The organism is Microbacterium sp. UBA1612 (assembly GCF_002321605.1).
Taxonomy (GTDB): domain Bacteria; phylum Actinomycetota; class Actinomycetes; order Actinomycetales; family Microbacteriaceae; genus Microbacterium; species Microbacterium luteum.
On the sequence record NZ_DCMW01000018.1, the window covers coordinates 10,958 to 126,300 of the forward strand.

Sequence of the window (115,343 nt, forward strand, 5' to 3'; positions counted from 1 at the left end):
GGGCCGCACCCGCCCGCGGCAGCGCGGCCGCGGCAGAGCGGGCCGCACCCGCCCGCGGCAGCGCGGCGGCGGCCGCGGGCCCGCGGTGGCGCTCGTGGCGGCGCTCCTGCGTGGCGCGCCCTTGCTCGGCCGTTCACAACTCCTCATATCCGAAGCGCCACGCGCGTGTGCGGCGTCCTCGCGTTGCCGGATGCCTCGTCCTTGCGGAGTTGTGAACGGCGCTGCCGCGGCAGCATCCGACCTCGGACGCGCCGTCCGGACGCCACTCGCCCTCCCCAACCGGGCCGGCGACGCCGCCATCCCCGGATCGAGGGCGAGCGCCGGGCGTGACGCGCCGAAGCGAGTTGAGTTCGGGCATGCCGACACCTCGCGAGCGCGCCGCCGAGCTCCTCAGTGCGACCTTCATGTCACGGGCGAGCCTGCGCCGCGAAGGGATGACCGGGCGCGCGATCACCGAGGCCGTGCGCCGCGGGTGGATTCTGCGGCCCCGCCGCGGACGCTACCTGCCGACCACGACCGACGCGGCGCTCGTCGACGCGGCGACGCTCGGCGCCCGGCTCGACTGCGTGTCGCTGCTGACCGCTCTCGGTGTCTTCGTCCTGGACGATACTCGGCTCCACGTGCAATTGGATCACGGCGCGAGTCGGCTCCCCGTCCGCCCCTCGCTCGTCGTGGCGCACTGGCGACCCCGCTGCGGCGCGCGGGACGCGGTCGCAGCCGACCTCATCGAGGCCCTGGCGCAGTCCTGCCGCTGCCAATCGCCGCGCGCGGCGGTGGCGACGCTCGACAGCGCCTGGCACCATCGGCTCATCGGCGGCGATGACCTCGCCCAGATCTTCGCCCGCCTGCCGCGCCGGTTCCGGCGCCTGGGCGGGCTGCTCGACCGGCGGTGCGAATCGGGGCCCGAGTCGCTCATGCGCCTTCTGCTGCGCACGCTCGGATGCCGGTTCGACGTGCAGGTGCCGATCGAGGGTGTGGGCCGCGTGGACTTCGTGGTCGACGGCTGGCTGATCATCGAGTGCGACAGCAAGGAGCACCACGAGGACTGGGCGGCGCAGAAGCGGGACCGGCGACGCGACCTCGCCGCAGCGGCCCTCGGCTATACGACGGTCCGGCCGCTCGCCGAAGACATCATGTACCGGCGGGACACGGTGCGGCGCCAGGTCGCCGCCGTCCTCGCACATCCGCCTCGCCGCTGATCACCCTCACGGACGCGTCACACCCGCGCGTCGACGCCCCGTGCTGTCCGACGGCCGCTCCGCACTGTTCACAACTCCTCAAGAATCCGCGTCCGAAGACACAAGTGTGGCGCGATCGGCGCTGGCGCACACGCCGTTGAGGAGTTGTGAACGGTCGGGTCGCGTGACGCGGCGAGCTTCGCTCATCGGCCGGATGCGTTCACAACTCCGCAACCGCGCGACTGGCGCACCCCGCAGCGCCCGGGATCAGGCTGTGGGGCCGCGTTCTTGAGGAGTTGTGAACGGCGTCGGCCGCGGGGTTGACGGAGCGGAGCACCGCGGCACGGCGGCGCGGGGAACGGCCGTGGCACCGCGGCACGGCGGGGCGGAGCGGCGCGGCGGGGCGGAGCGGAGGGACGGCCGCGGCGCGGCAGCGCGCTCGAAGCTACACCGCGCGCGGGTGGCGGGTCAGCGCTCGAAGCCCTCGGCGATCAGCTCGATGAGCTCCTCGCGCTCCTCCACGGTCAAGAAGGCGCCCGCGGCGGCGTTCAGCTGGAACGCCTCGAGGTCGGCGAGGTCGTAGTCGAAGGTCTCCGCGAGCACCTGCAGCTCCCGCGTGAGCGAAGTGCGGCTCATCAGGCGGTTGTCGACGTTGACGGTCACCGCGAACCCGAGCTGGTACAGCAGGTCGAAGGGGTGGTCCTCGATCTCCTCGCCCCACTGCGCGATCGCGCCGGTCTGCAGGTTCGACGACGGCGACAGCTCGAGCGGGATCTCCCGGTCGCGCACCCAGCGCGCCAGCTCGCCGAACTGCACCTGCACCTCGTCGCCCTCGCGCGAGACGACCCGCAGGTCCTCGGCCAGCCGCACGCCGTGCCCGAGCCGCAGCGCGCGCCCGTCGATGAGGGCCGAGCGGATGGAATCGAGCCCGGCCGCCTCGCCCGCGTGCACCGTCGTGGGGAAGAATCGCGACGCGAGGAAGTCGAACGCCTCGCGATGCTTCGACGGCGGGAAGCCGTCTTCGGCACCGGCGATGTCGAAGCCGACGACCCCGCGCCCGCGCCACTGAACGGCGAGCTCGGCGATCTCCAGCGAGCGATCGGCGTGGCGCATCGCCGTGACCAGCTGCCCGACACGGATGTCGCGGCCGGCGCTCTCGGCGGCATCTTCGCCCTCTTCGATGCCCTCCTGCACGGCCTCCACGACCTCGTCGAGCGAGAGACCGCGGGCCAGGTGCTGCTCGGGCGCCCAGCGCACCTCGCCGTAGATGACGCCGTCGGCGGCGAGATCCTCGACGAACTCGCGCGCCACCCGCGTGAGCCCCTCGCGGGTCTGCATCACCGCCGTGGTCACGTCGAACGTCTTCAGGTACTCGACGAGCGAGCCCGAATCGCTCTTGTCGGCGAACCAGTCCGCGAGCTCGTCGGCGTCATCGGCGGGCAGGTCGAGGTCGATGTCGTCGGCGAGCTCGACGATCGTCGCCGGGCGCAGCGCGCCGTCGAGGTGGTCGTGCAGCGAGACCTTGGGGAGTCCGCGCAGAGAGACGCCCTGCAGGCGCGCGTCGCCGTCGGGTTCGATGGGCATGGACGTTCTCCTCGACTGGGGGTGGGCGGTATCGACAGTAGCGCCTGCGCAGGCGCGGTGGGAGGGCGGATCAGGCCGTGATGCGCTCACGCACGATCGGCGAGGCCACGGTGGCCTCCGCGGCGATGTCCCACGCGCCGTCCAGGGCCGCGAGAGCGCGGTCGAAGCGAGCGGCATCGTCGGCGAGCAGCGTGAACAGCGGCTGACCTCGACGCACCCGATCGCCCGGTTTGGCATGCAAGTCGATGCCGGCCGCGTGCACGACCGGGTCCTCGGCCCGAGCGCGCCCGGCGCCCAGCCGCCACGCGGCGACACCGAACGACAGCGCGTCGAGCCTCGCGACGTATCCGTCCTCGGGCGCGGTGACGACGTGCGTCTCCTTCGGAGCAGGCAGCGCCGCGTCGGGATCGCCGTCCTGCGCGCAGATCATGTCGCGCCAGGCATCCATCGCCCGGCCGTCCGCGAGCGCCTTCTCGACGTCGGCGTCCGGCTGACCGGCCAGGGCCAGCATCTCGCGCGCCAGCGCGACGGTCAGGTCCACGACGTCGGCGGGTCCGCCCCCGGCGAGCACCTCGACGGATTCGCGCACCTCGTTCGCGTTGCCGATCGCGAGGCCCAGCGGGGTGTTCATGTCGGTCAGCAGCGCGGTGGTCGACACGCCCGAGTCGGTGCCGAGGGCGACCATCGTGCGGGCGAGCTCGCGTGCGCGGTCGATGTCGCGCATGAACGCCCCGGAGCCGAACTTCACATCGAGCACGAGGGAGTCGGTACCCTCGGCGATCTTCTTCGACATGATGCTCGACGCGATGAGCGGGATCGCCTCGACGGTGCCGGTGACATCGCGCAGGGCGTAGAGCTTCTTGTCGGCCGGCGCGAGCCCCGAGCCCGCGGCGCAGATGACCGCGCCGACACCGGCCAGCTGGGCGAACAGCTCATCGTTCGACAGCGCCGCACGCCAACCGGGGATCGACTCGAGCTTGTCGAGGGTCCCTCCGGTGTGACCGAGACCGCGGCCCGACAGCTGCGGCACGGCGACGCCGAACGAGGCGACCAGCGGCGCCAGCGGCAGGGTGATCTTGTCGCCGACTCCCCCGGTCGAGTGCTTGTCCACAGTGAGCTTGCCGAGGCCGGAGAAGCTCATCCGCTCGCCGGATGCGATCATCGCGTCGGTCATGACGCGGATCTCATCGCGCTCCATGCCGTTCAGAAGGATCGCCATCGTGAACGCCGACATCTGCGCGTCGGAGACGTAGCCGCGCGTGTACGCGTCGATCATCCACCGCAGGGCATCCTCGTCGACCGCGCCCCCGTCGCGCTTGGCGCGGATGACGTCCACGGCGTCATGGGGCTCGACGGCGGCATGGGAGGTGTGGTCGCTCAAGGCATCTCCGTGGTGCGCTCGGGGGCGAGGTCGCGCGGCCCGAACGCGTCGGGCAGGACGTCGTCGATGGTGCGGATGCCGGAGACGGTCTCGAGCAGCATGCCGGGGATGGCATGTTCGTAGAGCAGCTGGCGGCAACGACCGCACGGCATGAGGGTCTGGCCCTCGCCGTCGACGCACACGAACGCCACCAACTGACCGCCGCCGGACATGTGGAGCTCGGACACGAGCCCGCACTCCGCGCACAGGGTGACCCCGTACGACGCGTTCTCGACGTTGCAGCCCGCGACGATGCGGCCGTCGGTGACGAGGGCCGCCGCCCCCACTTTGAAGCGCGAATACGGCGCATAGGCGCGCTGCATCGCCTCGGTCGCGGCCGCGCGCAGCACGTCCCAATCGATGTCGGTCATGTCCTCATCCCTTGATGTACGGCTTGCCCGCGGCGGCGGGTGCCCGCACCTGCCCGGCGAAGCCGACCACGGCCAGCACGGTCACGATGTACGGCAGCATCGCCATGAACTCCGACGGGATGGGCGAGCCCAGGTTCGTCAGGAGCGTCTCGAGGTTCGTGGTGAACCCGAACAGCAGGGCGGCGAGGGTCGCCCGCACCGGGTCCCAGCCGCCGAAGATGACCGCCGCGAGCGCGATGAATCCGAGGCCGCCGGTCATCTCCTTGTCGAAGGAGCCGACCGAGCCGAGCGTGAAGTACGCCCCGCCGATCCCGGCGATGGCACCGGCGAGCAGCACGTTCCAGAAGCGGGTCGGGTTCACCTTGATCCCGACGGTGTCCGCCGCCTGAGGATGCTCGCCGACCGCCCGCAGCCGCAGTCCCCATCGGGTCTTGTACAGCCCCCACGCGACCAGCGGCACGGCGAGGTACATGATGTAGACGATCAGGGTCTGGTTGAAGACGACCGGACCGAGGATGGGGATCTCCGACAGGAACGGGATCGGCACCCGCGGGAACCGCGGCGGCGAGTTGAGCGCCTCGGAGTTCGGGTTCAGCAGCGCGCCGTGCAGGAAGCTCGTGAGGCCGGTGATGAGCACGTTCAGCACGACACCGACGATCACCTGCTCGACGAGGTACTTGATGGAGAACACGGCGAGCACGGCGCCGACGAGGGCGCCCGCGACGAGGGCGCCCACGAGTCCCAGGAGCACCGATCCGGTGATCGAGGCGATGACCGCCGAGCTGAAGGCCGCGAAGAGGAACTGCGCCTCGATCGCGACGTTGACCACGCCGACCCGCTCGCCGATGACACCGCCCAGTGCGCCGAACACGAGCGGAACCGACAGCGACACGGCCCCGAACAGGAGCCCGGTGACCGGTACCAGCCCGCCCGCGGCAGACCACGTGAGGAATGCGAAGACGGCCAGCAGCGCGAAGACGATCGGCACCCACAGCCCGACCTTGCGGAAGGTCGCCACCGCCCAGAAGGCGTACGCGGTGAGCAGCGCGAGGACGATCGCGCAGATGGTGACCGCCGGCGCGGTCGGGACGCCGATGTCGCCCAGGTCGATGGATGCGGTGCGGTCGCCGAGGCGATAGGTGCTGACGCCGTCGCGACCGAAGACGAACGCCATGAGCCAGATCAGGGCGGTCGCCACGGCGAGGGTGATCGGCAGCTTGAAGTGACGCTTCCTCACGCGTTCGCGCACGATCGCGCCACCGGAGGCGGAGGTCGGAAGGCTCGTGTCGATGCTCATGCCGCACCCGCCTTCGCCGCGCGACGGGCTCGTCGCTTCGCGGAGAGCTCGCTGTCGTCCTTGGGCAGGAAGAAGATGGTGCGGATCAGCGGCGGCGCCGCGATGAAAAGCACGATGAGCGCCTGCACGACCACCACGATGTCGACGGGGATGTCCTGCGCCACCTGCATCGTGAAGCTGCCGGCCTTCAGCGCACCGAACAGGATGCCCGCGGCGAAGACGCCCCAGGCCTTGCTGCGGCCGAGGAGCGCGACCGTGATGGCGTCGAAGCCGATGCCCGCGTCGATGCCGCTGCCGAAGCCACTCGTGATCGTTCCGGAGATCTGGTTGACGCCCGCGAGGCCGGCGAGGGCACCGGCGAAGGCCATGGCGTAGAAGATGATCCGCTCGACGTTCACGCCGGCGGCACGCGCGGCGAACGGGTTCTCGCCGACCGCGCGCATCCGGAACCCGAGACTGGACCGTTCGACCAGCCACCACACGAAGGCCGTTGCGGCGATGGCGACGATGAAGCCCCAGTTGACCGACAGCGGCGCCGGGAACAGCGACGGGAACTGCGCGGTCACCGGGGTCGGCGACGAGATCGGCTGCGTGCCGCCGGGCCGCTGGAGCAGCCCGGGGGTGGCCAGCAGCCACGCGACGAAGTAGAAGGCCACGAAGTTCAGCATGATCGTCAGGATCACCTCGTGCGCGCCGGTGCGGGCCTTGAGGAATCCGACGAGACCGCCCCACAGCGCACCGCCGAGCAGCCCCGCCGCGATGGTCAGCGGCAGGTGGATCAGCAGCGGCGCCTGCACCGTGGTCGCCACCGTCGCGGCGGCGGCGATGCCGATGAGCATCTGACCGCGCGCACCGATGTTGAACAGGCCGACCCGGAACGCCAGGCCCACGCCGAGACCAGCCGCGATGAGCGGTGTGGCGAAGTTCAGGGTGTCGGTGATCGGCTTGACCGCACGCACGAACGTGTCGGCCTCGTAGTTCCAGATCGCACCGCGGAAGAGCGACGAGTACGCGCCCGCGAACGACTGCCACACGGCGATGACGGTGTCCTGCGGCCGCGCGAAGAAGTAGCCGGCCGCGGACTGCACCTCGGGGTCGGTGAGGGCGACGAGGATGCCGCCGATCAGCATCGCCAGCACGATCGCGAGGATCGTGGTGACGATGTTGCCGCGCAGGATCTCCCGGATCACCTGGTTCTGGCGCGGCGGCGGTGGCGTGTCGCCGGCGGGTGTCTGGCTGGCGGATTCACCCGCGGCGGTGCGGGTGAGGACGGGGTCGCTCCCGCCGGGGCCGAGGCTGCTGCTCTCGGGGCTCTGGCCGCTCACGCGGTGACCTCCTCATCGGCCGCCGCGACGGGCGGCTTCTCTCCGGCCATCATGAGGCCGAGGACTTCGCGCGGCGCGTCGCCGGGCACGATGCCCACGATGCGTCCGCGGTACATGACCGCGATGCGGTCGGCGAGCGCGGAGACCTCATCCAGCTCGGTGGAGACGACGATCACCGGAACGCCGGCGTCGCGGGTGGCGACGATGCGCTTGTGGACGAACTCGATCGACCCGACGTCGATGCCGCGCGTCGGCTGCGAGGCGACGAACAGCTTCAGGTCGCGGCTGAGCTCGCGTGCGAGCACGACCTTCTGCTGGTTTCCGCCGGACAGCCGGCCGGCGGCGAGGTCCGGGCCCTGGGTGCGGATGTCGAACTCGGCGATCTTCTCCTCCGCGAACTCCCGCAGCACCCCGCGCTTGAGCGTCGCGGCGGCGAAGAACGGCGCTCCGCTGGAGCGGTTGAGGATGAGGTTGTCGGCGACGCTGAACTCGCCGACGAGCCCTTCGACCTTGCGATCCTCCGGCACGAACCCGACGCCCTCGTCGATGATCTGCTTGACGGTCTTGCCGACCAGCTCCTCGCCGTCGAGGGAGATCGAGCCGGTGAGCTTGCGCTGCAGACCGATGATGGCCTCGGTGAGCTCGGTCTGACCGTTGCCCTGCACCCCCGCGATCGCGAGCACCTCGCCCGGTCGCACGGTGAAGGTGATGTCGTCGACGACGATCTGGTCGGTGTCGTCGACCACGCGGAGGTTCTCGACGACGAGTCCTCCCTCGCGCAGCTGCGGCGCATCCTTCTGCACCGTCAGCTCGACGGCCCGGCCGACCATGAGCGAGGCGAGCTCGGCGTTGGAGGCGGTCGGCGCGGCCTCGCCGACGACCGAGCCGAGGCGGATGACGGTGATGCGATCCGCCACTTCGCGGACCTCCCGCAGCTTGTGGGTGATGAAGACGATGGATGTGCCCTCGTCGCGCAGCTGACGCATGATGCCCATCAGCTCGTCGGTCTCCTGGGGCGTGAGGACGGCGGTGGGCTCGTCGAACACGAGCACCTTCGCGTCGCGCGAGAGCGCCTTGATGATCTCGACGCGCTGCTGCGCCCCGACCGGCAGGTCGCCGACGAGCGCGTCGGGGTCGATCTGGAAGCCGAAGCGGGCGGCGACCTCGTTCACGTGGGAACGGGCCTTGTCGAGGTCCAGAGCACCGATGCCCGTGGTGTCCTCGTGTCCGAGCATGACGTTCTCGGCGACGGTGAAGACCGGGATGAGCATGAAGTGCTGGTGCACCATGCCGATGCCCGCGGCCATCGCGTCGCCCGGTCCGGAGAAGTGCTGCACCTCGCCGTCGATGACGATGTCGCCCTCCTCCGCGGTGTAGAGGCCGTACAGCACGTTCATCAGCGTGCTCTTGCCGGCGCCGTTCTCGCCCAGGAGGCAGTGGATCTCTCCCGGCTCGACCACCAGGTCGATGTGGTCGTTTGCCACCAGTGAGCCGAAGCGTTTGGTGATCCCTCGAAGCTCGAGCGTCATATCCGCCAATCTATCGATTCGACAGGCGGCCGGACAGATGCACGCATCTGCCCGGCCGCCGGGGGTGTTTCCGCGCCGCTTACGGGGAAGCGGGCGACGTGGCGTCGATCGAACCGTCGATGATGCCCGCGCGGATCTCCTCGAGCTCCGCAGCCAGGTCGGGGTCGACCATGTCCTCGAAGTCGTGGAACGACGAGATGCCGACACCGTCGTTCTCGAGGGTTCCGACGAACGGGGTGACGTCGAACTCGTCGTTGGCCGCCTGCACGGCGGCCTCGTACACGGCGACGTCCATCCCCTTGAGGATCGACAGCAGCAGCAGGTCGGCGACCGACGGGTCGGTCTCGTAGACGTCGGCGTCGACACCCATCAGGGCGATGTCGCCGCCGGAGTCGCGGATCGCCTCAGCGGCCGACTGGTAGATCGGGCCGCCGACGGGCAGGAGCACGTCGACGTCCTGGTCGATGATGCCCTGGGCGACCTGCTTGGCGCGGTCGTTCGCGGCGAACTCCTCCGTGAACTGGCCCTCCTGGGACTCGATGTCCCAGCCGACGACCTCGACCTCGGTGCCGTTCTGCTCGTTGTAGTACTCCACGCCGAGCTGGAAGCCGTCCATGAAGATCGTCACCGGCGGGATCTTGGCCCCACCGAAGGTGCCGACCTTGCCCGACTCGGTGTACGAGGCGGCGGCGTATCCGCCCAGGAAGGCGGCCTGCGCGGTGTCGAAGACCAGCGGCTTGATGTTCGGGGCGTCGGTCTCGCCGTCGAAGTCGTTGTCGGCCCAGTCGTCGATGATGGCGAACTCGACGTCGGGGTTGGCCTGGGCCGCGGTGACCGTCGGCGCGCTCAGCAGGAAGCCGACCGAGACGATGAATTCGCAGCCCTCGGCAACGAGGTTGTCGAGGTTCGCCTCGTAGTCGCTCGCCGAAGCGGACTCGGTCGTGGCGATCTCGAAGTCGAGTTCGTCGCTCGCCTGCTCGAGGCCGGCCAGGCCCAGCTGGTTGAAGGACTTGTCGTTGAAGCCGCCCTCGTCAGAGACCATGCAGGCCTTGAAGTCGGACATGCCCTCGGCGGCGGTGTCGGTGGTGTCGTCCTCGGGGGCCGAGCCGCAGCCGGCGAGGGCGACGAGCAGGCCCGCGGCGGCTGTGGCGCCGACGAGCTTCTTGGTGCGTGAGATGGTCAACTCAGCCTCCACATACAGGTCCCGTGACTCTCACGGGGACTGCATCAAGTTACACAGTGCGAAGGCGAATCGACAGAGAGCGGGCACAGTCACCGACGAATGGTTACAAACCCGCAATAAGCGCTGAAGCGCCGGTCACAGCACGTCGCCCCGACCGGAGAGTTTGAGCGCGTCGACGACGCCCTTCACCCGCTGCGCATTCTCGCTCGTGGTGACCAGCAGCGCATCCTCGGTGTCGACGACCACGATGTCGCGCACGCCGATGAGGCTGATCACGCGAGACGTCTGGCTCACCACGATGCCGCTGGCGGCATCGGACAGGATGCGCGCGTTCTCCCCGAGGATCGCGAGGTCGTTGTGGCGGCCGTGGGAGTTGAGCTTGGCGAGGCTGGCGAAATCGCCCACGTCGTCCCAGTCGAAGTGCCCCGGGATGACCGCGAGGGCGCCCTTGGCGGCGGCCGGCTCGGCCACGGCGTAGTCGATCGCGATCTTCGTCAGCGACGGCCACACGCGGTCGACGACGGGCCCCCGGCGCTCGCGGTCGTCCCACGCCTCGGCGAGTTCCATGAGCCCGGCGTGCAGCTCCGACTGGTTGGCCTCGATCTCGGCGAGCAGCACGTCCGCGCGCGAGATGAACATGCCGGCGTTCCACAGGTAGGAGCGGTCGTCGAAGTAGGCCCGGGCGGTGTCGAGGTCGGGCTTCTCCACGAAGCTCTGCACGAGGGCCGCCTCGGGCGCTCCGTCGATGACGATGCCGTCGCCCTTCTTGATGTAGCCGAAGCCGATCGACGCCTCCGAGGGCTGGATGCCGATCGTGCAGACGTATCCCTTGCGAGCCGTCTCCACGGCCTGCCGCACCGCCCAGTCGAACAGGTGCGGCACGCGGATGACGTGGTCCGCCGCGAACGATCCGATGATCACGTCGGGCTCTCGACGGTGCAGGATGGCGGCGGCCAGTCCGATCGCGGCGGCCGAGTCACGGGGCTCGGACTCGAGGAAGACGTTCTTGTCCGGGATCCCCGGCAATTGCTGCTCGACCGCGGCGCGATGCGCGCGACCGGTCACCACCGAGATGCGCTCGGCGCCGGCGAGCGGTTCCAGGCGGTCCCACGTGTCGCGCAGCAGCGTCTGCCCCGAGCCGCTCAAGTCGTGCAGGAACTTCGGTGCGTCGGCGCGCGAGAGCGGCCACAGGCGGCTGCCGATCCCTCCGGCGGGGATGACGGCGTAGAAGTCGGCGATCGGCTCAGGCATGCGGCAAGGGTAGCGGTCGTGAGTGTCGGGGATGTGTCGTTCCACCCGGCCGGACAGATCTCTCGACGTCGAGAGAGTTAGGTCGCCCTAATCGCCGGAATCCCGCGGCGCCGAATAAGCTGGGACAGCGCCCGCGTGACGCAGGGGACCGTGGTCCCCGAAGGGGCATACCGCCCTCACCGTGTACGAGTCCAGGGAGGACGACCGTGTCTGCTCCAGCACGCGAGGTACCGACGGTGTCGCAGACGACATCGCGAGTGCCCCGAGGAACCCTCTATCGCGGCAACGAGGGGATGTGGTCCTGGGTCCTGCACCGCATCACCGGTGTCGCGATCTTCTTCTTCCTGCTCGTGCACGTGCTCGACACGTCGCTGATCCGCGTGTCGCCCGAGGCCTATGACATCGTCATCGGCGCCTACAAGAACCCGCTGATGGGCATCGGCGAGGTCGCCCTGGTCGGCGCCATCGCCTATCACGCCTACAACGGGCTGCGCATCATCCTCGTGGACTTCTGGTCCAAGGGCGCGCGCTACCAGCGGCAACTGTGGTGGGGAGTCCTCGGGCTCTGGGCGGTGACGATGGCCGGGTTCGTTCCGCGTCACCTCATCAACGTCTTCTCCGACCTGGGAGGGGGCCACTGATGTCCGCGACCATCGCCGACCCGCGCTCGGCCCGCCCGGTCAGCCGCCGTCGCGGCAACCTCGAGAAGTGGGGCTGGATGTACATGCGCGCCTCGGGCGTGCTGCTGGTTGTGCTCATCTTCGGCCACCTGTTCGTCAACCTCATGACCGGCACCGGCATCCGCCAGATCGACTTCGCGTTCGTCGCCGGAAAGCTCGCCAGCCCGTTCTGGCAGTGGTGGGACGTGCTCATGCTGTGGCTCGCACTCATCCACGGCGCGAACGGCATGCGCACCATCGTGAACGACTACGTGACCCACAAGACCACGCGCAGCGTGCTGGTGTGGGCGGTGTGGCTCGCCGCGGGCTTCCTCATCGTCCTCGGCACCCTGGTGGTCTTCACCTTCGACCCGTGCCTCGGCGTCACGCCCGAGAGCCTCCTCTGGGCCGACTGCCAGGCCGCGTGAGCGACGAGAACCCTTCAGAGACGGAACAACAAGCCTGTGACCACTGAGACAGCGGACAGCTACGTCAAGGACGGCGTCCACTACCACCAGTTCGACATCGTGATCGTCGGCGCCGGCGGCGCCGGCATGCGGGCGGCGATCGAGGCCGGCCCGGGCGCGAAGACCGCGGTCATCTCCAAGCTCTACCCCACGCGATCCCACACCGGCGCGGCGCAGGGCGGCATGGCCGCGGCCCTCGCCAACGTCGAAGAGGACTCGTGGGAGTGGCACACCTTCGACACCGTCAAGGGCGGCGACTACCTCGTCGACCAGGACGCGGCCGAGATCCTCGCGAAGGAGGCCATCGACGCGGTCATCGACCTCGAGAACATGGGGCTTCCGTTCAACCGCACCCCCGAGGGCAAGATCGACCAGCGCCGTTTCGGCGGGCACACCGCCGAGCACGGCAAGAACCCCGTGCGCCGCGCGTGCTACGCGGCCGACCGCACCGGTCACATGATCCTGCAGACGCTGTTCCAGAACTGCGTCAAGCTCGGCATCAACTTCTTCAACGAGTTCTACGTGCTCGACCTGCTGACGGTGAAGGATGCCGACGGCTCGACCAAGGTCTCCGGCGTCGTCGCGTACGAGCTCGCCACCGGCGACCTGCACGTGTTCCAGTCGAAGGCGGTCGTCTTCGCCACCGGCGGGTTCGGCAAGATCTTCAAGACGACCTCCAACGCCCACACGCTCACCGGCGACGGCGTCGGCATCGTGTGGCGCAAGGGCCTGCCGCTGGAGGACATGGAGTTCTTCCAGTTCCACCCGACGGGCCTCGCCGGCCTCGGCATCCTGCTCACCGAGGGCGCCCGCGGCGAGGGCGCGATCCTCCGCAACGCGTCGGGCGAGCGCTTCATGGAGCGTTACGCCCCGACGATCAAGGACCTCGCCCCGCGCGACATCGTCGCCCGCTGCATGGTGCAGGAGGTCGCGGAGGGCCGCGGCGCCGGGCCCCACAAGGACTACGTGCTCCTGGACTGCACGCACCTGGGCGCCGAGGTGCTCGAGACCAAACTCCCCGACATCACCGAGTTCGCCCGCACGTACCTCGGCGTCGACCCGGTCGTCGAGCCGGTGCCGGTGATGCCGACCGCGCACTACGCGATGGGCGGCATCCCGACCAATGTCGCGGCCGAAGTGCTCAGCGACAACGACACCGTCGTGCCGGGCCTCTACGCCGCCGGCGAGTGCGCTTGCGTGTCGGTGCACGGCTCGAACCGCCTGGGCACCAACTCGCTGCTCGACATCAACGTCTTCGGCAAGCGCGCCGGGCGCAACGCCGTCGCCTACGTGCAGGACGCGGATTTCGTGCCGCTCCCCGAGGATCCCGCCGGCGCCGTGCGCGACCTGATCGAGGGCCTGCGCGCGGGCACCGGCACGGAGCGCATCGCGGTGCTGCGCAAGACGCTGCAGGACGAGATGGACAAGAAGGCCCAGGTCTTCCGCACCGACGAGTCGCTCGGCGAGATGCTCGAGACGATCGAGGAGCTCCGCGAGCGGTTCAAGAACATCCACGTCGACGACAAGGGCAAGCGGTTCAACACCGACCTTCTCGAGGCCGTCGAGCTCGGGTTCCTCCTCGACATCGCCGAGGTCGTCGTGGTCGCGGCCCGCAACCGCAAGGAGAGCCGCGGCGGGCACATGCGCGACGACTTCCCCAAGCGCGACGACGAGAACTACATGCAGCACACCATGTCGTACCTCACCGGCGACCCCCACTCGTCGCACGCCGACGATCACATCTCGCTGGGCTGGAAGCCCGTCGTGATCACCCGCTACCAGCCGATGGAGAGGAAGTACTGATGTCAACCGCACTGGTCGACCCCGACGCCATCGCCGACATCGAGGCGGACGACGACACCGGGGTGCAGGCGTTCCTCGTCACCTTCATCATCCGCCGGTTCGACCCCGAGGTCGACGCCGAGCCGCGCTGGGTCGACTACGACGTCGAGCTGTTCTCGACCGACCGTGTTCTGGATGCGCTGCACAAGATCAAGTGGGAGGTCGACGGTTCGCTGACCTTCCGCCGCTCGTGCGCCCACGGCATCTGCGGCTCCGACGCGATGCGCATCAACGGTCGCAACCGCCTGGCGTGCAAGACGCTCATCAAGGACCTCGACATCTCGCAGCCGATCTACGTCGAGGCGATCAAGGGCCTGCCGCTGGAGAAGGACCTCGTGGTCGACATGGAGCCCTTCTTCGCCTCGTACCGCGAGGTGCAGCCCTTCCTCATCTCGAACTCGGCCCCGGAGCCCGGCAAGGAGCGCGTGCAGTCCATCAAGGACCGCGCGATCTTCGACGACACCACCAAGTGCATCCTCTGCGCGGCGTGCACGTCGTCGTGCCCGGTGTTCTGGACCGACGGCCAGTACTTCGGGCCGGCCGCGATCGTCAACGCCCACCGGTTCATCTTCGATTCGCGCGACGACGCGGGCGACGTGAGGCTGGACATCCTCAACGACAAGGAAGGCGTGTGGCGGTGCCGCACGACCTTCAACTGCACCGAGGCGTGCCCGCGCGGCATCGAGGTGACCAAGGCGATCGCCGAGGTCAAGCAGGCGGTCCTGCGCGGCGGCGCGTGAGGGGCGCCCTCGTCGCGTCATAGTCTGAGGGTGTGAGACGCTCGCGGCACGGTCATCCGGAGAGCCCCGGCACCGGGGATCCGCGTGAGATGACCGTCGCCGAGGCGACCCACGAGGAGCAGACGCTCCGGGCGCGGTGGGAATCCACGCAGGAGGTGCTGCGCGAGAGGTTCGAAGAGCCGATCGGGCGCGCGACCACCCTCACGCGCAAGACGCTCGCGTGGTTCCCCGTTCGGGTGTGGCGGCACTTCCTGCAGCACAACGGATTCCTCCTCGCCGCGGGCGTGAGCTACCAGGCGCTGTTCGCGATCTTCGCCACCATCTACGTCGCCTTCGCGGTCGCGGGCCTGTGGCTCGGCGGAAGTCCCGAGGCGATCGACGCGATGATCCGCGCGATCAACAGCTACATCCCCGACCTCATCAGCGACGACGGCGAGGGCCTGTTCACCACGGCGCAGGTGACCGAGATCGCCACCAGCAGCGCGGGCGTGCTCGGCATCACCGGCATCGTCGCGCTGGTCACCCTGATCTGGACGGCGATCGGGTTCATCACGTTCGCCCGCCGCGCCGTGCGCGACATCTTCGGCATCCCCCCGGACCGCCGCAGCTATTTCCTGCTCAAGGCGAGGGATCTGCTGGCCTCGGCGATCTTCGGGGCCGCACTCCTGGTGGGATCGGGCCTCGGCTTCGTGGGCACGTGGGCGCTCGGACTGCTGTTCGACCTGCTCGGATGGCCGACGACGTCGACGATCTACAACGTGCTCGGTCAGGCTGCGGCGCTGCTGGTGTCGTTCCTGCTGTTCTCGGCGGCGCTCGCGTCGCTGGTGAAGTTCCTCACCGGCACCTCGCTGCGGTGGCGGCAGATCATCCCCGGCGCGGTGCTCGGGGGCGCCGCGATCACGGTGCTGCAGATCGGAGCCGGCTGGCTGCTGATCTACACGCCTTCCAACCCGCTGCTGGCGACGTTCGCGATCTTCGTCGGGCTGCTGCTGTGGTTCCGCATCATCGGGGTCATCATCCTGGTGGCGTCCTCGTGGATGGCGGTGGCCGCCACCGACGAGGACCTGCCGATTCTGCAGCGCACCGAGGAAGAGAGACTCGCAGCGGAGCACGCGGCGCTCCTCACCGCGGCGCGCGTGCGCCTGCGCAGCGCGCGTGCGGGTGCCGCCTCGGCGCCCTGGTACCGGCGCATCGCCGCGCGCCGGGCGGTGGCCGATGCCGAGAAGGAGCTGGCCGAGGTCGAGCGCTCCGCTCCCCCACCGCCGAAGCGCGGCTCCCTCTTCGAGTAGCGCCGTCGCGGCGGGCATGTCGGATGTCGCCGTTAGGCTGGCGGGCGTGTCTGAGCTCCTCCGCATCGCCTCCGTCAACGTCAACGGCATCCGGGCCGCCGTCCGCAAGGGGATGATCGAATGGCTCGACGCCACCGAAGTCGACGTGCTCGCGCTGCAGGAGGTGCGCGCCGACGCCGACCAGCTCGCCAACGCGCTGCCCGGGTGGGAGATCGTCGCCGACGAGGCGACGGCGAAGGGACGCGCCGGCGTCGCGATCCTCACCCGCACCCCCGTGGCCGCCGTGCGCACCGAGCTGGGCGCGCCCGCCTTCGATTCCGCCGGCCGCTGGATCGAGGCGGACCTCGTCGTCGCCGGGGAGAGTCTCACGGTCGTCAGCGCCTACGTGCACACCGGCGAGGCCGACACTCCCCGCCAGGACGAGAAGTGGGCCTTCCTCGACGCGATGGACGAGCGTCTCCCGGCGCTTCGCGCCGCATCCCCGCTCTCCCTCGTCATGGGCGACCTCAACGTCGGGCATCGGGAACTCGACATCAAGAACTGGCGCGGCAATCGCAAGAAGAGCGGATTCCTCCCCCGCGAGCGCGCCTACTTCGACCGGTGGCTCGCCGCTGAAGGCGCCGAGGTCGAGGCCGTCGACGGCACACGCGGCACCGGCCTCGGCTGGGTCGACGTCGGCCGCCGTCACCACGGCGACGTGGAGGGGCCATACACGTGGTGGTCCATGCGCGGTCGCGCGTTCGACAACGACACCGGATGGCGCATCGACTACCACCTCGCCACCCCGGAGCTCGCCGACCGGGTCGAGGGCTATCGCATCGATCGCGCATCCACGTGGGACACCCGCTGGAGCGACCACGCGCCGGTGATCGCGGACTATCGGGTCGGATCCGTCTGACCGTGCTCTGACGGAGGGCGGTTGGGGCGGCGGACGCGATCGATAACTATGGCGTCACGGCTCGCTATGTTTCCTCGTCTCCGAGGTGGTCGACGCCGATAGGGTGGGCCCGGACCATGACGACCACTGGGAGGTACGGATGGGTTATCGGAGTGCGCACGCGCGTGTCGCCATCGCATTGCTGGCTGCGACAGCCGTCGCACTGACCGCGTGCACCGCGGCCGAATCCGACGAATCGTCCGACGACGGTCTTCACGGGCACGTCGCGCCCGTCGTCGAGGGCGCCGACACGGGCGACTGGGCGCTGACGGCATGGGCCGTCGGCTCCGGTGAGCCGATCGAGCTCGGGCGAACCACCACCGACGACGACGGCGCCTTCCACCTCGATCCGGTCACGCTCCCCGAGGACCGCATCCTGCTCGTCGAAGCCGCGCACGGCGGGGCCGAGCGGGCCGACCTGGTCGCGGTGAGCGCATCCGATGACCTCACCGAGATGACCCTCAACGAACGCACCACCGTGGCGGCCGCGTACGGTCTCGCCCAGTTCTTCGGACGCGAGCTCCCCTCGGGCGAGAACCCGGGCCTCGCCAACGCGACCGCAATGGCCGGCAACCTCGCCGATCCGGTGACCGGCGCCTACGGTGAGGTGCTGATGACCTCGCCGAACGCGTACGAGACGCAGACGCTGCCGGCCTTCACGTCGCTGTCGAACATCGTCGGCGCCTGCCTCGTCGATCGCGAGGTGTGCCACGACGTGTACGCGGCTGCGGGCGTCGACGACACCGCGTCGATGGCGTCGGCGATCGCCACCATCGCCCGCGATCCGTCTGCCGCGGCCGAGGAGCTCTTCGAGCTTTCGCAGCTCGAGCAGGGAGACCGCCCCGGGCTGAATGCGGCCCCCGCGGCGTGGACGCTCGCGCTGCGCTTCGACGGCGACGGCACCGACCTCGCCGGACCGGGGAACTTCGCCATCGATCCCGACGGCAACATCTGGATCAACAACAACTACGAGTACAACGCCGACCCGCAGACCCCGGTGTGCGGCAGCGACCAGATGTTCAAATTCTCGCCGACCGGTGCTCTCCTGGAGACATACGAGGGCGGCGGCCTGTCGGGCTCGGGATACGGCATCGAGTTCACCGCGGACGGTCTGCTCTGGTTCAGCAACTTCGGGTTCGCCGCCGCCGCACCCGGGTGCCCCGAAGACGAACAGCCGCCGCACAACAGCATGTCGCTGTTCACGTACGACGGTGAGGCACTCTCCCCCGATACGGGATTCACGGCGGGCGACCTCAGCTGGCCGCAGGGCATCGAGGTGTCCGACAACGGCGACGTGTGGATCGCCAGCTGCGGGAACGACTCCGTCTCGGTGTATCCGGGCGGTGATCCGGAGGCAGCCGAGAACTTCGCCGATCTCGGACTCGAGCAGCCGTTCGACGTCGTCGACAACGGCGAGCACATCTTCGTCAGCGGGATCGCGAACAACACCGTCGCCGTGCTCGACCGCGACGGCACTCCGGTCGACGGCTCGCCGCTGACCGACCCCGGCTTCCAGAACCCGATGGGGCTGGCCACCGATGCCGACGGCAACGTCTGGGTGGCCAACTCCGGCACGACGACCCTGCCGTGCCCGGAGCGTCCGGCCGACGCCGAAGGCACTCCCTCGGTGTCGATGATCAGTGCCGACGGGTCGACCGTCTCATCCGCGTTCACAGGCGGCGGTGTGACCCGCCCGTGGGGGGTCACGACCGACGGCGACGGAAACGTGTGGGTCGCGAACTTCGCCGACCAGCGGCTGTCGGCGTTCTGCGGCGCGCAGGCCGAGACCTGCCCGCGCGGTTTGGAGACCGGCGAGGCGATCTCGCCCGATGACACCGGCTACGCCTTCGACGGATTCACCCGCAACACCGGCCTCGCCGTCGATCCATCCGGAAACGTGTGGGTCGCCAACAACTGGGAGAACGTCCCGGTGCAGACCAACCCCGGCGCGCACCAGATCGTCGCGTTCGTCGGCGCTGCCGCGCCGCTCCCGGTGGCGCCGTTCACCGGGTCCGGCGAATGAGCCGGCGAGCGCGCCCATAGGATTGTCGGGTGAACAAACCGCGCCTCTACTCCGGAATGCAGCCCTCGGCCGACTCCCTCCAGATCGGCAACTACATCGGGGCTCTCATGCAGTGGCGCGACCTGCAGGAGTCGTATCAGGCGTTCTTCTCCGTCGTCGACCTGCACGCGCTCACCCAGCCGAACGACCCGGCCGAACTGCGCGCGAAGACCCGTCGCACGGCGGCGCAGTACATCGCCGCCGGCATCGAGCCCGCCAAGTCGACCCTGTACGTGCAGTCGCACGTGCCCGCCCACGCTGAACTCGCCTGGGTGCTCTCCACCGTCACCGGTTTCGGCGAGGCGGGCCGCATGACGCAGTTCAAGGACAAGTCCTCCCGCTACGGCAGCGACGCGACGTCGGTCGGGCTGTTCACCTACCCGGTGCTGATGGCCGCCGACATCCTGCTCTACCAGACCGACATCGTGCCGGTCGGTGACGACCAGAAGCAGCACGTCGAGCTCACCCGCGATCTCGCGGAGCGTTTCAACTCGCGCTTCGGCAAGACCTTCCAGGTGCCGATGCCGGTCATCCAGCAGGACACCGCGCGCATCTACGATCTGCAGAGCCCGACCGCCAAGATGTCGAAGTCCGCCGAGTCCGACGCCGGGGTTCTGTGGCTGCTCGACGACCCGGCGGCATCGGCGAAGAAGATCATGCGCGCCGTCACCGACTCCGAGGGTGCTGTGCGGTACGACCGCGAGAACAAGCCCGGCGTCTCCAACCTGCTGGTGATCTTCGCGGCGCTCACGGGGCGACAGATTCCGGCGATCGAAGACGAATTCTCCGGCCGCGGTTACGGCGACTTCAAGAAGGCCCTCGCCGAAGTCGTCGTGACGGAGTTCGGACCGGTCCGCGAGCGCGCGCTGGCCCTGCTCGATGACCCGGCCGAGCTCGATCGGGTCCTGGCGGCCAACGCCGCGAAGGCCGAAGAGGTCGCCGACCGCACGCTGGCCGCGGTCTACGACAAGATCGGCCTCCTCCGCCGCGTCTGAGCCGCGGGTAGCGGCGTGGTGCGGTGCGGCCCGCCGTGGGCGGCGGCGCCGGTGCGATGCGGCTCGGTTCGATCCCACCCCGCCTCGTGCCACCTCGCCACGTGCCGCCCCGCCTCGTGCAACCTCGCCTCGTGCCACCTCGCCTCGTGCTCGGGCCGCCAGGGTGGTGGATCGCGCCGCCTCGCCTCGCCACGTGCCACCTCGCCACGTGCCGCCCCGCCTCGTGCACGAACTCAGGCTGAGCGAGCGCCAGCTTCCGGCGTCACCGCGTCGTGACGCGGCTGTGCCCCGCGCCCGCGTCGCACAGCCTGAGTACGTGCCTCGCGGCCGGCATCTCCACCGGACTACCCGCCGAGCGACCCCGCCGCCCGGCCGTCGCTCCCTGATGGGAACCGCCCGCCTCGACCCACCCGCCACGTGCCCGGACTCAGGCTGAACACATCGCCGCCCGAGGTTTCCTGCGTCATGACGCGGCGGCCGATCAGCGGCGCGCGGCACAGCCTGAGTACGTGCCATGCAGGCACCGCCACCGCAGCTGGCGCCGCAACCGGGACGATGGGACCTCACGCCCCGGTGCTGATACGACCGTCGCGGCGGGAAGCGAGCAGCCCACGCAGCCCTGCGGCGACTTCGTCGGGCTGGTACATGATCTGGGCGGCGGTGACGCGCCAGGTCACGTATCCACGTTGCGCGAGCGCGAGATCGCGGCGCCGATCCTTCAGCTGCTGACGCCACGACGAGTGGAACTCCTCGCTGTCGCACTCGATCACGAGCCAGCCGTCGACGACGAGGTCGACCCGCCCGATCCCGCGCATCACCACCTGCAGCTCATAGGTCGCTCCTGTCGCCCGCACCATCAACCGCATGAGTGTCTCGCTGCCGGACTCGGCCCGCCCGTCGAGGAGATCGCGGACGATGCCGTATTTCGCCGGAAGCGCGGCGAAGATCTCAGCGATCTCAGACGCTCCGACAAGGCCACGATGAAGCGCACTGTCGAGCGTCGCGACAGCGTGACGGGCGGGTTGGCAGAGCACGGCGTGGACGAGCGCATCCACCACATCCACACAAACATCACCCGTGCCGAGTGGACGAAGGAGCGGCAGCCAATGGAGCACGACACCCGCCGAGACTCGGCCCCTGAGCGGAGTGAATCGGTCGTGGGGCGAGCGCATGCGACTCGCGTTCCCCGGAAGGTGCACGTGCAGCCCCTCGCCGGTGACCACGAAGACCTCGAGGAGCCGCAAGAGAGCGAGGCAGGTCAGTCGCCCACCGACCCGCACGGCTCGGATGAGGTCGGCTGGAGCGGACGACGGGAGGTAACGGTCTCGACGGGCGCGGACGAGCACACCATCATCGACTGCGGCGCGGATAGCGCGGCGCGACATCCCTTCCGTCGTGAGCTCTGCGCGTGTCCATGTCCGCCAGTCCGTGTGCATGACCAGCATCGTCGCGGCCCCTCGCGCCCGCTCACGCCATGCCGCCTTCGCCTGGGGATGACCTGCATCACGACGGCGCCTGTGCAGGGGAACACGTGCCCGAACGCAGGCTGCGCGCCACGGCCGTCGGCGTGTCACCCCGTCCCCGTCCGTCTCAGCCTGAGTTGGGACACCGGATCGGGTGCGGGGGCGCATGGAGCCCGGACGGGGGAACGGGCGGTGCGGCGTGCACGAATTCAGGTCCAGGGCCACCGCCAGCGGCGTGTCGGCGCCGTCCCGCACCTCCCAACCTGAGTTGGGTCACGAACAAGAGGGCTGACGGTCGGGGAGCCGCACGGAGAGACGTGCCGGGTGGGTGATTGAACCGGGCGGGAGACACGAGGCGGGAACCGGGCAGCGGGACGGCAGGGCAGCGCCGCAGCGTGCCGCCCTGGCATCACCTTCCCCGCACTCCTGAGCACCAACTCAGGCTGAGAATCACCGCTAGCGGCGTGTTGGCACCGTCTGGCGCCTCACAGCCTGAGTTGGGGCACCAACGTAGCGAGAGACAGACGGGACAGCCAGGCAGGAGACGGACGGGGTTCCGGGCAGGAGACGGACGGGGCAACTGGGCAGGAGACGGACGGGGCAACTGGGCAGGCAGGCGGGCGGAGGAATGGGAGGGCGACGCAGGGCGGAGGAATGGGAGGGCGACGCAGGGCGGAGGAATGGGAGAGCGACGCAGGGCGGAGGAATGGGAGGGCGACGTAGGGTGGGGAGATGCGCGCCGTCGACCTGGCCACCGAACGCTTCGTGCTGACGGCGCCGGAGGCGGCCGACGTCGACGCCGTGTTCGCCGCATGCCAGGATCCGGAGATCCAACGGTGGACGACGGTGCCCGCGCCGTACGAGCGACACCACGCCGAGGAGTTCTGCACCGGAGCCGAAGATCGCTGGCGCACCGGCGTCGAGCAGACGTGGGCGATCCGCGAGGGCACGGCACTGCTCGGCGTCGTGGGGCTGAACCGCACGTCCGCGGACTCCGCCGAACTCGGATACTGGATCGCGCCCGCCGCGCGCGGCCGCGGCGTGCTCGTCGAAGCCGCCCGGGCCGCGCTCGACTGGGGGCTGGACCCGGCAGGTGGCGCCTACGCACGGATCGGATGGCGCGCCGCGGTCGGCAACCTCGCCTCGGCACGTGCCGCTCGCGCACTCGGATTCCACTTCGAAGGCATGTCGCGGATGGCGCTCCCCAGCCACCGCGGCCGGGAAGATGCGTGGCTCGCCGGCCTGCTGCCGGGCGATGACCGCTCCCCGCAGCCGTGGCCGATCCTGGAGCCGTCGGCGACCGCGTCCTGACCTCGTCGCGCCACGCGCCAACCCGCCGACGCCCGCCTGACGGATCCCTCCCGCGATCCGGCGGCCGGCACCAGCCCGCGCCCCGCCGCCGACCCCTGTCCGCCCAGCGGCCGCCCCGCCGTGCCAGGATGAGGGCATGCCCGAGATGCCGGAGGTGCAGGGACTCGTCGACTACCTCGACGGGCGGATCACCGGACTGACCGTCACCAAAGTCACCGTCACGAACATCGCGGCCCTGAAGACCTACGACCCGCCGGTGCAGTCGCTGCACGGCGCGGAGATCACGGGCGTGAGTCGACACGGCAAGTTCCTCGACGTCGCCGCAACCACCGCAACCGCCCCAACCGCCCCAGCCACAACCGACGTTGCCACAGCCACCCCCACCGCAACGACGGATGACGCCGTCCTGCACCTGGTGTTCCACCTCGCCAAGGCCGGATGGCTCCGCTGGTACGACGCCCTGCCGGCGACGGCTCTCCGCCCGGGCAAGTCCCCCATCGCCGCGCGCGTCGCCCTGTCGGACGGGTCCGGCTTCGACCTCACCGAGGCGGGCACCAAGAAGTCGCTGTCGGTGTCGGTCGTGCGGAACCCGGCGGATGTGCCCGGCGTCGCCCGTCTCGGGCCCGACCCGCTCGATCCGGCCTTCACCGTCGACACCCTCGCGGGCGTGCTCGCCGGTCGTCGCACGCAGATCAAGGGCGTGCTGCGCGACCAGAGCCTCATCGCCGGGATCGGCAACGCCTACTCGGATGAGATCCTGCACGCCGCGCGGATGTCGCCCTACGCGCTGGCGTCGTCGCTCGACGCCGACACCGTCTCGCACCTGTACGAGGCGATGCAGGCGACGATCGCGGAGGCCCTCGCCGCCGCGTCGGGGAAGCCACCGGCCGACCTCAAGGACGCCAAGCGCCGCGGCATGAAGGTGCACGCCCGGCGCGGCGAGGCGTGTCCGGTCTGCGGCGACGAGGTGCGCAGCGTCTTCTTCGCCGACAACTCCCTCGAGTACTGCCCGACGTGCCAGACCGGCGGCAAGATCCTCGCCGATCGCCGCCTGTCACGACTGCTGAAGTGACCCGCCGTCGTCGGTCGTGCCCATGAGCACGCGCGCGTCGTCGTCGACCCAGTCCAGGGACTTCGACACGGCCTTGCGCCACAGCCGACGTCGCCGGTCGCGCTCGTCGGTGCTCATGCGCGGCTCGAACCGGCGGTCCTCGCGCCAATGCGCCCGCAGCTCGTCGTGGTCGGCCCACACTCCGGTGGCAAGGCCGGCCGCGTAGGCCGCGCCGAGCGCCGTGGTCTCGACCACCTGCGGGCGCACGACCGGGATGCCGAGGATGTCGGCCTGGAACTGCATGAGGAGGTCGTTCTTCGTCATGCCGCCGTCCACCCGCAGCTCCTCGAGCGGGTGGCCGGTGTCGGCCTCGACGGCCTCGATGACATCCCACGACTGGAAGGCGGTCGACTCGAGGGCCGCGCGAGCGATGTGATGCCGGTTGACGTAGCGGGTGAGCCCGACGATGGCCCCGCGCGCATCCGGACGCCAGTGCGGGGCGAACAACCCGCTGAAGGCCGGCACGAAGTATGCGCCGCCGGCGTCGTCGACGCCTCCGGCGAGCTCCTCGACCTCGTCGGAGGAGCGGATGAGGCCGAGGTTGTCCCGCAGCCACTGCACGAGCGATCCCGTCACCGCGATCGACCCCTCGAGGGCGTAGCGCGCCGGCTCCTCACCGATCCGGTAGGCGACGGTGGTGATGAGACCGTTGCCCGAACGGACGATGTCGGTGCCGGTGCCCACGAGCAGGAAGTTCCCGGTGCCGTACGTGTTCTTCGACTCCCCCGGTTCGAAGGCGGCCTGGCCGAACGTCGCCGCCTGCTGATCGCCGAGGATCCCCGCGATCGGGATCCCGGCGGCCGGGGCGGGCTCGACCACCTCGCCCACGACGGCGGAAGACGGGCGGATGCCGGGCAGCATCGAACGGGGGATGTCCCACATCCGCAGCATCTCGTCCGACCAATCGAGGGTCTCGAGATCCATCAACAGCGTGCGGCTGGCGTTGGTGACATCGGTGATGTGCTCGCGCCCGTCGGTGAGCTTCCAGATCACCCACGAGTCAGGCGTTCCGAACAGCAGGTCACCGCCCTCGGCGGCCCCGCGGGCGCCCTCGACGTTGTCGAGGATCCAAGCGATCTTCGAGGCGGAGAAGTAGGTGGCCAGCGGAAGCCCGGTCGTCCCGGCGAAGCGGTCCACGCCGCCGTCGGCGGCGAGACGGTCGACGCGCGGCTGGGTTCGGGTGTCCTGCCACACGATCGCGTTGGCGATCGGGCGTCCGGTGCGACGGTCCCACACCACAGCGGTCTCGCGTTGGTTGGTCACGCCGATGCCGGCGATGTCGCCCGCGGAGAGGCCGGACTGCTCCAGCACCGCTTCGAGGACCCACGACGTGTTGGTCCAGATCTCCTCGGGGTCGTGCTCGACCCAACCCGCTTTGGGGAAGATCTGCTCGTGCTCGCGCTGTGCGCTCGTGACGACGGATCCTCGGGCGTCGAACACGATCGCCCGGGTCGAGGTGGTCCCCTGATCGATCGCGATCACGTGTTCGGCCACGTCGCCTCTTTCTTCTCGGATGGGATGCGGGGCACCCGTGGACCGGGTGCCCCGCATCGGGTCATACGACGTACGTCAGCGTATTCGACGCGGAGACCATGGCGACGGCGGCCGCCATGATCAGCCCGCCGATGTACGGGTTGGACGTCTCTCGGTAGATCTTCCGCGACACGATCGCCGCGACGGGGAGGATCACCAGGACCGGGAACAGCCAGATGCTGAAGATGCCTCCGAAGCCCGGGATGAGGTGACCGCTTGCCGCGAAGGTCACGTACTGCGCGATGACCAGGACGAGCGGACCCAGCGCGTTGAAGAACGCCAACAGGGCGGTGTTGATCCACTCGCGACCACCGATGGTCACACGGTTGAAGACGTTCACGGCGACGGAGTTCGCGACGAAGTAGATCACGAATAGCGGCAGAACGATCAGCGCGAGGCCGATCTTGTCGGGAGTGAACGCCCGCACCGCGAGGACCCACAGGCGGAAGTCGGTCTGGAAGAAGTAATCCACGACGAACACGAGTCCGAACGCCGCGACGACGGTCAGCAGCGCGACGGCGACACCGGCGCCGAACGGCCGCCATCCCTGCCAGAGACCGCGGGCGGCGAGGCCGGAGTTCGAGCCACGCATCGTGAACCACCACGCGGCCAACAGCACCAGGAGGGTGAAGACGCCGTTGACGGCGGCCCAGAACCCGATGAAGTACGGCGGGGTCTGCGGGATGAACGCCGGCACGAGACCGGTGAAGGCCTGCTGGCTCAGCCACACGTACGTGACGGCGCTGACGACGGCGGACACCGCCAGGCCACCCCAGAACCACAGCTTCGCAGCGCGTCCGGCCAGTGGTTGCGCGTCAGGGGCGGGGAGGCGAGCTGCTGCGAACATCTTCGTCGTCACCAGAGCACGGGCGAACGCCACGAGGAAGATTCCGAATCCGATGAGTCCGAGGGTGTTGAAGAAGACCTTCCACTGCCACACCTGATTGGCGGCGTCGATCGGATTCGGCGACTCGAACACGGTGTCGAAGAATTCCACCAGGTCGCCTGCCGCCGTCGCGGACGTGTGGGACCACGGGTGAGTCTGGTCGAGGCTGTAGATCACGCGGGAGCTGTCGGTGCCGTCGATCGCCTCGTCGTAGTAGACCCCGGCCTCGCGCTCGTCGGTGAACGACGACGGATCGGCCCCGAAGTGCAGGAAGGACTGCGCGTTGTCGGTCGAGACGTAGTCCCGAGGGGCGGTGAGCACGACGCCGTTCTCGTCATAGGTGCGGAAGAAGAACTCGTCGTACTTCGCTTGGATGAGACCGGTGTCGCGGGCCCCGTAGACGTTGACCCACTCCCCCGTCTCGGGGTTCTTGTAGATCGGGTCGTTGTCGACCAGCAGCACGGCGGCGATGAGCGGCTCGGCGGCTTCGTTGTCCTCGAGCACGGAGAAATTCGCGGCACGGGCGCCGTTCGAGTGGCCGGTCACGCCGATCTCCTGCGGGTCGACGTATGGCAGGTCGTGCATGAGCTTGACGGCGTCGTACATGCCGGTCCCGGCCACGGCCTCCTCGCCGGGGACGAGCCAATCGCTGTCGCCGTGGCCGTACATGTCGATCGACATGACCACGAACCCGCGCCGCGCAAGCTCGACGTAGTTCAGGTCCTGCATCTCCCGGTTGTTGAACCATCCATGGCTGGCGACGACACCCGGGGCGGGGTTGTCGGGGGTGGCGCTCTCGGGGACATAGAGCAAGGCGCTCATCGTCTTTCCGGTGGGCGTCTCCCAGCGCAGATCCTCGATCTCGACGCTTCCGGCGTCGGACTGGACAAGCGAGGCCCCGACGCCGGACACGGCGACGAGGATCAGGGAGAGCACCAGCCAGAAGGCATTCCGGCGGTACAGCTGCGGTTTCACGTGGACACTCCTTCGTGAGTCGGGTGGAGCCGCGTGATCGATCACGTCACCGTGAGATCCTGCGACTCCGGAACCCTAACCAGCGGGTGAACACCGTCGCAACCGCCGTGCACATATGTGCATTCTCATGCCGGAGTGTCCGCGTCGGCCGTCGCCTGCCACCCGTGGAGGGCGGCCAACTGATCCATCGTGCGCGCGATCTCGGAACCGACGCGGGCCTCATCCCACTCCAGGACCGAGGCGACGGCCTCCGCGACCTCGGTGAAGATCTCACGAGACAGCCGCCCGGTGAAGGCAAGGTCGGAGCGCCGCTGGAGGAGGTCGGCGAGGCGCTCGACATCCTCGTTGACCGCAAGGAATCGCAGTTCCCCCGTCGAGAAGTCCGGGAGGGTCTCGAGCGCGCGATCGTCGTCGTCCTCGACGATCGCGTCGATCACCTCGCGCGCGATCGTGCCGTAGCGCGCAAGCAGGACGGCCGCGCGCTCGCGCCCGACACCGTCGGCGTGGCGTTCCACCCACGCCTGGCGCGAGCGCTCGTCGACCGGGTATCCCTTGCCGCCACCGATCGCGAGGCCTCGCGTGGTCACCGAGCGCTCGCGGCCGAGCTCTTTCAGCGCGTCATCGGCGAGGTGCTCCGCCGACGCGCGGAAGGTCGTCCACTTGCCGCCCACGAGCGTGATCAGGCGCGGCCCACCCGTCACGAGCACGCCGTGCTCGACGCGGTAGTCGCGCGAGACGAACCCGGGCGGCAGGTCCTCGTGGCTGGGCAGCGGCCGCACACCGCTGAAGCGGTAGACGATCTGAGATCGGTCGACGGCGATGTCGGGCAGCACCTGCGCGATGAGGTCGATGAAGTAGTCGACCTCATCCTCCGTGCACACCGCCGGCTCCGTGATGTCGTGCTCGAGGTCGCTCGTGCCCACCAGTACGCGGCCCTTGAGGGGGTGGATGAGCACGATGCGTCCGTCGCTGTTCTCGAAGAACAGCTCGCGTCCGCCGGTCGCATCCAGCAGCTCGGGGTGGTCGAGGACGATGTGCGAGCCCTTCGTCCCGGCCATGTAGCGAGTCTCTCGACCGAGTGCGTCGTTGACGAGGTCGGCCCACGGTCCCGCGGCGTTGATGACGATCTGGGCGGAGAAGGGGATCCGCCGCCCGGTCGGCCCGTCTTCGAGCACGACCTGGTCGCCGTCGATGGCAACGGCGGCCGTGTAATTGACCGCACGGGCGCGGTCGCCTCCGGCGGCGCGCGCGTCGCGGACGAGGTCCTGCCCGAGTCGCTCCGGGTCGCGGATCGCGGCGTCCCAGTACGTCGCGGTGTACTTCACGTCGGGACCGAGATCCGGCAGCGCGCGAAGCGAACGCTTGCGCCCGTGGAACTCGTGCCGGGGCACACGGCCACCGTTGCGCGAGAAGGAGTCGTAGATCGTCAACCCGACCTTGATCAGCAGCGCCCCGCGTTCCTTCGGCTTCCCCGACCGGTGCGTGAGCATGCGCAGCGGGGCATTGAACAGCCCCGAGAAGGCCGAGTGAATCGGGATGGTCGTCTGCAGCGGCTTGACGTAGTGCGGCGCCGTGCCGATGAGGTCGTTGCGCTCGCGGACGGCTTCGTGGACGAGACGGAACTCGCCGTTCTCGAGGTAGCGCACCCCGCCGTGGATCATGTGGGACGACCCGGCGGAGGCGCCACTGATGAAGTCGTTCTTCTCCACCAGCGCGACATCCACCCCCTGCAGCGCGAGGTCGCGGAAGGTGGCGAGACCGTTGATGCCGCCGCCGATGATCAGAACCTCGGCGTGGGGCCGGGCGGCGAGGTCGGTGCGGAGGGAGGGCGCGTTTCGATCCGTCATGGTCGTCCTTTCGATCCGGTATCCATCATCACACCGCTGCGCGATATTTCAGCGGCTCTGCACACATGTGCAACCATGTCGTCATGGACGATATCGACGACGGGCGCGACGGTGCGTTCCGTGTAGACCGAGCGCACACCGCGGCGCACCTCTACTACGTGCAGAACCGAACCATGGATGCGATCGCCGGGGAACTGCGCACATCGCGCTCGACGGTCTCCCGGCTGCTCTCCTACGCGCGCGCCCAGGGCATCGTCGACATCCGGATCCGCTCGCCGCACGAGGCGCCTCATACGCTGGAGTCGCGCATCGCGACGCGCTTCGGCGTCACCGCGCACGTGGTGCCGATGCCCGGCGACCTGCCCGAAGCGGAACGTCTGGCGCGCGTCGCCCTCGGCGCCGCCCACGTGATCCACGACTTCGTGCACTCGGAGCTCACCGTCGGCGTCGCATGGGGGTCGACGCTGGCCGCGGTCAGCACGCACCTCATTCCGAAACCCGTGCACGACACCACCTTCGTGCAGCTGAACGGCTCGGGGAACACGCATACGACCGGTCTGCTCTACGCCAGCGAGATCCTCAGCCGCTTCGGCGAGGCGTACCGCGGAAGCGTGCAGCAGTTCCCGGTCCCGGCGTTCTTCGACGACCCGGAGACCAAGCGCCTGCTGTGGCGCGAGCGCAGCACTCGGCGCATCCTCGAGACGCAGGACAAGATGGGCCTCGTGCTCTTCAGCGTGGGGTCCGCGTCGGCGCGGGTACGCAGCCACGTATACTCCGGCGGATTCCTCGACCCGTCCGATCTCGGCGCCCTCGCCCGGGACGGGGTGGTCGGCGACGTCGCCACGGTCTTCTTCCGGGCCGACGGGTCCAGCGACGGCATCGCGCTGAACGAACGTGCGACGGGCCCCGACTTCGCGGCGCTGCGGCAGGTTCCGCGGCGCTGCTGCATTGTGGCGGGCGAGTCCAAGCTCGCGAGCCTGCGCGGCGCGATCGCGGCGGGCCTGGTGACCGACCTCGTGATCGACGAGGGAACGGCCCGCGCCCTGGTGGAGAACGACTGACGCCTCCGTGACGCGGTGCGCATCGGGAATGGATGCGCACGCGTGCGGTTGACCTAGAATGAGTGTCGACGTGCTCCGGGGTCGGTGAGAATCCGAACCGGCGGTGAAAGTCCGCGACCCCGCATCGAGATCCGAACGGATGACGATGCGGGTTGATCCGGTGGAATTCCGGAACCGACGGTGATGCGACGGGGAAACCCGACGCGAGTCCGGATGGGAGGTGGCACGAGCGACGCTGACGCGTCGCCGCTTCCCGTCTTCCGTGTGCGCGATGATCTGCAGCAGCGCGATGATCTGCGGCAGTAGAGATCAGACGGACGAGGAGATGACGGATGCCGGCCACCGCGGCGGAGCAGGGCGCGATGCGTCGCGCCCTCGACCTCGCCCTGCGCGGCCCGCGAGGCGCGAACCCCCAGGTCGGCGCGGTCATCCTCTCCCCCGACGGCGAGGTCCTCGCGGAGGGGTGGCATCGAGGCGCCGGAACCGCGCACGCCGAGGTCGACGCCCTGTCGCACCTGTCCGACGGTGCCGCGCGCGGCGCCACGGCCGTGGTCACCCTCGAGCCCTGCAATCACACCGGGCGCACCGGACCGTGCAGCGAAGCGCTCATCGCGGCGGGCATCGCCCGCGTCGTGTTCGCCGTCGACGACCCGGGAGAGGCGTCCTCCGGCGGGGCCGATCGACTTCGCGCCGCCGGCATCGATGTGGAGCCGGCCGTTTTCGCCGCCGACGGCACCGACCTGCTCGGGTCATGGCTCGCGGTGCAGCGCCTCGGGCGTCCGCACGTGACGGTGAAGTGGGCGCAGTCACTCGACGGACGAGCCGCCGCCGCCGACGGCACGAGCCAGTGGATCACGGGCTCCGCGGCACGCGAAGACGTGCATCGCCGCCGCGCGGCGGCCGACGTCATCGTCGCCGGCATCGGCACGGTGCTCGCCGACGACCCCGCCCTCACCGCCCGCACCCCCTCCGGCGCACTGCACGACTCCCAGCCGGTGCCGCTCGTGCTCGGGCGCCGCGACATCCCGCACGATGCGGCCGTGCGCCGGCATCCCCGCCCGTTCCTCCAGCGCGCGGGCGACGACCTGCCCGCGGTGCTGGCGGAGCTGCGCGGCCTCGGCTTCCATCGGGTGTTCGTCGAGGGCGGGCCCGCCCTCGCCTCGGCGTTCCTGCGCGCCGGCCTCGTCGACGACGTGATCGTCTACGTCGCCCCGGTGCTGCTCGGCGGTGCACGGCTCGCCCTGGGCGAGATCGGCGTGCCGACCATCGGGTCGGCCCTGCGGCTCGACACCGTCTCGATCGACCCACTCGGCGACGACGTGCGGATCATCGCCCACCCCTCCTCCGCCGCGGCGGACCCGACGAAAGGCGCGTGAATGTTCACCGGAATCATCGAGGAACTCGGCGAGATCACCGACGTGGCGCTTTCCGGCGACGGCGTCCGGCTGACGGTGCGCGCGCCGATCGCGGTCTCCGACGCCTCCCACGGCGACTCCATCGCCGTCTCCGGCGTCTGCCTCACCGTCGTCGAGCAGGCCGCCGACGGGTTCACCGCCGACGTCATGAAGCAGACGCTCGACATGTCGACCCTCGCCGGGGCGGCGCCGGGTCGCCGAGTGAACATCGAGCGGGCCACCGCGACCGGCGGGCGCCTCGGCGGCCACATCGTGCAGGGACACATCGACGGCACCGGCGAGGTGCTCGAGGTGCGGCCCGGTGCGCAGTGGCTCGTGCTGCGGATCGGTCTGCCCGCTCAACTCGCGCCCCTCGTCGTCGACAAGGGCTCCATCGCCGTCGACGGGGTCTCCCTCACCGTCAGCTCCGCGAGCGCCGCCGACGCCGACGCACCGTGGTTCGAGGTCTCCCTCATCCCCGAGACCCTCACGGCCACCACCCTCGGCGAGCGCGCGGCCGGTGACCGCGTGAACCTCGAGACCGACATCCTCGCGCGCCACGTGCAGCGACTCCTCGCCTTCGCGCCGACCGCCGGCGCAGATCCGGAAGGAGGCTCCCGATGAGCCTTTCCCCCATCTCCGACGCCCTCGACGCCCTGCGCGCGGGACGCCCCGTCATCGTCGCCGACGACGAGAACCGCGAGAACGAAGGCGACGTCATCCTGTCCGCGCAGCTGGCGACGCCGGAATGGATCGCGTGGACCGTCCGATGGTCCAGCGGCTTCATCTGCGCGCCGATGCCCGCCGATCGCGCCGACGCCCTCGACCTGCCGCCGATGGTGGAGACCAACCAGGACGCCCGCGGCACCGCGTACACCGTGAGCGTCGACGCGGCCGACGGCATCACCACGGGCATCAGCGCCGCCGACCGCGCGCACACCCTCAACGTGCTGGCGAACCCCGCGTCGACGCCGTCGAGCGTGATCCGCCCCGGACACATCCTGCCGCTGCGCGCCGTCGACGGCGGCGTGCGGGAGCGCGGCGGACATACCGAGGCCGCCGTCGAGCTCATGCGGCTCGCGGGGCTGGAACCGGTGGGAGCGATCGCCGAGATCGTCGCGGAGGACGGGTCGATGATGCGCCTTCCCGGTCTGATCGAGCTCGGTCGACGCGACGGCGTGCCGGTGATCACGATCGAGCAGCTCATCGCGCACCTCGGGGAGGTCGACCCCGACGGCACCCGGTCCGGCCACGCGCATCGCCGCCGCGTGAGCCTGCGCGCAGAGTCGCGCGTTCCCACCTCCCACGGCGAGTTCCGCTTCCTCGCCTACAAGGACCGCGTGACCGGCACCGACCACATCGCCGTCGTCTCCGGCGACCTCTCCTCCGACGCCCCGCTCGTGCGGGTGCACTCGGAGTGCCTCACCGGTGAGGCGTTCGGATCGCTGAAGTGCGAGTGCGGATCGCAGCTGGATGCCGCCCTCGACGCGATCGAGCAGGACGGCGGCGTCGTGGTCTACATGCGCGGTCACGAAGGACGCGGCATCGGCCTCATCAACAAGCTCCGCGCCTACGGGCTGCAGGAGCGCGGCTACGACACCGTCGACGCCAACCTCGAGCTCGGGCTGCCGGCCGATGCGCGCGACTACGCCGCGGCCGCGGGCATCCTCGCCGACCTCGGCGTCGAGCGCGTGCGCCTGCTCACCAACAACACCGACAAGGTCAGCCAGCTGCGCGAACTCGGACTCGACATCGTCGAGCAGGTGCCGCTGCTGGTCGGCGTCGGACCCAACAACCACCAGTACCTCGCCACCAAGCGCGACCGCATGGGACACATCATCGCCGAGGAGGACCTCGCCGACGCGGTCGCGCAGATGAAGGAAGGAGCCGGCGCATGAGCGGCACCGGAGCACCCCAGACCCCCGCCCCCGTCGACGCGACGGGGCTCTCCGTCGTCGTGATCGCCGGCACGTGGCACGACACCATCACCGACGGGCTCGTCGCCGGCGCTCAACGCGTGCTGGATGCCAGCGGCGCCGACCACCGCCTCGTGCGCGTGCCCGGCTCGTTCGAGCTCGCCCTGGCGGCGCAGGCCGCCTTCGCGGGCGGGGCCGACGCGGTCGTGGCACTGGGCGTGATCATCCGCGGCGGCACGCCGCACTTCGACTTCGTCGCCGCCGCCGCCACCGACGGACTCACCCGCGTGTCGCTCGACGCCGGCAGACCCGTCGGGTTCGGCGTGCTCACCCTCGACGACGAACAGCAGGGACTCGACCGGGCGGGCCTGGAGGGCTCGAAAGAGGACAAGGGTGCGGAAGCGGCGGACGCCGCGGTGCGCACCGCTCTGGTCACCCGCGCGCTGCGCGGCTGACGGGGCGACGGTTAGGTCGTCCTTGCTGGCGGCCTCGCATCCGGCGCCGTAGGTTGTGTCGCATGGAGTTCCTTCGCCACCTCGTCGTGCTCGTCCATCTCGTCGGGTTCGCCCTGCTCTTCGGCACATGGGCGGTCGAGGCCATCGGTGGCCGTCGGAACGTGACACGGCTGATGAACTGGGGCCTCGCCGTCGCCGCCGTCGCGGGCCTCGCCCTCGCCGCTCCGTGGGGAGTGTCGTACGAGCTGAACTACATCAAGATCGGCGTCAAGCTCGTCATCCTCCTCGTCATCGGAGCGCTGCTCGGGATCGGCTCCGCACGGCAGCGCAAGCGCGGCTCGGTGCCGACCGGCGTCTTCTGGTCGATCGGCGCGCTGACGCTCGCGAACGCGGCCATCGCGGTGCTCTGGACGTGATCCGGATCGGCGGGCGCCGAGAGTAAGCTTGTCGCTCGCCATGACTTCCCCCCGAACCGCTCCGGCGAATCCCCGCTCTCGCGTCATCACCGCGAGCCTCGTCGGCACGACGATCGAGTTCTACGACTTCTACGTCTACGCCACCGCTGCCGTGCTGGTCTTCCCGGCGCTCTTCTTCCCTACCGGGAACGACACGACCGCTCTGCTGCTGTCGTTCAGCGTCTTCGGCGCGGCGATGATCGCCCGCCCGCTGGGGGCCATCGTCTTCGGCCATTTCGGCGACCGGTTCGGCCGCAAGATCACGCTGGTGTGGTCCCTGCTCACCATGGGCGTCGCCACGATCCTCATCGGGTGCCTCCCCACCTTCCAGGACATCGGCGCCGCTGCCGCGGTGCTCCTGCTCGTCCTGCGCCTCGCCCAGGGCTTCGCGCTGGGCGGCGAGTGGTCCGGCGCGGCGCTCGTGGCGACGGAGAACGCGCCGAAGGGCAAGCGCGCCTGGTACGGCACCTTCCCGCAGCTCGGCGCTCCGCTCGGGTTCATCATCGCCAACAGCGTTTTCCTCGCGATCAGCTGGGCCCTCCCGCACCCCGACGGCCCCACGCAGCAGTCCGAGGCGTTCCTCGCGTGGGGATGGCGCGTGCCGTTCCTGTTCTCGGCCGTCATGGTGATCATCGGACTGTGGGTGCGCCTGCGCCTGGTGGAGTCGGAGACGTTCGTGAAGGCCGGAGCGCACGGCGCGCTGCGCAAGTTCCCCCTGGTCACGGTGGTCCGCCGCAACGGCTGGCAGATCGTGCTCGGCACGTTCATCATGCTGGCCACCTACGTGCTGTTCTACCTGATGACGAACTTCACGCTCTCCTACGGCACCAAGGCGGCCGACCTCGATACCGCCACGGCGGCGGCCCGCACGGCCGCGGAGGCATCCGGCCAGAGCTTCGACGCGGCCGCGTTCGCCGACCAGTTCTACCCCGGGCTCGGCTTCGGCTACACCGACTTCGTGCTGATGCAGATCATCGGCGTGGTCTTCTTCGGCATCTTCACCCTGCTGGCCGGTCCCGTCGCCGACGCGATCGGCCGACGGCGCCTGCTGCTGTGGATCACGGGGCTGATCATCGTGTTCGGACTGACCTTCAACGTGTTCCTGCTGCCGCAGGCCGACCCGAAGTTCACCGGGGCGATGGTGCAGGCGTTCCTCGTGTTCGGGTTCATGCTCATGGGTGCCACGTTCGGACCGATGGGCGCCGTCCTCCCCGAGCTGTTCCCGACGAACGTGCGCTACTCGGGATCGGCGATCGCCTACAACCTCTCCTCGATCCTCGGCGCCGCTCTCGCCCCGATCGTGGCGGTGGCCCTGTGGGCCGCGACCGGCGGCGCCCCGTGGCTGGTGGGCGTCTACCTGTCCGCGATGGCGGTGCTCACCTTCGTCGCCCTCATCCTCGCCCCGGAGACCAAAGACGTCGACTACGACGACAACATCGGCGTGGCCGCCAGCGGCTCGCTCTGACCGTCTGCGGGCGGCGGTTCGTTCAGTCCAGGAACAGGGCGCGCAGCCGCCGCGTGGTGAACACCAGCCCGAGGGCGATCATGACCACGAAGTAGAGCACGTGCCACAGCATCCCCGCGGAGAGGATGCCGGTCGTGAGGCCGCGGATGAGGTCGACGGCGTGCCACAGCGGGAACGCCATGATGATCTGCTGCACCCACTCCGGGTAGACCGAGATCGGGTAGAGGGTCGCCGAGAACAGGAACATCGGCAGCAGCACGAAGTTGATCCAGTCCATGTGCTGGAAGGTCTTCATGAAGCTCGTCACCGCCATCCCCACCGCCGCGAAGCCGAACGCGATCAGGAGCACCGCCGGAAGCGCCAGGATCGCGGTCCACGCGAGGTTGAGGCCGGCGATCTGCATGACGATCATGAACCCCGACGCATAGACGAGGCCGCGCAGCAGTGCGTACAGGATCTCGCCGAGCGCGACATCGAGCGGACCGAGCGAGGTCGCCAGCATGCCCTCGTAGAGCTTGCCGTAGTTGAGCTTGAAGAAGACGTTCCACGTCGAGTCGTAGATCGCGCCGTTCATCGCCGAGACCGCCAGCAGCGCCGGGGCGATGAACGCGGCGTAGCTCACCTCGACGCCCGGCGCCGCCTCGACCTCGCCGATGATGACGCCGAGTCCGATCCCCATCGACAGCAGGTAGAACACCGGCTCGAAGAAGCCCGAGACGACCACGACCCAGCTGGAGGATCGCGCCGCGATCAGGCCGCGCTGCACCACGGCCTGCGGATTGCCGGACCAGAGGGCCCGCACCCCGCCGGCGCGGGCTCGGCCGACCGGGTGCTGCGTCGTGCCGGCGCTCATGCCGCGAGCCTCCTGGCGAACAGGCGCCGCGCGACGACGAGTCCGCCGGCGGTGAGCGCGAGGAGATAGATCAGGTGCACCGCGATCATCCCGGGCGCCACCTCGGCTCCGTACGTGACGACTCGGCCGAGCTCGGTGGCGTGCCACAGCGGCGAGATCCATCCGATCCACTGCAGGCCGATCGGGAGGTTCGTCAGAGGGTAGAACGTTCCCGAGAAGAGGAACATGGGCATGAACACGAAGCGCTGCACCAGCGCGAACTGACCCTTGTCGTCCACGATCGACGCCGCATACGCCATCAGCGGCACGCCGAAGGAGAGCCCCGCGAGGATGCCGATGGGCATCGACAGCCACGCCGTGGCCGGCACCAGGGCGCCAGGCTGGAGAACGGCGAAGAACAGGGCGATGAAGGCGAAGTAGAGCACGACGGTCATCGTCATGCGCGCGGCGGCACCGGCCACCACGCCGCCGGCGATCTGCCCCGGCGACAGCGGCGAGGCCGAGAATCCGAAGAAGTACCGCCGCCACTTGAAGCCCGCCATCACGGGGTAGGTGAACTCCTCGCTGGCGACGGCGATCGCCGAGGTCATCAGCAGCGCCGGGGCCACGAAGACGAGGTACGGCACCTGCTGAGAGCCGTCGTCGATGGGCGCCTGGATGAGCGCGGCCAGCCCGACGGCGAGGCCGAGCAGGTAGAGCATCGGCTGCCCCAGGGCCCCGACCACGATCGTCCATCCGTAGGCGCGCATGGCGCGCACCATGTGCTCGGTGACGTACAGCGCGCCGCGGGCGCGCGGTCGGCGCCCCCACGCGAGGGCCTCCTCGCGGAGCTCGTCGAGCGTGGGCGCGTGCGTCTGCTCGGTCGTCATTCGATCAGCGACCGTCCGGTCAGTCGCAGGAAGACGTCTTCGAGGCTGGAGCGCCGCACGAGCGACGTGCGCGGGTGCAGATCGCGCGCGGTGACCTCCTCCAGCGCCCGCTCGCCGTCGTGCGCGTACACGAGGACCCGGTCCGGCAGCACCTCGATGCGGTCGCCGACGCCCGTCAGCTGCGCCGCGACCTGCTCGTTGCGATCCGACCCGAAGCGCACCTCGAGCACCTCGCGGCTGGAGTGTTCGCGGATGAGCGACGCGGGCGACCCCTCGGCCATGATGCGGCCCTTGTCGACGACGATCAGTCGATCGCAGAGCTGTTCGGCCTCATCCATGTAGTGCGTGGTGAGCACCAGGGTCGTCCCCCGCTCCTTCAACCGGAACAGCCGGTCCCACAGCACGTGGCGCGCCTGCGGATCCAGCCCCGTTGTCGGCTCGTCGAGCAGCAGGATGCGCGGGTCGTTGATCAGGCCACGGGCGATCGTGAGACGCCGCTTCATGCCGCCGGAGAGCTGATCGACCTTGTTCCTGGCCTTCTCCTCCAGCTGCGCGAACGCGAGGAGCTCGTCGGCGCGGCGATGGCACTCGCGGCCCGGCAGCCCGAAGTACCGGCCGTAGATGTACAGGTTCTCGCGCGCGTTCAACTCCCCGTCGAGGTTGTCCTGCTGCGGGACCACGCCCAGTCGCGACCGGATCTCGGGGCCGTTGCGGTCGGGATCGAGTCCGAGGATCGACAGGTCGCCGCCGGAGCGGGCGGAGACCGCGCCGATCATCTTCATGGTCGTCGACTTGCCCGCCCCGTTCGGACCCAGCAGCCCGAACGACTCCCCGGCTGCCACCTCGAACGAGAGGTCGTCGACGGCGACGAACGCGGGTTTGCCCGCCACCCGGTAGGTCTTCCGGAGGTTCTTCGCGGAGATCACGGGTTCGGGCACCGTCTGAGAGTAGTCCCCGGCGGCGACATCCGTTCCCCTATCCTGGCAGCGCGCCCAGATCGGCTCGGCGCGGCACGAAGATCTCGGGGGATCCCATGGCAGAGCAACCCGCCCGCCCGGTTCCGGAGTTCGGGCGCGAGCACGATCACGCCGTGGCCGCACGGGCCTCCCCGACCAAGCGCCTTCTCGCGCTGTCACTGCCGGCGCTTCTCATCGGGGTCGGCAGCGCTCTCGGCCTGATCGTCCTCGACCTCGCCGCACTGGCGCTGGAGGACCTGCTGTGGGAGGTGCTCCCTGCCACGACCGGCATCGACCCCGACGGGGCGGGCTGGATCATCGGCATCCTCACCGGCGCCGGGCTCGCCACCGGCCTCATTGTGCGCTTCGCGCCCGGACACGCCGGGCCCGACCCCGCGACGGAGTCGTTCTTCCCGCCGCCCATGCCGCTGTCGACCCTCCCCGGCCTCGCCGCAGCCGCGATCCTCACCCTCGCCACGGGCGTGAGCCTCGGACCGGAGGCGCCGATCATCACGATCAACGTCGCCCTCGCGGTATGGATCTGCCGCCGCCTGGTGCCGAAGATCCCCACGCGGCTCGTCGTGCTGATGGTCGTCACCGGCACCTTCGGCGCCCTGTTCGGCTCGCCGGTCGGGGCCGCGCTGCTGGTCACGTCGGTCGCCGCGACGATCGCGTCGAAGGAACTGCTGTGGGATCGGCTGTTCGCGCCGCTCGTCTCGGCCGCCGCCGGGTCGATCGTGATGCTGCTGTCCCACCACGGCAGCCTCGCCCTCCCGCTGCCGGCGGTCGAGCTGGACATCCTCCCCGATCTCGGCATCGCGATCGTCGTCGCCGCCGTCGCGATCGTCGTCGGCCTCGGGCTGCTCTACGCCTTCCCGCTCGCGCACCGTCTCTTCCACCGGTGGCGCGACCCGATCCTGCCGCTCACCGTCGCGGGGCTGCTGCTGGGCATCCTCGGTGCGATCGGCGGTCCCATCACGCTCTTCAAGGGCCTCGACCAGATGGCCCAGCTGGCCGAGCAGGCCGACGACTTCACGCCGGGGCAGCTCGCGCTCATCGTGCTCGTGAAGCTCGCCGCTCTCCTCATCGCCGGCGCCGCCGGCTTCCGCGGCGGCCGCGTGTTCCCGGCCGTCTTCATCGGCGCGGCCGTCGGCGTGCTCGCCTATGCCCTCTTCCCCGGCATCCCGCTCACCCTGGCGATCTCGGCCGGTGTGCTGGGCATCTGCCTCGTCGTCATCCGCGACGGCTGGCTCTCGCTGTTCATCGCCGCCGTCGTCTCCGGCGACGCCGCGATGGTGCCCATCCTGTGCATGGTGGTGCTTCCCGGATGGCTCGCCGTCGCCCGTCTTCCCGAGATGCGGATCACACCCCCCGAGGGCCACCGCGAAAACGACGCCGCGACCCCCGCCAGACCGGCCTGAGACCGGCGGCGCCGCGCGCTCGTTCGCCCACGGCGTCACCGGGGCGTCACCGTCGCGGTGCGAAGCGAAGTACGGTCGAAGACAACCGTCATCCCCTGTTCCGAGGTACCCGCATGTCCACTGACACCCGCCCCTCCCGCGCCCGATTCGGCCGGGGTGCCCCGGACGACGGGCCGCGCGCGAGCATGCGGCAGCTGCTGCCCTTCCTCCTGGAGCACCGCACCGTGCTCGTCGTCGTCGCGATCCTCAGCGTCTTCGGCGCCGTCACCACGCTCGCGCAGCCGGTGCTGGTCGGGCAGGTCATCGAGGCGGTGCAGGCCGAGCAGGCGCTCGGGATGCTCGTGTGGGCGATCGTCGCGCTCGTGATCGTGTCGTCGGTCATCTCCGGCTATCAGCACTACCTCCTGCAGCGCACCGGCACCGCGGTGGTCTACTCGAGCCGGCGGCGGCTCATCGCGCGCATCCTCCACCTGCCGATCAGCGAGTTCGACGCGCGCCGCACCGGCGACCTCGTCTCGCGCGTGGGCACCGACACCACCCTCCTGTACGCCGTGCTCACGCAGGGACTCGCGGATGCCGTCGGCAACGCCCTGATCTTCGTCGGCGCCATCATCGCCATGGCGCTCATCGACCCGCTGCTGCTCGGCGCCATCGTGATCGTTCTCGGCGTGTCGATCCTGGGGGTCGTGACCCTCAGCGGTCGCATCCGCAAGGCGACGGCGGAGCAGCAGGTGAAGGTGGGCGAACTCGCCTCCGGCGTCGAGCGCGCCATCGGCTCCATCCGCACGGTGCGGGCATCGGGCGCCGGCGAGCGCGAGCAGTCGGCCCTCACCGCCACGGCCGGCGAGGCCTACGGCGTGGGGGTGCGGATCGCGAAGGTGTCGGCCCTCGTGGTGCCCATCGCCGGCATCGCCCTGCAGGTGTCGCTGCTGGCCGTGCTCGGACTCGGCGGATACCGCGTCGCGGACGGTGCCATCGGGGTGGCCGACCTCGTCACCTTCGTGATGTTCCTCTTCCTTCTCGTCGGGCCGCTCGGGTCGTTCTTCGGCGCCATCACCTCCGTCAACCAGGCGCTCGGCGCCCTGGGCCGCATCCAGGAGGTGCTCGATCTCCCCACGGAGACCCAGGATGACGCGCGGATCGCCGCGACCGTCGCTCCCGAGCCCGACGGCACGGCCGGAGACGCCGCGGCCGTGGAGTTCCGGAACGTGCGGTTCGGGTATCCCGAGCACGTCGTCGCCGCTCGCCGTCGGGCGGAGACCGAGGCACGCGCGGTGCTCGAGAGCGCCCACGTCGACACGTCGGCCGTCACCCTGCCCGACGAGGCGGACGACGCGGAGCCCGCCGAGACCGTGGACGAGGCGAAGGATGTGCTCCGCGGCGTCTCGTTCCGCGTCCCGCGCGGCGCCCGCGTGGCCCTGGTGGGCCCGTCGGGTGCGGGAAAGAGCACGACCCTGTCGCTCATCGAGCGGTTCTACGACCCGACCGGCGGCGCCATCCTGCTCGACGGACAGGACGTGCGCACCCTCGACCGCGACGACCTGCGCAGCCGCCTCGGCTACGTCGAACAGGACGCGCCGACCCTCGCCGGCACGATCGCCGAGAACCTGCGCCTGGCCTCCCCCGACGCCACCGACGCCGAGTGCGAGAGTGTGCTGCGCGCGGTGAACCTCGGCGACGTGCTCGACCGGAGCCCCGACGGGCTCGACGCCGCCGTGGGCGAGAGCGGGGTCATGCTCTCCGGCGGCGAGCGCCAGCGCCTCGCGATCGCCCGCGCCCTGCTGGCCGCACCCCCCATCCTGCTCCTGGACGAGTCGACCTCGTCGTTGGACGGCCTGAACGAGCAGCGCATGCGCGAGGCGATCGACGCCGTCGCCGCGGGGCGCACGCTCATCGTCATCGCCCACCGCCTGTCGACCGTGGTCGACAGCGATCTCATCGTCGTGATGGAGAACGGCCGCGTCGTCGGATCGGGCACCCACTCCGAGCTCGTGCAGTCCACGCCGCTCTACCGCGACCTCGCCAAGCATCAGCTGCTGGTGTGACCCCGCAGCCGCGCTGCCCGCACATCCCGCAGCCGCCGCGCGCGCACATCCCTTCCCACTCCGCAGTCACCTTCTGCGCATCCTTCCCGCTCCGCAGTCACCTTCCGCGCATCCTTCCCGCTCCGCAGTCACCTTCCGCGCATCCCGCTCGCTCCGCAGTCACCATCTGCGCATCTGACAGCGGAGCACCCGCAGAATCTGACTGCCGAGCGGTCATGCGGGCACGCGCGGCAGCGCGCACGCGGCGGCGCGCACGCGGCAGCGCGCACGCGGCACCGCGCTGCCCGCACATCCCGCAGCCGCCGCGCGCGTCGAATGCACCAGAAGTCGTCGAGTGAACGGGCTTACGACCGTCAGCCTCCCGTGCACTCGGCGAGTACGTGTGCACTCGGCGCGCGCGTGGAACCGCCTCAGGAGCGGGTCAGGCGGTAACGCAGGGCGTCGAGCTCCGCGCGCAGGGCCGCCGGCACGCGGCCGTCGAAGGTGTCGTAGAACTCCTCCGTGAGATCGGCCTCGCGCAGCCACGAGTCGCGGTCGATCGCGAAGAGCGCGTCGAGGTCGTCCTGCGGCACGTCGATCCCCTCGAGGTCGATGTCGGATGTCTCCGGCAGCCGGCCGATCGGGCTGTCGACCGCGGGCACCTCGCCGTCGATGCGGCGGATGATCCAGTCGATCACGCGGGCGTTGTCGCCGAACCCGGGCCACAGGAAGCGGCCGTCGTCGCCCTTGCGGAACCAGTTGACCTGGAAGATGCGCGGAGCGCGGTCGAACCGCAGCTTCTGCCCGATCCGGAGCCAGTGTCCGAAGTAGTCGGCCATGTTGTAGCCGCAGAACGGCAGCATCGCGAACGGATCGCGGCGGAGCTCTCCGACGGTCCCCTCGGCGGCGGCGGTGCGCTCGGATGAGATGGTCGAGCCCATGAAGACGCCGTGGGTCCAGTCGGTCGCCTCGACGACCAGCGGCACGTTCGTCGCACGGCGCCCGCCGAACAGGATCGCATCCAGCGGCACGCCCTGCGGCGCATCCCAGTCGGGGGCGATCTGCGGGCACTGCGCCGCGCCGACGGTGAAGCGGGAGTTGGGGTGCGCCGCCGGCCGGCCCGACGCCGGCGTCCACGGCTGGCCCTGCCAGTCGGTGAGCTCGGCGGGGGGCGTGTCGGTCAGCCCTTCCCACCACACGTCTCCGTCGGGACGGAGGGCGACGTTCGTGAAGATCGTGTTACCCCACAGGGTCTCGACCGCCGTCACGTTCGTCGACTCGCCGGTGCCGGGAGCGACGCCGAAGAAGCCGGCCTCCGGGTTGATCGCCCACAGCCGCCCGTCTTCGCCCGGACGCAGCCACGCGATGTCGTCACCGAGCGTCTCGACGCGCCACCCCGGGATCGTGGGCTTGAGCATCGCGAGGTTCGTCTTGCCGCACGCCGACGGGAACGCCGCCGCGACGTGGTACGCCCGGCCGGCCGGATCGATGACGCGGATGAGGAGCATGTGCTCGGCCAGCCACCCCTCATCGCGGCCGATCACCGAGGCGATCCGCAGCGCGAAGCACTTTTTGGCGAGGATGGCGTTCCCGCCGTAGCCCGAGCCGTACGACCACACCTCGAGCGTCTCGGGGTAGTGCACGATGTACTTCTCGTCGTTGCACGGCCAGGCCACGTCCGTCTCGCCGGGCGCGAGCGGGGCTCCCACCGAGTGCACGGTCTTGACCCACGGCGCCCCCTGCGCGATCTCGCGCAGCACGTCGGTCCCCACCCGCGTCATGATCTCGATCGAGGCGACGGCGTACTCGCTGTCGGTGACCTGCACACCGATGTGGGACAGCGGGCCGCCGACGGCACCCATCGAGAAGGGCACGACGTACATCGTGCGTCCTCGCATGGATCCCTCGAACAGCGGCGTCAGAGTCGCGCGCATCTCGTCGGGCGCCGCCCAGTTGTTGGTGGGGCCCGCGTCGATCTCGCGCTCGGAGGCGATGAAGGTGCGCCCCTCCGTGCGGGCGACGTCGCTCGGGTGGGAGCGGGCGAGGTAGGAGCCCGGACGCCACTCGGGGTTGAGCTTGATGAGCTTTCCCTGCTCGACCATCGCTCGCAGGAGGGCGTCGTTCTCGGCGCGCGAGCCGTCGACCCAGTGGATGCGGTCGGGCTGCGTCAGCTCGGCGATCTCATCCACCCACGCGACGAGCTCGGCCATGCCGTCGCCGTCGAGGCGGGGTCGGATGCCGAAGCGTCGCTGCTGCGGGGCATCGTCGGTGACGCGGGGGGAGATGTCTGCGATGGCCATGTCGCTCCTCGGTGCGATGGGTGGCGTGCGGTGTACGACGGGGAGAACGTCGATCTGTACCCACTATCGGAGGAATCAGCGGCGTCTTACCAAGAATCAGGATCGTATTTTCTGCATTTCTTTCGCTATGCTCAAGGAATGCACGCGACGCCGCTGGAACTGTCGACCCTGGGCCACCGCATCCGACACCAGCGGGTGAGCCACGGGATGACCCTGGACGAACTGGGCGAGAAGGTCGGTGTGGCCGGAAGCCACCTGAGCCTCATCGAGAACGGCAAGCGGGAGCCGAAGCTGTCGCTGCTGCAGGCGATCGCGGCGGCGACCGGGGTGGATGTCGGTGAGCTCCTCTCCCCGGAACCACCGAACCGGCGCGCGGCGCTCGAGATCGAACTCGAACGTGCGCAGAGCGGGTCGGTCTTCCGCAGTCTCGGCATCGAACCGGTGCGCGTGACCAAGGGCATGAGCGACGAGACGATCGAGTCGGTCCTGGGCCTGCACCGCGAGCTGCAGCGCCGCGAGCGCGAGGCGATCGCGACCCCCGAGGAGGCCCGGCGCGCCAACACCGAGCAGCGCCTGCGCATGCGGGCGCTGGACAATTACCTTCCCGACATCGAGCGGCTCGCCGAGAAGCAGCTGAAGGCGGCGGGCCACTCCACCGGCGCCCTCACGCACCGCACGGTGAGCATCATGGCCGAGCAGATCGGCTTCGAGCTGATCTACGTCAACGACCTCCCCTCATCCACGCGTTCGATCACCGACCTCGAGAACGGTCGCATCTACCTGCCGCCGGCGTCGATCCCGGGCGGCCACGGTCTGCGGTCGATGGCCCTGCAGGCCATGGCGCACCGGCTCCTGGAGCACGAGAGACCCGCCGACTACGCGGACTTCCTGCGGCAGCGGCTCGAGATCAACTACTACGCGGCATGCTGTCTCATGCCCGAGTCCACCGCCGTGGGATTCCTGCAGCAGGCCAAGAAGGACCGCAATCTCGCCGTCGAGGATTTCCGCGACGCGTTCGGCGTCACGCACGAGGCGGCCGGCATGCGCATGACGAACCTCATGACGCACCACCTCGGCATGCGCCTGCACTTCCTGCGCGTCGACGGCGACGGCGCCATCTCGCGCGTGTACGAGAACGATGACCTTCCGCTCCCGGCCGATGTCACCGGGGCGGTGGACGGACAGGTCGCGTGCGCGAAGTTCTCCGCACGGGCGGCGTTCTCGGAGCAGAACCGCACCACCGAGCACTACCAGTACACCGATACGCCCAACGGCACCTACTGGTGCTCGACGCAGACGGGGACCACCGCGGAGGGCGAATTCTCCATCACCGTCGGCGTGCCCTTCGACGACGCCCGCTGGTTCCGTGGCCGCGAGACGACCACGCGCGCCGCGTCGACGTGCCCCGACGAATCGTGCTGCCGTCGTCCGGCGGTCGAGGCGACCGCTCGCTGGCAGGGGAAGGCGTGGCCGAGCGCACGCGTGCACATGCAGATGTTCTCACCGCTCCCCCGCGGCGCCTTCCCCGGGGTGGACGAGAACGAGGTCTACGCCTTCCTCGACCGCCACGTCTGACCCGCATCCCGAGCCCGCCGAGCCACCCCTTTCGTGCCGAGCCGCCCCTTTCGCTGCGTTGATAGAGGGGCGGCTCGCAGGGAAAGGGGTGGCTCGGGGCGGGGTGGATGCGCGCGTCAGCCGGGGAGGGGGCGGGCGGACCAGCCGGTCGCGGACGGGGTGTACTCGATGCGACGGCTCGGGGCCCCGGGATGCGACACCCAGAACAGCCAGCGTTCGGGCCGCACGGCGAAACCGACCCACCCGGCGGGGGGCTCCGGGTCGGGATGCGCGGCGGCGAAGCGCGCCCATCCCTCCTCCCGCGCGGCCAGCGGCTGGGCGGCGACCTCCGGCGTGTTCACCCAGGCGAGCTGACGCAGGTACGGCGACCGGCGTGCGTACGTTCGGGCGGCGCTGGCGTCGGAGACTCGCGTGGCGAGCCCTTCCACAACCAGCTGCCGGGTGAAGCCCGGCCAGAGGATCGTCAGCGCCACCCGGGGGTTCACCGCGAGGTCGGCGACCTTGCGGCTGCTCGCGTCGGTGTGGAACGAGAAGGATGCGCCGTCGAAGTCGCTCAGCATCACGGTCCTCGCGTGCGGGACGCCCTCCGGCGACACGGTCGACAGCGTCATCAGGATGCGGTCCTCATCCGGCCCCGGCAGCCAGCTCGCCGCGAGCGCCGCCGGGTCCGCGGGAGGATCGGCGGCGTGCACGGGATCGCTGGCGTGGTCGATGACCGGCACCTCGACCGCGATCGAGATCGACGCCGGATGCGCGGTGCCGCTCATGCGAACTCGAATCCATCGATCTCGGCGAGCGCTTCGGCGACGAAGTCGACCCCGCGCTCGAAGAGCACCTTGCCGAAGGCCGCGTTGGCGCCGGTGGCATCCCCGATGACGCCGGTGGGACCGAAGTCGTCACTGGTCCAGCCGAACATCACCGGCTTGCGGTTGAAGCCGATGTGCGTGTGTCCGGCGATCTTCTCGGGCACGTTCCGCGGCGGCATCTCGGGCGCGACGAGGTGCGGTGCGAGATGCATGACGAGCGAGGTCTCCCCGAAGCCGGCGTGGATGCCCTGCCCCTTCTCGTCCGGGCCGTCGACGCCGTCTCCCGACGCCCCCGCGCCGGACGGCATGGAGAAGGATCGCAGGCCGTACCGGCGGCGCAGCTCCCGGTTGAGCCATCCGAGCAGCATGACGTTGCCCCCGTGGCCGTTGACGAAGGCGACCGTGCGCACCGGGGTCTGCGCGATCGCCGCGCCGATCTGCACGAGCTCGTCGAGCAGCGTCGTGCCCTCGATCCACAGCGTGCCGGGGGCCCAGTGGTGCTCGTCGGATTTCGCGTAGGCGACCGTCGGCAACAGCCACGCGTCGATCCCGGCGGCGACCGCGCGATCGACGGCCGCCGTCGCGACGGCCTCGGCGATGAGCGCGTCGGTGCGCAGCGGAAGGTGCGGGCCGTGGTGCTCGAGCGCCCCGATCGGCACGACGGCGATCGACCGGTCGCTCGTGGCGGCGGTGATCGCGGGGCCGGAGAGATCAGCCCACGCCCGGCTGGGCGGAGTGAACGGGGTGGTCATCGGATGGCTCCCTTCGTGGGGCCGGCGTAGTCGGGATTGAGCTTTCCAGGGTTCAGCAGCCCGGCGGGGTCGGTCTCGCGCGCGAGGGCGACCGTCTCGGCGAGGCGGAAGTCGACGTTCCACTGGTGCGGGTTGTGGGTCGACACGCCCAGGTCGTGGAGGGCCTCGATGCCGGCGTAGACCGCCTCGGGACTCTCGTAGACGCCGGCGAGCATCCCGATCGGCACGGTGTGACCGGCCTCGATGTGCAGCTGACCGCCGGGATACACCGCGTGCACCGCGTCGATGCGCTCGACGAGGGCGTCACCCGAGACCTCGACGTGGAAGTAGACGCCCGGTTCGGACTTCTGCAGCCACTCGATCGGATGGTTGTAGCTGAGCACTGAGATCGCCGACGAGACGTTCGCCCCCTCCCGCACGTCTTCGATGCGGCCACCGGCCGCTTCGATCAGCGCCGTCGCCTCGGGCACGGTCGCGATGTCGGCGATCATCCGCAGGGAGCTGCGCCCCTCGGGGAAGGCGTCGTCGGGCGGCAGCTGCGCCGTCACGTGCGGGGTGTCCGCCGACACGAGCCGGGGCAGGGGTGTGAGCCGTCCGAGCGAACGCAGCACCGACAGGGCGCCGGAGAAGTCGGGGAAGGATGCATACAGCCCGCGCCAGTCCTGCAGCGGCTCCAGCCGCACGGTGGCCCGGGCGATGATGCCGGCGGTGCCGTAGTTGTGAACGAATCCTTGCGCCGCTTCGCCCTCGAGGTGCACGAGTTCGCCGGCGGAGGCGGGCGTGACGACGTCGAGGGCGACGACGAAGCCGCGATCGTTGGACCCGTGCGCGATGGTCCCGGTGCCGCCGGATCCGCCGCTGAGGAAGCCGCCGAGGCTGGAGTGCACCGTCGACGGATACATCCACAGCTGTCGCCCCGCGGCGCGCGCCGCCTGCTCGAGCGCGGTCATCGGGGCTCCGGCGTCGGCGGTGATCGTCTCGTCGGTCACCTCGATGACCGACCGGGCGCGCGACATGTCGAGCACGAGCCCGCCGGGCATCGGGATCGCCTGACCGTAGTTGCCGGTGCCCTTGCCGCGCGGCGTGATCGGGGCCCCGTGGCGTGAGGCGATGCCGACGACCGCGGCGATCTCGGCGGCGGTGGTCGGAAACGCCACGAGATCGGCGACCCCGAGCGGGAGCTGCTCGGCGATGATCGGCGACATGCGCGCGCCGTCGACCGACGCCTTCTCGCGCTGACGCATGTCTGAACTGACACCGCGTGGGCCGAGCAGATCGGCGATCTCGCGCTCGAGGGCGGCGTAGTCGGGGGTGGTCATGGATGTCCTCCTTCATCGCATCTCCCGAAGGCGGTGCGCGGCGAGCCGGGTGATGAGTCACTCGTCGCGCGGGGTGCGGGATGCCGGGGGTCGGCACGACCGCCCGGTAGCCTGCTGGCATGGCGGAAACGATGGGGAGCCGGGCACCGGACGGTCCGGCCGACCCCGACGAGGCCGCACGCGCACTCGGAGCGCGCATCCGGGCGCTCCGCACGGCGCGTGGGGCGACCCTCACCGAGGTGGCCGCCGAGGCGCAGCTGTCGCACTCGTTCCTCAGTCAGGTCGAGCGCGGGCTGGAGCGCTTGAGCATGACCTCGCTCTTCCGCGTCGCGCAGGCGCTCGGCACGACGCAGCAGGCGCTGCTGACCGAACAGCCGCGGGAGCGCTCGGAAGGCGGGTTCCATCTCTTCCGCCGTCACGATGACTCGGCGGTGGACACCGAGAGCGGCCCCGTGCACGTCATGGCGCCCACGACCGGGCACTTCGTGCCGATGATCATGGTCGGGCCGTTCGGCGACGAGGGGCCCTGGTGGGAACACGGCGAGGACGAGTTCGTCTACGTGCTCGACGGTGTGCTGGTCGTCGTGCTCGACGAGGGTGAGCACGAGCTGCGCGCCGGCGACGCGACCTACTACGAGGGATGGGTGCGTCACAAGTGGCGCACCCCGGAGGGCGAGACGAGCCGGGTGGTCGTCGTCAAGGAGCAGCGCCGCAGCTGAGTCGGCGTGACGCGTCACGCTCCCCCTCCCAGCTCGCGGGCGATCGTGGCGAGCGCATGCGCGTAGGCGATCTCATCACCGCGCCGCGCGCCGCCGGCGACCACGACACCGGCGACCCCCGGAACCTCGAGGAGGGCCGAACCGTACTCGATCGCGAGCCGGATCCCCTCCGAGCGCATGTCGCGCGCGGTGCGCAGCCGCTCGGCGTATCCGGGCGGAAGGAGCGCGGCGTGGAAGGAGCCCAGGAGCGCGGCTCCGTCGTCGTCGACGATCACCGGCACGCCGGGGAGGACGGGAGCGGTCGCACCCGCACCGCGGCACCGCTCGATGAAGGCGGCGACCTCGTCGACGCCCCCGCAGTACTGCGTCAGGCACAGGCGACCGCCGGCACGCTGTTTCTCGGCGACGCGCGGGCCGCGCATCGCCTGCGGCGGCGCCGCCGGCGATTCGGCGAAGGACGGGAGGAGTCCGTGGGCCCTGGCGCGGGGAAGAAGCGTGGTCGCCTCCAGGTCGAACACCGGCGCCGCGTCGGGCCGATCGCCCGTCTCGGTGTGGTCCCCGGTGACGCAGTGCACGCCGGCGACACCCGCGTCGCGCAGAGCGGCGAGTTCCCCCTCGAGCGCGACGCGGTTGCGGTCGCGAGCGTTGACACCGATCCAGGCGCGCATGCCGGCGGCGGTCATGAGGTGACCGCGGTAGGACGGCGGGAACTGCGTGCGCGAGGTGGCGGCGTCTCCCGACAGCGCGGCATCGGTGTGGGGCGCGAGCACCTCCGCCACGCGGGAGACATCGTCGGCGACCATCGGACGCGCGGGGAATCCCGTCATCACGAGAGCACGCCGGGCGAGGATGTCGGCGACCTCCGTGGCCGCCGCGGTCGGAGCGGGCACCGGGGTCGTCGCCGCATCCGGCCACCGTACCGGCAGGTCTCGCTGCAGGAAGACGCACGGGTCGGGATGCGCTTCGCACGATCCGTCGGGGTTGACACCCCCGCACGGGCCGTAGGTCATGTTCTTCGGACACGCGTCGAGCGGAGCGGCGCGGTGCATCGTCGCAGGAGGGATGGTCACCGGGCGCTCCGCAGCATGTCTAGACTGCGGCGATGGAGATCTCGACCCGCACCGCAGCCCTCACCGAGTGGACCGAGCGACTCGCGGAGCCCGCCCCCGCCCCGGGCGGCGGCGCCGCTGCTGCGGTCGTGGCCGCCATCGGCGCCGCCGTCGCCGCCATGGCCGACGGCTACGGCGACGATCATCCCGACGCCCGACGTTTCGTCGCCGCGCGCGAGCGGGCGTGGAAGGTCGCCGACGACGATGCCGCCGCATCCGCCGATCTCGCCGTCGTCTTCCACGCCGCGCCCGAAGACCGGGACGCCGACCGCACCCGTCGCATCCTGGAGCACGCCGCGGCGTCGTCCGCCGCGGTGGCCGGCGTCGTCGTCGAGCTCGCCTCCGCCCTCGAGCCGCTGGCGAAGCGGTGCCCCGAGCCGGTGCGCGCCGACGTGGCCGTCGCGGCCCGCCTGCTCGCCGCCGGCGCCCGGGCCGGAGCGGTCAACGTGCGGGTCAACACGACCGCGTGCGCAGACGCGGGCAGCAGCGCCGAGTTCGTCGAGGATCTCCGAGCGAAGGAGCAGGACGCGATCGCCGCCGCCGACGCCCTCGATCGGCTGGCCGCCGTCGTCACCGAAACGCTCTGACACCGCGGATCAGTCCATCGAGATGGACGTGTCGATGAACTCGTTCGTGTAGAGGTCTTCGATCGAGATCTCCTCAGCATCGGCCGCGCTGATGCTGCCGGATTCGACGAGGAACGGCACGAAGTCGTCGAGGATCGACTGCATGCGCTCGGGGTCGAACTGCCCGAACACACCCGAGGCCTCGTCATTCTGCACGATCTCGAGCGCGAGCTGCTGCTCGACGGAGAAGTCGGCGACGCCCTCGGAGTAGGTCCAGCCGGTCTGGTAGGTGTCGACGAGTTCGACGATCAGCGCGTTGGTGCCGGCCGGGTCGGCGAGGTAGTCGAGCTGCGACTGCTGCATGATCGGGACGAGCTTGGCGAGGCAGTCGCCGTACTCCTCGATCGCGTCGGCACGCACGGCGAGCGGTTCCGGATAGATGGTGTAGCCGACCTCGCTCAGCAGCTGGAAACCGACCGGCTTGCCCCACTCGGCGATCTCGTTCTCGTAGATGTAGGGCTCGGCGGTCGCGAAGCCCTGCTGGAGGATCGTCGGGTCGGAGACGAAGCGCTGCGCCGTGCCCTCGTAGCTGAGGTCGATCTGCGAGCTGTCGATGATGCCCTGCGCCAGGAGCATGTTGGGGATGACGTCGCCGGAGGTCACCACCGGCGCACCGTCGGCGGTCGCCTCCGCGATCGTGGTGGCGCCATCGTGGCTCGCCGGGTCCCACATGAGGATCTGCGGACTCCAGGTCATCTGCGACGTCACGGCGACCGTCGGCTGATCGGCGGCGGCGACGATCGCCGCATCCGTGTTCACGGCACCCAGCAGGATGTCCTCATCCAGGTACATCAGCGCCGGTACGGGCTGGAAGTTGACGTTCGGGCCGCCGGGGCGCACCTCGATGTCGACCCCGGTGTCGACGCCCTGGGCGACGAGGGATCCGGTGACGCTCTTGACGTCGTTGTCGATCGTGTAGTCGTCGCCGACGAGCGCGTACATCGCGCCGTGCTCGGCCTCGGGCTGCCAGTCCTGCTGCATGACCACGGTCGCGGGGCACACCTCGGACAGGTCGAGGGCGCCGCCGGCCTCGGCGGTCGGGGCGGCCGGGGTCGTGTCGGCGGCGGGTTCGGTCTCGTCGCTCGAACAGGCGGCCAACCCGAGGGTGGCGACCGACAGGGCGAGACCGGCGGCGACGGAACGTCGGATGATGCGGGTGGGGGGTGTCATCTCGAGAGTCCTCCTGGACGAGTGGGTGATGCGCAGGACAGGGGATGGTGCGTGGGATGGATCGTGCGTGGGGGGAACGAGGTGTGGGGCGGGTCAGCGGTTCTTCCAGCCGAACAGCCGGCCCACGACGGCACGATCGAGGGCGGCGAAGACCGAGAACACGGCGACGCCGAACAGCGCCGTGAAGATGATGGCGAGGAACAGCGGCTCCATGTTCAGGCGCAGCGTGTAGGTGCGCAGGAGTCCGCCGATGCCCTGCGAGCCCTGCTGGAAGAAGAAGTCCCCGACGATCGCACCGATGACCGAGAGCCCCGCGGCGTTGCGCAGGCCGGTGAAGATCGACGGAATGGCGGCGGGAAGCTGGAGCTTCGTGAGCCGCTGCCAGCGCGAGGACTTGTTCAAGGTGAACAGATCGTGCGCCGAGGGGTCCGCCGACTGCAGACCGAACAGGGTGTTGGAGATCATCGGGAACACCGCGATGATCACGCACACCACGACGCGGGCGGGAATGCCATAGCCCATCCAGATGCCGATGAGCGGCGTGAGCGCGAGGATCGGGATGGTCTGCAGGATCACCGCGTAGGGGTAGAGCACCCGCTCCGCCAGGTGGGACTGCGACATGAAGATCGCCCACGACATGCCGATGACCACGGCGAGCGCGAGTCCCACCAGGGCCACCATCGTCGTCTGCCCGAGCGCGGCGAGCATCGGGCTGATGATCTGCGGGTTGCCGATCGTCTCGAGGACGACCTCGTGCGGCGGGGGCAGCAGGAACCGGCGGCTCTCAGAGAGCAGCAGGTACGAGACGGCGTACCAGATCACGAGGATGCCCACGACCGCGAGCACGATCGGCACGGCGCTGGACCCGGCGCGACGCAGCGTCGACGTGCGCTGAGGCCGGGCCTGCAACGGCGGGGCGGTGACCTGCGCGGGCGCCGCCGCGGCCGGGGCGGTGAGGGTCTGCTCGGTCATGCGTGCGCCTCCAGCGTCTGCGACAGATGGCCCGCGATGCGGCCGAATTCCGGTGAGTACCGCAGCTCCGGCGGGCGCGGATACTCCCACGGGATCTCGATGTCCGCCACGATCCGGCCGGGACGCCCGCTCATGACGAGCACGCGGCTGGACAGATACACCGCCTCGGAGATCGAGTGGGTGATGAACATCGCCGCGAACCGCTTGAGCTGGAACAGGCGCTGCAGCTCCGTCTGCATCTTCAGCCGGGTGATCTCATCGAGCGCGCCGAACGGCTCGTCGAACAGGGCCAGCTGCGGTTCGGCCACGAGAGCCCGCGCGATCGACACGCGCATCCGCATGCCCCCGGAGAGCTCGCGCGGATGCTGCTTCTCGAAGCCGTCGAGCCCCACGAGCGCGAGCGCCTCCCGGGCCCGGCGTGCTCGTTCGGCGGACGGAACGCCGGCGAGTTCGCCGACCAGCTCGACGTTCTTCTGGGCGCTCCGCCACTCCAGCAGGGTCGCGTCCTGGAAGACGAAGCTCGTCACGGCCGCATCGACGTCGAGGCTGCCGTGGCTGACGGTGTCGAGACCGGCGGCCAGGCGCAGAAGGGTCGACTTGCCGCATCCGGAGGGTCCGACGACCGAGACGAACTCGCCGCGGGAGATGTCCATCGAGACGCCGGTGAGCGCTCGGGTGCCGGTGGCGAAATCCTTGGTGACATCACGGAGGGCGAGCGTGGGCGCCGTCGTGACGGGCGCCGTGGTGGCAGCGGTCATACCGTGATCTCCTTCGGAGCGGGCGTGCGGATGTCGACGGTGGCGGTGGACAGGTGCCGCGTGGCCACGACGCGGCCGTCGCGAACGACGACCCGATCGGGTGCGCGTTCGGCGAGCGCCTCGGCGACGGAGGACGCGCGCACGAGGAGCAGGTCGGCGACGTCGCCGTGCGCGCCGCCGGCGGCGGGCTTGCCCACGAGCGTTCGACCGGCCGACGCGACGTGCCACGCCTCGTCGGGTGACAGGTGCCCCGCGATCACGAGCGCCGCGGCCACGTCGACCATGTCACCGTTGCCGAGGGGGTTGAACGGGTCCTGCACGTTGTCGCCGCCGGCGGCGAGGAGGACTCCGGCCGCGCGGATCGCCCGCAGCGGCGGGACGGCGCGCGGCGTCGAGACGGGGTGGTCCCACCCCTGGAGGTAGAGGTTGGTGAGCGGGTTGGTCACGATGCTCAGCTCGGCCGCCGCGACGGTGGCGAGCACCTCGGTGAGCCGATCGCGGGACTGCACCGCGAGGCTCACGCAATGCCCGGCCGAACGCGTGCGCTCGGGCGCCCAGGGCGCCGTCGCGTTCGCGAGGTGGACGACATCCAGCGATGCGGGGTTCAGCGTCTCGTCGGTGTGGAAGTCCACCCCGATCCCGGCCTCGTCGGCGAGCGCGATCGTACGGTCCATCTCCCCCGTCGGATCCGGCGACAGATGGGGTGCGCCGCCGAGGAGGTCAGCTCCGAGCCCGACGGCCTCGCGCACGAGTTCCGCGGCGTGCAGGTGGCCGTGCATCGCGACGATCTGAAGGTCGACGAGGCCGGCGAACTCGTCTCGCAGCGCGACGATCGCGCGCAGGCCGCGGAGCGGATCGGCGCCCTCGTGGAAGTTCACGTGCGTGCGCATCGTCGTCACGCCGGCGCGCAGCGCCGCCAGCAGCGCGCGGCGGGCGTTGCGCTCGATCTGCTCCTGGGTGAGGGCGGCACCGAAACGCTGCCAGCAGGCCACGGCGTCTTCCAGCGAGCCGGCGGGGCAGCCGGCCATCTCCCACGTGTAGGCCTTGTCGATGTGGGCGTGCATGTCCGCCAGGGGCGGCAGCAGCATCCATCCGGTCGCGTCCACGCCAGCCGGGCCCGCAACGTCGCCGACGGAGGTCGAGAGGTGACCGTCGACGACGGCGAGGTCGCCGACGGTGCCGTCGATGGTGGTGACGTTTCGGAGCACGTCGAGCGCGGCGCCGGGGGCGAGAGATTCGGGCGTCGGGAGGACCATGGCGCTCGCTTTCTCGGTGGTGACGGTTTGGGGAACGGTGTTGGCTTGACCAACAATGGCCATTGAACGCCGACCCTGTTTCGACCACCCACGCCACGTGTTGCGAGCCTGTTACGACTCGCAGCAGGCGCCGGATCGCCCGGAAACGTCGATTACGGTCGTCCCGCAGAACCACCCCGAGGAGCACCCGTGAGCTACTTCAGCGACGTCGAACGAGATCTCGTCATCGCCGCCCGCACCGACGTCGCCGACGGCGTCGTCGCACTCGACCTCGTCTCGCCCAACGGCCGCGACCTGCCCGCCTGGACCCCCGGTTCGCACATCGACCTCGTGCTGCCGGGGTCCTCGCGGGGCGAGGTCGTCGAGCGGCAGTACTCGCTGTGCTCCGACCCGGCCGAACGCGGATCGTGGCGGGTCGCGGTGCTCCGCGAGGACGCCGGCCGCGGCGGGTCGGTGCGCGTGCACGAGAGCGCCGCGGTCGGAGCGCGCATCCGGGTGCGCGGACCTCGCAACCACTTTCCGTTCGTCCCCGAGCCGGGCCTTTCGTACCGGTTCGTCGCGGGCGGGATCGGCATCACCCCCCTGATCGCCATGGTCGCCGCGGCGGCCGCGGCAGGAGCGGATTGGCACCTCGACTACGCCGGCCGCTCGCGCCGAACGATGGCCTTCGCGAGCGAGCTCGCCGCGGCGCATCCGGATCGCGTGGCCCTGCACGCCGCCGATGAGGGCGGGCGGTTCGACGTCTCCGGCCTCGCCGCATCCGCCGACGAGCACACGCGCATCTACGCGTGCGGCCCGGCGCGGCTGCTCGACGCCCTCGACGCGGCGTTCCCGGGCGAGGACGGCACCCGCCTGCACCTCGAGCGGTTCGAAGCGATGGAGTTCGGCGAACCGGTGTGGCCCGATCCGTTCGAGGTCGAGCTCGCCCTGTCAGGCGATGTGGTGACGGTCTCCCCCGGGCAATCGGTTCTGGATGCGATCACCGAGCAGTCCCCCGAGACCGTCGTGCTCTCGAGCTGCCGGCGCGGCACCTGCGGCACGTGCGAAGCGCCCGTTCTGGAGGGTGAGATCGAGCACCGCGACTCGGTTCTCACGCCACTGGAGCGACAGGACAGCACCGTCATGATGGTGTGCGTCTCCCGCGCGGCCTGCCCCCGGATCGTGCTCGACCTCTGAGACCTCCCGGTTCAGCCGGCGATGCGCGCACGGAGGCCGGCGACGAGCGTCGCCTCGTCGGCGGTGAGCAGCCGCCCGTCGCGCACCACCCCCGCACCCCCGACGAAGACATCGCGCGGTCGTCGCCCGGGCGAGGCCCACAGCAGCCCGGCGACCGGGTCCGCGACGCCGGCATCGGCAACCCCGGAGACATCCCACACGCACACGTCGGCCCGGGCGCCGGCGCGAAGGTGCCCGATGTCGTCTCGGCCGAGGCCCGTGGCGCCACCCTCGGTCGCCATCGCGAGAACCGTCCGGGCGGAAAGCTGTGCGCCGACCAGCCCCGACACCTGCATCGCCAGGCGCGCATCCGCGAGCAGGTGGCCGGCATCGTTCGACCCCCCACCCGAGGTGCCGAGTCCGACGACGACTCCCCCGGCCTGCAGAGCGGCAACGGGTGCGACCCCCCACCCCATCGGCACGTCGCAGCCGGGCGCGTGGGTCGCGGTGACGCCCGCGGCCGCCAGGCGGTCGATCTCCGACGTCGTGACATCGCAGAGGTGCGCGATCGTCACCCCCTCGTCGAGCCACCCCCATTCTTCGAGGAGATCCAGCGGACGACGCCCGTAACGCTCCAGAGCGATCTCGGTGTCCACCTGCTCGTTCGCCTGCGTGCGGCGGCGCAGCCCGTGACGCGCGGCGACCTCGCCCAGGCGCCGGAAAGTGGCCTCCCCGTCGGAGTGCACACCGGCCGGACCCACCGCGATCTGCAGCATCCCGTCATCGGTGACGCCGCGCTCGTGGCCGACGCGCAGCAGCGTCTCCACGATCGCCTCGGCCCCCTCGGCGGCGATGCCGGCATCGTCGCGCGCGGTGCCGCGGACGAAGGCGAGTCGGGCGCCGAGCTCGCGTGACACGGCCGCGATCGCTCCGGCGATCTCGGCCACCTCCCGGGCGGGGTCGCTGCCGGGCCGAGGCCAGTTCAGCTGGTGGTCCGCCACCGTCGTCACGCCCGACAGCAGCGACTCGGCCATCCCCACGGCGGCGGTGCGCGCCGTGAGGGACGGATCGATGCCGGCTGCGGCATATGCCGACGCCATCGCCGGCAGCCACTCGCGCATGGGCACGCCGCGGGTGGCGGGCAGGGTGCGGAAACCCGACTGCAGCAGATGATGGTGGGCGTTCACCAGCCCAGGTGTCACGACGCATCCCGACACGTCGATCTCGTCGACGCGAACACCAGCGAGATCGTCCGCGGTCGGTGCATCGACCACACGGCCCGCGTCGATCCAGAGATCTCCGGCATGCTCGGTCGTCGCATCCACGAGCACCCGCACGGCGCCTCGGAGTCTCTGCATGCACCCGTTGATATCACGCGGAGCGTTCCGGAATGTTTCGCCCTGCGAGAGCATGGGGGCATGCCCCGCATCGGAATGATCCATCAGCCGACCCTGCCGCCGGAGACGCTCACCGATCTCGCCCGTCGCGCGGAAGCCGCCGGTGTCGAGGAGGTGTGGGTGTGGGAAGACTGCTTCAAGCAAAGCGGCCTCGCCCCGCTGATCGCGGCTCTCGCCTCGACCGAGCGCCTGCGCGTCGGCGTGGGCATCCTGCCGATGCCGCTGCGCAGTCCCGCCCTCGCGGCGATGGAGATCGCGACCGTGGAACGGCTCTACCCGGGGCGTGCGATCTTCGGGTTCGGACACGGGGTGCTCGACTGGATGGGACAGGCCGGCGCACGGGTCGCCTCACCGTTGACGCTCATGCGCGAATACGTGCCGGCGCTGCGTCGGCTTCTCGCCGGGGACGAGGTGACGACGTCGGGCCGGTACGTGCGCCTCGACCGGGTGAAGCTCGCCTGGCCACCCGAGCGCACTGTGCCGGTGCTCGCGGCCGGCGAGGGCCCGAAGACGCTGTCTCTCACGGGCGAGGTCGCCGACGGCACCGTCCTCACCGCGGGATCCAGCCCCGCCATGGTGCGCTCCGCCGTCGCACGCATCCACGGCGCCCGTGAAGCTGCGGGCCGGACGGGACCCCACGAGATCGTGGTGTTCCTCATGTGCGCGTTCGGCGACACCGCCTCAGCGCTCGAGGCGGAGTTCGACGCGTGGGGCTTCAGCGGTGAGCGCCGCTTCGCCGCGTCCGGCGACGATGCCGCAGTGGCCGAGGCGATCGCCGCGCTCACCGACGCCGGCGCGACGAGCGTCATCCTGCAGCCGTTGTCGCACGACGCCGACCTCGCCCCCTATGCCGCCGCGACGGCACGGGTGACCGCGATCGTCCGCGCCGCCGAGCCGCCCCGACCCTGACGAGCGGCCGGGCGGCCCGGCCGCGGGCAGCCCGGCACCTCGGGTCAGAACGGGTTCGGGGTGAGGGTGTACTTCGTCTGGAGGTACTCGTGGATGCCCTCGGCGCCGCCCTCGCGGCCGAGACCCGACATCTTCCAGCCGCCGAAGGGGGCGGCGGCGTTGGAGACCACGCCGACGTTGAGCCCCATCATCCCGGTCTCGAGACGCTCGATCATGCGCTGGCCGCGCGCGAGGTTCTCGGTGAAGACGTACGAGACCAGGCCGTACTCGGTGTCGTTCGCCAGCCGCACCGCGTCGTCTTCGTCGTCGAAGGGCACGATCGCCAGGACCGGTCCGAAGATCTCCTCGCGAAGGATGTCGCTGCCGGCGGCGACGTCGGTGACGACCGTCGGCTCGAAGAACGTTCCCGGTCCGGTCACCGGCGATCCGCCCGTGCGCACCTGAGCCCCGCGGTCGACGGCGTCGGCCACGAGCGATCGCGCCTTCTCGACGGCGCGATCGTCGATGAGCGGACCGATCGCCACGCCCTCCTCGGTGCCGCGACCGATGCGCATGCCCTGCACGCGCTCGGTCACGCGGCGGGCGAACTCGTCGGCGACCGAGCGGTGCACGATGAACCGGTTCGCCGCGGTGCACGCCTGACCGATGTTGCGGAACTTCGCCAGCATCGCGCCGTCGACCGCCTTGTCGAGGTCGGCGTCGTCGAAGACGACGAACGGAGCATTGCCGCCGAGCTCCATCGACGTGCGCAGCACGCCCTGCGCGGCCTGCTCGAGGAGCTTCTGCCCGACCGGGGTGGATCCGGTGAAGGAGAGCTTGCGCAGCCGCGGGTCGCGGATGATGGGCTCCGAGACGGCACCGCTGGAGGACGTGGTGATGACGTTCACGACACCGTCGGGAAGCCCGGCATCCTGCAGCAGCTTGACGAAGAAGAGCGTCGTGAGCGGGGTGAGCTCGGCGGGCTTGACCACGACGGTGCAGCCGGCGGCGAGGGCCGGTGCGATCTTGCGCGTGGCCATCGCCAGCGGGAAGTTCCAGGGGGTGATGAGGTAGCACGGGCCGACCGGGTGCTGCGTGACGATCATGCGGCCGGTGCCCTCGGGGTTCGCCCCGTAGCGTCCCGAGGCCCGCACCGCCTCTTCGCTGAACCAGCGGAGGAACTCCCCGCCGTACGCGACCTCGCCGCGTGCCTCGGCGAGCGGCTTGCCCATCTCGAGCGTCATCAGGAGGGCGATGTCCTCCTTGCGCTCCTGCAGGAGGTCGAAGGCGCGACGGAGCAGCTCGGCGCGTTCGCGCGCGGGCGTCTGCGCCCACGACGGGAAGGCCTCGACGGCGGCGTCCATCGCGGCGGCGCCGTCGGCGACCGACGCGTCGGCGATGGTCAGCAGGCGTTCCCCGGTCGCCGGGTCGAACACCGGCAGGGTGGCGCCGCCCTCGGCGGCGCGCCACTGCCCGCCGATGAACAGCCCGTCGGGGACGTGGGCAAGAAGTGCGGTCTCTCGGTTCTCTGTCATCGATGACTCCCTGTGTCGGATGCCGCAGCATCCTCTCGATCGTGCTCGATCGCGAAACGCATGTCGGTGCCATTCTGCCGCGCCGGCGCAGCACCCGCGCCCTCCACCGCGTACAACGGCGAGCTCGACCTTCGCCGCGACGGCGAAGGAACCGATCCTGGCGGACCCGGCGGTCACGCCCGGAACGAGCGCGGCAGCTGAGCCGGAGACGCTGCCTCGCCCACCCCGCGGGTGCACCGTGAACAAGACAGGAGATTCGGCGGAATCAGCCGCTGTGGGAGGCTTCCCGCGGGCATTTGACCCGAATCTCCTGTCTTGTTCACACCGGGCGCGACAAGCCGCGCCGCACCGGCGAACGAACCGATCGTGGCGGACCCGGCGATCGCGTGGTTGCATGAAGCGAGGCTGCGCCGCCTCGATGCGCGGCCCGGGAGGCACGTATGACCGTCATCACCACCGTCGGCACCGCCGAACGGCATCTTCCCGCCGAGCGTGCCGCGCTCGTCGCGCGCGTGTCGGTCTCGGATGCCGACCGCGCCACCGCGGTCGCCGCGGCGACCGCGCTGCACAACCGACTGGCGGCGCGGGCGGGCGAACTCCACGCCGCCGGGGACGCCACCTGGCATCACGCGTCGACGCTCTCCACCGGCGTGCACCAGTGGGTCGACAACGACGGATCGCTCCACCGTGAGCACGTGACCACCAGCTCCGTGCAGGTGAAGCTGTCGAACCTCGATCGCGTGGCCGACACCGTCGAGCAGCTGAGCGCGATGGGCGCGTCGGTGCACGCCTCGTGGGCCCTCACCGAGGTCACGCGAACCCGCGTGACGAGAGAGATCCGCGCGGCTGCCGTCAGCGACGCCCGCGTCGAGGCCGACGACTTCGCCTCGGCACTCGGCACGACCATCGCCCGGGTGGTCACGCTCCGCGCGGGCGAGGCAGGTCCCGGCCCCGTGGGACTGCGCAGCGCCGCGATGGCGTCCGGCGAGAGCGCAGAGGTCTCCATCCCCGACATCACCGTGCGCGTCGAGGTGACCGCGGAGTTCGAGACCTCCTGACGGGCATGGATGACACCCACGCGACGGAGCGTTCCCGTCGCATCGCCGCGTCGGACGCGGTGCTCGTCGCGCTCGGCATCGGCGTCGACCGCGCGGAACCCGGCTCTGCCGTCGTGCGCATGCGCGTGCGCGAGAACATGGTCAACGGCGCTGGCGTGACGCACGGCGGCATGATCTTCACCCTCGCCGACGCCGCCATCGCCCTGGCGAGCAACCACACCCCGGATGCCGCGCTCGTCGCCGGCGCCGACATCGTCTTCCTCACACCCTCGCACGAGGGCGACGAGCTCGTGGCCGTCGCCGAACAGCGCGCGGTCAGCGGTCGGACCGCGCTGTACGACGCGCGTGTCCTCGCCGACGGGCGGGTGATCGCCGAGGTGCGCGGGCGCGTCCGCCGCCCTCGCCCGCTCCCCGGTCAGTAGGTCTCGGAGACCAGCCGCACGTCGTACTCGGCGACCCGCTGCGGAACGCCGTCGAACGCCTTCGCCCGCGCATCCGATGCGAGGTAGGTCTCCTCCAGGCGGAGGAAGGCCTGCTCATCACCCTCGGCGCTCACGGCCCACACGAACTCGTTCGTCTCTCGGATGCCGTACGCGAACTCGATCGCGAACCCGGCGGCCGGCCGCACGGCCGGCATCCACTTCTGCCACCACTCGACGAACGCGTCGTATTCGCCGTCGACGAGCGTGTACCGGCGCAGCTGCACAGTCCTCATCCCCCCATCCTGCCCGCTCCCCGAAGCTCGGGATGTCCACCGGAGCGCAGGACCCGATGTCAAGCCTCGACACACGGACGGCGACCACGGCACACTCGGAGCATGCAGAGGGATGTCTCCGCCCACGTCGCCCTGGATGTCACCGGTCCCGCAGAACTGGTGTTCGCGATCGCCGTCTCGCGCCATCACTCCCCCGACGAGACGCTCGAAGTCACCGTCGACGGGGCGCCGGTCCCGGTCGACGAGCTGCCCGATGCGCACGGGACCCGGCTGCACCGGGTGCGCTGCGACACCGGGCACCTCGAGCTGTCCTACCGGGCATCCGTCTCCGGAACGGGAGACCCCGATGTCGCGACCGACACCGACCTCGTGACCTACCTGCGCCCGAGTCGCTACGCGGAGTCGGACGCGCTCGCCCCCACCGCCGTCGCGGAGTTCGCCGGCGTCGCGCCCGGCGCCCCGCTGCTCACGGCCGTGTCGTCGTGGGTGGGGACGCGGCTGGCCTACGAGCCGGGGTCGAGCCTGCCGACCGACGGCGCGGTGCGCACACTGCTGGCCCGCCGCGGCGTGTGCCGCGACTACGCGCACACGTGCGTGGCCCTGCTTCGCGCGCTGGGCGTTCCGGCGCGGCTCGTCGCCGTCTACGCGCCCGGCCTGGATCCGATGGACTTCCACGCCGTCGCCGAGGCGTGGGTGGACGACGCCTGGCACGTCGTCGACGCCACGACGCTCGCGCCCCGACCGACACTGCTGCGGATCTCCACCGGACGGGATGCCGCCGACACGGCCTTCCTCACCGTCACGCGCGGCGGCGCCGCGCTGGCGTCGATGGAGGTCACCGCCACGGCCGACGCACTGCCGGACGACGACCTCGACCGCCTCGTCGCCCTCCGCTGACCCGTCTTCGCGTGCGCCGGGCCACGCCGCGTGCCAGGCTGAGGGCATGAAGACCTGGGTCGTGCGCCTCCTCAGCCTGTGGGCGTTCAACGTCATCGTGCTGCTCGTGATCGCCCTCGTGATGGGTCAGGTCGTCGCCGTCGGATGGAGCGCGCCCTGGGCGGCACTGCTCCTCACCGCCGCCACGGTGTGGCTGCGGCCGGCCATCCGGAAGTTCTTCCAGAAGCGCGCTGCGGGCTCGGTGCATCGACGCACCAAGGTGGGAGAGAAGGTGCTGCAGCTGGGCATCGTGCTCCTGGTCGCGCTCATCGTGTGGGTCGCGGTCGTGCTGCTGTCCGGCGTCAACACGACCGGGTGGATCTCCTGGTGGGTCTTCCCGCCGATCATCCTCGCGATCGCGTGGGCGGTCTGGGACGCCATCGCCGCCCGCGTCGAGGCGAAGGGCCAGGAGCTCTACGTGAAGGCCCTCGGCGGCCCCGCCTCCCCCGCCCCCGAGCGATGAGCAAGGGAAGAGCTGGATTCGGTCACGTCAGGCTGCTGGGCTCGCCGAAAGACCCCAGCTATGCTGTCCACGCAATGCGCGCATAGGCTGGGCCCGTCCCCTCACGACGGATGCCCGCCCGCGGCTCCGCCCACGCACGCAGGAGTTCTTCGTCCATGACCGCCGCCGGCTTCAGCGACGACATCGCCCTCGAGACCGACCGGCAGGGCGAGTGGGGGCGGTTCCCGGACGATGCCCCGGAGCGTGCCGCCCTGATGGAACTGAGCCGTGAACTGGCAATCCCCCTGCGTCCGCTGCGGATGCGCGTGCGCACTCAGGAAGGCAGCCGTGTCGAAGTCGACGGGGCCGCCTCTGACGGAAGCGTTTTTGTCCAGGTTTCGCTGCGTCGCGGCGACTTCACGTCCCAGCACCGGAACAAGATCATGGCCGACATGTTCAAGCTCAGTTGGCTGCGCACCGCGGCCGCGCCGGGGGCGCGGGCCATTCTCTGCGTAGGGGTCAACGCAGCGGCCGCATTTCGGCCCGGCGGCTGGCTGCCCCGCGCCGCACCCGACATGCACATCGAGGTCTGGGTCTGGGACGGCGAGCGCATCGTCGGGCTCGCATCTCGCCCCTGAAGCCAGTTGCCGGGCCCAGCGCTCTTCCACTATCGTTTCCACGTCTGCATGGACCTCCGCCGGAACACCGCACTCGCGTTCGCTCGGCACGCTTTCCATGGTCATCGATGATGTCCACACCCCTGGGAGGCCTCATGGTCCACACGCGTTCGCCGCTTGCCCCGCACCCCGTCAGGAACAGCGCATGAGCGGCACCGAGTACGGGCTCTTCCTCCCCAATGCGGCCGGCGGCTGGCTCATCTCCGACACGGCGCCCTACCCGCCCGCCGACTACGACTACAACAAGCGCGTCGCCCGGCTCGGCGAACAGATCGGCTTGGACTTCGTCATGGCAATGGCCAAGTGGCGCGGCTTCGGGGGTGCGACCGACCACTGGGGCGAAACGATCGAGTCGGTCACGATGATGGCCGGGATCGCCGAGGCGACCGAGCGTGTCAAGATCTGGGCGACGATCCATGCGAACATGCAGAACCCTGCCTTCGCCGCCAAGGTCTTCGCGACGCTTCAGCAGATCAGCGGCGGGCGTGCCGGGCTCAACATCGTGAACGGCTCGTATGCCGATGAGTTCGAGCAGATGGGCCTGTGGGACCCCGATATGTCCCACGATGAGCGGTACCGAATGACCGAGGAGTGGACCCGCCTCGTTCTGCGCCTATGGAGCGAGGACAGCGTCACCGAGCGCGGCGAGTTCTTCACGCTCACCGACTGCCAGTCGCGACCGCGCCCCACCACCCGACCCACTCTCATCAGCGCCGGCCGTTCCGAGAGCGGGCGCGCTTTCCAGGCGCGCTACGCCGACGGCGCATTCCTCGGCGCGGAGAGCCTCGAAGAGATGGCCGGGTTCTCGCGCGACGTGCACGAGCGCGCCGCCGCCGAGGGCCGCGAAGTGCGCACCTACTCGATGCTGACCGTCGTCATGGCCGACACCGACCGGGCCGCGGAGGAGCGGGCGGCGCGGTACGCGGAAGGACTCGACAGGGAGGCACTGGCGAACATGCGCCGTTCGTGGGGCTGGGATGCTCAGCGAGCACTGTCGTGGGCGCAGGAGGCCGAGGGCTCAGAGGCGTTCCAGACGCCGTACGTAACGGGCGCACCGGAAACCGTCATCGAGCGCATCCGACACGTCGTGGACGCCGCCGAGCTGGACGGCCTGATGCTGATCTTCCCGGACTATCTTGAGGATCTGGCTGCCTTCGGCACACACGTCCTGCCTGCGCTGCGCGCCGCGGAGTCGGGAGCCGGATCGTGAGCGCCGGCCCCTCGCTGCGGGAGCGGCAAGAGAATGCCCTCCGCGCACGTGCGGAGCGTGGAGCGCTGCTCGTCGTCGACGTGCAGCGCTCGTTCGCCGATCCGGAGTTCCTCGCCGAGTACGGGCTGAGCCGCCGGGAGTTGGCGAGCCTCGCCGGCGCCGTCGAGCAATGCGCTCTGGCGGTCACTCGCGCACGGGAGGCGGGCATCCCGGTCGTGTGGGTCGAACTGGAGAGCGCCCCCGACTCGCACTGGCGGGCGAGTTCCTGGCTGAATCTCGGTGATCCGGCGGCGCCTCTGCTGAATGCGCCGTGTGTGAGCGGAACGGCGGGGGCGGAGTGGTTCGCCCTCTCTCCTGAACCGGAGGAGATCCGCATTGTCAAGCGCCGCTACAGCGGCTTCGCCGGCACACCGCTGGCGGCGAAGCTGAGGGAAGCGGGTGTCGAGTGGGTCTCGGTCGCCGGACTGACCACGGAATGCTGCGTCGCCGCGACCGCGTTCGACGCGTTCCAGCACGACTTCTCCGTCGTCGTGCTCTCGGATGCCACGGCCGCCTATTCCGCGGACCTGCACGATAGCGCACTCACGGCGCTGGGCTTGAATGCCGGGCTCGTGATGAGCACCGACGAGGTGGCGGCGCTGTGGACAGCACGGCGCGCGGCATGAGCGGCATCCACACCGCCCTCGACCTGTCGTTCACGCACACAGAAGGCCGCTGGGCACGGCCAGGTTCGTGGGTGGGACGCGACTTCCCCGATGTGCGGATGTTCCAGGAGATCGCGGTGACAGCCGAGCGCGCCGGCATCGACATGCTCTTCTTCGGCGACGGCAGCGGCATCCCCGACACCTGGCGCGGCTCGATCGCCCCCGCCGTGGAATGGGGCATCCAGTGGCCACGGCAGGACATGAGTCCGGTCGTCGCCGCGATGTCGACCGTGACCGAGCACATCGGCTTCGGACTGACCTACTCGTCGACGTACACGCATCCGTTCACGACGGCGCGCCTGCTCAATTCGCTCGACCACGTCACGGACGGACGCCTCGCCTTCAACGTCGTCGCCTCCTCGCGCGGCGCGGACGCTGCCAATTACGGCTTCGACGAACTCATGCCCCATGCCGAACGCTATGAGCGGATGGCGGAGTTCGTGGCCGTCTGCAAGGCCCTGTGGCACTCCGTCGCCCCCGACGCGATCGTGCGCGAGCGCGAGCGGGGACGCTTCGCGGACCCGAAGAAAGTGCACGCGATCGATCACCGCGGCACCCATTTCACCGTGAAGGGACCGCTCAGTGCCGTGCCGAGCCCGCAGATCGAGCCGGTGCTGGTGCAAGCCGGCGGCTCTCCCGCCGGCATCCAGACCTCTGCACAGTTCGTCGAGCTCGCCTTCGGTTTCGGGGGGTCGGTCGCGGCGCAGCAGAAGTACCGCGAGAGTCTCGATGCCGCCGTGGCCGCGGCCGGGCGCGATCCCCTGAGTGTCGGTGTCCTGTGGGCGACGCAGCTGATCGTCGGGCGCACGGCCGCGGAAGCCGACGAGCGCCGTCGTTCGGTGCTCTCGTTCTGGAACGAGGAGGCGGTGGGTGCGCACATCTCTCACAACGCCGGCTTCGACTTCTCGACGCTACCGGCGCGGTTCCACCTGGGCGATCTGGCTGATCGGATCCGAGCCGCGGAGGCAAGTCCCGGCGGCCTGGTGGGGATGCTCGTGTCAGAACTCGGCCCCGACCACACGATGACCAGAGCGGAGTTCTTCGAGCACGGGTGGCGCCATGCGACAGGCATGGACCACACCCTCGTGGGTTCTGCCGAGCAGGTGGCGGATGCTCTCGAGGAGAACTTCGCCGCAACGGGAGCGCGCGGCGGTTACATGCTCAGCTCACCACTGGCGACCCCCTCCGGACTTGCGGACATCGCGGAACTTCTGCTGCCGGAGCTGCGCCGCCGCGGTGCGCTAGCGCCGCGCTACCCCGGACGTACGCTCCGGGAGAATTTGCGCGGATGATCACGAGGGGGGCCCGCGCCAGGTCACCATGGCTGACACTCGTAGCACTGTGCTTGGGGTTCTTCCTCATGCTGCTGGACAGCACCATCGTGGCGGTCGCGATCCCCGCGATCTCGCGCGAGATGTCGGCGCCCGCCGCCGCGACGGTGTGGGTCAACAGCGGATACCTGTTCGCGTACGCCGTTCCTCTGTTGTTCGCCGGCCGGTGGGGCGATCGCATCGGCGCGCGACGCGTGTATCTGATCGGACTCGTGCTTTTCGTCGCGGCATCGGCAGCGTGCGGTCTGTCCGCCACGCTGCCGGCGCTCACGCTGGCGCGCGTCGCGCAGGGCCTGGGGGCCGCGCTCATGACGCCGCAGACCCTCGCGATCATCCGCCGCGTCTTCCCCGCAGCCACCATGCCGGTGGCTCTCGGAGTGTGGGGCAGTGTAGGGGGTCTCGCCGCGGCGGCCGGCCCGCTTCTCGGGGGGCTGCTGGTCGGACTCGCCGGGTGGCCCTCGATCTTCCTGGTCAACGTGCCGCTGGGCGCGGTCGCTTTCGCCCTGGCCCTGATGTGGGTACCGTCGTCTCCGCGCTCGGGTGCGACGATCCCGGTTGCGCCGGTCGCACTCGGCGCCCTCGGGGTACTCGCGGTGATCGTCGCCGTGCATGAGGCGGCGAGCGCACCGGTGTTCCTGACGGTTCCCGTCGCGGTGGTCGGTGCCGCGCTGGTCGTCCTCGCGATCCGGATACAGCCGCACGATCCGCGCCGCGCTCTCGTGCCAGCCCGGCTGCTGCAGAGCCGTGGCTTCGTGCGCGCGACCCTCGGAGCGACCGGCGCGAGCTTCGTTGTGGGTTCCGCTCTGATCCCGGTGATGCTGGAGCTTCAGGACGACCGCGGACTGTCGGTGGCCCAAGCGACCCTCGCGATCCTGCCGCTGGGAGTCGTCTCGGCTGCGTCCGCTCCGTTTGCGGGCACGAGCGTTGCCCGGTGGGGCCCGCGGCCGGTCGCGCTCGTCGGAGTGACGGCACTGGCGGTCTCCACGTGCGCGACGGCGGCGTCGGTCCAGCTGGGGGCGCCGGTGTGGACGACGGCGGCGGCGATGGGTCTGTTCGGTCTGGCCAACTCCTTCGTCTGGTCTCCGCTGGCGACAGCGGCCATGACCGCGATCGAGCCGGAGTTCGCCGGTGCGGCCTCCGGCGCGTACAACGCCACCCGCCAGCTGGGCGCGGTCCTGGGCAGCGCAACGGTCGCAGCTGTGATCGCGACGGCGGGGACCGCGGCCTCCCTGTGGGTACTGGGCGCGACCGCCGCTCTGTCGCTGGTCGTCGTCACGGGGCTGCCGCGACGTGCATCCGCCCCATCGGGGGCGGTCAGTGCATCACCATTCCGCCGGTGACATTGACAGCTTGGCCTGTGAAGTAGCTGCCCTCGTCGGAGGCGAGGAACAACGCCAGACCCGCAACGTCATCGGTGGTACCGAGGCGCCCGAGCGGGGAGTAGCTCGACCACAGCGCGACCTTCTCCGGAGTGCGCGTGTCGGCGCCCATCTCGGTGAGCACGTACCCCGGGCACATCGCGTTGACACGGATGCCATGGGCGCCAAGTTCGAGCGCTGAAACGCGAGTGAGGGCGACGACGGCCGCCTTCGACGCGGCGTACGCCACCTGTCCTTCACCGCCGGTCTTGGCCGCCATCGAAGCGAGGTTGACGACGGCACCGCCCGCACCGGCCTCGATCATGGCGGTGGCCGCGACCTGTGTGGTCACGAGCATCGCCCGGGTGTTGACCGCGAACATCGCGTCCCATTCGTCGGGATCCGTCTCCAGAACGCTCGCGAAGCGCAGCATCCCCGCGTTGTTCACGAGTACATCGACGCCCGAAAGCCGATCGATCGCTTCGCGCATGGCGCGACGCGCGTCGTCATTGTCAGCGAGGTCAGTCTCGATGAACCGTGCGCCGATGCATTCGGCATGCGCACGACCGGCATCGGCCATGCGGTCGAGGATCGCGACATGGGCCCCTTCCTGTCCGAAGCGCTCCGCGATGCGTCCACCGATGCCGCGTGCTCCGCCGGTGACGATCACGCGGGTGCCGGCGAACCGGTCGGGCGTGCTCATGCCTGGATCGCCTCTCGCGTCCACCGGCTGTCCGCGCGGCGATAGTGCACACGCCGGTTGAGGGCCTCGGGATGCCCCTCCCAGAAGGTCATGGCGTCCGGGAGCACACGCAGCCATCGCCAGTAGGCGGGTCGCTCGATGGGCTCCCCGCTGTCGCGTAGCCTCGTGAAGCGCTCCAGCTGCTCGTGTTCGTCGGTCAGGGGCAACCCATGAAACGAGACGCTGCGCGAGGCCCGCACGGAACGCGTCTCGGCCGCGAAGCGTTCGTCCGATTCCGCGTCATCCGCCCATACGACCGACCCGGTCACGTTGACCGACTGCGCACTCTCGCGCCAGAAGGCAGAGACGGCCGCGCGCCCGGTCTGCTCGATCTCGACACCCTTGCGACTGCCGGCATTGGTCGTGAACAGCAGGGCGTCGTCTTCGACGGCGAGCAGTTGGACGGTCCGGCTCGAGGGGATGCCGTCGGCCGACGCCGTCGCGAGCGTGACGTATTGCGGGTCGAGCCCGCCACGCTCGGCGACCGCGTGCCACCAGGCGCGCAGCAGGACGAGCGGGTTGGCCGGGGCCGTCGCGACATCCAGGCGTGGCCCGTCGGCGGGCGTCGCCGGAAAGACCAGGTGGGAGTCGGGGGTGGATCGCGACATCGTCCTCTTCCTGTCGGCGCATCATTCGTGCGGGGAGAGTCCAGGATTGCAGCCTCACGGACCCGGAAACGGCACCCATCCAAAACCTTTTACATGGCCGTAATAAAACGATTTACATCGGGAACACATTCGTTGTTAGCGTGCCGGACACGCGCTCACTGCAACCCCGGCCCCACCGAGCACGACGACTCCACCCCTCCCTCACCCGCTCGCCGGCCCCCGGCATCGCATGGAAGGTCACCATGACTCTCGACACCCGATTCACCCGAAAGGCCCTCACGGCGCTGACCCTCGCATCGGCCAGCGCCCTCCTGCTCGCCGGCTGCTCCGGCGACGCAGACGCCACCGACGACGCTTCGGCGTCGACCGGTGTCAGCGACATGATCAGCGCGGACCGCTGCGCCGAGAACGAAGCCGCCGGACCCATCACCTTCCTCACCTCGTACGCCTACGTGGCATCCGTCGGACTACTCGACGTCCTCACCGCGAAGGACCAGGGCATGTTCGAGGACATGTGCCTCGATGTCACCATCGAGCCCGGATCGAACAACACTCAGCTGGTCTCGGCCGGCACGGCGCAGTTCGCCGGTGTCGGCAGCCCCTCCGACGTCATGGTCGCCATCGACAACGGCGCGGATGTCTCCGCGATCGCCACCTACGGCAACACCCCCGCCATCATGTTGATGACCAACACCGACATCTCCGACCTCTCCCAGCTGGAGGGCACGACTGCCGGCTACAAAGGCGCCATCCCGCCGCAGATCTCCGCCATGCTCACCGCCGACGGCGTGGACACGGCGAGCATCGAATGGGTATCGGTGGGCTACGACCCGACGATCCTGCCGCAGGGGCAGGTCGACGCACTCACCGGCTACAAGTCCAATGAGCCCCTGGTATTGGCCTCACAGGGCTACGACGTGACCGAGTGGGACCCCGCCGACTACGGCATCGAGTCCGCCTTCAACACGCAGATCGTCAATTCCACGTTCGCCGAGGAGCACCCCACCGCCGTCGAGGACTTCCTGCGCGCGAGCTTCGCCGCCTACGCGTGGATCAATGAGTCGGACGAGAACCTCGACGCGGCCCTCGCATACGCCGAGTCGCTCTCGGAAGCCGGCTACGACCTCGATCTGAGCGCGCAGCGTTGGAAGACCGAGGTGGGCCTGGTCGAGGAGAGCCAGCCGGAAGGCACGGTGCTGGGATACCAGGCGGTCGACCAGTGGACGCCCGAGGCGGACATGCTGATGGAGAACGACCTCATCAGTGCAGAGCCCGACATCGAGAGTGAAATCGACACGAGCTTCGTCGAGGCGATCTACGACGACGGCGAACTGGTCTGGCCCGCGCCGTAATGAAGGCCTGGGTCCAAACGGACTTCGGCGGCCCGCAGGTGCGGCGACGACTCGACGTCGCCGCACCCGCGGCCGCGCCCGACGAAGTCATCGTGCGCGTGCTGGCGATCGCGTTGAACCGTCTCGACGTGCTCCAACGAGTCGCCCCCGTCATCCCGGCGATGTCGATCCCCCACATCGCGGGAATGGACATCGTCGGCCAGGTGGAGACCGTGGCAGCGGGTGCCACCTCTCCTGCCGCCGGCGAGGTGGTGCTGATCGATCCCGTCGTCAGCTGCGGATCGTGCGAATACTGCTTGGGCGAGACACCGACCTACTGCGCGCAGTTCGCCACGATCGGATCCACGCGGGCGGGCGGAATGGCCGAGTTGGTGGCGGTACCCGCGCGCAACTGCACCGTCGTCTCCGTCGCCCCCGAGGACACCGAACGTCTGGCGGCCCTCGCCGCCGTCCCGGTCGCCGGTGCGACCGCGTGGCGTGGCCTTCTCAGCGCCGGTGCGCTCACGGCCGGAGAGACCGTGGTCATCCCCGGTGCCGGATCGGGCCTCGGCGCCGCCGGCGTGCAGATCGCCCTCTCCCGCGGCGCACGGGTGATCACCCTCGTTTCGGGTGAGCGCAAGCGCAAGCGCGCCTTGCGCTCGGGTGCGCACGAGGTCATCGACCGTGCCGCGACCCCCGACTGGGTCGCCGAGGTGTACCGCCTGACCGATGGCCGCGGAGCGGATCTCGTGTGGGACCACGTCGGCGGCGAGTTCCTGGGAGCCGCTCTGCGCGCGACGCGTCCGGCCGGCCGGGTAGTGCTCTCGGGAACGACGGCGGGCCTGGATACTCACCTCCACCTGCCCGACTTGTATCAGCCGGGGCGGAACATCCTCGGGCACGGCAGTTACAGCCGCGCGGACATGGCGGCGGCGATCCATGCGTTCACGAGCGGCGAGTTCACCGTCGTGATCGACTCGGTCTTCGACTTCGAGGAGCTGCCAGACGCGGAACGCAGACTCGAATCCAACGACTTCTTCGGCAAGATCGTCGTACTCGGCCCCGAGCGTTCCCCTTCCCCGACCCCGATTCCGGAGTGAGATGACGATGAGTCAGAACCAGAGCGACGCGACGATCGAGGTCAGCGGGGTCGGGCGCACCTACGTGCGCGGCAAGAAATCGGTCCAGGCCCTCTCAGGCATCGACCTGTCGATCCGGCAGGGCGAGTTCGTGACCCTGTTCGGCCCGTCCGGATGCGGCAAGTCGACGCTCCTGCGCCTGCTGGCAGGACTGGACGAGCAGACCACCGGCGAGATCTCCATTTTCGGGTCGACGCCTCGCAAGGCGTCCGCACGCAAGGACATCGCGTGGATCCCGCAGTCCTCCGCGCTGCTGCCCTGGCTCGACATCCGCGCGAACGCGGCGTTGTCCGCCATGATCAACAAGAAGGCGGACCGCAAGGGGGTCAGCACGCGCCGCCCCGAGGATGCCGAGGCGATTCTCGCCGAAGTCGGGCTCGGGGACTTCCAGCGCTCGCGACCCGATCAGCTCTCCGGCGGGATGCGGCAGCGCGCCTCGATCGCACGCGGCTTCGCGCAGGGCGCCCCTGTGATGCTGATGGACGAACCGTTTTCCGCGCTGGACGAATTGACCCGCGATGCGCTGCGCATCCGGCTGTTGGAGCTGTGGGAGCACCACAAGAAAACGATCGTGTTCGTCACCCACTCGGCACAGGAGGCGGTGCTGCTCAGCGACCGCGTCGTGGTCATGAGCCCGCGCCCTGGCCGCATTAGCGACATCGTCAGAGTCGACTTCCCACGCCCTCGCGGGTGGGAGCTGACCGAGACCCCCGAATTCACGGCGAAGGTCGCCGAGGTCAAACAGATCCTCTGGAGCGCGTGGAAGGGCGACGAATGAGCACGATCGACACCCCCGCCGAGCGCCGCCGGACGCGCCGCCGCCTCGGCGTTCGCACGGGAAACGCGGCGCTCACAGTCGGGGCGCCGCTGGTCCTGTTCGTCGTCCTCGCCGTGCTGTGGCAATGGACGGCGGCGACCTTCACGAGCGTCCTGCCCCCGCTGCAGGACATCGCCGCGGACATCGCGGAGCGCCCTGAGTTCTACGTCGAGAACCTGATGGTCACGATCCGCTCCGCGATGACCGGTCTGCTCATCGGCGTCGTCGTCGCGCTCCTGCTGGCGGCCACGGTCGTTCATTTCACGTTCCTCCGCTCGGCCATCATGCCCGTCGCGTTGTTGTTGAACGTCACACCCATCGTCGCGATCGCACCCGCTCTGGTGGTCGCCTTCGGGTTCAGCGACGTGCCGCGGATCATCATCGCCGCCATCTCGGCGTTCTTCCCGATGCTCATCAACGCCATCACGGGTCTGCGGTCCGTCGACCCGCAGGCGCTCGAGGTGTTCAACGCCATGGCCGCGAGCAGGCGGGAGATCTTCTTCCGCCTGCGCATCCCCTCGAGCCTGCCCTACCTGTTTGCCGGTGCCCGGCTGTCGGTGACGGCCGCGATGATCGGCGCCGTGGTCTCCGAGTTCACTGGCTCCAGCAAGGGCATCGGCGCCGTCATCGTGACCGCGACGACCTATCTGAACCTGCCCCAGATGTGGGCAGCGATTCTCTTCTCGGCCGTCACAACATTGTGCCTGTTGGGCATTATCGGGCTCATCGAGCGCGTGATCGTGCGCTGGTAGGCTTTCTGCGCCATGCCTCTCGTCCCGCAGGGCCATGGGCCCGTGACACTCAAGGACGTCGCGGCGCGTGCCGGCGTGAGCATCTCCACCGCGAGCAACGCGCTGACCGGATCACGCGCCGTCAGCGCGAGCTCGGTACAGCGTGTGCTGCAGGCGGCCGCCGAGCTCGGTTATCAGAAGAACGAGGCCGCCCGCACCCTGCGCACGGGGTTGCGCAGCGCGATCGGCCTCGTGGTGCCCGATGTCACCAACCCGTTCTGGGGCGGCATGATCGGCACGATCGATCGAATCGCCGCCGAATCGGGGTTCCAGGTAGCGCTGACGAACACGGAGTTCGATCCGCAGCGCGAGACGGCAGCACTGGCACGACTGGTCTCGCGGGTGGACGGTATCCTGCTCTTCTCCACGCAGCCGACCGGACCGGCCGTGCGTCCGCTGCTGGAGATGGGCATTCCCATGGTGGCATGCGACGAGGTGTTCGATCTCGACGGCCTGGGCGGGGTGTATTCGGACAACGAGGCCGGCGCGCGCGCGGCCGCGCACCACCTCGTGGATGTCGGCGGGCGGGTGTTCGGCATGCTGGAGGGCCCGGCCAGCCTCACGACCGCGCAGCAGCGGGCCCGTGGTTTCCAGCAGGGACTGGTCGATCGAGGGATCTCACCCTCCCATATCCACACCGCCGTCGCGGAGTACTCCTTCGAGGGTGGCCGCGCCGGCATTCGGCGCCTGCTCGAAGAGCATCGCGACGTCGACGCGGTCTTCGCGTGCACCGACAATCAGGCGATCGGCGGCATCTTCGAGGCGATCGATCTGGGCCGTTCGATCCCCGACGATCTGCTGGTGTGCGGGTTCGATGACATCAGCTGGTCGTCGCGCCTGGCACCCTCGCTCACCACGCTGCGCCAGGATGCCGAGGGAATGGCCACGTGTGCCGCGCTGATGCTTCTGGAGATGATCACGGTGGGCGGCGAACCGCGCGTCGAGGTGTTCCCCGTCGAACTCGTCGCGCGCGATTCCACGCGCCGTCAGGGCGCATCGGCGACATCGGTTACGACTGTGTAAAACGTTTTATATTTGGCGCGGATCGGATGTCGCCACACGGCAAGCTGGGATGGCGCACCGTCGTGCGCCGCGTGGGCCATGACATCGACGGCCGCGTGAATCATCGAAGGGGTACGCATGGCCGAACCGCTGCACTTCGGGGTGTTTGAGATCCTCACCCCCTCCAATGGCGTCCCCACCTGGCGCCACCCGCACGGTCGCGCCGACGTATACGGCGACGTCGCGTACTGGACGACTCTCGCGCGAACGCTCGATGACGCCGGCTTCGACTTTCTCTTTTTCGCCGACAGCTACGGCTACCCCCTCGTAGACGGCGCCGTCCCCGACGAAGTGCTCTCCCATGGCATTCTCTTCCCCGGCTACGACCCGATGCTGCTGGTGAGTGCGGTCGCGCAGGCGGCACCGAGCCTGGGCATCGTCATCACCTCCTCGACCTCGCTCGAACAGCCCTTCCCCACCGCCCGACGCTTCGCGACGCTCGATGCGTTCACCGGCGGCCGGATCGGGTGGAACATCGTGACCGGATCGACCGCGCAGGTCACCGAGGGCCTGTTCGGCATCACGCACTACGACCACGACACCCGCTACGACGTCGCCGACGAGTTCGTCGACCTCTGCCGCACACTCTGGGAAGACGCGTGGGACGACGACGCGGTCGTCCTCGACCGCGGTGCCGGCGTACTGATCGACCCTGAACGCGTGCGCGAGGTCGACTACCGCGGCGAGTACTTCGCCAGCCACGGGATGTTCAAGGTGCCGCCGGGGCCGCAGCGCACCCCCATGCTGTTCCAGGCAGGCGCCTCGGCCCGCGGACGCGACTTCGGTGCCCGCAACGCGGAAGCGATGTTCATCCAGGGGCAGGACAAGGAACAGGCGTTGAAAGCCACGCGCGACATCCGCGCCCGCGTCGCCGCGGCAGGCCGTGACCCGCACAGCCTCAAGCTGCTCAGCGGCGTCACTGTCACCGTCGCCCCGACGAGCGCGGAGGCGCAACGAAAGCGCGAGGAGCTCGAGAGCCTGTTCTCGATGGACGACGCCGCCGTCCTGTTCGCCGGGTTCACCGGTATCGACCTGCGAAGCCTTGACCCTTCGATGCGCATCGAGGACATCCCGGGCAACGACCAGGGGCAGACCCCACTGGACCGGTATCGCACGGTGGAGGGCGTGGACACCGTCGGCGACGTCCTGGAGGCCTTCCGTGTGCAGGAGCGCGGCTTCATCGTCACCGGCAATCCATGCGAGGTCGCCGAGGAACTCGTGGAGACGGCCGCCTACGCCGACATCGACGGGTTCATGCTCGAGCCGACCTTCGGCGACGCGCAGGCCTACGAGGAGTTCATCGAGCTCGTGGTGCCGGAGCTTCAGCGGATGGGCGCGTGGCCAGAGCCCGACCGCTCCGCCACGCTCCGCCAGCGGATGGGATTCGCGACACGTACCCCGTCGTTCCGCCCGCTATCCCGCAACACGAGGGCATCCTGACCCCCTCCCGCCCTTTCACCTCTCAGCCGGACAACCGCGCTCGGCGGCCTCGACGACGTTCGTCATGAGCAGCGCGACGGTCATCGGGCCGACGCCGCCGGGATTCGGGGAGAGCCAGCCGGCGACATCCGCCACATCCGGGTCCACGTCACCATAGACCGCGCTCTTGCCGGTCTCGGGGTCGGTCTCGCGCGTCACACCGACGTCGAGCACCGCCGCGCCGGGTTTGACGTCCGCCGCGCGCACGATGTGCTTCACGCCCGCGGCGGCCACGATGACATCCGCCTGCTTCAGGTGCTGCGACAGGTCGGCCGTGCCGGTGTGCGTGAGCGTCACCGTCGCGTTGATCTCGCGCCGGGTCAGCAGCAGGCCGATCGAGCGGCCGATGGTGACACCGCGCCCGACGACCACCACGTGCTTGCCGTTCAGGTCGTAGCCGTTGCGCTGCAGCAGCTCGATGACACCGCGCGGCGTGCACGGCAGCGGCGTCGTGATCGGGGCGTTCACGTTCAGCACGAGCCGACCGAGGTTCGTCGGATGCAGCCCGTCCGCGTCCTTGGCGGGATCGATCCGCTCGAGGACCGCGTCGGTGTCGATGTGCTTCGGCAGCGGCAGCTGCACGATGTAGCCGTGGCAGCTCGGGTCGGCGTTGAGCTCGTCGATGAGCGCCTCGACGTCGGTCTGCGTGGCGTCGGCGGGCAGCTCGCGCTGGATAGAGTTCATCCCGATCGCCTCGCTGGCGCGGTGCTTCATGCCGACGTACAGCTGCGATGCCGGGTCGGCACCGACGAGCACCGTCGCGATCCCGGGCACGACCCCCTTCTCGGCGAGCGCGGCGACCCGCGCGCGCAACTCGTCTTTGATCGCCGCCGACGCGGCCTTTCCGTCCAGCTTCTGCGCGGTCATGACGCTCCCTCTCGGATCGATAAACACATCCCGCCCCGAGACATCGGGCATTGCGTGGTGTCTCGGGGCAGAAGTGGTTTTTCGGATGTCGTCCCGGCGTTACTGCTGCAGCTCGGGGTAGAGCGGGAAGGCGCCGGTGAGCGCAGCCACGCGGGCCCGCAGAGCCTCGACGTCGGCGCCGGGCAGCAGGGCCAGGGCGATGATGTCGGCGACCTCGGCGAACTCGTCGTCGCCGAAGCCGCGGGTGGCGAGGGCGGGCGTGCCGATGCGCAGACCAGAGGTGACCATCGGCGGACGCGGGTCGTTCGGCACGGCGTTGCGGTTGACGGTGATGTGGATCTCGTGCAGGAGGTCTTCGGCCTGCTTGCCGTCGATCTCGGCGTCGCGCAGGTCGACGAGCACGAGGTGCACGTCGGTGCCGCCGGAGCGCACGGTCACGCCGGCGCCGGCGACGTCTTCGCGCTGGAGACGCTCGGCGAGGATCGCGGCACCGCGCACGGTGCGCTCCTGACGGTCGCGGAACTCCGGGGTGCCGGCGAGCTTGAAGGCGGTCGCCTTGGCGGCGATCACGTGCATGAGGGGGCCACCCTGCTGACCCGGGAAGACGGCGGTGTTGATCTTCTTGGCGAGGTCGGCGTCGTTGGTGAGGATGAAGCCCGAGCGAGGTCCGCCGATGGTCTTGTGCACCGTGGAGGAGACCACGTGGGCGTGGGGAACCGGCGACGGGTGCACGCCGGCTGCGACGAGGCCCGCGAAGTGGGCCATGTCCACCCACAGGTACGCGCCGACCTCGTCGGCGATCTCGCGGAAGCGGGCGAAGTCGAGCTGACGCGGATACGCCGACCAGCCGGCGATGATGACCCTGGGCTCGTGCTCGACGGCGAGGCGGTGCACCTCGTCCATGTCGATCAGACTCGTCTCGGGGTCGACGCCGTAGGCGACGATGTCGTAGAGGCGGCCGGAGAAGTTGATCTTCATGCCGTGGGTGAGGTGGCCGCCCTGGTCGAGCGCGAGGCCCAGGATGGTGTCGCCCGGGCGGGCGATGGCGTGCAGCACGGCCGCGTTCGCGGTGGCGCCGGAGTGGGGCTGCACGTTGGCGAACTCCGCCCCGAACAGCTCCTTGGCGCGCGCGATCGCGAGCTCCTCGGCCACATCGACCTCTTCGCAGCCGCCGTAGTAGCGGCGACCGGGGTATCCCTCGGCGTACTTGTTGGTGAGCACCGAGCCCTGCGACTGCAGCACCGAGACGGGAACGAAGTTCTCCGAGGCGATCATCTCGAGGTAGCCGCGCTGACGGTCGAGCTCGCGCTCGAGCACCTCCGCGATCTCGGGGTCGACCTCGGCCAGCGGGGCCGTGAAGAAAGAGTCGGTCATGGCGTTCTCCTTGCAGACGGGATCGGGATTCCGAGTGTTCGATCGGCCCAGGCGTGCGGTCGACGTGCCATGCGGTCGCTTCCCGGTGGTCATCCACCTCAACGCCAGTCGCGACATCCCCGATCATAACGGATGCCGTCTCGGCGGGAGTTTGTTAGGTTGCCTTACATGAGCCTTCCGCTGGTGCCCTACCCGGCGTCCGCCACCGCCCTCGACGAGCCCGCCTTCCGGCTCGACACGGGCGCCGGCGTCACCGGCGACGAGACCTGCGCGACGCTGCTGCGCCGCGAGCTCGAGGCGGTCACGGGCACCACCATCGGGTCGGATGAGGGCATCCGGCTCGCCGTCGCGACGGACGGAGCCCCCGAGTCGTACACGCTGGATGCGTCGGCGCACGGCGTGGTGGTCACCGGAGCGGACCCCGCCGGCCTGTTCTACGGCGTGCAGACCCTCCTGCAGCTCGTCGCCCGTGATGAGGCCGGATGGCTGATCCCCGCCGTCCGGATCGCCGACCGCCCCCGGTTCGCCTACCGCGGGGTCATGCTCGACGTCGCACGCCACTTCTTCGACGTCGATACGGTGTGCGCGTGGATCGACCGGGCCGCCTCGCTGAAGGCCAACCACCTCCACCTGCACCTGAGCGACGACCAGGGATGGCGGATCGCCCTCCCGTCGCGACCCGAGCTCGCCGAGCGTGCATCGGCGACCGCGATCGGCGCCGACGAGGGCGGCTGGTACACGGCGGCGGACTACGCCCGCGTCGTCGCCCACGCGGCCTGCCGCCACATGACCGTCGTGCCCGAGCTCGACATGCCCGGGCACACCCATGCGGTGTCCCTCGCCTACCCCGCCCTCGCGGCGGAGCCGGTGATCACCGACGACGTGCGCGCGGCCGCCGACGCGTTCGGCGGCGGCCTCCCCCGCACCGGGGAGCCCTACCGCGGGCTGGCGGTCGGCTTCTCGTCCCTGCGCATCGGCGACGACGAGGTCGACCGGTTCGTCACCGACGTGTTCACCGATCTCGCGGCGCTCACCCCGGGACCGTACCTGCACCTCGGCGGCGACGAGGCCCTCGGCACCGACCCGGCGTGCTACGCCTCGTTCGTCGCCCGGGTCACCGAGATCATCACGGGGCTCGGCAAGACCCCCGTCGCCTGGCACGAGGCGGGCGCCGCGGACCACCTCGCCGCCGGCACGATCGGCCAGTACTGGGGGTTCACCACGCCGGTGGACGGCTCCGCCGAGACGACACGGCGCTTCGTCGCGCGAGGCGGCCGCATCATCCTCTCCCCCGCCGACGCCGTCTACCTCGACATGAAGCCCGACGCCGATTTCCCCCTCGGGCTCACGTGGGCGAACGGCCCCACGAGCGTGCGGCGGGCCTACGAGTGGGAGCCGTCCGCGGTGATCGACGGTCTCGCCGAGGACGAGATCCTCGGCGTGGAGGCGCCGCTGTGGACGGAGACGGTGCGCACCGCCGCCGATATCGACGCCCTCGCCTTCCCGCGCATCGCCGCGGCCGCCGAAGCGGCGTGGTCTCCGCCGACCGGCGCGTCGCCGGAGCGCACGTGGGACTCGTTCCGGCACCGCGTCGGCGCGCAGGGCCCGCGCTGGGCCGCGCGGGGCATCCGCTTCCACGTCAGCCCGGAGATCCCGTGGGCGTGACCGTCATCCACTCCGCGCGCCTGGTCACCGGCGGCGCGGTGACCGCCGACGCGTGGGTGCGCTTCGACGGCGACCGGGTGACGGCCGTCGGCACCGGGTCGGGGTGGGCTGGGACGACGGATGCCGGCGTCGACGTCGTCGACGCGTCGGCCGTCGCGGGTGACGGCGCCGTGCTCACCCCCGGCTTCATCGACCTGCACGCCCACGGCGGCGCGGGCGCGTCGTTCGACGAGGGCGCCGACGCCATCCGCACCGCGCGCGCCCTGCATCGCAGCCACGGCACGACCCGCGGCCTGGTCTCGCTCGTGTCGGCACCGATCGAGGTGCTCGCCGCGCGCGCCGGCGTCGTCGCCGGCGTCGCCGGCACCGATCCCGACGTGCTGGGGTCGCACCTGGAGGGACCGTTCCTCGACCCCGGCCACCGGGGCGCGCACGACGAGCGCGCGCTCCTCGATCCGACCCCCGACGCGGTCGACCGCCTGCTCGAGGCCGGACGCGGCACCGTGCGGCAGGTCACCCTCGCGCCGGAGCGCCCCGGCGCCCTGGCTGCCATCGCCCGCCTGCGAGACGCGGGCGTCGTGCCGGCCGTCGGTCACACCTCGGCCGGCTTCGACCTCGCTCGCGCGGCCTTCGACGCCGGCGCCGGCATCCTCACGCACGCCTTCAACGCAATGCCGGGGCTGCACCACCGGCACCCGGGTCCGGTGGCGGCCGCCGCGGCCGACGCCCGCGTGACGCTGGAGATCATCGCCGACGGCGTGCACCTGCATCCGGAGACCGTGCGCGTCGCGTTCGCGGCCGCGCCGCACCGCATCGCCCTGGTCACCGACGCCATGGCGGCGGCCGGACGCCCCGACGGGGCGTACGAGCTCGGCGGCCTGCGGGTCGACGTCGAGGGGGGTGTCGCCCGACTCGCGGAGGGGACGCGCGCGATCGCCGGGTCGACGCTCACGCAGGATGCCGCCCTCCGGCGCACGATCGAGGCGGGCGTATCGCTCCCCGACGCCGTACAGGCCCTGACGGCCGCCCCGGCTCGCGCGATCGGGCGCGACGACCTCGGCGCTCTGGCCCCCGGCATGCTCGCCGACGCGGTCCTGCTCACCCGTGACCTCGAGGTGCGCCGCGTGTGGACGGGCGGACGCGCGTCCGCGGGCCCCGGAGAGGGCGCGGCGTAGAATCGGAGCATGCCCGAGAACGCCTCACCCTCCTCGGCCGCGCCCGCTTCCCCCGCGCCCGGCATGCGCGCACCGCTCACCGGCCTCGACATCCTCGCCTTCGTGTGCGAGCTGTTCGCGCTCGGCTCGCTGGCGCTGTGGGGGTTCCTCGCGTTCGACCTGCCGTGGAACATCGTCGTCGGCGTCGGGGCACCGGCCCTCGCCCTGGTGGTGTGGGCACTGTTCGTCTCACCGCGCGCGGTCTTCGCCGTGCACCCGTTCGTCCGGGGTCTCGTCGAGCTGCTGGTCTACCTGTCGGCCACGATCGCCTGGTGGGACCTCGGCTACGCGTGGATCGGCGTCGTCTTCGCCGTGATCGCCGTGACGTGCGGCGTGCTGGTCGGACGGCGCCGCCTGTCGTGACCGACGCCGTCGAGGTCGTCGCCCGTCTCGCCGCCGAGCTCGGCGATCGCGTCGACGTCTCCTTCGACGCCCGTCGTGCCGCTCGGGCCGACAAGTCCGGGCACGCCGCAGCAGGCATCCCCGTCGCGGTCGTGCACGCCGGCTCGGTCGAGGACGTGCAGGCGACCCTGCGCGTCGCCACCGCCACCGGCACCCCCGTCGTGACCCGCGGCGCCGGTACGGGCCTCGCGGGTGCCGCGAACGCCGGCGACGGCGAGATCGCCCTCTCGGTGCGCGGCATGGACCGCATCCTCGAGGTGCGCCCCGACGACCTGATCGCCGTCGTCGAACCGGGCATCCTCAACGCCGACCTCAACGCGGCCCTCGCGCCGCACGGCCTCTGGTGGGCCCCCGACCCCGCCAGCCGCGCCATCTCGACGGTGGGCGGCAACATCGCCACCGGCGCGGGAGGCCTCCTGTGCGCGAAGTACGGCGTGGTGCGGGATGCGGTGCTCGGCGTCGACGTCGTGCTCGCCGACGGCCGCCTGCTGCGCCTGGGCCATCGCACCGTCAAGGGCGTCACCGGTCTCGACCTCACGTCGCTCATGATCGGCTCCGAGGGGACGCTCGGGGTGATCGTCGGGGCGACCCTCAAGCTCCGGCGCACCGTGCCGGGCGAGGTGTGCACGATCGCCGCGACCTTCCCGGCGGTGCGCGACGCGGCGACCGCATCCGCCGCCGTCACGGCGTCCGGGGTGCAGCCGGCGATCATGGAGCTCATGGATGCGGCATCCCTCGCCGCCGTGCACGCTCACCTCGGGCTGATCGCGCCGACACCGGGCGCCTCGCAGCTGACCATCCAGACCGACGGCATCTCGGCGGCCGCCGATGCCGAGGCGATCGGGCGCATGCTCGCCGACGCCGGCGGCACGGTCGCCGTCACGCGCGACCCGGTGGAGGGCGAACGTCTGCTCGCGGTGCGCCGCGCGATGCATCCGGCCATGGAACGCCTCGGCACGACCCTCATCGAAGACGTCTCGGTGCCCCGCAGCGCCCTCCCGGCGATGTTCGACGAGATCGCCCGTGTCGAGCGCGAGTACGGACTGCCCATCCCCACCGTCGCCCACGCCGGCGACGGCAACCTGCATCCGAACTTCGTGTTCGACGCCTCCCCCGACGCGTCGGGCGTCGTCGAGGTGCCCCCGGTCGTGTGGCACGCGGCAGACGCGCTCTTCCGCGCCGCGCTCGCCCTCGGCGGCACCCTCACCGGCGAGCACGGCGTCGGCGTGCTGAAGAGCCGATGGCTCGCCGACGAGCTCGGCGACGACCAGTGGGAGATCCAGCGCCAGATCACCCGCGTGTTCGATCCGGGCGGCGTCCTGAACCCGGGGAAGGTGTTCGCGCGGTGAGCGGCACGATCCACGTGGCGGCCGCGGTGGTCGTCGCCGACGACGGTCGCACCCTCGTGGTGCGAAAGCGCGGCGCGCGGGTCTTCCAGCAGCCGGGCGGCAAGCCCGACGCGGGCGAAAACGCCCTGGCGGCCGTCGTGCGCGAGGTGGCCGAGGAGACCGGCATCGCCGCCGACCCGGCCGACTACGTGCCGCTCGGGCGCTTCACCGACGACGCCGCGAACGAGCCCGGCCACCGCGTCGTGGGCGACGCGTTCCTGCTGCGGGTCGGACCGGCTGAGGCGACCGCGTCGGGAGAGATCGAGGAGCTCCGCTGGCTGACGGCGGCCGAGGTGCCCGACACGCCGCTGGCGAACCTGAGTCGCAACCACCTCATCCGCTTCGCCTGGCGCTGACCGCCTTCGCCGATCCACCCCGTTCGCGTCGAGCCGGCCCTCTCGCGACGCGAAGACCGGGCCGGCTCGGCGGGAAGGGGCCGGCTCGACGCGGCGTCAGAGGCGCTGCCAGGCGGGCTTGTTCGCGTAGGCGTAGCGGTAGTAGTCAGCGTGGGCGAGGTCGGTCGCCGCGGCCTCATCGAGGACCACCGTGGCGTGGGGATGCAGCTGGATGGCCGAGCCCGGCGCCGACGCCGACAGCGGGCCTTCGACGGCCGCGGCCACCGCCGCCGCCTTGCCCTCGCCGAAGGCCAGGAGCACCAGGTGCCGGGCGCGGAGGATCGTGCCGAGACCCTGCGTGATGCAGTGCATCGGCACATCGTCGATCGTGTCGAAGAAGCGGGCATTGTCGCGGCGGGTCTGCTCCGTCAGCGTCTTCACACGCGTGACCGAGGCGAACGACGACCCCGGTTCGTTGAATCCGATGTGCCCGTCGGTGCCGATGCCGAGGATCTGCAGGTCGACACCGCCGGCGGCTTCGATCGCCGCCTCGTAGTCCGCCCCGGCGTGCTCGATGCCCGCGGGGCTCCCGTCGGGAACGTGCACGCGCGCGGGGTCGAGCCCGAGCGGAGCGACCACCTCGCGCGAGATCACCGACCGGTAGCTCTGCGGATGGGCGGGATCGATCCCCACGTACTCATCGAGCGCGAAGCCCCGCACGCGCGACAGGTCGGTGCCCGCCAGCCGCCCGCGCAGCGCTTCGTACACCGGGAGCGGGGTCGAACCGGTGGCAAGCCCCAGCACCGTGTCCGGCCGCGCCTCGATCACCCGCGCGATCGCGTCGGCCACGAGCGCACCGGCGGCGCGGGCGTCGGGCACGATGACGATTTCAGCCATGCGCGAGCACCTCCTCGCTGGCCCGGCCGACCAGAGCGGCGCCGAGCGCGGCGGCCGGCGATGCCGGCGGCAGCAGGGTCGCCCGATCGCGCAGGTGGAGGGAGCGGATGAACGCCGACGCGGCAGCGCCCGCGTCGAGCTCGTCGGCCACGGGGCCGGTGAGCCGCTCGCCGAGGGCGCTGAGCCCGCCGCCGATGACGACGGTGTCGACGTCGGCGGTGAGCACGAGCACGCGGATGGCCGAGGCCACGCCGCGTGCGAGGTCCGCGCGCAGTGCGACGGCCCGGGGGTCTCCGGCGTCGGCGGCGTCGAAGACGTCGCGCACGGGAAGCGCGCCGGGGCGCCCCCACCGCTCGGCGACGGCTCCCCCGCCCGCGAGCGCCTCGATGCATCCGCGCTGCCCGCACCGGCACGGCGGACCCGCCGGGTCCACGGAGATGTGCCCGACCTCGCCGGCGCTTCCGCCGGCACCGCGCCACAGCTGCCCGTCGACCACGATGCCGGCGGCGACGCCGGTGCCGAGGTTGAGATAGGCCATCGTTCCGGTTCCGGCACCGTGCAGGGCGTGCGCGCCGAGCGCAGCCGCCTTCACGTCGTTCTCGACCCGCACGGGAAGGCCGAGCATCGGCTCGACGGTGCTCGAGACGTCGAGGTCGTGCACGCCGAGGTTCACCGCGTGCACGACGCGCGTGGAGCCCGGGGCGACCTGCCCCGGCATCCCGATCCCGACCGATCGGATCTCGTCGCGGCCGACACCGGCCTCGGCGGCGACCAGGTCGACGGCACGCACGATGGTCGCGCCGACCGCGTCGACGCCCCAGCCGGTTGCCAGCCGTGTGCGGGCGAGCACGCGAGCGTCGTCGTCGACGACCACGGCGTCGGTCTTGGTGCCCCCGACGTCGAGCCCGACCCTCATCGGCCGCGCTCCGGTTCGAAGGCGGCGGTGGTGCGCGGCGCCATCAGCCCTTGACCGCCCCGGCCACGAGCCCTCCGGTCATCTTGCCCTGCACGATGAGGAAGAAGATCATCACCGGGATGGCGATGAGCGTAGAGCCGGCCATGACGGCGCCCCAGTCGACGGAGCCGCCGACACTGGAGGACTGGAAGGCGTTCAGCCACGGCATGAGCGGCAGGTTGTAGCCGCTCATGAGAAGCAGCGCCATCGTGAACTCGTTCCACGACTGGATGAACGCGAAGATGCCGGTCGAGATGAGCCCGGGCGCCAGCAGCGGGAAGGTGACCTTCCAGAACGCCTGCGACTTCGTGCACCCGTCGATCATGGCCGCTTCTTCGAGATCCGCGGGGACCCCCGCCACGAATCCGCGAAGCGTCCAGATGGTGAAGGGGATGACCGCGGCGGTGTAGACGATGCCGAGACCGAGCAGGGTGTTCATCAGCTGCCAGTCGTCGATCATCCCGTAGATCGTGAACATCATCGCCTCACCGGGGATCATCTGCACGACGAGGACCGAGACGATGAACCCGCGGCGTCCCTTGAAGTGGAATCGTGCGACGGCGATCGAGGCGAGGAAGGCGAACAGCAGGGTGGCCACGAGCACGCCGGCGGTCACCGTGAGCGAGGTCATGAGCGCGTGCGGGAAGTCGGTCTGTCCGGGGGCCGCTTCGCGCGTCCACGCCGTGAGGTAGTTCTGCAGCGTGAAATCGAAGGGCAGGAAGCTCGGCTCGCGCGTGATGATCTCGCTGTTGGGCGTCAGCGACATGTTGATCATCCAGTACACCGGGAACACGCTCATGCCGAAGACGATCGCCGCGGCGACGTTGAGGAGCGTGCGGGTGAGCACGCGCCGGCTCGAGGGGCGCCGCGCCTGCAGGGACCGGGGCGCGGGTCGATTCGGCGAACCCGGCTCGCCGAGCACCTCGTCGACGCCGACGGTGCCGACCTGGGTGGCGGTGGTGACCTGTGTGCTCACAGCTCCTCCTCCTTCAGGGTGGTGCGCACGTATCCCCAGGAGAGGACGAGCAGCAGGATGACCATGACGACGCCGATGGCCGCGGTGGCCCCGAACTCGCCGACGCCCTGGCGGAACAGATAGGTGCCGAGCACGTTCGTCTCGGAGGCGAGTCCGCCGCGGCTCTGCAGCGCGTAGACCTGAGTGAAGATGCGCAGGTTCCAGATGATCTGCAGCACGAGGACGACGGTGAGGATGCTGCGAAGGTAGGGGAAGACGACGAACCAGAACCGCTTCCACGGGTGGGCGCCGTCCAGGGAGGCGGCTTCGAGCACCTCGCCGGGGACCTGTCCGAGACCCGCGTAGGTGGTGAAGGCCACGAAGGGCACCGACTGCCACACGATGATGATCGTGAGGACGAAGAAGAACGACCACGGGTTCAGCAGCCACGAGTGGTTGGTCCAGTCGGTCGTGCCGGTGAGGGTGTTCATCGCCCAGTTCACGACGCCGTACTCGGTGTCGAAGATCCATCCCCAGACCACCGTTGCCGTCAGGGGCGGCATCGCCCACGCGAGCAGGAGCCCGATCGACACGACGATGCGCCAGGCGCGCGAGAGCCGGGTCATGAGCACCGCCACCAGCACGCCGAGACCCATGTTGAGCACGGTGAGCACGGCCATGAGCCCGAGGCTGCGCATGAGCACGGCCGGGAAGTCGGACTGGGTGAACAGGTCGACGTAGTTCTCGAGGCCGACGAAGGCGGGGAGGGTGCCCTGCACCTTGTTCTTGACCGTGTAGTCGGTGAACGACTGGATCACCATCAGCACGGCGGGGTATCCCACCATGACGCCGAGGATGATCAGCGACGGGCTGAGCAGCGACCACGCGCCGCGGGCTTCGCGGCGCCGCCGGGAGCGCTCGCGCGGGGTGAGCGACGCGGTGGGGCGTCGCCCGGAGGCTGGGCGTCCCACGGTGAGGGCACGGGTCTCGCTCATGTCGCCTCCTCTCTCGGTGGTGCGGGATGTCGACAGGGATGCAGGGGGCCCGGTGGGGCCGGACCCCCTGCGAAGACCGACGGGTGTCAGTCGTTGAGGATGGCCTCGATCTGCTCGTCGAGCGACGTCGCGATCTCGGTCACATCCCCACCCTGGGCGATGCCGACGAGGGCATCGGGGATGATCTGCGCGGCCTCGACCTCGGCCCAGTTCGGGCTGGCCGGGGTGCCCTTGGAGTTGGCGAGCGCGGCGGCCTGCGCCTGGGCCACCGGGGTGTCCGGCAGCGATGCGGCGGCCGACACGATCCCGGGCGTCAGACCCTGCTCGGCGAGCAGCGTCTGGTAGCCCTCGGAGAGCATGATCTCCAGGGCGGCCTTGGCCTTCTCGGGCGCTGCGCTCTTGGTGGCGACGGCCACGTTGGACCCGCCGGCGAAGATCGGCGCTGTCTCCCCCTCGACGAGGCCCGGCAGCGCGAACGCGCCGAGGTCCTTCGCGTAGGTGTCGGGGCATCCTTCCTCGACCTCTTCACCCGCGGCCTCGTCGCCCCACGGCCAGTCGCCGGTGAGGTTGCCGGCGGCCCAGGCGGGGCTGGAGATGAAGCCCGCCTCGCCGTCGCAGAACGCGATGTTCGCCATGAGCTCGTTGCCGTCGGCCGGTGCGACCGAGGCGTCGAGGTAGACCTGCTGCAGCAGTTCGAGCCCCTCGATGCTCTCCGGGCTCGAGAACTGCGCGTCCCACGTGTCGCCGTCCTGCACCGCGATCTCGCCGCCGTAGGCCCAGACGTAGGGAAGAGCGTTGTACCAGTCCTTGCCGGGGGCGTAGATGCCCGAGACGCTGTCGGTGGTGAGGGCCTCGCCCTGAGCGACGTAGTCCTCGAGGGTCGCGGGGACCTCGTCGACCATCATGGGGCTGTAGAAGACGACGCGGCCACCGGCGTAGTACGGCGCGGCGTACAGCGCGCCGTCGTAGGTGCCGGCATCGACCAGGCCGCTCAGCAGATCGTCGCCGCCGAGCTCCTCCTGGATGTCGGAGATGTCCAGGAACAGGCCGGCGTCGGCGAAGCCGAGCGCCTGGGTGTTGCCGACCTCGACGACGTCGGGGCTGTCGTTGGACGACAGCGCCGCGGTGTAGGTGTCGGAGACGTCGGCCCAGGTCTTCTCCTCGATCGTGAGGGTCCACCCCTCGTTCTCGGCCTCGAAGGTCTCGGTCAGGTAGTCGCGCGCCGTCTGCGGGGTGTCGGTGCCGACGAGCCAGACCGTCAGGTCGCGGGTCTCGGGCTCCGTGGAGGCGGCGTCATTGCCACCGGCGCAGCCGGCGAGAGCGACAGCCGAGGCGCCCACGAGCGCGAACGCTCCGAGCTTGTGCTTCATGGTGTCATCCTTCGTTCTTCTTGGTCAGGACGGGCCGGGCGACCCGTCCGGGGAGGGTGGAGCGTGGTCCTACGAGACGCCGAGCTGTGCCGAGAGGACCATGACGGCGGCGCCGCGCAGGACGATGTCCTGGCCTTGCTCCGTCATCCGCACCCGCACGCCGTCGTGGTGCGTGGCGAGCGTTCGTGCGCGGAGGGTCTCGACGGCCTGCTCGGCGAGAGCGCCGTCGAGAAGTTCACGGGGACCCGAGAGCACGATCTCGGGGAGGTCGAGGACGCCCACGATGGGCGCGAGCGCGATCCCCAGGCGCTCGCCCGCGTCGCGCAGCACGCCGGCGGCGGGTTCGTCGGTCGCCGCGATCCGGGCGGTCAGTGCGGGGACCGCCAGCCACGCCTCGAGACAGCCGATCTTGCCGCACGCGCACCGCGGGCCGCCGTCGGTGCCGACGGTGACGTGACCGATCTCGCCCGCGGCGAATCGAGCGCCGCGCAGCGGCTGACCGCCGGCGAGGAGTCCGGAACCGACACCCCGGCCCACCCGCACGAGGAGCACATCCTCGTTCGCGCCCCCGAAGGTGTACTCGGCAAGCACGGCGGCGTTGGCGTCGTTCGCGACGAGCACCGGCAGCCCCAGCGCCTCGCGCAGTTCGCCTTCGAGGTCGAGGCCGTCCCAGCCGAGATTGGGGGCGGTGAGGATGACGCCGCGGGCATCGATCACCCCGGGGGCGCCCACGCCGACGCCGAGCACGGGGGCATGGGCGTCGGCGACGAGGTCGCGGGCGAGGTCGATCACCGCTGCGAGCGCGGCGTCGGCATCGGCGGGCACGGCCACCTCAGAGCGCGCGACGATGTCGCCGTCGAGCGTGAGGACGGCGCCGAGGAAGGTCTCGCTGCCCGACAGGTCGAGACCGACGATGCGGTGCCCGTCACGATCGAGATCGACGAGGATCGCGGGCTTTCCGGGCCGCGAGGACTCCCGCACGCCCTGCTCGGCGACGAAGCCGTCGGTGATGAGGCCCGCGACGAGATCGGAGATCGTCACACGCGTGAGGCCCGTCTCCCGCGCGAGGTCGGCGCGACTCATGGCGCCGCCGTGGAAGAGGGTCTGCAGGACGAGCGAGCGGTTGTGCCCTCGCGCGTGCTCGGGCAGCACCTTCGCACCGGAGCGGGAGGCACGGGCGCGGACGAATCCGCCGGAGGGGGCGGTGTTCTCGAGGGGGGTGGCATCCGTCGAGAGGAAGGAGCCAGGCCGCAGGTCCGAAGCAGACATGTTTGTTAGTAGACCTTACGAACAAAGCCGCCGCAACCCTTTCGTCGCTTTTGCACGGCGCATTTACAAAACCGTTACACGTCGGTGACGCTGCGGTGAGCGCATTCTCACAATCCGAGCGCATGCCCCTCGCCTACGCTGGGAGCACCGCGAAGGAGATTCATGAACCGCACCCTCCCCGCCGCCGCGATGACCGCCGCGGCCCTGCTCCTGCTCGTCGGATGCACCGGCGACGCAGGGCCCGAAACCGCAGCCACGGCCGCCACGGCCGAGGGCGAGAGCACCGGACAGTCACAGGACGCCCCGGGCGACGACGGCCAGAGCGTCGAGGACGCGTGCGCCGTGATCGCCCAGACGATCACCGACGCGACCGCCGAGTTCGAAGGCGGCGACGCTGACGACCTGGCCGCCGTCGCGGAGGCCATGGAGGCCGCATCCGCGGAGCTCGCAACCGAGGCGGGGGCGATCACGAACGACGAGGTCGCAGCACTCGTGCCCGACCTGCAGCAGATGTTCGCGGAGGCCGGCGAGGTGTTCGTCGGCCTCGGCGAGGGCGACGCGTCGGGGGTCGAGGATCTGGAGGAGATCGGCACCCGCTTCCAGGAGACCGGCGCGGCCTTCGAGGAGCTCTGCGCGGGCTGAACGATTCTCGGCAGACCGTGATCAATCCGTAGCACGCCCGCATCCGGCCTCCTTTACCATGGATGAACGTGCAGAGCAGGCGGGGGTGAGCGCGTGACGGATGTCGTGACACGACCGGGCGCGGGTGTCGACGAGGGTGCGGGCGGACCGACCTCGGGCGACGACGTGACGGTTCCGACCGATCCCACCTACGAGTGGGCCCCGGTCGAGCCGGAGCCGCGCAAACGGCGCATCGGCCTGTGGATCGGTATCGGCGCGGGGGCCGTGGCCCTCGGCGCGGCCGCAGCATCGCTCGTGCTCATCGCGCCCGGCACATCGGTCGCCGGCGTCCATGTCGGCTTCATGACGCAGGGCGCCGCCGCCGACGCCATCTCCGGCCGACTCGCCGAGACGACCGTCGTGCTCGCCGGTGACGGGGGCGACGCCCGTGTCTCCGGCGCCGACCTCGGAGCGACCGTCGAGGCACAGGCTCTCGCCGAGACCGCCTTCGCCGAGCATCCCCTCTGGAATGTCACGGCGTGGTTCCCCGAACCCCTCGATGCCCCCGTGGCGATCGACGAGGCCGTCGCGGCCGAAGCCCTCGCCGCGGCCGTCCCGGCGATGTACACGGATCCCGTCGACGCCGAGGTGGCCTTCGACGCCGACAGCACCGCCTACGTCGTGACGCCCGGCGTCGACGGAACCGGCGTCGATGCCGGCGCGGTGCGCGAGAGCCTGGCCACCGCGTTCGCGGCCGGCGAGACCACGATCGAGGTCGACGCCGTCGCCTCGCCGGTCTCGCCCGAACGGGAGACCTACGTCGCCGAGGCGACGGCCGCGCGCCTGAACACGATGCTCGACGAGGCCGGGTTCTACGTCGGCGACGAACGGGTCGTTCCGATCGAGGCCTCGACGCTCGCCTCCTGGATCACGCTGTCCCCCGGCGAGCGCGGCACCCTCGACATCGCCGTCGACGAGTCCGCCGTGCAGGAGGTCGTGGACACCCTGCCCGAGGCTGTGAACCGCGACCCGGTGAACAACAAGATCCTCGTGAACATGGCCGGCACGACCCTCGCGGAAGAGAACGAGGGCACCGTCGGCCGCGAACTGGAGACCACCGACGGCATCGCCGCAGGTTTCTCCGAGCAGGTCGCCACCGCGAACGGCGCGTACCAGCTCCCGGTGGTCGAGACCCCCTACGAGACTGCCGAGGTGGTGCGTCTGCTCGAGGTCGACCTGAGCTCGCAGATGCTGTACCTGAAGGAGAACGACCGGGTCGTCGACAGCTGGGCGATCTCGAGCGGTCAGAGCAACACACCGACCTACACCGGTCGCTACACGGTTCACGCGCACCTCACGAGTCAGACCATGCGCGGCAGCGAGCGCGACGCCAACGGCGACGTGCTCCGTGATGCCAACGGCGATCCGGTGACCTACACGACCCCCGACGTCAAGTGGGTCATGTACTTCAACGGCGACCAGGCCTTCCACGGCGTCTACTGGCACTCCAACTGGGGCACGCCGATGAGCCACGGATGCGTCGGCATGCCCGAGTGGCGAGCCGAGCAGATCTTCAACTGGACCGCCAACGGCACCGACGTGTGGATCCACGCCTGAGCCCGAGCGACATCGCCGCCCGCTGACAACGCGACCGCACGAGAACGGCGCCCCACCCGCGAGGGTGAGGCGCCGTTCTCGTGCGAGCCGGACTCAGCTGAGGGCGTCGATGATGCCGTTCAGTGTGGCCGACGGACGCATGACCTTGTCGACCGCGTCGCCGTCGGGGCGGTAATAGCCGCCGATCTCGACGGGCGATCCCTGCACGGCGGCGAGCTCGTCGACGATCTTCTGCTCGTTCGTCGCGAGGGCCGCGGCGACGGGGGCGAAGATCTCCGCGAGCTCCGCGTCGACCTGCTGACCGGCCAGCTCCTGCGCCCAGTACAGCGCGAGGTAGAAGTGGCTGCCGCGGTTGTCGATCGAACCGAGCTTGCGGCCGGGCGACTTGTCGTTCTCGAGGAACGTTCCGGTCGCGGCATCCAGCGTGTCCGCCAGCACCTGCGCGCGGGGGTTGTCGGTCGTCGTGGCCAGGTGCTCGAGCGACGCGGCCAGGGCGAAGAACTCGCCGAGCGAGTCCCACCGCAGGTAGTTCTGCTCGACCAGCTGCTGCACATGCTTCGGGGCGGAGCCGCCCGCGCCGGTCTCGAACAGACCCCCACCGGCGAGCAGCGGCACGATCGAGAGCATCTTGGCGCTCGTGCCGACCTCGAGGATCGGGAAGAGGTCGGTGAGGTAGTCGCGAAGCACGTTGCCGGTGACCGAGATGGTGTCCTCGCCTCGCCGCATCCGCTCCAGCGTGTAGCGCGTCGCCTCGGCCGGCGGCAGGATCACGATCTCGACGTCGGAGGTGTCCAGGAGCGCGAGGCCCTGGTGCACCTTCGCGATCAGCTGAGCGTCGTGGGCGCGGTTGACGTCGAGCCAGAACACCGCGGGAGCACCGGTGGCGCGGGCCCTTGTGACGGCGAGCTTCACCCAGTCCATGATCGGGATGTGCTTGGTCTGCGTGGCACGCCAGATGTCTCCGGCGGCGACGGTGTGCTCGATGAGCACCGTCCCCTCCGAGTCGACGATCTGCACCACGCCGGGAGCGGCGATCTCGAACGTCTTGTCGTGGCTGCCGTACTCCTCGGCCTTCTGCGCCATGAGCCCCACGTTGGGCACCGTGCCGATGGTCGCCGGGTCGAGGGGACCGTTCGCGACGACATCCTCGATCACGGCCTGGTAGACGCCGGCGTACGACGAGTCGGGGATCACGGCGAGCGTGTCGGCCTCTCCCCCGTCGGCGCCCCACATCTTGCCGCCGTTGCGGATCAGCGCGGGCATCGACGCGTCGACGATCACGTCGCTCGGCACGTGCAGGTTGGTGATGCCCTTGTCGGAGTTGACGTACGACAGGCGCGGGCCCGCCTCGAGCGCCGCGGTGATCTCGGCGGCGATCTCGGCACCGCCGTCGAGGCTCGCGAGCCCGGTGAGGATCGAGCCGAGGCCGTTGTCGGGCGTGAGCCCCGCTGCCGTGAGCTTCTCACCGTGGGTCGCGAAGACATCCCGCAGGAAGGCCTTGACGACGTGGCCGAAGATGATCGGGTCGCTGACCTTCATCATCGTCGCCTTCAGATGCACCGAGTAGAGCACGTCGTCGGCCTGGGCCTGCTTCAGCGTGTCGGCCAGGAACGCGTCCAGCGCCGCCGCCGACAGGAACGTCGCGTCGATGACCTCCCGCGGCAGCACCTTCAAATCGCTCTTGAGGATCGTCTCGCCGCCGTCTTCGCCGATGTGGCGGATCGTCAGCGTGTCGTCGTGGGCGGCCACCCAGGACTTCTCGTTGCTCTTGAAGTCGTCGTGGCCCATGGTCGCCACGCGCGTCTTCGAGCCGGCCGGGAACGGCTTGTTGGTGTGCGGGTACTTGCGGGCGTAGTTCTTCACCGCCCCGGGAGCGCGACGGTCGCTGTTGCCCTCGCGCAGCACCGGGTTCACCGCGGAGCCCTTGATGCGGTCGTAGCGTGCGCGCACATCCTTGTCTTCGACCGTCTTCGGGTCGTCGGGATAGTCGGGGATGTCGTACCCCTGCGCCTGCAGCTCGGCGATGGCGGCCTTCAGCTGCGGGATCGACGCCGAGATGTTCGGCAGCTTGATGATGTTCGCCTCGGGGAGTGTGGCCAGCCCGCCGAGTTCAGCGAGCGCGTCTCCGACGTGCTGCGCGTCGGTCAGCTTCTGCGGAAAGGCGGCCAGGATGCGTCCGGCCAGCGAGATGTCGCGGGTCTCGACGTCGACACCCGCCTTGCCGGTGACGGCCTTGATGATCGGGAGGAACGACGCCGTGGCGAGAGCGGGAGCCTCGTCGGTGTACGTGTAGATGATGGTCGAGTCGGTCACCTGTTCGTCTTTCGCTCGGTTGTCGTTCCAGCCTAACGCAGGCGCCTGTTTATCTTGACGTCAAGATAAATCGGTTGCGGCCCGTGACGGCGTGCGTGTGTGGCGACGGGGTTACCGGCTAGCCTGTGCGTATGGCCGAGCTGCGACTTGTCGAACTGTCCGCCGCGACGATCGTCGCAGTCAACAACATGTCCCTCAAGCCCGGACAGGAGCAGTTCCTCGCTCCGGTGAGCTATGGGATCGCCGCGACGGTCGCGGATCCGCGCACATCCTGGCAGCGGGTCGTCCTCGACGCGAACGAGGTCGTCGGCTTCGTCAGCGCCGGCTTCGATCCCGAAGCGCCCGAGGAGCACTTCCGCTCCGTGCTGTGGCGCATCAACGTCGACGCCGACGACCAGGGCCGCGGCATCGGCCGCTTCGCCATCGAGAAGCTGCTCGACGAGGCGCGCGACCGTGGCCTCGACAAGCTCAACGTCATCTACGAAGAGGGCGAAGCCGGACCCGAGGCGTTCTTCACGCGCATGGGCTTCACCCCGGTGGGTGAGACGGAGTACGGTGAGGTCATCGCCGAGATCCGTCTCTGATGGGCGGCGATCGGCCCACCCCTCTGAACAAGGTCCCGGCCGCCGCATTCCGGCGGCGGGGCCTCGGATTCCCCTCCCCCACCGAGGCTCCGTCGCCCTCGCATCACCCCGGCCCGCCGCGCCCGCACCCGAGCCCACCCGCATCCGCCCGCGCCCGCCGCGCATCCGAGCCCGCCGCGCATCCCCCACCCGCCCCTTCCCAAGGTCGGAGAATCGGCCGGATGTCGGAGGATTCGGCCGTGACTCTCCGACATCGGCGCGATTCTCCGACATCGGCGGATCGAGGCGGCGCGGGTGCACCCTCCACAGGCCGGTCGCGGCAACGCGCGCTCCACAGTTCCGATGCCCGGTAACCGCAGTGAATGCCGGGCAGGCATCGTGTCGGCATGGATGTGGAGAGCTGGCTGGCCGCACGCGCGGGCATCGCCCATCGCGACGAGGTGGGTCGGGCCGGATTCACCGCGGGTGCCGTGGCCGCTGCCGTCCGGGCCGGGCGCGTGCGCCGGGTCCGTCGCGTGTGGGTCGCTCTTCCGCGCGGCGACGGCGAACTGATCCGCGCCGCAGAACTCGGTGGACGGGTCGCGTGCCTCTCGGTCGCGCGACGCCGGGGGTGGTGGATCCCGGAGCAGGTCGACGTGCAGCCGCATCTGCACTTCCGCCCCAACGGTCGAGCGGTGCCGTTCGACGGCGTCTCGCACTGGACGAAGCCGCTCTCCCCGGTGTCGCCGTCATCTCTGCTCGAATCCGTCGAGGATGCACTGGCCCACATCGCATCGTGCCTCGACCGCGAGGCGGCCCTCGTGGTGTGGGAATCAGCCATCCGCTCCGAGAACCTCTCGACAGACGCGCTCCGCTCGGTGCGGTGGCGCTCACGCGCGTCGGCCGAGTGCGCCGCCGAGGTCAACGGGCTCTCCGACTCGGGCCTCGAGACGATCGCGATCGTGCGCCTGTCGCGCTGGGGTGTGCCGATCCGCCAGCAGCTCTCCCTCGCCGGGCACCCGGTCGATCTCCTGATCGGTGACCGCATGGTCGTTCAGCTCGACGGGTTCGCGCATCACTCGACGTCGAAGGACCGCACGCGCGACCTGCGGCACGACGCCGAGCTTCGTCTGCGCGGATACACGGTGCTGCGATTCAGCTACGCACAGGTGATCCACGACTGGCCGGCCGTCGAGCGGACGATCGGGCGAGCCATGGCCGCCGGCGCCCACCTCGCATGACCCACTCCGGATGTCGGAGAATCGAGCCGATGTCGGAGAATCCGACGTGAATCCTCCGACATCCGACCGATTCTCCGACCTCCGCGCGGCCGCGAGGGCCCGGCGTCCCTGGGCGTCAGACCAGGGACTGCTGCCAAGCCCGGCGTCCCTGGGCGTCAGACCAGGGACTGCTGCCAAGCACTGTGGAGCTGAGCGAACTTGCCGTCACCGGCGATCAGGGCCGCGGGAGCGTCATCCTCGATGATGCGTCCGTGCTCCATGACGAGCACGCGGTCCGCGATCGCGACGGTGGACAGCCGGTGCGCGATGATGATCGCGGTGCGATCCGCGAGCAGGGTCTGGAGCGCCTCCTGGATCAGACGCTCGCTCGGGATGTCGAGCGAGGCGGTCGCCTCGTCGAGGATGAGCACGGCCGGATTCGCCAGGAACGCCCGGGCGAACGAGATCAGCTGCCGCTGCCCCGCCGACACCCGGCCGCCGCGCTTGTTCACATCGGTCGCGTAGCCGTCGGGAAGCGCCTCGATGAACTCGTGCGCGCCGACGGCGCGCGCGGCATCCTGGATCTCCTCGATCGTCGCGTCGGGCTTGCCCAGCGCGATGTTGTCGGCGACCGTGCCGCTGAACAGGTACGCCTCCTGCGTGACCATGACGATGGCCCGTCGCAGGTCTTTCGGATGCAGCTGACGCAGGTCGACGTCGTCGAGGGTGATGGCGCCGCGGGTGGGGTCGTAGAACCGCGAGACGAGCTTGGCCAGGGTCGACTTGCCCGCACCCGTCGTTCCCACCAGCGCGATGGTCTGTCCGGCGGGGATGTCCAGCGTGAAGTCGGGCAGGATCACCCGGTCCTCGGAGTATCCGAAGCGCACGTCGTCGAAGCGCACGTGACCGCGCGCCCGCCACAGGTCGACCGGCTTCGCCGGGTCGGGCACCGTCGGCTCCTCCTCGAGCACGCCCGAGACCTTCTCGAGCGCGGCGGTGGCCGACTGATAGGAGTTGAGGAAGAACGCCACCTCCTGCAGCGGCGAGAAGAAGTTCCGAACGTAGAGGACCGCCCCCACGAGGGTTCCGATCGCCATCGCACCCTCGGCCACGCGCACGCCGCCCCAGAAGACGATGAGGGCGAGCGAGACCGACGCGATGGCCATGAGTCCCGGCTCGAACGTGCCGAAGAGGCGGATCGAGCGCATGTTGACGTCGCGGTACCGCATCGCGAGGCCGCCGAACTCGTCGTCGTTGCGCGGCTCCTTTCGGAACGCCTTCACCGCCCGCACACCCGTCATCGTCTCGACGAACTTCACGATCACCTGGGCGCTGATCACACGCGACTCCCGGTAGACCAGCTGGGAGCGCATGTAGAACCACCGCATGAGGAAGAAGAGGGGGATGCCCATCAGCACGATGATGACGCCGGACTGCCAATCGAGCAGCAGCAGCGCGACGAGCGTGAACACGCCGTAGAGGAGCCCCGAGACGAGCTCGTTGAGACCGCCGTCGAGCAGCTCGCGGATGGTGTCGAGGTCACTGGTCTGCCGCGAGATGATGCGGCCGGAGGTGTAGGACTCGTGGAACTCCAGGCTCAGGCGCTGGGTGTGCAGGAAGATCCGCTTGCGCAGGTCGAGCATGATCGCCTGGGTCAGCCGCGCCGCGACGACGGCGTACCAGCCGACGAGACCGGCACCTCCGAACGCCGTGAGCAGGTAGACGGCGACGACGCCCACCGTCGGCATCCAATCCATCCGATCGACGGCTGCGGGGAGGGCCGTGTTGATGCCGTAGGTGATCAGAGCGGGGCCTGCCACGCGCAGCACCGTCGACACGATGAGCACGGCTGCGGCCAGCACGAGCTGCCAGCGAAGGGTGCTCACGAGCGAGCCGAGCAGGCGCAGCGAGCGCCGCCGGATCGCCCGACTCTCCTCGCGGGTGTAATCGGAGCGGTCCTCGCCGCGGGTTCCGATGATGCCGGTGCTCACAGGTTCACCTCCGTCTCGCGCGCACGCGCTTCGTCGTCTTCGAGGCTCGAGATCACATGCCGGTAGTGGGCGCTCTCGCGCAGCAGATCGGAGTGCGCCCCGACCGCGGTGACCTTTCCGGCCTCGAGCAGGGCGACCCGATCGGCGAGCATCACCGTCGACGGGCGGTGCGCGACGATCATCGCCGTGGTGTCGTGCAGCACCTCGCGCAGCGCATCCTCCACCAGCGCCTCGGTGTCGACGTCGAGGGCGGACAGCGGGTCGTCGAGCACGAGGATCGACGGCCGTGCGGCAACGGCGCGGGCCAGCGCGAGACGCTGACGCTGCCCGCCGGACAGGCTCAGGCCCTCCTCGCCGATCACGGTGTCCACGCCGTTCGGCAGATCGTCGACGAAGTGCGCCTGCGCCACCTGCAGCGCTTCGCGCAGGATGCGCTCGGCCTCCTCGCTGCCCGGCTCGAGGTCTTCGCGCCCCAGCAGCACGTTCTCCCGCACGGTCTGCGAGAACAGGGTGGCGTCCTCGAACGCCATGCCCACGTGCGTGCGCAGCTCCGCGAGCGTGAGGTCGCGCACGTCGACGCCGTCGACGGTGACACGCCCCGCGGTGACGTCGTACAGGCGCCCGGGAAGCGTCGTGAGGGTCGTCTTCCCCGAACCGGTCAGGCCGACGAGGGCCATCGTCTCCCCCGGACGCAGCGCGAGGTCGACGCCGTCGAGCAGGTCGCGCTCGCTCTCCCGCGCATCCTGATACCGGAAGTGGACGCCCTCGAAGGCGAGCTCACCGCGCGGCGCGGCGATCGTCGCGGGCTCGGCGGGGTCGACGATGGGGTTCTGCTCGTCGAAGACCTCGAAGATGCGGTCGGTCGCGGTGCGCGCATCCAGCAGGAACGAGAACAGGAACCCGATCGATTCGACCGGCCACCGCAGGATGGTCGTCATCGCGAAGAATGCCACCAGCTCCCCGACGCCGAGCTGCCCCAGGGCGACCAGGTAGATTCCCGCGCCGAGGCAGAGCGCGAACGCGATGTCGGGCAGCAGCACGAGCCAGAACCAGATCCACCCCACCGCGCGCGCCTTGTCGAGCTCGGTCTCGCGGAGGGTCTCGGCCTGACGGGTGAACTTCTTGAGCGCGTGCGAGCCGCGGCCGAATGCTTTGAGCACCCGGATGCCGTGGACGCTCTCCTCCACGCTCGTCGCCAGGTCGCCTGCCTGATCCTGGCTCTGCCGTGCGAGCACCCCGTAGGTCTTCTCGAACCGGTACCCGGCATACCACAGCGGCGCCGAGGTCACGAGGAAGATCGTGCCGAGCACCCAGTGCCAGCGGAACAGCAGCGCCGCACCGACGAGGATCGTCAGCACGTTCACGACGAGGAGCACGAGTCCGAACGCGATCCAGCGACGCAGCATGCTGATGTCCTGCATCATGCGGCTGAGCAGCTGACCCGACTGCCACCGGTCGTGGAACGCGACAGGCAGGCGCTGCAGACGCGAGTAGAACGTCTGCCGGATGTCGTACTCCATGAGCGTCGCCGGTGCCAGCACGAACCACCGCCGCAGCCACACCATGAGGGCCTCGGCCAGGCCGAGGCCGAGGATCGCGGCGGCTCCCCACGCGATGAGAACCGTCGAGCCCGAGGCGATCGGGCCGCGCACGACCTCCTCGAGGATGAGCGGGATCATGAGGGCGAGGATGCTCGCGCCGAGAGCGCTCACGGCGCCGAGCGCCAGTCGCGGCAGGACGGGCTTGGCGAACGGGATGAGGCGCGCGAGCGCGCGCGGCGTCGAGAGGCGGTGCGGAGTCGGATCGGTCTGATCAGGAGCGGTGGTGGTCATGATCCTTGTGGGAGTGGTGGAGCGGACCGCGCAGATGAAGCGGTGGGGCGGCGCCGGATGGCGCAGAGATCGGAGGGCGTGCGATCAGGAGAACGCACGGACGGGACAGAAGATGCCCGGAATGCACCGGGCGCGCGCGAGGAGACTCAGCGGGCGCGGTCGGGAAGGATCCCGAACCCGGCGACGAGGACGGATGCGCTCTTCACAACGGCGGCGTGGGACATGGCATCCTCCTAGGGTTCACGGGAATGTCGCGATCGGCGACAGCCGTTCAGAATATCGGGATCGGCGCGAGGTCCGCAAGCGCTTTCCTTCGACCGCCGGTCGCGGCGCCGCGTGCACGGAGTGCGGCGATCAGCCGGCGACGGCCTCGCGGGCGAGGAGGCTGCGCTTGACGTCCCGTCCCCACGCGAAGCCGCCGAGTGTCCCGTCCGAGCGCAGCACGCGGTGGCAGGGAACGAACAGCGCCGGCGCGTTGCGGGCGCAGATCGCCGCGGCGGCGCGCACGGCACTGGGAGAGCCGAGAGCCTCGGCGAATTCCGTGTACGTGAGCGGACGGCCGGGCGCGATCCCGCGCAGCGCCGCCCATCCCGCGCGCTGCAGGGTCGTGCCGGTCTGCGACACCGGCACCGCATCGATCGCGTGCACGTCGCCGTCGTAGTAGGCAGCGGCGGCGACCGCGGCATCGGATGCGGGGCTCTCGCCCGCCACGGTGCGCACGTCGGTGGGGCGCTGGACCGGCCGCAGCCGCGCGAGGATCGTCTCGGCATCTGCGGTCCAGCCGGATGCGATCACGCGCCCTCCGTCGTCGGCGAGGATCGTGAAGGCGCCGTCCGGGGTGTCGAGGGTCTGCAGCGTGGCGGTCATGATGCCTCCTGGAGCGGGCTGTCGGTCGGTACGGATGCGCGCCGCGAAGCCGGCGCGGCGGCCCACAGGTGAGCGGTGAGGTAGCTGCGCCACGGCGCGAGTCGCTCGGCCCACGCGGCATACCCCTTCGGATCGGACGGGATGCCCAGTGCACGCGCTCCCGCACGCACCGCGACGTCACCGGGAAGGGTGATGTCGGGGTCGGCGAGCACGCGCATGCGCACGTAGTCGGCTGTCCACGGTCCGATCCCGGGGCGGGCGAGCAGGGCCGCGCGCTGGGCGGAGCCGTCGTCGCCCGGCCCGAGGGCGAGCTCACCCGACGCGAGTGCGGCGGCGGCTCCCGTGATGGCGCGGATGCGCGCGGCCGGCCCGCGCAGCACGTCGTGACCGTGCGCGGCGATCGCGGCCATCGTGGGGAACAGCCGGTCGGTGCCGGCGTGCGGCGCGACCCGCTCCCCCAGCGCCGCGGCGAGCGCCGTGAGCGCCGTGCGCGCGGCGGCGACCGTGACCTGCTGGCCCACCATCGCCCGGATGAGCATCTCGTGCGGGTCCGCCGCCCCCGGAACCCGGATGCCGGGAAGAGCCGCGACCCGCCCCGCAAGCTCGGGGTGTCGCGCCAGCGCCTCGTCGACGGCGAGGGGATCGGCGTCGAGGTCGAACAGCCGGCGCACCCGCGTGACGAGCACGGGCAGATCGCCGAGGTGTGCCAGACGTGCGTGCAGGCGCACGCGGTCGTCGGCGCCGACGCGCACCTGGAACCAGGCCGCGCCTGCGGGAAGCCGCAACGCGCGGGCGAAGGATGCGTCGTCGGCGACTTCGACGCCGACGACGGCGCGTGCGGACATCCACGCGAAGAGTCCGGCGGCGTCAAGCGGTCCGCGGTGGGGCAGCACGAGATCGATCGCCCCCGCGACCGGCTCGCCCGCTCGCGTGCGACGCCGACGGGCGCGCAGGTCGAGCGGCGACATCCCGAACACCTCGCGCACCGTGTCGTTGAATTGACGCACGCTCGAGAAGCCCGCCGAGAACGCGACGTCGGCGGCGGGCATGTCGGTGCCCACGAGGAGCATGCGCGCCGTGTGCGCGCGGTGCGCTCGACTGAGCGCGAGCGGACCGGCGCCGAGCTCGGCGGTGAGGAGCCGTGTGAGGTGACGCGTCGAGTAGCCGAGCCGGCGTGCGAGGCCCGGCACGCCCTCGCGCTCGATGACGCCGTCGGCGATCAGACGCATCGCCCGGCCGGTCACATCGCCCCGCAGGTTCCACTGCGGCGAGCCCGGCGCGGCCTCGGGCAGGCAGCGCTTGCACGCGCGGTATCCCGCCTCGTGCGCCGCCGCCGACGTGGCGTAGAAGGTGACGTTCGACTCCTTCGGCGTGCGCGCCGGGCAGCTCGGGCGGCAATAGATGCCCGTCGAGCGCACAGCGGTGACGAACTGCCCGTCGAAGCGGCGATCGCGAGAGCGGATGACGCGATAGCGCTCGTCGAAGGACATCACGGGGATGCTCGTCGCCGGCGTGCTCATGCCTCCACCCTGCCACTCCCCAAGGCTGCACACTCGCGGAAATCGGCCATCGCGGTGCGCGGGTCGGCGGCACGGTGACATGCGAGCGGGGGCGCACGCAAGGCCCGTGCGCCGACACGGCGCGGGGGTAGCGTGACGACCATGACGGAACGCGAGTACGACGTGATCGTGATCGGAGCCGGAGCGGTGGGCGAGAACGTCGCCGATCGCGCGGTGCAGGGCGGGATGAGCACCGCGATCGTGGAGGCCGAGCTCGTCGGCGGCGAGTGCTCGTACTGGGCGTGCATGCCCTCGAAGGCCCTCCTGCGCAGTGCCGCCGCGGTGCGCGCGGCGCGGGCCGTCGACGGTGCGAAGCAGGCGGTCACGGGTGAGCTCGACGTCGCCGGAGTGCTCCGGCGACGCGACGCCATGACGCACGACTGGAACGATTCGTCCCAGGTGGAGTGGCTCTCCGGCGCGGGCATCGATCTCGTCCGCGGTCACGCACGCTTCTCGGGCGAGAAGACCCTCACGGTGACGGGCTCCGACGGAACCGAGGAGACGCTCGTGGCCCGCCACGCGATCGCCGTCTGCACCGGATCCGCAGCGCTGCTCCCTGAGATCCCGGGCCTGGCGGAGATCGAGCCGTGGACGAGCCGCGACGCGACGAGTGCGAAGCAGATCCCCGCCAGTCTCGCGGTGCTCGGCGGCGGGGTCGTCGGCGCCGAGATGGCCACGGCCTACGCGGGCTTCGGAACCGACGTCACCGTCATCGCGCGCTCGTCGCTGCTGAACGGGATGGAGCCCTTCGCCGGCGAGCGGGTGACCGAGGCGCTCCGGGCCATGGGTGCGTCCGTTCGCACCGGCGCCGAGGTCGTCGCGGCCCGTCGCACCGACGTCGGCGCAGAACTGGAGCTCTCGGACGGCTCGCGCGTCGCGGCCGAGCAGGTGCTCGTGGCCACCGGCCGCATCCCCCGCACCGGCGACCTGGGGCTCGAGGCGATCGGCCTGGAGCCGGACTCGTGGCTCGAGACGGACGACACGCTGCGGGTCGACGGCTTCGACTGGCTCTACGCCGTCGGCGACGTCAACCACCGCGCCCTCCTCACCCACCAGGGCAAGTACCAGGCGCGCGCGGCGGGTGACGTCATCGCCGCCCGCGCTCACGGGGCGACGGTCGACGACGCTCCGTGGGGAGTGCACGCGGCGACGGCCGACCACGACGCGGTGCCGCAGGTGACCTTCACCGATCCCGAGGTCGCCTCCGTCGGACTCACGGCGGCCGCCGCCGAGAAGGCCGGACGGACCGTGCGGGTCATCGACTACGACCTCGGCTGGATCGCGGGCGCATCCACGCACAGCGACGACTACCAGGGTGCCGCGCGGGCTGTGATCGACACCGACCGCGGCGTGCTCCTCGGTGCCACCTTCGTCGGGCCCGACGTCGCCGAGCTGCTGCACGCCGCGACGATCGCGATCGTCGGCGAGGTGCCGGTGGACCGCCTGTGGCACGCCGTGCCGTCGTATCCGACGATCAGCGAGGTGTGGCTGCGCTTCCTCGAGGAGTTCGGCCGCCCCACCCCCTCCTGACCCCGCATGTCCCCCTCCTGACCACCACCATGTCGCCCTCATGGCACCACCATGTCCCCCTCCTGGCACCACCATGTCCCCATTTCTGTCCTTCTGGGTGGCTATGGCAACAGAAAAGGGGACATGCCGGTCGGCCGGAATGACGCATGTCCCCATTTCTGTCTGTATGCAGCGCTATGGCGACAGAAATGGGGACATGGTGATGAGGTGAGGATGCCGGCGGGCGGCAGGGCCTGCCGGCGCGGCAGGGATGCCGGCGGGCGGCGGGGCGTGCCGGGGCGGCACATCCCCGGGGCGTCAGTGGAAGAAGTGGCGCTCGCCGGTGAAGAACATCGTCACCCCGGCGTCGCGGGCGGCGTCGACGACCTCCTGATCGCGCACGGATCCGCCCGGCTGGATGATCGTCGTGATGCCCGCGTCGATGAGCACCTGGGGCCCGTCGGCGAAGGGGAAGAACGCATCGGATGCGGCGATCGACCCGGCCGCACGGTCGCCTGCCCGCTCGACGGCGAGGCGGCACGAGTCGACGCGGTTCACCTGCCCCATGCCGATGCCGACGGTCGCGGAGTTCTTCGCCAGGACGATGGCGTTCGACTTCACCGCGCGGCACGACTTCCACGCGAAGATGAGGTTCGTCATCTCCTCGTCGCTCGGACGCTCGCCGGAGACCAGCTCCCAGTCCTTCGCCACCGACTCGATGTCGTCGGGGAACCGGTCGGCATCCTGGAGCAGCAGACCACCCGACACCAGGCGCACATCCATGCTCTCCTGACGCCAGTCGGCGGGCAGCTGCAGCACCCGGAGGTTCTTCTTCAGCGCGAAGACCTCCAGCGCCTCCGGCTCGAAGTCGGGCGCCACGATCACCTCGGTGAAGATGTCGCGCAGGTTCTCTGCCATCTTGAGCGTCACGGTGCGGTTGGCCGCGATGACGCCGCCGAAGGCCGACACCGGGTCGCACTCGTGCGCGCGCAGGTGGGCGCTCGCGATCGGGTCGAGGGCCTGCGGCGCCGCGACGGCGATGCCGCACGGGTTCGCGTGCTTGATGATCGCCACGGCGGGCTTGATCATGTCGAAGGCCGCGCGCAGCGCCGCATCCGCATCGATGTAGTTGTTGTAGGACATGCCCTTGCCCTGCAGCTGCGTCGCCTGCGCGATGCCGTGACCGCCGACACGGGAGTAGATCGCGGCGCGCTGGTGCGCGTTCTCGCCGTAGCGGAGTGTCTCCAGGCGCTCCGCCTTGATGGTGAGGTGCTCGGGCAGCTCCTCCTCCACGAGCGTGCCCTCGGCGAACCACGTCGCGACGGCGGTGTCGTAGGCGGCGGTGTGCGCGAAGGCGCGCGCGGCGAGATCCTTGCGCTGCGTCAGACTCGTCCCGCCGGAGCCGACGGCCTCGACGATGGCGGGGTAGGACTCGGGCGAGACGACGATGGCGACGTTCGCGTAGTTCTTGGCCGATGCGCGCACCATCGCTGGTCCGCCGATGTCGATCTGCTCGACGACGGCGTCGCCTTCGGCACCGGAGGCGACCGTCTGCACGAACGGGTAGAGATTGACCACGACGAGGTCGAAGGGCCGGATGCCGAGATCGGCCAGCTGCGCCTCGTGGTGCTCCAGCCGCAGGTCCGCCAGGAGGCCCGCGTGCACGCCGGGGTGGAGCGTCTTCACGCGCCCGTCGAGCGACTCGGGGAACCCGGTGACCGCCGCGACGTCCGTCACGTCGTGCCCGGCCTCGCGGATGGTCGCTGCGGTCGAGCCGGTCGAGACGATCTCGACACCCGCCCCAGCGAGGGCCTGAGCGAGCTCCAGCAGTCCGGTCTTGTCGCTCACCGAGATCAGGGCTCGGCGAATCGGGACGACGTCGCGGTCGCGGTACAGGGACGGGTCGTGGCTGGGACCGGCCATGGGACTCCTTCGTTCGGTGGTCAGGTCGTGGATGCTGCGGCGGACAGGTCGAGCTCTCCCGACGCGATGCGCTGCACCACGTCGATCAGGAGACGTCGCTCGACCGGCTTGATGCGGTCGTGGAGGGTGTGCTCGTCGTCGCCGGGGAGGACCGGGACGCGCTCCTGGGCGAGGATGGGGCCGGTGTCCACGCCGCTGTCGACGACGATGACGCTCGCGCCGGTGCGGTCGACTCCTGCCGCGAGCGCATCGCGCACGCCGTGAGCGCCGGGGAACTCGGGCAGGTGCGCCGGGTGGGTGTTGATCAGGCGCGGCGCCCACTCGTCGACGAGGGATGCCGGCAGCAGTCGCATGAGTCCACTGAGCACAACCAGGTCGGGCTTCCACACCGCCAGGTGGGCGCCGAGCTCGGCTCCCCACTCCTCACGGGAGGCGTATTCCTCCCAGGGCACGAGGAAGGTCGGGATGCCGTAGGCCTCGGCGTGGGCGAACCCGTCGGCCTCACGGTCGGCGCCGACGGCGACGATGCGTGCGGGGAAATCCGGCTCTGCCGCCGCGTCGAGAAGAGCCCGAAGGTTCGACCCGGCACCGGAGATGAGGACGACGACCGAGAGCACCCGGTCAGTCTAGCGGCGGTGCGACACGTTCCCCGCGGGGCTCCTCCCCCGCCATCCAGGCGAGGGCGCCGCGGGGTGACAGCAGCAGGATCGCCACCCCGACGAGGGTCTCGAGCCCGACCGCGAGAGCCACGGCGCCGGGATCGGGGCCGACCTCGGTCAGCCGGCCGGGCCCGAGTGATCCGGATGCCGCCCAGGAGAGCACAGCGGCGACCCCCGCGGCGCCGGCGGCGATGCCGAGCGCGGTGACGATGCGCGGCGCCCACTCCTCGGTCTCCGAGGCGGCCAGGCGCGATCGCGCCACCCATCCGGCGAAGGCCCCGGCCGCGATCGGCACGAGCACGAGCATCAGCAGCCACGTGCTGGTCGAGTCGGGGACGGCACCGAGCAGGGGGATGCCCGGGAGCACGCCCACGGTCGTGCCTCCGGGTGCCGCGGCGGCGCCGGCACCGAGTGCCACGCCGGGTCCGGCGACGAAGGCGAGCCCCCACACGATGAGCGTCGGGAGGTAGGCGAGCTGCCCGAGGGTGAGCACGATCGCGCCGAGCGCGTCGACGTGGGCGGATTGGAACAGCGCCAGGATCTCGCCGATGCGGAGAGTGATCGCCACGGCCACGATCAGCGCTCCGGCCCCGACGAGCACCGTGATGACCACGGCGACGCCGCGTGCGATCTCCCCCGGGACCTCGCTCCACGCGGCCGAATCCCCCTCGGCCCGATCACGCAGGTCGGCGATCAGACCCTCGGGCGACTCGCGCCACTCGGTCACGACGGCGGCGACGGTCAACGGCACCGCGTAGACGAGCGCGGGCGCGGCGATCGCGATGACGGGGTCCACCGCGGCGACGGGGTTCGCCCCGGTCAGGGCGACGGCCGCCGCCGCGGCGGTGAACACGAGCAGACCGGTGATCGCCCCGGTCGCCCAGGACTCTGCCCGCGAGGCGCGAATCCCGGAGCGCGCACCGGCCAGGGCGGTGAAGACGACGAAGGCGAGCGGGGCGAGCGACAGCGTGAACGTCGAGGCGTCGGCGTCGACACCCGCGGCGACCAGGTAGTCGTCGGTGAGCGCGACGTCGACGGGCACGAGGTGACCGAACTGCCAGATCGTCGCCGACGCCGGCCACAGCGCCCCCCAGTCGGGCGCGGCCAGACCGATCACCCAGATCAGGGTCAGCGGCGCGAAGACGGCGGCCACGCCGACGGCCGCCGCGACGGCGGAATCGACGGCGGCGAGGAGGGCGACGGTGAGGCGATGCATGCGCCATCGACCCTACCCACGCCGAACGCGCGCTCCGTGCACGCCGCGGCGCTCTCGCCACGCTGTCAGCCAAACGCGTGGCGGGCGGGGTTCAGCGTGCGGACTGCCAGGCGCCGCCGCCGGGGAAGGCACCGCCGAACAGCTGCTGCACGGTCACCAGCACGAAGCCGCGGTCGCGCAGACCCGACATCACCGCATCGACGGTGCGGCCGGTGTTGGCGTGGATGTCGTGCTGCAGCACGATCGAGCCCGGGCGCGGCTGCGTGACCGCGCGCCGCAGCAGCTCGTCGTCGCTGATCTGCTTCCAGTCCTCGGTGTCGACGTCCCACAGGATCGCGGGCAGGCCCGCCTCCTGCAGCACCTCGCGGTTCCACTCCCCGTACGGCGGACGGAAGGCGCGCACGGCCTCCCCGGAGGCGGTTCGCAGGGCGACGGTCGTGTCGCCGATCTGCGCGCGCACCTCCTCCGGCTCCAGGGTCGTCAGATCAGGATGGTTCCAGGTGTGGTTCTCGACGAGATGACCCTCAGCGGTCGCCCGCGAGAGCGTTTCCGCCCAGCCCGCGGCCTTCTGCCCGAGGGCGAAGAAGGTCAGCCCGGCGTCGTGCTCCCGCGCGGCGTCGAGGATCGCCGACGTCCACTGCGACGGGCCGTCGTCGTAGGTCAGCGACACGCACGGATGCAGCTCGCAGTCGACCTCGCGCGCACCCTCGGGCGGCCCGGCCGGCGCGGTGAACGGCGCCGCCGCGACCACCGCGGAGACGAGGTCGGCACCGGTCCCGCTCACGAGCTCGGCGGACCGGGGCGGCGCGACGGCGACAGCGACCGGCTCGGTCGTCGCGGCGATCCCGAGCGCCTCCAGTTCCGGGGCCCGGAACCCCGCCGGGATCGTCACCACCAGGGATCCGTCGGCGGCGGGCACGGTGGTCGCGAGCGCCGCGTCCAGGAGCACCACCGCCTCCTCATCCGGGGGCGTGACCGGGGCCAGCGACAGCGAACCGGCCTCCCGACGGATCGCGTCGACGACGTCCTCCCACAGCCGATCCGCGGCGCCGTCGGCCCACAACGCGGCCGGCGCGATGAGGCGGCCGTCGTCGACGTCGATGTAGCGCAGGGTCGTCGCGTCGGCCGTGACCTCGCCGGCAGTTCCGGTGACCGTGCGGATGCGCTGTCCGATCATGGCGCCTGCGGCGACGACGACGTCGCACACCACCGCCGTCCCCGACCCACCGACCGGGCCCAGGGCGGGATCGGCGAGCACGTCGGCCGCGGGCAGCAGGGTGGATCCCGTGACGCAGTCGCGATCGCCGAGTCCGGCGTCCGCGTCGAACACCTGCGGGCTGTAGACGTCGCCGGTGGCCGCCTCCTGCCCGTCGATCGCCGCGCGAACCGCCGGCAGCGCCACCTCTTCGACGACGGGAACGCCGGGGAGGCGCATCCATCGCGACTGGACCCGCACGTCGTCGTTGCGGATGCGCTCGCCCACCAGCCCGGGCACGGATGCGGCCTCGATCGGCGCGGGCATCTCGACGACGCTCACGTGCGGGGCGGGCCAGGTCGGCGGCCGCCAATCGACGTCGGTCGGCACGGCGCACGCGGTGAGAGCGAGAACCGCCACGAGGCCGCCGGCCGCGAGACGCCTCACGCGGGGACCCCGTCGAGGCGGATGCCGTCGAGGATCAGCGCGAGAGCCGTGACGTAGTCGTCCAGGTCGGCCTCGGGCGACGCCTCGGCCGTCACGAGCACTGTCGCGGTTCCGCCGTCGCCGACCGTCGCGACGAACCGTCCGTTGTGGAACGCGTGGCGCGCGTCGAGCCCCGACGCGAGCCTCTCGGTGACGGCGTCCGACGCGACAGCGACCTCGGCGGACACCTCCTCGGCATCGCCGTCGTCTGCGACGAGCGACACGGTGAGACCCGCATCCGGGGAACTCAGCCGCAGGGTGTCGTCGAACGGCGAACGTCGCACCCCCCAGCCGGCGGGCACGAGCACCGTGGCCGTGCCGTCATCGGCGATCGGCACCGTCGTGTCGTCCGCCACGGCCTCGGCCGACAGATTCGCCAGCACCGGCGGCAGCACCGTCACGGCAAGCAGTCCCACGATGACGGCGATCACCGCCGACACCCCCGCGATGACGATCAGCGCTTCGCGTGCGCGCCACCGCGCCGCGGCATCCCCAGCCGGCCCCATGACCCACAGGTTATCGAGAGCGAGCGGCCCTTCCCGTCAGCGGCGCGGCGTCCATCCCGACGGCAGGGGGCCGTCCGGGTCGCCGCGTTCGGCGTCGGCGCGGGCCGACCAGCCCCGCGCGGCGTCGACCGCGTCGAACCCACCTCGGGCCAGCCGCATCCCGACGTCGTCGTGGTGCATGCTCGGCCCACCGCCGCGACGCACCCCGGCACGGACGCTGTGGGCGTCGTCGGCGAAGCCACCCCCGCGGAACACCCGGTAATCGCCGTAGCGAGCAGGATCGAGCAGATCCCATCACCACTCCCAGACGTTGCCGAGCGTGTCGAACAGACCGAAGAGGTTCGGATGCCGCGCGCCCACGTCGTGGGGCGCGGACAGGCCGTCCGCGGCCGTCCACGCCACCTCGGCGAGCGGTCCGTAATGCGCACCGGCGGACCCGGCACGGCAGGCGTACTCCCACTCGGCCTCGGTCGGCAGCCGGAACCCGTCGGAGTCCACGTGCCACATCACCTCGTCGCCGTCGACGGCGTACGCCGGATCGAGTCCCTCCCACTCCGACGCGGCGTTGCACACGCGCACCGCCCGCAGCCAGGAGATGTCCGTCGCCGGCCGTCGGGGGTGCTGCGCGGTCTCCCCCAGCAGCTCGCCGAGTTCCGCCTGGGTGAGCGGGAACCGGGCGATCTCGAAGGGCTCGAGGTCGACCGCGCACCGGATGCTGCGTCGAGCGTCGTGCAGCTCGACACGGCCGGCGGGCAGGCGAACCGTCTCGATGTCGCTCATCGCGCCCGTGAGGCCTCGATCAGCCTCACGCCTCGCGGGGTTCGAGGGCGAAGACCGCGATCTGCCGATCGGTCTTCGCCTGGTAGGCGTCGTAGTCGGGCCAGACCTCCGCGGCCCGCTTCCACCAGAGCTCGCGCTCCTCGCCGGAGAGCTCCCGGGCGTCGTAGTCGCGCTTGTCGGCGCCGTCCTGCAGCTCGACGTGGGCGTGAGCGCGCATGTTCGCGGCCCACCGGGGCTCGTCGGGTGCGCCGCCCTTCGAGGCGACGACGGCGTAGCGGCCGTCGTGCTCGACCCGCATGAGCGCCGTCTTGCGCAGTCCCCCGCTCGTGGAACCGACGGTCGTCAGCACGATGATCGGCACCCCGCGCATCGTGTTCGCCTCGGTGCCCCCGGAGGCCTCGAACTGCTCGGCCTGGTTGCGTGCCCATTCGGACGTGGACGGGATGTACTCACCACTCAACGGCATGCCGCCAGCCTACGCCGCGCTCGGGCTCATCCGACCTCCGGCACCGAACCACCCCCTTCGACGCGAACCACCCCTCTGCACACCGCCCCGAAAGGGACGGCTCACGTGCAGAGGGGTGGCTCGGCGCCGGGATCAGATCACAGACCCTCGATGATCTCGCGCATGAGGGCGGCGGTCTCGGACGGGGTCTTGCCGACCTTGACGCCGGCGGCCTCGAGGGCCTCCTTCTTCGCCTGGGCGGTACCGGCCGAGCCCGAGACGATCGCGCCGGCGTGACCCATGGTCTTGCCCTCGGGCGCGGTGAAGCCCGCGACGTATCCGACGACCGGCTTGGTGACGTTCGCCTTGATGAAGTCGGCTGCGCGCTCCTCGGCGTCGCCCCCGATCTCGCCGATCATGACGATCGCCTTGGTCTCGGGGTCGGCCTCGAACGCCTCGAGCGCGTCGATGTGCGTCGTGCCGATGACGGGGTCGCCGCCGATGCCGATGGCGGTCGAGAAGCCCAGGTCGCGCAGCTCGAACATCATCTGGTAGGTCAGCGTGCCCGACTTCGACACGAGCCCGATCGGACCCTTGCCGGTGATGTTGGCCGGGGTGATGCCGACGAGCGACTCACCGGGGGTGATGATGCCCGGGCAGTTCGGCCCGATGATGCGAGTGGTGTTGCCCTTGCTCTTGGCGTAGGCCCACGCCTCGGCGGTGTCGCCGACCGGCACGCCCTCGGTGATGACGACGAGCAGCCCGATCTCGGCGTCGATGGCCTCGATCATGGCGTCCTTCGTGAACGCGGGCGGCACGAAGGCGATCGACACATCGGCGCCGGTCTTCTCCATCGCTTCGGCGACCGAGCCGAAGACGGGGAGCTCGACGGCGTTGCCGTCCTTGTCGGTGTGGGAGACGGTCGTCCCGGCCTTGCGGGCGTTGACGCCGCCGACGACGTTCGTGCCGGCCTTCAGCATCAGCGCGGTGTGCTTGGTGCCTTCGCCGCCGGTGATGCCCTGGACGATGACCTTGGAATCCTGGTTGAGGTAGATCGACATTTTCTGGTCCTTATCCGGATGCGGTTCAGGCGGCGGCCAGCTCGGCGGCCTTGTCGGCGCCCTCGTCCATGCCCGCGGCGAGCGTGACGAGGGGGTTGTTCGCGGCGGCGAGGATGGCGCGGCCTTCCTCGACCTGGTTCCCGTCGAGGCGCACGACCAGCGGCTTGGTCGCGGCGTCGCCCAGGATCTCGAGGGCCTTGACGATGCCCTCGGCCACGGCGACGCACGACGTGATGCCGCCGAACACATTGACGAAGACGCTCTTGACCTGCTCGTCGCCGAGGATGACATCCAGTCCTGCGGCCATGACGGTGGCGGAGGCGCCGCCGCCGATGTCGAGGAAGTTCGCCGGCTTCACGCCGCCGTGGCCCTCGCCGGCGTAGGCGACGACGTCGAGGGTCGACATGACCAGGCCCGCGCCGTTGCCGATGATGCCGACCTCGCCGTCGAGCTTGACGTAGTTGAGGCCGGACTCCTTGGCCTTGGCCTCGAGCGGGTCGGCCGCGCCCTTGTCCTCGAGCTCCTCGTGCTCGGGGTGACGCACCTCGCTGGCGTTCTCGTCGAGCGAGACCTTGCCGTCCAGGGCGATGATCTCGCCCTCCTCGGTGCGCACCAGCGGGTTGACCTCGACGAGGGTCGCGCCCTCGCCGGTGTAGACGTCGTACAGCTTCACGAACACGTCGGAGACGGCCTCGACGAGGTCGTCGGGGAAGTTGGCGGCTTTCGCGATCTCGACGGCCTTGGCCTTGTCGATGCCTCCCAGCGGGTCGACCTCGACACGGGCGAGGGCTTCGGGCTTCTCGACGGCGAGCTGCTCGATCTCCATGCCGCCCTCGACCGAGCACAGGCTCAGGTAGGAGCGGTTGGAGCGGTCGAGCAGCACAGAGAAGTAGTACTCCTCGGCGATGCGGGCACCGGCGGCGACCATGACGCGCTGGACCACGTGCCCCTTGATGTCGAGGCCGAGGATGGCCTGCGCGACCTCGTAGGCCTCGTCGGGGGTCTTGGCGACCTTCACACCGCCGGCCTTGCCGCGGCCTCCGGTCTTGACCTGGGCCTTGACGACCACGACACCGCCGAGCTTCTCGGCCGCCGCGCGCACCTCCTCCGGCGTGTCGGCGACGATGCCCGGGAGCACCGGCACCTCGTACTTCTCGAACAGATCGCGTGCCTGGTACTCGTACAGATCCACAGTGCGTTCCTTCGCTGTTGCGATGGGTGGGTGATGTGGTGAACCTTCTCGGCGCCGAGGATTCGCTTGACGTCGAGATATCGACCGGTCCCCCAGCCTACTATCCTGCGGCGACCTCTCCCGGCACACGGGGAAGCCGCTGCAGGTCGCAGACGGCCGGTCCCTCGATGCGCAGACCGGCGGCGGTGAATCGGGATGCGTGGAGCGGACAGTCCCACGAGCCCTCGGCGTCGTTCCACGCGAGCACTCCGCCCAGGTGGGGGCAGACGGCGTTCACGGCGCGGGTGACGCCCTGCACGGTCGAGACGCCGACGGGGTGACCAGCGCGATTGACGACGACGCCGTCGCCCTCGGCGGGTCGTGCGACGGGCACCGCGCGGCGCTGGGCGCCCACCCATCCGGATGCCGCCTCCCAGCCCACCCGCAGGTTCTCGATCCCGCCCCGGCCGAGATCGGCGGGTACGGTGAACCGGCGGGAGATGAGGTTCATCCACGCGGGCCGCTCCCGTCGGGGCGTGCGGGTGACCTCGGCGGCGATGCGCAGCGCCGCGGCGGGGCCGTTGGACAGTCCCCACTTGCCGAATCCGGTCGCGAAACGAACCCGGCCGAGCGTGCGCGGCATGACGCCGACGAACGGGATGAGGTCGTGCGACTCGTAGTCCTGCGCCGACCACGACGCGACGGGTTCCGCCCCGGGGATGTGCTCGCGCGTCCATGCGATGAGATCCGTCACGCACGCGCGCGGCGACGACGAGCGCCCCACCGGGTGCCCGTTTCCCCCGACCACGAGGCGTGCTCCGCCGTCGGGGCCGTCGGACGACGTGACCGACCGGAGGGAGCGGGTGGGCGCATCCACCGACAGGTAGAGCCCGTCGGGCACCTCGCCGTCGACGTCGAACGCGACGGCGTAGGAACGCAGGCCACGGGTCTTCGCGAAGTAGAGGCCGCGATCTGTCAGAGGCGCCCCGGTGGCCAGCACCACATCGCGCGCCGAGATGAAACCCGCGCTCGTCTCGAGCACGGGATGCGGCACCACGCGCAGCCCGGTGACGCGGATGCCGGTGTGGAGCGTCGCGCCGGCTTCCACCGCCGCCCGGGCGAGGGCGGCCGTGACCGCGTAGGGGTCGATCGCGACCTGATCGTCGAGCGCGACGGCATCGACGACCGGAAAGGGCAGCGTCGGATCGGGCGGCATACGATGCACCGGCAGCCCGGCCTCTCGCGCGGCCTCCATCTCGGCC

General features: G+C 70.5%; 101 protein-coding genes, 1 pseudogene and 2 riboswitches (1 of these 104 cut by a window edge). Of the genes and pseudogenes, 50 read left to right on the plus strand and 52 right to left on the minus strand.

Translation table 11 applies throughout. The annotated features are described in order from the left end of the window. Nucleotides 1-356 precede the first annotated feature (356 nt). On the plus strand, nt 357-1,199 hold the full coding sequence (locus tag B3S45_RS07110; protein ID WP_286718440.1) for an endonuclease domain-containing protein: 843 nt from the start codon (nt 357-359) through the stop codon (nt 1,197-1,199). Between the two features lie 447 nt (nt 1,200-1,646). Here the strand turns inward: B3S45_RS07110 and B3S45_RS07115 are convergent, their stop codons facing one another. From B3S45_RS07115 to B3S45_RS07150, 8 genes are all read right to left on the minus strand, one after another. Beyond that, nucleotides 1,647-2,762: an adenosine deaminase gene (locus B3S45_RS07115; protein WP_286718442.1), complete on the minus strand. Its 1,116-nt coding sequence runs from the start codon at nt 2,760-2,762 to the stop codon at nt 1,647-1,649. A 70-nt stretch (nt 2,763-2,832) separates the two neighbouring features. Continuing rightward, nucleotides 2,833-4,143 (minus strand): thymidine phosphorylase, encoded by a 1,311-nt coding sequence (locus B3S45_RS07120; RefSeq protein WP_286718445.1) that lies wholly within the window; start codon nt 4,141-4,143, stop codon nt 2,833-2,835. After that, nucleotides 4,140-4,553, minus strand: coding sequence for a cytidine deaminase (locus B3S45_RS07125; protein WP_071044694.1), 414 nt, complete (start codon nt 4,551-4,553; stop codon nt 4,140-4,142). The genes B3S45_RS07120 and B3S45_RS07125 overlap by 4 nt, the downstream gene beginning before the upstream one ends. 4 nt (nt 4,554-4,557) lie before the next feature. Continuing rightward, nucleotides 4,558-5,850, minus strand: a complete 1,293-nt coding sequence (locus B3S45_RS07130) for an ABC transporter permease (protein WP_286718449.1) — start codon at nt 5,848-5,850, stop codon at nt 4,558-4,560. Continuing rightward, a complete protein-coding gene (locus B3S45_RS07135) occupies nt 5,847-7,175 on the minus strand; it encodes an ABC transporter permease (protein WP_286718451.1) in 1,329 nt (442 codons plus the stop codon). The genes B3S45_RS07130 and B3S45_RS07135 overlap by 4 nt, the downstream gene beginning before the upstream one ends. After that, nucleotides 7,172-8,704 carry an ABC transporter ATP-binding protein gene (locus tag B3S45_RS07140; RefSeq protein WP_286718454.1) on the minus strand — a complete coding sequence of 511 codons (1,533 nt, stop codon included), beginning with the start codon at nt 8,702-8,704 and terminating at the stop codon, nt 7,172-7,174. Before B3S45_RS07140 ends, B3S45_RS07135 begins: the two co-directional genes overlap by 4 nt. A 79-nt stretch (nt 8,705-8,783) precedes the next feature. Next, nucleotides 8,784-9,887, minus strand: coding sequence for a BMP family lipoprotein (locus tag B3S45_RS07145; RefSeq protein WP_286718457.1), 1,104 nt, complete (start codon nt 9,885-9,887; stop codon nt 8,784-8,786). Nucleotides 9,888-10,022: 135 nt separating this feature from the next. After that, a complete protein-coding gene (locus B3S45_RS07150; RefSeq protein ID WP_286718460.1) occupies nt 10,023-11,138 on the minus strand; it encodes a mannose-1-phosphate guanylyltransferase in 1,116 nt (371 codons plus the stop codon). Between the two features lie 206 nt (nt 11,139-11,344). On the opposite strand from B3S45_RS07150, the gene sdhC reads away from it, so the two are divergent. The 8 genes from sdhC (at nt 11,345) to trpS (ending at nt 20,129) form a co-directional block, all read left to right on the plus strand. After that, nucleotides 11,345-11,779 (plus strand): succinate dehydrogenase, cytochrome b556 subunit, encoded by a 435-nt coding sequence (gene sdhC, locus B3S45_RS07155; protein WP_194383562.1) that lies wholly within the window; start codon nt 11,345-11,347, stop codon nt 11,777-11,779. Then, nucleotides 11,779-12,225, plus strand: coding sequence for a succinate dehydrogenase hydrophobic membrane anchor subunit (locus B3S45_RS07160; protein ID WP_286718463.1), 447 nt, complete (start codon nt 11,779-11,781; stop codon nt 12,223-12,225). Before sdhC ends, B3S45_RS07160 begins: the two co-directional genes overlap by 1 nt. Nucleotides 12,226-12,261: 36 nt before the next feature. Continuing rightward, nucleotides 12,262-14,067 (plus strand): succinate dehydrogenase flavoprotein subunit, encoded by a 1,806-nt coding sequence (sdhA, locus tag B3S45_RS07165; RefSeq protein WP_286718464.1) that lies wholly within the window; start codon nt 12,262-12,264, stop codon nt 14,065-14,067. Beyond that, entirely contained in the window at nt 14,067-14,846 is a 780-nt protein-coding gene (locus B3S45_RS07170; protein WP_071044685.1) for a succinate dehydrogenase iron-sulfur subunit, read from the plus strand. Before sdhA ends, B3S45_RS07170 begins: the two co-directional genes overlap by 1 nt. Before the next feature lie 32 nt (nt 14,847-14,878). Beyond that, entirely contained in the window at nt 14,879-16,135 is a 1,257-nt protein-coding gene (locus tag B3S45_RS07175) for a YihY/virulence factor BrkB family protein (RefSeq protein WP_286718468.1), read from the plus strand. Nucleotides 16,136-16,181: 46 nt separating this feature from the next. Next, the gene (locus tag B3S45_RS07180) at nt 16,182-17,033 is read left to right on the plus strand and encodes an exodeoxyribonuclease III (protein WP_286718471.1); all 852 of its coding nucleotides are present in this window, start codon (nt 16,182-16,184) and stop codon (nt 17,031-17,033) included. 139 nt (nt 17,034-17,172) lie between these two features. Next, nucleotides 17,173-19,095, plus strand: a complete 1,923-nt coding sequence (locus B3S45_RS07185) for an NHL repeat-containing protein (RefSeq protein WP_286718473.1) — start codon at nt 17,173-17,175, stop codon at nt 19,093-19,095. Nucleotides 19,096-19,124: 29 nt separating this feature from the next. Further along, entirely contained in the window at nt 19,125-20,129 is a 1,005-nt protein-coding gene (gene trpS, locus B3S45_RS07190; protein ID WP_286718476.1) for a tryptophan--tRNA ligase, read from the plus strand. A 563-nt stretch (nt 20,130-20,692) separates the two neighbouring features. Here trpS and B3S45_RS07195 read toward each other — a convergent pair. Continuing rightward, nucleotides 20,693-21,244, minus strand: coding sequence for an endonuclease domain-containing protein (locus B3S45_RS07195; RefSeq protein ID WP_286718478.1), 552 nt, complete (start codon nt 21,242-21,244; stop codon nt 20,693-20,695). A gap of 1,080 nt (nt 21,245-22,324) precedes the next feature. Between B3S45_RS07195 and B3S45_RS07200 the strand changes: the two genes are divergently transcribed. After that, nucleotides 22,325-22,903, plus strand: a complete 579-nt coding sequence (locus B3S45_RS07200; protein ID WP_286718480.1) for a GNAT family N-acetyltransferase — start codon at nt 22,325-22,327, stop codon at nt 22,901-22,903. A 136-nt stretch (nt 22,904-23,039) separates the two neighbouring features. Then, on the plus strand, nt 23,040-23,975 hold the full coding sequence (locus B3S45_RS07205) for a DNA-formamidopyrimidine glycosylase family protein (RefSeq protein ID WP_194383566.1): 936 nt from the start codon (nt 23,040-23,042) through the stop codon (nt 23,973-23,975). Here B3S45_RS07205 and glpK read toward each other — a convergent pair. The 3 genes from glpK to B3S45_RS07220 all read right to left on the minus strand — a co-directional run bounded on the left by glpK (nt 23,958) and on the right by B3S45_RS07220 (nt 29,255). Beyond that, complete coding sequence (gene glpK / locus B3S45_RS07210) at nt 23,958-25,508, minus strand: glycerol kinase GlpK (protein ID WP_194383567.1); 1,551 nt, start codon at nt 25,506-25,508, stop codon at nt 23,958-23,960. The two genes, B3S45_RS07205 and glpK, sit on opposite strands and share 18 nt — an antisense overlap. 61 nt (nt 25,509-25,569) lie before the next feature. Next, nucleotides 25,570-27,408 (minus strand): dienelactone hydrolase family protein, encoded by a 1,839-nt coding sequence (locus tag B3S45_RS07215; protein ID WP_286718484.1) that lies wholly within the window; start codon nt 27,406-27,408, stop codon nt 25,570-25,572. 125 nt (nt 27,409-27,533) lie between these two features. Beyond that, nucleotides 27,534-29,255, minus strand: coding sequence for a glycerol-3-phosphate dehydrogenase/oxidase (locus B3S45_RS07220; protein WP_286718487.1), 1,722 nt, complete (start codon nt 29,253-29,255; stop codon nt 27,534-27,536). Nucleotides 29,256-29,338: 83 nt separating this feature from the next. Here B3S45_RS07220 and B3S45_RS07225 point away from each other — a divergent pair, with 83 nt between their 5' ends. The 7 genes from B3S45_RS07225 to B3S45_RS07255 all read left to right on the plus strand — a co-directional run bounded on the left by B3S45_RS07225 (nt 29,339) and on the right by B3S45_RS07255 (nt 36,001). Continuing rightward, nucleotides 29,339-30,316, plus strand: a complete 978-nt coding sequence (locus tag B3S45_RS07225; RefSeq protein WP_286718492.1) for a sugar-binding transcriptional regulator — start codon at nt 29,339-29,341, stop codon at nt 30,314-30,316. 68 nt (nt 30,317-30,384) lie between these two features. Further along, a riboswitch (FMN riboswitch) is annotated at nt 30,385-30,545 on the plus strand. Nucleotides 30,546-30,648: 103 nt separating this feature from the next. Beyond that, nucleotides 30,649-31,692, plus strand: a complete 1,044-nt coding sequence (ribD, locus tag B3S45_RS07230; RefSeq protein ID WP_286718495.1) for a bifunctional diaminohydroxyphosphoribosylaminopyrimidine deaminase/5-amino-6-(5-phosphoribosylamino)uracil reductase RibD — start codon at nt 30,649-30,651, stop codon at nt 31,690-31,692. Next, nucleotides 31,693-32,334, plus strand: a complete 642-nt coding sequence (locus B3S45_RS07235; RefSeq protein ID WP_286718497.1) for a riboflavin synthase — start codon at nt 31,693-31,695, stop codon at nt 32,332-32,334. After that, nucleotides 32,331-33,608: a GTP cyclohydrolase II gene (ribA, locus tag B3S45_RS07240; RefSeq protein ID WP_194383571.1), complete on the plus strand. Its 1,278-nt coding sequence runs from the start codon at nt 32,331-32,333 to the stop codon at nt 33,606-33,608. The genes B3S45_RS07235 and ribA overlap by 4 nt, the downstream gene beginning before the upstream one ends. Continuing rightward, a complete protein-coding gene (gene ribH, locus B3S45_RS07245) occupies nt 33,605-34,081 on the plus strand; it encodes a 6,7-dimethyl-8-ribityllumazine synthase (protein WP_286718499.1) in 477 nt (158 codons plus the stop codon). Before ribA ends, ribH begins: the two co-directional genes overlap by 4 nt. Before the next feature lie 62 nt (nt 34,082-34,143). Beyond that, on the plus strand, nt 34,144-34,497 hold the full coding sequence (locus B3S45_RS07250) for a Fe-S protein (protein WP_286718501.1): 354 nt from the start codon (nt 34,144-34,146) through the stop codon (nt 34,495-34,497). Nucleotides 34,498-34,537: 40 nt separating this feature from the next. Continuing rightward, nucleotides 34,538-36,001, plus strand: coding sequence for an MFS transporter (locus B3S45_RS07255; protein ID WP_176759416.1), 1,464 nt, complete (start codon nt 34,538-34,540; stop codon nt 35,999-36,001). 22 nt (nt 36,002-36,023) lie between these two features. Here the strand turns inward: B3S45_RS07255 and B3S45_RS07260 are convergent, their stop codons facing one another. The 3 genes from B3S45_RS07260 to B3S45_RS07270 are packed head-to-tail and all read right to left on the minus strand — an operon-like array spanning nt 36,024 to nt 38,661. Next, the gene (locus tag B3S45_RS07260) at nt 36,024-36,854 is read right to left on the minus strand and encodes an ABC transporter permease (protein WP_286718504.1); all 831 of its coding nucleotides are present in this window, start codon (nt 36,852-36,854) and stop codon (nt 36,024-36,026) included. After that, nucleotides 36,851-37,723 (minus strand): ABC transporter permease, encoded by an 873-nt coding sequence (locus B3S45_RS07265; RefSeq protein ID WP_194383574.1) that lies wholly within the window; start codon nt 37,721-37,723, stop codon nt 36,851-36,853. The genes B3S45_RS07260 and B3S45_RS07265 overlap by 4 nt, the downstream gene beginning before the upstream one ends. Beyond that, nucleotides 37,720-38,661 carry an ABC transporter ATP-binding protein gene (locus B3S45_RS07270; RefSeq protein WP_286718507.1) on the minus strand — a complete coding sequence of 314 codons (942 nt, stop codon included), beginning with the start codon at nt 38,659-38,661 and terminating at the stop codon, nt 37,720-37,722. Before B3S45_RS07270 ends, B3S45_RS07265 begins: the two co-directional genes overlap by 4 nt. A gap of 95 nt (nt 38,662-38,756) precedes the next feature. Here B3S45_RS07270 and B3S45_RS07275 point away from each other — a divergent pair, with 95 nt between their 5' ends. Next, the gene (locus B3S45_RS07275) at nt 38,757-40,100 is read left to right on the plus strand and encodes an ion channel protein (protein ID WP_286718509.1); all 1,344 of its coding nucleotides are present in this window, start codon (nt 38,757-38,759) and stop codon (nt 40,098-40,100) included. 113 nt (nt 40,101-40,213) lie between these two features. Then, nucleotides 40,214-42,145: an ABC transporter ATP-binding protein gene (locus B3S45_RS07280; RefSeq protein ID WP_286718511.1), complete on the plus strand. Its 1,932-nt coding sequence runs from the start codon at nt 40,214-40,216 to the stop codon at nt 42,143-42,145. A gap of 410 nt (nt 42,146-42,555) precedes the next feature. On the opposite strand, the gene B3S45_RS07285 is transcribed toward B3S45_RS07280, so the two are convergent. Next, a complete protein-coding gene (locus tag B3S45_RS07285) occupies nt 42,556-44,424 on the minus strand; it encodes a phosphoenolpyruvate carboxykinase (GTP) (RefSeq protein WP_194383577.1) in 1,869 nt (622 codons plus the stop codon). Nucleotides 44,425-44,562: 138 nt separating this feature from the next. On the opposite strand from B3S45_RS07285, the gene B3S45_RS07290 reads away from it, so the two are divergent. Continuing rightward, complete coding sequence (locus tag B3S45_RS07290) at nt 44,563-45,999, plus strand: helix-turn-helix domain-containing protein (protein ID WP_286718512.1); 1,437 nt, start codon at nt 44,563-44,565, stop codon at nt 45,997-45,999. A gap of 116 nt (nt 46,000-46,115) precedes the next feature. On the opposite strand, the gene B3S45_RS07295 is transcribed toward B3S45_RS07290, so the two are convergent. The 3 genes from B3S45_RS07295 to B3S45_RS07305 are packed head-to-tail and all read right to left on the minus strand — an operon-like array spanning nt 46,116 to nt 48,876. Further along, the gene (locus B3S45_RS07295; RefSeq protein ID WP_286718513.1) at nt 46,116-46,766 is read right to left on the minus strand and encodes a pyridoxine/pyridoxamine 5'-phosphate oxidase; all 651 of its coding nucleotides are present in this window, start codon (nt 46,764-46,766) and stop codon (nt 46,116-46,118) included. Continuing rightward, a complete protein-coding gene (locus B3S45_RS07300; protein ID WP_286718515.1) occupies nt 46,763-47,557 on the minus strand; it encodes a creatininase family protein in 795 nt (264 codons plus the stop codon). Before B3S45_RS07300 ends, B3S45_RS07295 begins: the two co-directional genes overlap by 4 nt. Further along, nucleotides 47,554-48,876: an FAD-binding oxidoreductase gene (locus B3S45_RS07305; RefSeq protein ID WP_286718517.1), complete on the minus strand. Its 1,323-nt coding sequence runs from the start codon at nt 48,874-48,876 to the stop codon at nt 47,554-47,556. The genes B3S45_RS07300 and B3S45_RS07305 overlap by 4 nt, the downstream gene beginning before the upstream one ends. 119 nt (nt 48,877-48,995) lie before the next feature. Here B3S45_RS07305 and B3S45_RS07310 point away from each other — a divergent pair, with 119 nt between their 5' ends. Continuing rightward, entirely contained in the window at nt 48,996-49,595 is a 600-nt protein-coding gene (locus B3S45_RS07310; protein WP_286718519.1) for a helix-turn-helix domain-containing protein, read from the plus strand. A gap of 14 nt (nt 49,596-49,609) precedes the next feature. Here the strand turns inward: B3S45_RS07310 and B3S45_RS07315 are convergent, their stop codons facing one another. After that, a complete protein-coding gene (locus B3S45_RS07315; protein ID WP_286718521.1) occupies nt 49,610-50,665 on the minus strand; it encodes a methylenetetrahydrofolate reductase C-terminal domain-containing protein in 1,056 nt (351 codons plus the stop codon). Between the two features lie 32 nt (nt 50,666-50,697). On the opposite strand from B3S45_RS07315, the gene B3S45_RS07320 reads away from it, so the two are divergent. Beyond that, complete coding sequence (locus tag B3S45_RS07320) at nt 50,698-51,291, plus strand: cyclodeaminase/cyclohydrolase family protein (RefSeq protein ID WP_286718523.1); 594 nt, start codon at nt 50,698-50,700, stop codon at nt 51,289-51,291. Between the two features lie 9 nt (nt 51,292-51,300). Here B3S45_RS07320 and B3S45_RS07325 read toward each other — a convergent pair whose 3' ends face one another. The 4 genes from B3S45_RS07325 to B3S45_RS07340 form a co-directional block, all read right to left on the minus strand. After that, entirely contained in the window at nt 51,301-52,500 is a 1,200-nt protein-coding gene (locus B3S45_RS07325) for a hypothetical protein (RefSeq protein ID WP_286718525.1), read from the minus strand. A 93-nt stretch (nt 52,501-52,593) separates the two neighbouring features. Beyond that, nucleotides 52,594-53,472, minus strand: a complete 879-nt coding sequence (locus B3S45_RS07330) for an ABC transporter permease (protein ID WP_286718527.1) — start codon at nt 53,470-53,472, stop codon at nt 52,594-52,596. Next, nucleotides 53,469-54,230 carry an ABC transporter ATP-binding protein gene (locus tag B3S45_RS07335; protein WP_071044656.1) on the minus strand — a complete coding sequence of 254 codons (762 nt, stop codon included), beginning with the start codon at nt 54,228-54,230 and terminating at the stop codon, nt 53,469-53,471. The genes B3S45_RS07330 and B3S45_RS07335 overlap by 4 nt, the downstream gene beginning before the upstream one ends. Further along, the gene (locus B3S45_RS07340) at nt 54,227-55,486 is read right to left on the minus strand and encodes an amidohydrolase family protein (RefSeq protein ID WP_286718530.1); all 1,260 of its coding nucleotides are present in this window, start codon (nt 55,484-55,486) and stop codon (nt 54,227-54,229) included. Before B3S45_RS07340 ends, B3S45_RS07335 begins: the two co-directional genes overlap by 4 nt. A gap of 189 nt (nt 55,487-55,675) precedes the next feature. Here B3S45_RS07340 and B3S45_RS07345 point away from each other — a divergent pair, with 189 nt between their 5' ends. Next, complete coding sequence (locus tag B3S45_RS07345) at nt 55,676-56,662, plus strand: PDR/VanB family oxidoreductase (protein ID WP_286718533.1); 987 nt, start codon at nt 55,676-55,678, stop codon at nt 56,660-56,662. Nucleotides 56,663-56,673: 11 nt separating this feature from the next. Here B3S45_RS07345 and B3S45_RS07350 read toward each other — a convergent pair whose 3' ends face one another. Beyond that, nucleotides 56,674-57,999: an amidohydrolase family protein gene (locus tag B3S45_RS07350; protein ID WP_286718536.1), complete on the minus strand. Its 1,326-nt coding sequence runs from the start codon at nt 57,997-57,999 to the stop codon at nt 56,674-56,676. Between the two features lie 60 nt (nt 58,000-58,059). Here B3S45_RS07350 and B3S45_RS07355 point away from each other — a divergent pair, with 60 nt between their 5' ends. Then, nucleotides 58,060-58,947, plus strand: a complete 888-nt coding sequence (locus B3S45_RS07355; RefSeq protein WP_071044653.1) for an LLM class flavin-dependent oxidoreductase — start codon at nt 58,060-58,062, stop codon at nt 58,945-58,947. 44 nt (nt 58,948-58,991) lie between these two features. Here B3S45_RS07355 and B3S45_RS07360 read toward each other — a convergent pair whose 3' ends face one another. Next, on the minus strand, nt 58,992-60,461 hold the full coding sequence (locus B3S45_RS07360; protein ID WP_071044652.1) for an NAD-dependent succinate-semialdehyde dehydrogenase: 1,470 nt from the start codon (nt 60,459-60,461) through the stop codon (nt 58,992-58,994). 440 nt (nt 60,462-60,901) lie between these two features. Between B3S45_RS07360 and B3S45_RS07365 the strand changes: the two genes are divergently transcribed. Together B3S45_RS07365 and B3S45_RS07370 are read left to right on the plus strand one after the other, a co-directional pair. Continuing rightward, entirely contained in the window at nt 60,902-61,519 is a 618-nt protein-coding gene (locus B3S45_RS07365) for an SIMPL domain-containing protein (RefSeq protein ID WP_286718538.1), read from the plus strand. 5 nt (nt 61,520-61,524) lie between these two features. Then, a complete protein-coding gene (locus B3S45_RS07370) occupies nt 61,525-61,941 on the plus strand; it encodes a hotdog fold thioesterase (RefSeq protein WP_071044649.1) in 417 nt (138 codons plus the stop codon). Here the strand turns inward: B3S45_RS07370 and B3S45_RS07375 are convergent. Beyond that, a complete protein-coding gene (locus B3S45_RS07375) occupies nt 61,935-62,234 on the minus strand; it encodes a hypothetical protein (RefSeq protein WP_071044648.1) in 300 nt (99 codons plus the stop codon). The genes B3S45_RS07370 and B3S45_RS07375 overlap by 7 nt on opposite strands. 102 nt (nt 62,235-62,336) lie before the next feature. Here B3S45_RS07375 and B3S45_RS07380 point away from each other — a divergent pair, with 102 nt between their 5' ends. The 7 genes from B3S45_RS07380 to B3S45_RS07410 all read left to right on the plus strand — a co-directional run bounded on the left by B3S45_RS07380 (nt 62,337) and on the right by B3S45_RS07410 (nt 68,874). Then, a complete protein-coding gene (locus B3S45_RS07380) occupies nt 62,337-63,131 on the plus strand; it encodes a transglutaminase-like domain-containing protein (RefSeq protein ID WP_286718541.1) in 795 nt (264 codons plus the stop codon). A 46-nt stretch (nt 63,132-63,177) separates the two neighbouring features. After that, nucleotides 63,178-63,633, plus strand: a complete 456-nt coding sequence (locus B3S45_RS07385; protein WP_286718542.1) for a hypothetical protein — start codon at nt 63,178-63,180, stop codon at nt 63,631-63,633. 155 nt (nt 63,634-63,788) lie between these two features. Next, entirely contained in the window at nt 63,789-64,250 is a 462-nt protein-coding gene (locus tag B3S45_RS07390; protein WP_071044645.1) for a hypothetical protein, read from the plus strand. A gap of 184 nt (nt 64,251-64,434) precedes the next feature. Beyond that, nucleotides 64,435-65,499 (plus strand): LLM class flavin-dependent oxidoreductase, encoded by a 1,065-nt coding sequence (locus B3S45_RS07395; protein ID WP_071044644.1) that lies wholly within the window; start codon nt 64,435-64,437, stop codon nt 65,497-65,499. Then, the gene (locus B3S45_RS07400) at nt 65,496-66,164 is read left to right on the plus strand and encodes a cysteine hydrolase family protein (RefSeq protein ID WP_228480794.1); all 669 of its coding nucleotides are present in this window, start codon (nt 65,496-65,498) and stop codon (nt 66,162-66,164) included. The genes B3S45_RS07395 and B3S45_RS07400 overlap by 4 nt, the downstream gene beginning before the upstream one ends. Beyond that, on the plus strand, nt 66,161-67,495 hold the full coding sequence (locus B3S45_RS07405) for an NtaA/DmoA family FMN-dependent monooxygenase (RefSeq protein ID WP_286718547.1): 1,335 nt from the start codon (nt 66,161-66,163) through the stop codon (nt 67,493-67,495). Before B3S45_RS07400 ends, B3S45_RS07405 begins: the two co-directional genes overlap by 4 nt. A gap of 53 nt (nt 67,496-67,548) precedes the next feature. Further along, nucleotides 67,549-68,874 (plus strand): MFS transporter, encoded by a 1,326-nt coding sequence (locus B3S45_RS07410; protein WP_286718549.1) that lies wholly within the window; start codon nt 67,549-67,551, stop codon nt 68,872-68,874. Here B3S45_RS07410 and B3S45_RS07415 read toward each other — a convergent pair. Both B3S45_RS07415 and B3S45_RS07420 read right to left on the minus strand, forming a co-directional pair. Then, a complete protein-coding gene (locus B3S45_RS07415) occupies nt 68,849-69,595 on the minus strand; it encodes an SDR family NAD(P)-dependent oxidoreductase (RefSeq protein ID WP_194383595.1) in 747 nt (248 codons plus the stop codon). The genes B3S45_RS07410 and B3S45_RS07415 overlap by 26 nt on opposite strands. Next, nucleotides 69,592-70,242 (minus strand): pyridoxine/pyridoxamine 5'-phosphate oxidase, encoded by a 651-nt coding sequence (locus tag B3S45_RS07420; protein WP_071044641.1) that lies wholly within the window; start codon nt 70,240-70,242, stop codon nt 69,592-69,594. The genes B3S45_RS07415 and B3S45_RS07420 overlap by 4 nt, the downstream gene beginning before the upstream one ends. A gap of 242 nt (nt 70,243-70,484) precedes the next feature. Here B3S45_RS07420 and B3S45_RS07425 point away from each other — a divergent pair, with 242 nt between their 5' ends. The 6 genes from B3S45_RS07425 to B3S45_RS07450 all read left to right on the plus strand — a co-directional run bounded on the left by B3S45_RS07425 (nt 70,485) and on the right by B3S45_RS07450 (nt 76,822). Then, complete coding sequence (locus B3S45_RS07425; protein WP_286718552.1) at nt 70,485-71,594, plus strand: ABC transporter substrate-binding protein; 1,110 nt, start codon at nt 70,485-70,487, stop codon at nt 71,592-71,594. After that, the gene (locus B3S45_RS07430) at nt 71,594-72,673 is read left to right on the plus strand and encodes a zinc-binding dehydrogenase (RefSeq protein WP_286718554.1); all 1,080 of its coding nucleotides are present in this window, start codon (nt 71,594-71,596) and stop codon (nt 72,671-72,673) included. Before B3S45_RS07425 ends, B3S45_RS07430 begins: the two co-directional genes overlap by 1 nt. Nucleotides 72,674-72,680: 7 nt before the next feature. Then, nucleotides 72,681-73,490: an ABC transporter ATP-binding protein gene (locus B3S45_RS07435; RefSeq protein WP_286718556.1), complete on the plus strand. Its 810-nt coding sequence runs from the start codon at nt 72,681-72,683 to the stop codon at nt 73,488-73,490. Continuing rightward, entirely contained in the window at nt 73,487-74,281 is a 795-nt protein-coding gene (locus B3S45_RS07440) for an ABC transporter permease (RefSeq protein ID WP_194383596.1), read from the plus strand. The genes B3S45_RS07435 and B3S45_RS07440 overlap by 4 nt, the downstream gene beginning before the upstream one ends. A 42-nt stretch (nt 74,282-74,323) precedes the next feature. After that, on the plus strand, nt 74,324-75,343 hold the full coding sequence (locus B3S45_RS07445) for a LacI family DNA-binding transcriptional regulator (RefSeq protein ID WP_286718558.1): 1,020 nt from the start codon (nt 74,324-74,326) through the stop codon (nt 75,341-75,343). A gap of 117 nt (nt 75,344-75,460) precedes the next feature. Then, on the plus strand, nt 75,461-76,822 hold the full coding sequence (locus tag B3S45_RS07450) for an NtaA/DmoA family FMN-dependent monooxygenase (RefSeq protein ID WP_071044636.1): 1,362 nt from the start codon (nt 75,461-75,463) through the stop codon (nt 76,820-76,822). Nucleotides 76,823-76,837: 15 nt separating this feature from the next. On the opposite strand, the gene B3S45_RS07455 is transcribed toward B3S45_RS07450, so the two are convergent. Further along, nucleotides 76,838-77,728: a bifunctional methylenetetrahydrofolate dehydrogenase/methenyltetrahydrofolate cyclohydrolase gene (locus B3S45_RS07455; protein WP_286718560.1), complete on the minus strand. Its 891-nt coding sequence runs from the start codon at nt 77,726-77,728 to the stop codon at nt 76,838-76,840. A 99-nt stretch (nt 77,729-77,827) separates the two neighbouring features. After that, complete coding sequence (gene glyA, locus B3S45_RS07460; RefSeq protein ID WP_071044634.1) at nt 77,828-79,102, minus strand: serine hydroxymethyltransferase; 1,275 nt, start codon at nt 79,100-79,102, stop codon at nt 77,828-77,830. Between the two features lie 38 nt (nt 79,103-79,140). Next, nucleotides 79,141-79,224, minus strand: a riboswitch (ZMP/ZTP riboswitch). Between the two features lie 46 nt (nt 79,225-79,270). Here glyA and B3S45_RS07465 point away from each other — a divergent pair. The 5 genes from B3S45_RS07465 to B3S45_RS07485 are packed head-to-tail and all read left to right on the plus strand — an operon-like array spanning nt 79,271 to nt 84,127. Continuing rightward, a complete protein-coding gene (locus tag B3S45_RS07465) occupies nt 79,271-80,767 on the plus strand; it encodes a family 20 glycosylhydrolase (RefSeq protein ID WP_286718563.1) in 1,497 nt (498 codons plus the stop codon). Continuing rightward, entirely contained in the window at nt 80,758-81,942 is a 1,185-nt protein-coding gene (gene nagA / locus B3S45_RS07470) for an N-acetylglucosamine-6-phosphate deacetylase (protein ID WP_286718565.1), read from the plus strand. The genes B3S45_RS07465 and nagA overlap by 10 nt, the downstream gene beginning before the upstream one ends. Nucleotides 81,943-81,951: 9 nt before the next feature. Continuing rightward, complete coding sequence (locus B3S45_RS07475) at nt 81,952-82,344, plus strand: YrdB family protein (protein ID WP_286718567.1); 393 nt, start codon at nt 81,952-81,954, stop codon at nt 82,342-82,344. Next, nucleotides 82,341-83,732 (plus strand): FAD-binding oxidoreductase, encoded by a 1,392-nt coding sequence (locus tag B3S45_RS07480; RefSeq protein WP_286718570.1) that lies wholly within the window; start codon nt 82,341-82,343, stop codon nt 83,730-83,732. The genes B3S45_RS07475 and B3S45_RS07480 overlap by 4 nt, the downstream gene beginning before the upstream one ends. Further along, nucleotides 83,729-84,127 carry an NUDIX hydrolase gene (locus B3S45_RS07485; RefSeq protein ID WP_286718573.1) on the plus strand — a complete coding sequence of 133 codons (399 nt, stop codon included), beginning with the start codon at nt 83,729-83,731 and terminating at the stop codon, nt 84,125-84,127. Before B3S45_RS07480 ends, B3S45_RS07485 begins: the two co-directional genes overlap by 4 nt. A 96-nt stretch (nt 84,128-84,223) precedes the next feature. Here the strand turns inward: B3S45_RS07485 and B3S45_RS07490 are convergent, their stop codons facing one another. From B3S45_RS07490 to B3S45_RS07515, 6 genes are all read right to left on the minus strand, one after another. Continuing rightward, nucleotides 84,224-85,003 carry a glucosamine-6-phosphate deaminase gene (locus B3S45_RS07490; RefSeq protein ID WP_286718576.1) on the minus strand — a complete coding sequence of 260 codons (780 nt, stop codon included), beginning with the start codon at nt 85,001-85,003 and terminating at the stop codon, nt 84,224-84,226. After that, on the minus strand, nt 84,996-85,919 hold the full coding sequence (locus tag B3S45_RS07495) for an ROK family protein (protein WP_286718578.1): 924 nt from the start codon (nt 85,917-85,919) through the stop codon (nt 84,996-84,998). The genes B3S45_RS07490 and B3S45_RS07495 overlap by 8 nt, the downstream gene beginning before the upstream one ends. 43 nt (nt 85,920-85,962) lie before the next feature. Next, complete coding sequence (locus tag B3S45_RS07500) at nt 85,963-86,934, minus strand: carbohydrate ABC transporter permease (protein WP_286718581.1); 972 nt, start codon at nt 86,932-86,934, stop codon at nt 85,963-85,965. Continuing rightward, on the minus strand, nt 86,931-87,908 hold the full coding sequence (locus B3S45_RS07505; protein ID WP_286718584.1) for a carbohydrate ABC transporter permease: 978 nt from the start codon (nt 87,906-87,908) through the stop codon (nt 86,931-86,933). Before B3S45_RS07505 ends, B3S45_RS07500 begins: the two co-directional genes overlap by 4 nt. Before the next feature lie 86 nt (nt 87,909-87,994). Next, nucleotides 87,995-89,278, minus strand: a complete 1,284-nt coding sequence (locus B3S45_RS07510; RefSeq protein ID WP_286718586.1) for an extracellular solute-binding protein — start codon at nt 89,276-89,278, stop codon at nt 87,995-87,997. Between the two features lie 69 nt (nt 89,279-89,347). Then, nucleotides 89,348-90,547, minus strand: a complete 1,200-nt coding sequence (locus B3S45_RS07515) for an ROK family transcriptional regulator (RefSeq protein WP_286718589.1) — start codon at nt 90,545-90,547, stop codon at nt 89,348-89,350. A gap of 162 nt (nt 90,548-90,709) precedes the next feature. Between B3S45_RS07515 and B3S45_RS07520 the strand changes: the two genes are divergently transcribed. Both B3S45_RS07520 and B3S45_RS07525 read left to right on the plus strand, forming a co-directional pair. After that, nucleotides 90,710-91,189, plus strand: coding sequence for a hypothetical protein (locus B3S45_RS07520; protein ID WP_286718591.1), 480 nt, complete (start codon nt 90,710-90,712; stop codon nt 91,187-91,189). A 93-nt stretch (nt 91,190-91,282) separates the two neighbouring features. Next, nucleotides 91,283-92,785, plus strand: coding sequence for a L,D-transpeptidase family protein (locus B3S45_RS07525; RefSeq protein ID WP_286718594.1), 1,503 nt, complete (start codon nt 91,283-91,285; stop codon nt 92,783-92,785). 93 nt (nt 92,786-92,878) lie between these two features. Here the strand turns inward: B3S45_RS07525 and B3S45_RS07530 are convergent, their stop codons facing one another. Next, complete coding sequence (locus B3S45_RS07530; protein ID WP_071044622.1) at nt 92,879-95,098, minus strand: NADP-dependent isocitrate dehydrogenase; 2,220 nt, start codon at nt 95,096-95,098, stop codon at nt 92,879-92,881. Between the two features lie 131 nt (nt 95,099-95,229). Here B3S45_RS07530 and B3S45_RS07535 point away from each other — a divergent pair, with 131 nt between their 5' ends. Together B3S45_RS07535 and B3S45_RS07540 are read left to right on the plus strand one after the other, a co-directional pair. Next, nucleotides 95,230-95,682, plus strand: coding sequence for a GNAT family N-acetyltransferase (locus B3S45_RS07535; protein WP_071044621.1), 453 nt, complete (start codon nt 95,230-95,232; stop codon nt 95,680-95,682). 386 nt (nt 95,683-96,068) lie between these two features. Beyond that, nucleotides 96,069-96,902: an endonuclease domain-containing protein gene (locus tag B3S45_RS07540; protein WP_286718599.1), complete on the plus strand. Its 834-nt coding sequence runs from the start codon at nt 96,069-96,071 to the stop codon at nt 96,900-96,902. Nucleotides 96,903-97,057: 155 nt separating this feature from the next. Here the strand turns inward: B3S45_RS07540 and B3S45_RS07545 are convergent, their stop codons facing one another. The 4 genes from B3S45_RS07545 to B3S45_RS07560 all read right to left on the minus strand — a co-directional run bounded on the left by B3S45_RS07545 (nt 97,058) and on the right by B3S45_RS07560 (nt 103,091). Further along, nucleotides 97,058-98,872: an ABC transporter ATP-binding protein gene (locus B3S45_RS07545; RefSeq protein WP_286718602.1), complete on the minus strand. Its 1,815-nt coding sequence runs from the start codon at nt 98,870-98,872 to the stop codon at nt 97,058-97,060. Further along, nucleotides 98,869-100,704: an ABC transporter ATP-binding protein gene (locus B3S45_RS07550; protein WP_286718605.1), complete on the minus strand. Its 1,836-nt coding sequence runs from the start codon at nt 100,702-100,704 to the stop codon at nt 98,869-98,871. The genes B3S45_RS07545 and B3S45_RS07550 overlap by 4 nt, the downstream gene beginning before the upstream one ends. 354 nt (nt 100,705-101,058) lie before the next feature. Continuing rightward, nucleotides 101,059-101,571: a methylated-DNA--[protein]-cysteine S-methyltransferase gene (locus tag B3S45_RS07555; protein ID WP_071044617.1), complete on the minus strand. Its 513-nt coding sequence runs from the start codon at nt 101,569-101,571 to the stop codon at nt 101,059-101,061. Further along, on the minus strand, nt 101,568-103,091 hold the full coding sequence (locus B3S45_RS07560) for an AlkA N-terminal domain-containing protein (protein ID WP_286718609.1): 1,524 nt from the start codon (nt 103,089-103,091) through the stop codon (nt 101,568-101,570). Before B3S45_RS07560 ends, B3S45_RS07555 begins: the two co-directional genes overlap by 4 nt. 141 nt (nt 103,092-103,232) lie before the next feature. Between B3S45_RS07560 and B3S45_RS07565 the strand changes: the two genes are divergently transcribed. Then, a complete protein-coding gene (locus tag B3S45_RS07565) occupies nt 103,233-104,660 on the plus strand; it encodes a dihydrolipoyl dehydrogenase family protein (RefSeq protein ID WP_071044615.1) in 1,428 nt (475 codons plus the stop codon). Nucleotides 104,661-104,957: 297 nt separating this feature from the next. On the opposite strand, the gene purH is transcribed toward B3S45_RS07565, so the two are convergent. The 10 genes and pseudogenes from purH to B3S45_RS07615 form a co-directional block, all read right to left on the minus strand. After that, nucleotides 104,958-106,562, minus strand: a complete 1,605-nt coding sequence (gene purH / locus B3S45_RS07570) for a bifunctional phosphoribosylaminoimidazolecarboxamide formyltransferase/IMP cyclohydrolase (RefSeq protein WP_071044614.1) — start codon at nt 106,560-106,562, stop codon at nt 104,958-104,960. A gap of 20 nt (nt 106,563-106,582) precedes the next feature. Next, a complete protein-coding gene (gene purN, locus B3S45_RS07575) occupies nt 106,583-107,179 on the minus strand; it encodes a phosphoribosylglycinamide formyltransferase (RefSeq protein WP_071044613.1) in 597 nt (198 codons plus the stop codon). 4 nt (nt 107,180-107,183) lie between these two features. Beyond that, a complete protein-coding gene (locus tag B3S45_RS07580; RefSeq protein WP_286718613.1) occupies nt 107,184-108,437 on the minus strand; it encodes a DUF6350 family protein in 1,254 nt (417 codons plus the stop codon). A gap of 91 nt (nt 108,438-108,528) precedes the next feature. After that, nucleotides 108,529-110,079: a polysaccharide deacetylase family protein gene (locus tag B3S45_RS07585; protein WP_286718616.1), complete on the minus strand. Its 1,551-nt coding sequence runs from the start codon at nt 110,077-110,079 to the stop codon at nt 108,529-108,531. Continuing rightward, the gene (locus B3S45_RS07590) at nt 110,076-110,624 is read right to left on the minus strand and encodes a hypothetical protein (protein ID WP_286718618.1); all 549 of its coding nucleotides are present in this window, start codon (nt 110,622-110,624) and stop codon (nt 110,076-110,078) included. Before B3S45_RS07590 ends, B3S45_RS07585 begins: the two co-directional genes overlap by 4 nt. A 36-nt stretch (nt 110,625-110,660) precedes the next feature. Continuing rightward, nucleotides 110,661-111,404 (minus strand): annotated as a pseudogene (locus tag B3S45_RS07595) (formylglycine-generating enzyme family protein). Nucleotides 111,405-111,429: 25 nt separating this feature from the next. After that, nucleotides 111,430-111,870, minus strand: a complete 441-nt coding sequence (locus B3S45_RS07600; protein WP_286718621.1) for a nitroreductase family deazaflavin-dependent oxidoreductase — start codon at nt 111,868-111,870, stop codon at nt 111,430-111,432. A 137-nt stretch (nt 111,871-112,007) separates the two neighbouring features. Then, the gene (sucD, locus tag B3S45_RS07605) at nt 112,008-112,910 is read right to left on the minus strand and encodes a succinate--CoA ligase subunit alpha (protein ID WP_071044607.1); all 903 of its coding nucleotides are present in this window, start codon (nt 112,908-112,910) and stop codon (nt 112,008-112,010) included. Between the two features lie 25 nt (nt 112,911-112,935). Continuing rightward, entirely contained in the window at nt 112,936-114,102 is a 1,167-nt protein-coding gene (gene sucC, locus B3S45_RS07610) for an ADP-forming succinate--CoA ligase subunit beta (protein ID WP_286718626.1), read from the minus strand. Nucleotides 114,103-114,202: 100 nt separating this feature from the next. After that, nucleotides 114,203-115,343, minus strand: the 3' portion of a protein-coding gene (locus B3S45_RS07615; protein WP_286718629.1) for an FAD-dependent oxidoreductase. It continues 392 nt past the right edge of the window; 1,141 of the gene's 1,533 nt are visible here — the last part of the coding sequence; its start codon lies beyond the right edge, outside the window; its stop codon occupies nt 114,203-114,205.

Coding starts and splice junctions, on each gene's coding strand:
- B3S45_RS07110 (WP_286718440.1), top strand. CDS start 357: ATGCCGACACCTCGCGAGCGCGCCGCCGAGCTCCTCAGTGCGACCTTC.
- B3S45_RS07115 (WP_286718442.1), bottom strand. CDS start 2,762: ATGCCCATCGAACCCGACGGCGACGCGCGCCTGCAGGGCGTCTCTCTG.
- B3S45_RS07125 (WP_071044694.1), bottom strand. CDS start 4,553: ATGACCGACATCGATTGGGACGTGCTGCGCGCGGCCGCGACCGAGGCG.
- B3S45_RS07130 (WP_286718449.1), bottom strand. CDS start 5,850: ATGAGCATCGACACGAGCCTTCCGACCTCCGCCTCCGGTGGCGCGATC.
- B3S45_RS07140 (WP_286718454.1), bottom strand. CDS start 8,704: ATGACGCTCGAGCTTCGAGGGATCACCAAACGCTTCGGCTCACTGGTG.
- B3S45_RS07150 (WP_286718460.1), bottom strand. CDS start 11,138: ATGCCTGAGCCGATCGCCGACTTCTACGCCGTCATCCCCGCCGGAGGG.
- B3S45_RS07160 (WP_286718463.1), top strand. CDS start 11,779: ATGTCCGCGACCATCGCCGACCCGCGCTCGGCCCGCCCGGTCAGCCGC.
- B3S45_RS07170 (WP_071044685.1), top strand. CDS start 14,067: ATGTCAACCGCACTGGTCGACCCCGACGCCATCGCCGACATCGAGGCG.
- B3S45_RS07185 (WP_286718473.1), top strand. CDS start 17,173: ATGGGTTATCGGAGTGCGCACGCGCGTGTCGCCATCGCATTGCTGGCT.
- B3S45_RS07200 (WP_286718480.1), top strand. CDS start 22,325: ATGCGCGCCGTCGACCTGGCCACCGAACGCTTCGTGCTGACGGCGCCG.
- B3S45_RS07205 (WP_194383566.1), top strand. CDS start 23,040: ATGCCCGAGATGCCGGAGGTGCAGGGACTCGTCGACTACCTCGACGGG.
- B3S45_RS07220 (WP_286718487.1), bottom strand. CDS start 29,255: ATGACGGATCGAAACGCGCCCTCCCTCCGCACCGACCTCGCCGCCCGG.
- B3S45_RS07225 (WP_286718492.1), top strand. CDS start 29,339: ATGGACGATATCGACGACGGGCGCGACGGTGCGTTCCGTGTAGACCGA.
- ribD (WP_286718495.1), top strand. CDS start 30,649: ATGCCGGCCACCGCGGCGGAGCAGGGCGCGATGCGTCGCGCCCTCGAC.
- B3S45_RS07235 (WP_286718497.1), top strand. CDS start 31,693: ATGTTCACCGGAATCATCGAGGAACTCGGCGAGATCACCGACGTGGCG.
- ribA (WP_194383571.1), top strand. CDS start 32,331: ATGAGCCTTTCCCCCATCTCCGACGCCCTCGACGCCCTGCGCGCGGGA.
- ribH (WP_286718499.1), top strand. CDS start 33,605: ATGAGCGGCACCGGAGCACCCCAGACCCCCGCCCCCGTCGACGCGACG.
- B3S45_RS07250 (WP_286718501.1), top strand. CDS start 34,144: ATGGAGTTCCTTCGCCACCTCGTCGTGCTCGTCCATCTCGTCGGGTTC.
- B3S45_RS07255 (WP_176759416.1), top strand. CDS start 34,538: ATGACTTCCCCCCGAACCGCTCCGGCGAATCCCCGCTCTCGCGTCATC.
- B3S45_RS07260 (WP_286718504.1), bottom strand. CDS start 36,854: ATGAGCGCCGGCACGACGCAGCACCCGGTCGGCCGAGCCCGCGCCGGC.
- B3S45_RS07265 (WP_194383574.1), bottom strand. CDS start 37,723: ATGACGACCGAGCAGACGCACGCGCCCACGCTCGACGAGCTCCGCGAG.
- B3S45_RS07275 (WP_286718509.1), top strand. CDS start 38,757: ATGGCAGAGCAACCCGCCCGCCCGGTTCCGGAGTTCGGGCGCGAGCAC.
- B3S45_RS07280 (WP_286718511.1), top strand. CDS start 40,214: ATGTCCACTGACACCCGCCCCTCCCGCGCCCGATTCGGCCGGGGTGCC.
- B3S45_RS07285 (WP_194383577.1), bottom strand. CDS start 44,424: ATGGCCATCGCAGACATCTCCCCCCGCGTCACCGACGATGCCCCGCAG.
- B3S45_RS07290 (WP_286718512.1), top strand. CDS start 44,563: ATGCACGCGACGCCGCTGGAACTGTCGACCCTGGGCCACCGCATCCGA.
- B3S45_RS07295 (WP_286718513.1), bottom strand. CDS start 46,766: ATGAGCGGCACCGCGCATCCGGCGTCGATCTCGATCGCGGTCGAGGTG.
- B3S45_RS07300 (WP_286718515.1), bottom strand. CDS start 47,557: ATGACCACCCCGTTCACTCCGCCCAGCCGGGCGTGGGCTGATCTCTCC.
- B3S45_RS07305 (WP_286718517.1), bottom strand. CDS start 48,876: ATGACCACCCCCGACTACGCCGCCCTCGAGCGCGAGATCGCCGATCTG.
- B3S45_RS07310 (WP_286718519.1), top strand. CDS start 48,996: ATGGCGGAAACGATGGGGAGCCGGGCACCGGACGGTCCGGCCGACCCC.
- B3S45_RS07320 (WP_286718523.1), top strand. CDS start 50,698: ATGGAGATCTCGACCCGCACCGCAGCCCTCACCGAGTGGACCGAGCGA.
- B3S45_RS07325 (WP_286718525.1), bottom strand. CDS start 52,500: ATGACACCCCCCACCCGCATCATCCGACGTTCCGTCGCCGCCGGTCTC.
- B3S45_RS07330 (WP_286718527.1), bottom strand. CDS start 53,472: ATGACCGAGCAGACCCTCACCGCCCCGGCCGCGGCGGCGCCCGCGCAG.
- B3S45_RS07335 (WP_071044656.1), bottom strand. CDS start 54,230: ATGACCGCTGCCACCACGGCGCCCGTCACGACGGCGCCCACGCTCGCC.
- B3S45_RS07340 (WP_286718530.1), bottom strand. CDS start 55,486: ATGGTCCTCCCGACGCCCGAATCTCTCGCCCCCGGCGCCGCGCTCGAC.
- B3S45_RS07350 (WP_286718536.1), bottom strand. CDS start 57,999: ATGCAGAGACTCCGAGGCGCCGTGCGGGTGCTCGTGGATGCGACGACC.
- B3S45_RS07355 (WP_071044653.1), top strand. CDS start 58,060: ATGCCCCGCATCGGAATGATCCATCAGCCGACCCTGCCGCCGGAGACG.
- B3S45_RS07360 (WP_071044652.1), bottom strand. CDS start 60,461: ATGACAGAGAACCGAGAGACCGCACTTCTTGCCCACGTCCCCGACGGG.
- B3S45_RS07365 (WP_286718538.1), top strand. CDS start 60,902: ATGACCGTCATCACCACCGTCGGCACCGCCGAACGGCATCTTCCCGCC.
- B3S45_RS07370 (WP_071044649.1), top strand. CDS start 61,525: ATGGATGACACCCACGCGACGGAGCGTTCCCGTCGCATCGCCGCGTCG.
- B3S45_RS07375 (WP_071044648.1), bottom strand. CDS start 62,234: ATGAGGACTGTGCAGCTGCGCCGGTACACGCTCGTCGACGGCGAATAC.
- B3S45_RS07380 (WP_286718541.1), top strand. CDS start 62,337: ATGCAGAGGGATGTCTCCGCCCACGTCGCCCTGGATGTCACCGGTCCC.
- B3S45_RS07385 (WP_286718542.1), top strand. CDS start 63,178: ATGAAGACCTGGGTCGTGCGCCTCCTCAGCCTGTGGGCGTTCAACGTC.
- B3S45_RS07390 (WP_071044645.1), top strand. CDS start 63,789: ATGACCGCCGCCGGCTTCAGCGACGACATCGCCCTCGAGACCGACCGG.
- B3S45_RS07395 (WP_071044644.1), top strand. CDS start 64,435: ATGAGCGGCACCGAGTACGGGCTCTTCCTCCCCAATGCGGCCGGCGGC.
- B3S45_RS07405 (WP_286718547.1), top strand. CDS start 66,161: ATGAGCGGCATCCACACCGCCCTCGACCTGTCGTTCACGCACACAGAA.
- B3S45_RS07415 (WP_194383595.1), bottom strand. CDS start 69,595: ATGAGCACGCCCGACCGGTTCGCCGGCACCCGCGTGATCGTCACCGGC.
- B3S45_RS07420 (WP_071044641.1), bottom strand. CDS start 70,242: ATGTCGCGATCCACCCCCGACTCCCACCTGGTCTTTCCGGCGACGCCC.
- B3S45_RS07425 (WP_286718552.1), top strand. CDS start 70,485: ATGACTCTCGACACCCGATTCACCCGAAAGGCCCTCACGGCGCTGACC.
- B3S45_RS07430 (WP_286718554.1), top strand. CDS start 71,594: ATGAAGGCCTGGGTCCAAACGGACTTCGGCGGCCCGCAGGTGCGGCGA.
- B3S45_RS07435 (WP_286718556.1), top strand. CDS start 72,681: ATGAGTCAGAACCAGAGCGACGCGACGATCGAGGTCAGCGGGGTCGGG.
- B3S45_RS07440 (WP_194383596.1), top strand. CDS start 73,487: ATGAGCACGATCGACACCCCCGCCGAGCGCCGCCGGACGCGCCGCCGC.
- B3S45_RS07450 (WP_071044636.1), top strand. CDS start 75,461: ATGGCCGAACCGCTGCACTTCGGGGTGTTTGAGATCCTCACCCCCTCC.
- B3S45_RS07455 (WP_286718560.1), bottom strand. CDS start 77,728: ATGACCGCGCAGAAGCTGGACGGAAAGGCCGCGTCGGCGGCGATCAAA.
- glyA (WP_071044634.1), bottom strand. CDS start 79,102: ATGACCGACTCTTTCTTCACGGCCCCGCTGGCCGAGGTCGACCCCGAG.
- B3S45_RS07465 (WP_286718563.1), top strand. CDS start 79,271: ATGAGCCTTCCGCTGGTGCCCTACCCGGCGTCCGCCACCGCCCTCGAC.
- B3S45_RS07475 (WP_286718567.1), top strand. CDS start 81,952: ATGCCCGAGAACGCCTCACCCTCCTCGGCCGCGCCCGCTTCCCCCGCG.
- B3S45_RS07490 (WP_286718576.1), bottom strand. CDS start 85,003: ATGGCTGAAATCGTCATCGTGCCCGACGCCCGCGCCGCCGGTGCGCTC.
- B3S45_RS07495 (WP_286718578.1), bottom strand. CDS start 85,919: ATGAGGGTCGGGCTCGACGTCGGGGGCACCAAGACCGACGCCGTGGTC.
- B3S45_RS07505 (WP_286718584.1), bottom strand. CDS start 87,908: ATGAGCGAGACCCGTGCCCTCACCGTGGGACGCCCAGCCTCCGGGCGA.
- B3S45_RS07510 (WP_286718586.1), bottom strand. CDS start 89,278: ATGAAGCACAAGCTCGGAGCGTTCGCGCTCGTGGGCGCCTCGGCTGTC.
- B3S45_RS07515 (WP_286718589.1), bottom strand. CDS start 90,547: ATGTCTGCTTCGGACCTGCGGCCTGGCTCCTTCCTCTCGACGGATGCC.
- B3S45_RS07520 (WP_286718591.1), top strand. CDS start 90,710: ATGAACCGCACCCTCCCCGCCGCCGCGATGACCGCCGCGGCCCTGCTC.
- B3S45_RS07535 (WP_071044621.1), top strand. CDS start 95,230: ATGGCCGAGCTGCGACTTGTCGAACTGTCCGCCGCGACGATCGTCGCA.
- B3S45_RS07540 (WP_286718599.1), top strand. CDS start 96,069: ATGGATGTGGAGAGCTGGCTGGCCGCACGCGCGGGCATCGCCCATCGC.
- B3S45_RS07550 (WP_286718605.1), bottom strand. CDS start 100,704: ATGACCACCACCGCTCCTGATCAGACCGATCCGACTCCGCACCGCCTC.
- B3S45_RS07555 (WP_071044617.1), bottom strand. CDS start 101,571: ATGACCGCCACGCTGCAGACCCTCGACACCCCGGACGGCGCCTTCACG.
- B3S45_RS07560 (WP_286718609.1), bottom strand. CDS start 103,091: ATGAGCACGCCGGCGACGAGCATCCCCGTGATGTCCTTCGACGAGCGC.
- B3S45_RS07565 (WP_071044615.1), top strand. CDS start 103,233: ATGACGGAACGCGAGTACGACGTGATCGTGATCGGAGCCGGAGCGGTG.
- purH (WP_071044614.1), bottom strand. CDS start 106,562: ATGGCCGGTCCCAGCCACGACCCGTCCCTGTACCGCGACCGCGACGTC.
- B3S45_RS07580 (WP_286718613.1), bottom strand. CDS start 108,437: ATGCATCGCCTCACCGTCGCCCTCCTCGCCGCCGTCGATTCCGCCGTC.
- B3S45_RS07590 (WP_286718618.1), bottom strand. CDS start 110,624: ATGGGGCCGGCTGGGGATGCCGCGGCGCGGTGGCGCGCACGCGAAGCG.
- B3S45_RS07600 (WP_286718621.1), bottom strand. CDS start 111,870: ATGCCGTTGAGTGGTGAGTACATCCCGTCCACGTCCGAATGGGCACGC.
- sucD (WP_071044607.1), bottom strand. CDS start 112,910: ATGTCGATCTACCTCAACCAGGATTCCAAGGTCATCGTCCAGGGCATC.